Below are 115,343 nucleotides of genomic sequence, written 5' to 3'. Positions count from 1 at the left end.
TGGGCTCGGCGATAGCAAGGCATTATACGCAGATCGCCATGAATACCTGCAAGCTGCCACGCCACGCACAACAACTGGCTTGGCTGGAGATGAACAGCGAGGCTGGCCAGGAATACTGGTTAACCATGACTTTGGCCGGCGATTATGCCAAGGCCTGTCATGAGCGCATCCATGCTAACTTGTTAAAGGCATTGGGTTTGGAGGCACTGCACGTGGTAGAAAACCACCACAATTTTGCCTGGAAAGATCAGTTAGCTGACGGACGCGATGTAATTATCCATCGCAAGGGTGCAACCCCGGCGCATAAGGGCGAACTGGGCATTATTCCTGGCAGCATGACTACACCTGCATACCTGGTATCGGGCAAAGGAACTGGTGATGCTTTATATTCCGCATCGCATGGTGCCGGCAGGGCCATGAGCAGGCAAAAGGCTAAGGATAGCATGGCGGTATCGGCCATGAAAAAACTACTGACCAATGCAGGGGTAACCCTAATTGGCGGCACGGTTGAAGAAAATCCGCTGGCTTATAAGGATATTGAAACTGTAATAGCTTCGCAACACGATCTGGTCGATATTCAAGGCAAGTTTTATCCACGTATTGTCAGAATGAATAAGGAGTAATGATGAAAAAAATAATAATACAAATTACATCAGGTAAAGGCCCGGCAGAATGTTGCCGGGTTGTTGCATGCGTGCAAAGCCTGATGATGAAGCAAGCTAAACAGCAAGGCATTGAAATTGAAGTGCTGGAAAATAAAACCGGCGAATTAAATGGCACCTTACTATCTGCCACGATGATGGCCATAGGAGATAACCTGGATGCGTTTGTAAAGGAATGGACTGGCACCGTACAATGGATAGCACAAAGCCCACATCGCAAATACCACAAGCGCAAAAACTGGTTTGTCGGCATTACTGGTTTTGATGTGAAAGAACTGATACAATGGAACGTTAAGGATGTAAAGCTGGAAACCTGCCGTTCATCCGGCCCGGGTGGTCAGAACGTAAATAAGGTAGAAACGGCGGTGCGGGGAACTCATCTACCATCTGGCTTGCAAGTTATGGCGATGGATACGCGATCTCAGTTGGAAAACAAAAAGCTTTGTTTGGCCCGACTGGAAGCCAAAATAATGGTTTGGCAAACAGAACAACTGATAGCACAACAGCAGAGTCAGTGGCAAGAGCATAAAGTCCTGGAGCGAGGCAATCCGGTTAAAACGATAAAAACCGAGTTGTTTTAACCATTGGTATTATTCAGACTGAAAACAGACCGTCTCATAAATTTTATGAGGCGGTTTTTTTATTGAATTTTTTGACAGACCAAAAGACCAACCGCCTATCTTACTACTTTAAACGGGGTGTTAATTTCAGCCGCACTATTAAAAGAAATAGCCATGGAGTAAATCATGGCTATTTCTTTCTTTCTTTCTTTACGTACAGGAATTACACTGCGTCAGATAACGAACTGAATGTAAAATCCCTTATTTTCATTGGTGGAATCATATAACTTTGATAACTTTCAACGCTAATGGCGCGTTCAGGTTTACCCAGGGCCTCTACATTATTAAGCATTATTACAGGGCTCTCGTTAAATCGGAAATTTTTAACAGGAAACTTGATCTTGCCATTTTCGATATAAAATGTACCATCACGTGTAAGGCCTGTAAGCAATAACGTCTGCTGATCGACCATACGGATATACCATAAACGTGATACTAAAATGCCGCGTTCTGTACTGGCTATCATTTCTTCAATGCTACTATTACCACCTTCCATAATGATATTGCTAGGGCCTGGCATCGGTTTAACTCCTTTCTTTTGCGCCCAGTACCGGGAATAGCTTAAGTTTTTAACAACCCCCTTGTCAATCCAGTACGTTTTTTCTAACGGTATGCCGTCACGGTTCCAGGTAGATGCGGGAAGCTCCTGATAAAAAGGATCAGAATAAATGGTTACTTTTTCATCCATTAATTGGTCTCCCAAACGTGTGCCTCCACCTTTTTTACTCAGAAAACTTCGTCCTTCTTCGGCGCTACGCGCATCAAAGCGGAACATGTTTTCTAATATATAAGCGCCGGCGGTAGGCTCTAATATCACCGTGTATTTACCCGGCTCTATAGCTTTCGCGTCTTTAGAAGCGTTAGCCTTCATGCAAGCGATTTTAGTAGCGCTATATGTATCTAATTTTTTAACGTCGGTAAACCCGCGTGCGGCATACCCTGATATGGTCCCTGTATCATTACGTGTAGTTACAGAGAAGGTAACATCAGATGCTTTATCATAGGCAAATAAGCCTTTCGAGTTCATGACGGCACTGAAGCCAGAGGTGTTTTCCAGGAAACCTGCCTGTACCAATCCCGCTTCTTTAGTAGCTTTCATGCTTTGCGAGATCAATTCAGCACGCGTATCAGGTGTCATCGCAGCAGTAGCTTCGTTAAATGTTATAGCTTCTTTAAAGGTGGAAGGTCCCAATAAAGGCATATACTCCGGATTATCTGGTGCTAATTGCGCCAGTTCTTCTGAACGGCGCACTACTTTTTCAATCGATTTGTCATCAAACTCATTGATACTTGCCGACCCTGTTTTTTTGCCAAAGGTTGAACTTACGGATAAACTCATTACATCCGTTTCGCCGGCAGTCGACACTGCGTTTAACGCCGTGCGTATATTGCCCCCCATTCGGCCAGCTAATCCTGCCTCACACTCGTCAGCTTTTGAGTAGGCAATCGCCTTTGTTAAGATAGCCTTTGCTTGTTCTTTAGTTAATATTCCCATGGCTTACTATCCTATCTTTCTTTTAGTGTTAATAACATTTACCCCATTAAAACGCGCAGTTGATGAACCATGCGATACAGCACTAACCTGCTGTGGTTGACCCTTACCGTCACGAAACGAACCGCCGAGACGATAATCGCGCTCATCGCAAACGCCAACGCACGAATTCCAAAACTCCCGGGTATTGGCCTGATAGGCTACATCATTTATTTGCCCAACTATCTTACCGTTCTTGATCTCATAAAACAATTGACCGCCAAACTGAAAATTGTAACGCTGCTGATCGATAGAAAAAGAACCGTTGTTCACTATAAAAATGCCTTTTTCTACGTTTTTGATCATATCGTCCTGTGAAAGCGGATTTTTGCCCGGCTTTAATGACACATTTGGCATACGCTGGAACTGAACAGTGTCCCAACTATCAGCATAACAGCACCCCTGCGATTGCGTTAGTCCAACCATTTTAGCCTGGTCACGAATAGCCTGTAAATTAACCAGTACGCCATCTTTAATTATTTCCCATTCTCCACATTTTACACCTTCATCATCATAACCTACCGCGCCTAACGATCCTTTTTGCAGTTTATCAGCGTGTATATTAACATGATCACTGCCATATTTAAAGTTTTTGGAGGTTAATTTATCTAAACTAACAAAGCTGGTACCCGCAAAATTGGCCTCATAACCTAATACGCGGTCAAGTTCGGTAGGGTGGCCCACTGACTCATGAATAGTTAACCACAAATGCGATGGGTCAAGCACCAGATCATATTTACCCGGCTCAACGGATTTTGAGATTATTTTCTCTCCAACATTTTTGGCAGCCTGGGCAATATCTTCTAAAAGATCATAGCGTTGTTTATAGCGGGTCACTACTCCCTTTACTTTTTCTGACTCTTTAGGTATCAAATATTCATAACTCATACCCATTGGCGCGCTTAACGCCGTTTGTGTTTGAAATGAACCGGCGCTTGGGTCGGTTTTAGTAACTGTAAAATCCGGATAAATGCGGTGAATATCCTGATCTATATAAGATCCATCGGTTGATGCAAAATACTTTTGCTCATTAATCATAGATATTCCGGAATTAACAAAACTGGCGCCGCCTTTAGTTGCTATAGCATTCGCCGTTAAAAGCAATTCAACTTTTTCTTTAATTGGTACCTCGAACGCATTTTTTTCGATGGGTGCTTTCCAGCTTATTTCTCCATAGCCTTTTTGTGGAGTTAACTCTACAGGCTTGCCTCCAATTTTAGCATTTGCTTTCGCTACCGCAACTGCACGAATGGCTGTTTTTGACATACCTTCCTTAGTTACGTCATTGGTAGCCGCAAAGCCCCAGCATCCGTTTGCTATAACACGGATACCTACACCAAACGATTCACTATTAGCTATATTTTGCACCCGCTGTTCGCGAGTTGATACAACCTGCGATAAGTATCTTCCAATACGCACATCGGCATATGATGCGCCCGCTGATTTTGCTGTGTTTAATGCCACATCTGCCAAAGCCTTTTTAACGGCTACGTCCATGCCATCCAATGCCTCTGAACATTCTATAGACCGCCCGAAGGCCGCAAGATTAGGCAGAAGCATTGAGCCTGCACCTATACCGGTTAAATAAATAAAATCTTTACGTCTCATATCAGTTATTATTAAAGAATTTGCTTTCGGCCCATAAAAAAGTGCAGGCCATTAAAAATAAGATAAAAAAGTATTCTTTAGGCACATACTCCTGGCTTTTCTTACCGCTTTTTTTAGGATATACCCGATTTTTGGGATATTGAGCAATGTGTTCGTTGGTAATCGCCTGCCTGGAAGCTGCTTTCAAGCTTTTCCAGTTATTTTCGCCCCAGACGTACCACCTATTAGCAGTATTATTGAGGATAATTTCTTGCCAGCCCGATTTATCAGGCCAATAGGTAGTGTTTTTTTTAAACAAGGAGGTAATATCCGTGGCCGGATATACTTTTGTACCATTTATTTCAATATTTTTTGCTGCTTCGCTATTTTCTAATTCCAGATTTATAGGTTGGTTGACTACAGGAATGGTGTTTTGTACAACCCAATTAGTCGTTGTAGGGACGCTACGCGAAACTTTATTTATCAATAATGACCATAAAGTATAATAATCATTTTTGTGGCCTTTTAATAACCACGTATGGCTGTTATTCAACGTTGTCAATACTAATTTTCCTGCACCAGCCAAGGTGGCAGCCACCAATATATGGTGTTGGTCATCGGCTGCTAAGGCTTGTATATTGTCTCGGTTATTGATGTATAATCGATCTGTATTTAGGTTAGCTGTCTTTTGATTTCCTTGAAGATATATGGTGGTAGCCTCAGCTTGTTTAGCCAAAATACGGCTTATGCTAATCTCACGTTGCAACCATGATACTGATCTGCCCGCACTATCGGCCCTGATTATAATCCCCAAGCCTTTTTTAAATACCGCTTCTTGCAGAACATTGCTCGCCGTTGAGTTAAGCGATTGGAGCAACGATTGATCGCTTATTAACACATCAAATTTGCTTAAAAGCTGTGCCGAGATAATGGTCTGGTCTATTTGTGCAGTATTGATAAATTCCTGGCTGATTTTCCCCTTTGTAATAGTAGACCGCGAAGCAACGCCATAACCATTTTCGCCTAACCAATTTTTTAAAAATTTGGTTTCAAAATCAGGCGAAGCCGAAAGAATTAAAACAGCTAACGGTTTTTTAGCATCTATAAACACCGGGATAGCCTCATTTTGTAAGGTATCCTTGCCATCTATTATCAATAAATTGTAGATGGCTTTACCCATTGACCTTGGTTTTGTTTTGAGCGTTATTGCCGTTTCTATGTTAGGGAGGACAATTGCCGAGTCCAGCGTAGTATTCAATCCAGTTAACAATAGTTTGTAATGCCTTTGAGTGCTGTTTTTATATTTTAGTTGTACAGTGAAATCTTCACCGGCTTTTATTTTATCTGTCCAGCTCAGGGCTACAATCCCGTCAGGAACAGCTGCAGGATGAAAAATAATTGATTTGTCACCCAATTGAGCTAATTCGTCCTTTGTTAATCCATAACCAAAAACTTGCAGGGGTGCTGAAACAAGTCCCAAATCACTTATCAAGGTCACTTTTGGATGTTCCCTATGGATTACTTTGTCAATTGTAAAAATGCTGTCGTTACTATTTGCTCTTAAAACGTCTTTACTAAACCCTTGGGTTAGTAATATATGACGAGCGTTTCCTTCTTTGTTGTCTGCCCAATAAGTTACAGGTAAGATCAGGCACGCTAAAGCCCATATTGCAATTATTGTTGCAGTTAAACGCAACAACAGGTACTGTCTTAATTCTCGTCGGTATTCCCGGTAAAGGCTCCATACCGCCATCGCTATGCAAATAAGTATCACTATAATAGTATGGCTCATTCGTGTTTACCTATTTGTTCTTAAGTTTTGATAATAATGTTGGGATAGACCCATATCGGGAGTACCTGGTTTGCTTTGCGGCAGCTTAGTGCTTTCAGGCAATGCCTTTTGTATAGCATGTTGAACAAGATCAATATCCTGCACCAAGGGGTAGGATGCCAAAACTATTCTATTAAGAGCATTTAGCGCCTTTAAATAAATTTGCGGCTGCGTTGATGCCTTTATACTTATCTGCTGTGTGGCAAGTTGTAAAATACGTTTATCGGCAAGGGTATATTTACGCGTAATTTTAAGCTGTTCTAATATCGGTATGGCATTTTTCAGGTTGATAAATTCGTCGTCTTTTTTTACTGTAGTTGATTTTTTAAACGGTTGCGTTATGGTGCCCAAATCGCCCGATAGTCGTTTATCTAACTTAAGAGGAGTTGGATCATAAGCGGTTTTGGCGACGTACGCACGCGATTTTTGTTGCAGATCTTTTAACAAACGTAAAGCCTTATATTCATAAGGTAACGCTTCGTTTGGTTTATAAAGGCGCAGTCGTAGTTCGGCGTTCCACATTTCGTTAAGGGTGGCTCTTAACTGTGCTTTTAAAGCTGGTTCAAGGAAAGTAGCAACTTCAGCATTATCGTGTTTATCGGTTAAAGCGTCAAGGATCATAGCGGAATTATTGAAATTTTCAACTTTGCTTAATTCATTCTTCTCACTCAATTTATCAATGTCAGATTCGTCTTCCTCACCTAAAAAACGGCCATAGCGCAGACGAAGCATTTTTTGGTCAATTCCAATATCGTTGGCTGTACTGTTAAACGCCTCTTTGCTCAGACTGTCTTTTTGCTTAAGCAACTGCTCTGTATCTATAATGATCTGCCTTTGGCTTCTGAAATATTCTGGTTTGATGCTACTGCTACTAACCAGTCCTTTCATACTCAACAAGGCTGCTGTATCCTGTATGGCTATTGTATAAACATCAGTACGTGTTTTTTGCTGACGGTTATCAAACGCTTCAACATAAAAATAGAGTTCATCTCCCGGCTCCATCTCAAACGCGGGCAAATCAAACAAATGTTGTAATGTATAGTGTTTGTTATGATCATAGAATGATTCGCCGAAGCTGATCTTATACGCTTTAAATTTAACGGCTTCGCCACTGCCTTTAGCTACTGTGGCATAAATAAATGCTTTGTTTATGCCATAATCATCTGTAAGTGTGGTTTTAAGTGTAACCTTTAGTGCTTCTCCGGCATCTATAAATGTGTACTGTTTAGGAGATTTTATGCTGACGAGCGGCGCGTTATCTTTAATAATGTCTACCTGGTAAAGGTCAGACAGTTTACCATCCGCGCTAACCTGGTAAAAACCGGGTTTATTAATTAGCCTTTCACCTGTCCATTCATCGCCATTTTTATTTGTTTTCAGTGTTATGTATTCCTGATTGTTAAACAAAAGGCTAAGTTTCTTAAGCGGAATATTTGTGCTGATGCGCCAACCAATAACCGAACCTTCCTCAGCTACAAAACCAAATTTATCCTGCTTATGCTTAGGTTTGCCCGTATAGACCGGTGGCGTAATAATAAGAGCAATAGATTCAATTTGGGGTAATACTTTTTCTTTGACGATTGGCGTGGACGAAATAATATTATCGCCGGTTGCATAACCAAATACAGTAACAAACCTCATTAAAAAAGTGATTATTACAGCAGCCAGCAAATATCCAGAAGCTATTTTGAGCCGTTTTAAAAATTCTTTTGGCAGTGATGGGATCTGGGCTATACCGCCTTCAATTCGTTTTAATTGCAATTTTTGTAAAAGCGTGAGATCAGCAGGTGATCTTAATATTAATTCTGCACTTTCTTGCAAGCGGGGATAAGTTTGATCTAAAAAAGCCGTTAATGACGCTGTCGTTATACGCCAGGACCGACGCGCGAAGGTGATTATTGCAAATGAAATAATAAACAATGGAACTAACCACCAAGGCTGTGGCAAAAACAGGAAACGGATTTTGTTTATGAGAAACCAGGCATTGCCTGCGGCTAAGGCAATGGCTATAGCCAGCAACGCATCGGCAAGTAATTGATAGCCAATCCATTTTTGCTTTAAGCTTTTTATTATATCCGCTCCGTGCTTAGCCATTTACCAACTCTTTTTTGTTTTTTGTGGACAGCCAGCGTTCGGTGGCAAAAGAGAATACCAATGCAAGCCATAAATAAAAGCTAAGATCCTTATAACTGTTAGGCTCATCATATATTTTACCGGCTGTAAACGCTGGCTTTAGCTGAGTGTCGCTTATTAACCTACGGTCATGTTGCGTAATATCATCCGCTATGGGCTGCGTTAATTCCAGTACCCATTTAGGGAATTCATTCTGCCATACCAGGTCGGTCCAGGCCGGATTAAAACGGCTGTAAAAATGGTAGGTGTTTAGTTGGGATTTTTGTTCGGAGGTGAGTATTGGGTTATCAAACCCATCAACCCAAACACTATTACCTACAACTTTTTTTGAGGTGACTATCTGGTACAAGGCGGTTTTGGCTCTTCCTTGAGTAAGTGTCTGTGCATTGGTATTACTTAGCCACGACTGTATTTTGGCTGATTTGCCGGGCTCATAAATAAAGAGATTTTTCGTTTTGGAACGAATATAACCCAAAAGTGGTTTTTCTGACAACCAATAGATCCAGTTTTGGTGATCCGGAATAGTGGCGGCATCTTTGTAGAATTTGATCACGGTATTACGTCCGGTTACTTGACTAACAGCTAATAAAGCTGCCTTTAAATAGTTTGCGTCAGGTATCGGATTGTCAGCATAAATAGCTATTCGGCATGTCGTAGTATCAACCGGTATTGTAGCATTTTCAAAACGTATAAACAGAATACCGTTATTGACAGACGATTTATAAACGCTATTTTGCCCATTAACGATGTCCTTGTATTGATAAAGGGTGCCCGTTGGGGTTGATGAACCCTGCAACACCCTGATTTTTCCGTCAGCCATTAACCAGGCACTAACCGGCCAACTAGCTACCGAATCTGCAGGAATATAAGTATGCCATTTGAGTTGCAGCGGTGTATTTGGTTTTTCGCCCTTAAAATGTTTAATTAAATTTGGTGTAAATAATTCAATAGGTGTTACTGGGGAAACCTGGTCGGCTAGTTGCTTGAGTAAAGACCAATAATTTAAAGTATCGTTATATTTCACGCTGTGAGTCTTTGCCTTGGATAGTTCCTGTTTACTAAATCCCGTTTCAAGAAAATGCAATTCATAGCCGGTGTTAGTTAATGAATCAATTTTAGCTTGAAAGTGGTTGTAAGTCTCTTTAAAATTTGCTGAGGGTAACAACACCCAGCCTTTGGCATTATTTGTTTTAAATCGTGTTGACAGTAGGGGTGCGGCAAGTAAAAAGGCCAGCAATAAAAGCAACAAGCACCTTACAAGTAAAAGCAAAATATCCAACAATTTAAAGATCCGGTTACTTGCCTGGGAAGATGCAGTGAATAATGAAATGCTGCCAACTTTAAGTGTTTTGCCAGGTTTAATATTCCATAAATGGATAATAACCGGGATACTGATAGCAGTAAGCGCAAACAGCCATATGGGGTTAGTGAGCAACATGTCAACTTTTATTCCTGGCTACCAAAAAATCGCGCAATGCTTTATCCAATGGGTGACTCGTGTTGATAACTTGGTGAACAATCTGTTTCCCTAATAACGCCATGCGGGTACTTGATAGGTGTCGTTGCAGGTTTTCTTTATAAGTTTTTACAAGTTGTCCATTAACGTCTATAGTTTCACCGCTTTCCAAATCTTCAAAAGTAGAGAAGCCCTTAAAATCCAATTCCAATTCGTTTTGCCCCATTAATTGAAACACGATCGGCTCGTGCCTTAATGCAGCCAATGAATCCAGCAATTTATTAATTTCGCCATCCTGCTGGTACATATCAGTTATAAAAACTAATATTTCTTTACGATTTGAGCCGCTAAACAATTCCTTATAATGCACAGGTTGCGTAAACCTTCCGGCCGGTTCAATTTGTGATAATTGGTAATACAACCGCTGTAAATGCTGAGGGTCGGGTCTTGATGCAAGCGAATACAAACTGCCGTTATTAAATACAGATAATCCCACCGCATCACCCTGTAGGTTGGCCAGATAAGCTAATGCTGCGGCGAGGAAACGTGCGTAATCTATTTTTTTAATACCGTTGTCTTCATGATTCATACTGGCGCTGGCATCTACCAAAAAACGCACAGATATGTTGGTTTCCATTTCCGATTGACGGATATAATACCTGTCAGATCTGGCAAACATACGCCAATCTAACCAACGCAGATCGTCGCCGGCCTGGTAACTTCGGTACTGGCTAAACTCTAAGCCGGGGCCCTTAATTGCACTTTTATTAAACCCGTTAAAAAAGCCATTAATGACCGTTTTTGCCAGTAAGGGCAAATCTTTAATGGTCATTAATACTTTTGGATCAAGCATGGCTGTTAAATGGTTTTTGACCGACCGATCAGTTTGATCAACTCTTCCGTCACATGGTCTGCTGTTATATTTTCGGCCTCGGCTTTAAAGTTCATTAGTATGCGGTGCCGTAATACCGGGTAAGCCATAGCATGAATATCTTCAGTTAATACAGCGTAACGGCCTTTTAATAAAGCACGGGCTTTTGCCGTTAAAATTAAAGCCTGGCCGGCACGCGGCCCGGCGCCCCAGCGAACCCATTCTTTAACATATGTAAGACTGGTAGTATCCGGGCGGGTGGCACGAACGATATGGCTCACATACTTTACCAGATCTGAGTTAATATTTACCTGCCTTACCAAAGCCTGTGCCTGCTGAATTTCCGTAGCAGATATGACCGCTTTTACATCAGGTTTTTGAATACCGGTAGTGCGGTTTAATATATCAAGCTCTTCCTGCTCGGTTGGGTAGCCTATTTTGATCAGTAATAAAAAGCGATCTAATTGCGCTTCGGGCAGAGGGTAAGTGCCGGCTTGTTCTATAGGATTTTGGGTGGCCAGGATAAAAAATGGTTTATCCAGCGGGTAAGTTTGTCCGCCATAAGTAACCTCACACTCCTGCATCGCCTCCAATAAGGCCGATTGTGTTTTTGGCGGTGTACGGTTTATTTCGTCTGCAAGAACAATATTTGCAAAAAGCGGACCTTTATTAAATTTAAAAAAACGTTTGCCTGTAGCATGATCTTCCTCCAATATCTCTGTTCCTATTATGTCAGTCGGCATTAAGTCCGGTGTAAACTGTATTCGCCTGAAAGCCAGTTTAAGTGCCTGCGACATCGTCTTAACTATCAGTGTTTTTGCTAGCCCCGGTACCCCTTCCAATAAGCAATGCCCCCCCGCTAAAAAAGCAACCAGTAATTCATCAAGTATATAATCCTGGCCAACAATTACTTTTTGTATTTCGGCTTTTAGCTGCGGAAGTTTATCCAGCAGTGCTTTTATTTCTAGTTCTGTCAGTTCAGCAGCCATCAGTAAATATTAATTTACAATATAAGATGCTTTTTAGATAAATAGAACAACTTGTTGTAAAAATCTTAACAGAGCGGCATAAAGATTATCACTTCGCTAAATAATAGTAACACCTACCTGAAATTTTATACTAATTTTAAAGTTTTAGTGAAAGTATGCCCTTCAAGTCAAAATTTACATTTGCACGATTAAGCTATCACTCGGGCGACTGGGATACCGACCAGCGTATGCCCTCTAATATTTTAAACTCGCTACTTGAATACACCACTATTCCAATAGATACAAAAGAGAAGGTGGTTGCGTTAAGCAGCGCAGAAATTTTTAATTATCCTTTCGTTTATATGAGCGGCCATAAACTGGTACAATTTGATAGCGTAGAACGGGCTAACTTTAAAAAATATGTAACGAATGGTGGTTTTGTTTTTGTTGATGACTGTAATCATGACATCGATGGTTTGTTTGCCAAATCATTTGAAGCGCAGATGACGCAACTTTTTGGCGCTTTGGCATTACGGAAGATTTCTAGTAACCACCTGATATACAGTTCTTTTTTTAAGTTTGAGAAGGGGCCGCCAAACACGGTGTTTGAGTTAAACGGTTGGGGCGACGATCTAATACACGATTACCTTAAAGCAATTCAAATTAATGGACGTATTGGTGTGTTGTACAGCAATAAAGATTATGGCTGCGAATGGGATTACGATTTTAGAAATAAACGTTTTTTAGCTGAAGACAACACTAAGTTTGCTGTGAATATAATAGTATACGCAATGGGCGGATAGCTTTTGCATGGGGAAGGAGGCCTGCATCTCCTTTACTATAAAGGCTTTTAGTTAATTTCCGCTTAGCCGCTAATTGGTGCTGCGGTATCTAACAAATCATTTACCCTAAAGCCTTTCAGGAAACTGGAAGGCTTTTTTTTACGCAATTCTTCTTCTATAAATGCGGGTGTTGCAAAAAATAAACGTTCCCCATAAAGAAAAATTTTAATTATCTGTATATCAGAATTTTAAGTTTTTTGTTGGAATGCAATTTGCGGCACTAAATTAGTATGCAATTTACCTAATATGTTAATTACCAGTGTAATATAAATTATTGTCCTGTTTTTTTATGCAACGCTTTAGCAACACAATAGCAACAGTTTAGCAACACTTTTACAACACCCATTTTTGGGTACTGACAAAGTTGTGTCACCATTTGGCTTGCAGATCCGCCGTATCTTGCATAAAACCTTAAAATATGGATCACGCAAACGCAGCCCTCTACCCATCGCGCCCCGCCGAAATTGAATTGATACGCGATATGGCCCGCGGAGCTTTAACCGCTAAACAAAAAAAACAACTGGAAAAGGAAATACGCGCAGCGCCCGACAGCAAGGACGCGTTTATTATGCGACCGGCTGCCGATTGGCTCACCAACCGGGTGGTATCAGCAACACCAGATAAACTTTTTGGCGATTTTTGGTACCGTGGCGAGTTGTGTATCCTGTTTGCCGATACCAACGTGGGCAAATCTATACTGGCCGTGCAGATAGGTAATGCCCTGAGCAGCGGCGAACCCGTGCCGTTACTGGGCGCCCCGCTACCCGCAGAACCTGTTTTGTATTTTGATTTTGAACTGAGTGCCGAGCAGTTTGAGCAGCGGTACAGCAGCCATGCAAACGGCCCTTATAAGTTTAACCCTAACTTTTACCGCCTGGTGCTTAACCCTGATGCTACCGGCGCGCAGCGGTTTAAAAACTATGCCGATTATATGAATAACGCGTTGGAGAATACCATCATTAGCACCGGCGCGCGCATCGTTATTCTGGATAATATTACCTGCCTGCGCGGCGGTACCCATGCTGCCGAAAGCGCCATCAGCCTGATGCGCAACCTGCAGGCCCTGAAGCAAAGGTACGGCCTGTCTATACTGGTGTTGGCGCATACGCCCAAGCGCAATCCCGATAAACCCATCAGCAGGAACGATCTTCAGGGCAGTAAAATGCTTATCAATTTTGCCGACAGCGCCTTTGCCATGGGCGAAAGCCAGACCACGCCGGGCACACGCTATCTTAAACAAATAAAGCAACGCAGCGGTACAGAATATTATGGCGCGGCCAACGTGTGCCTTTGCAGTATTAATAAGCGCGGTAATTTTTTAGAGTTTGATTTTAAGGGTTTTGACGACGAAGCCACCCACCTTATGAACTACAAGGAGCGGCAGCGGCGCAACCTGGAAGAAAAGATTATGCAAATGCACCAGCAGCGCTTAAGTGTGCGTGTTATAGCCGCGCAAACGGGAGTGTGTTATACCAGTGTGTTTAGGCTGATGAAGAGGTTGGAGAAGGATGGCAAGGGTGAAGTCGATAATCAAGAATAATAAATTCGTCTTTGCGAGGTAAGCAGCATCTCTGAGCGAGAGAGTGTGCAGTAGGTTGGTCGCGAGTAGTCTGCTTGGGCTGAGCAGCATACTCGCGCCAGCCGTCAATATCGACTTTGAAAAAGAAATTGCAGGGTTTAGTCCGAACGCAGACTATCTATTGGGTTGGCAAAAGCAACTTTTATAGTTTGTAAAGTAATTAAAACGGCTGTTACTATTGTCAATAATATTATCGACAATAAAAACGGTATTGCAGATATGTTTATTCGGTATGCGAAGTCACCCAGCCAGTTGTACATGGTGAGATAGGCTAATGGACACGCGACCGCACCTGCTATCAGCACCACGCCTAAAAAATCTTTTAGGAAAAGTGCAATGATTCCACCTACCGATGAACCCAGCACTTTTCTTATACCAATCTCTTTGGTTCGTTTTTGAATGTTTAAGGTTATGAGCCCAAATACACCCGATAATACAATAATGATAGATAGAACTGTCGCGATATAGGCAGCTTTTTTTAATTGCAATTCAGAAGCGTACACTTTAGCAAGTGCGTCATCCATAAAATGATACTCAAACGGAGCCCCGGGCATTAGCTGCACCCATTTGCTTTGAATGGCGCTTAAGTTGGTCTGCATATTACCCGGTTTTACCCTTATCGTGAAATAACGGTACACGTGTATGTTCTGCACGTTCCTATACACTTGCGGCTTTATTTTATCATGCATCGAACCGAAATGGTAATCGTTAACTACACCTGTAATTATAAACGGCCACTCAGTGGTGTAAGCAGGCATCATTACTTTTTGTCCGACTGATTCCTCAGAGATTTGCCAACCCAATGCTTTGGCTTCCGTTTCATTGATCACTAATTTGTTACTGTCAGCATCTGAAAATATGGGGCTGAAAAATTGACCGGCCTTTATGGATATGCCATAAGTTTCAGCAAATTTATTATCGGTGGTTAACCCTTGGGCGCTAATAGGTTGTAAAGGGTTTGCGCCTTGCCGGTAGATCAGAATGTTACCGCCATTACCACCATCGGGTATTTCGAATGATAACGAAATGTGCTGAATTTGCGGCATTTGCGACAACTGATCACGAATACCTAACATTTTATTAACCCCCACAAGCGACCAATCCCTCGGCAATTGGGCATAGATAAGGTAATCTTTGTTATAACCTAAATTCCCGTTAAAAAATAAACTTATCTGCTTTGAAATAATTGCCGTCCCTATCAAAACAACTGCAGCCGTAGCAAACTGAAAAGCAACCAGCGTCTTGCGTAACCACACTGTTTCCCTAGCAGAATTCAGTTTCCCTTTAAGCGATTCAACCGATTTTAGCCCTGATAATACAAAGGCAGGATACAAACCCGCCATAATACCGATAAATAAAGCGAATAAAACAGGCGCCCCTATAAAATATAGGGGAAATGAGAACAATCCTGTTATGTTTTTCCCTAAAGCATCACTCATGTAGGGCCGGGACAGCAAGTAAATAAGTAATGCCAAAATAGTAGCCAGTGATGTGATAATTATCGATTCGACTAAAAATTGCCACACTAATTGTTTCCGCATTCCGCCTAATACTTTGCGGATTCCCATTTCACGTAGACGCCTTGATGAGCTTCCGATACAGATATTTACAAAGTTGATAATGGCCATTAACAAAATAAACAGTGCGATACATGATAATGTGCGCATCATTTTTTTAATGATTCCCCCTTCTGATGTTAGGTTATAATCATGCAAACTCACCAAATATGGCGTAAGGTTGGTGCGAATCACATCATCCGTCTCATATCTTTTCATCAAATCTTGCATAGCCTTATTAACCGCCTTTGGATCAACTCCGTTTTGCAGTTCTACATAACCAACAGTATTGGTATTGTTCCAACCATTTATGCTGGTCGCGCCGGAGAAAAAGAAATCAGAATTGTTGCGGGGACCAGTATGATTATGCGGGTCGAGATTTGTTACGGAATTTGCGGGCAGCTCATCCAGCACACCGCTGATCATAAAATCGTGCTTTTCGCCTTTCGTGTTTTCAAATCCCAATGTTTGTCCCGTTACATCCTTTCTGCCAAAGTATTTAATGGCGGCATCCTGAGTAATAACAACAAAAAAAGGATCGTTCAAGGCGGTTTTGACGTCACCATATAACAATTTAAAACCATACATGGTGAGCAAGGTGCTATCGCCGGTTTGTATGTTTTCGCGATAACGTGCTTCGCCTTTAGAGACTATGGTTGCCGCAAGGCCGTAGCGGTAAAAATTGCGGATCAGTCCGGGATAATTCTCTGCCAGCGCCTTCGGCAATTCGGCTATCTGACCAACCTCGTTCCCCATATTTGGATCCTTCCATTTGCTGAGGATGATATATTGATTATCGGCATTCGCCAATTCTTTATTTACCTGAAATTCGCCCCAAACATAAGCGCCTATAAGCATAGTAAACGCTATACCTGCTGATAACCCTAAAATATTAATGAGCGACAATATTTTGTCTTTCCAAAGGTAACGCCAGGCGATGGTTATATAGCTTTTGAGCATAGCGTGGGGGATATTTTTTGAAGGTATATAAATTTTAACCAAATGGATGCCGAAGATTAATATATTAACAAACGATAATAAACGTAAAAAACAGTACAATTATATAACCCGAGGGGTCTTATCGAGAGAGACCGCGGACGCATGACGACTCTGTATTGCCGCACAACCATATGCTTGCTTCTTGAAGCAGTTGATTCTGTGTGCCCTTGTCGGTCTAAATGCGTGGACCAGTTAGCGATATTTTGTAAATTAGCAACATGGTATATATCAATTCCATCCACTCAGGTCTCCTAATAGAGATCCTGCGAAGCACGATGCTTTTCCAGCACAAGGTGCTCTGCGAGACTACAAAAAGGAAAAGTATCGCACAATAAAATAAATTGTGCCCTTGTTGGCCTTCGGCGCGCCCGCCGTTGTTGTGTCTTATGACCAACAACAGAAGCGTGGACCAGTTAGCGATATTTTGTAAATTAGCAACATGGCCGATATTAATTTTGATTATCATGCACAATTTTTTACCGCTACGATATTGGAGTGGAAACACCTGTTAAAGCCCGATAAGTTTAAAGACATTGTAATAAACAGCTTATTGTTTTTAAAAAACGAGAAAAGTATCGTGGTGTATGGTTTTGTAATAATGCCTAATCACATCCATTTAATTTGGCAGATACAAGACGGGTTTAAGAGAGAAGCGGTACAGCAGCGGTTTTTGAAGTTTACCGGCCAGCAATTGAAGTTTGAATTGACCAAAACTTACCCAGATTGGCTAACTGATTTTAAGGTTAATGCTAAAGATAGGGAGTACCAGATATGGGAGCGAAACTCGTTAAGTGTTGACCTTTGGAGCCAGGCGGTGTTTGAGCAGAAACTTAAATATATTCATAATAATCCAGTTCAGGAAAAATGGCAATTGGTGCAATATTCCGAAGAATATAAGTACTCGTCGGCTAAGTATTATCACACCGGAATTGATGAATTTGGACTATTAACACATCATGCTGAATAAATAACGTTTTGTTCGGAAACCCGTTGATTTCCCCGCGCACATGTTGTTGGTCATAAGACGCAACAACGGCGGGTGCGCAAACACCAACAAGGGCTAGAACGTTTTGTTCGGAAACCCGTTGATTTCCCCGCGCACATGTTGTTGGTCATAAGCACAACAACGGCGGGTGCGCAAACAGCAAAAAGGGCTAGAACGTTTTGTTCGGAAACCCGTTGATTTCCCCGCGCACATGTTGTTGGTCATAAGACGCAACAACGGCGGGTGCGCAAACACCAACAAGGGCTAGAAGAGATTGCTTCGTTCCTCGCAAGACGGCCGGGGGCATTCTCGTCCGTGTAGAGGTTCCGAAAAAAGGGACCTTGCGAAGCACGATGATTTCCAGCGTAGGGCTCTCTGAAAGAGGTCCTGCTGAGACATAAAAATATTAATCTATCCTTATGCTTTTAACTGCCTTGTCAAAAGCGTGGTCTTTAATTCCAGGCACTTTTAATCCCTCAGCACGGAAAACGGTAAGATCTGTTATTCCTAAAAACCCAAGAAACGCTTTTAAATAAGGCGCAACAAAATCGTTCATTTTTCCCGGTCCTTCTGAATAAACGCCACCCGATGACATGGCTACATAAACTTTTTTCCCTGTTATCTTTCCCACAGGGCCGTTTTCGCCATATCCAAACGTTATACCCGCCCTGGTAATATGATCAATCCATGCCTTTAACGATGAATGGATGGTAAAGTTTATGAGCGGTGCACCTATTACAATAATGTCTGCGGCAAATAATTGTTTAACTAAATCATCAGACAGGCTAATAGATTTTTTTTGTTCTTCAGTAAGCTGATCGCCGGGAACAAAGAATGTATGAAGGACTTCAGGTTTAAGATGCGGGATCCCGCTCTCTACAAGATTTAATTCATCAACTGTACTGTCTGGATACTTGTGCTGAATTTCTTTAACGATGGCATTGCCTAATTTAATACTGTAAGATGTTGCACCTTGTATACTTGACTTTAAATGCAGGATATGTTTCATAAGATTGATCTGATTAATTACAAAAGCAAAACTATGGCTACCTGGTGATAAAAAGACAGTCGTTACCCAAAGGTAATCGCTTACATTGGGGTAAGTGATTATCTTTGCTGTTATGAAAGTTGTTAAAAATCAACCACTAATGGGCAAGGCAGAATGTGCCGGGTCACTAAAAAACATTCTTGATGCCATGTATGTGCTGAATGGAAAGTGGAAGTTGGCGTTGATACTCTCTCTTGTGCAATCGTCCAAGCGTTTCAATGAGATCCAGAATGAAGTAGCTGGGATATCCTCTAAAGTTTTAGCTAAGGAATTAAAAGATCTGGAATTGAATGACTTTATCAAACGCCGCGTTTACCCCACCATACCGGTTAGCATTATTTATGAAGCCACTGATTATAGCCAAACCTTAAAAAATGTATTGGCTGAATTAAGTACGTGGGGTGAGCAGCACAGGGAAAAAGTTAAAGAGAGTATGCGAAAACATTCTTAAGATAAATACTTAAAATTAGTTTCAGTCCAGCTTGCCTCTAAAAGCAACCCTGCAGAATACAATGTTTTTCAGATGCAGGGTCCTCAGCGACAGACCCTGCGGCGACGAAGAGCTGGCGGAAATTATTATCGGTTAGCCACCCGTTACCTGACGATTGTAACATAACCAGACATTACACCGCGCGAGTGCTTAAGGTTAATCAAATAATAATACGTACCCATTGGCAAATCGGCATTTTTATATTTGCCATCCCACGGAATGCGATAGCCAATGGATGAGAATACCTTTGCGCCTTGCCTGTTAAAAACATCCACAGTGCAATCTGTATAGGTGTCAAGATAATTAATATTCCACGTATCGTTGTAGTTATCGCCGTTAGGGGTAAATGCATTAGGCACTATCACGGCTTTCAATACCTTCACTAAAACCTGGTCTGATACGGCGCATCCGTTTGAATTGGTTACCGTAAGCGTATAGGTGATATCGTTTACAGGCGTAACCACCGGTTTTAAAACGGTGCTGCTGCTCAGCCCCGTAGCCGGCGACCATAAATAAGTGAGGTTATCGCCGCTCGCTGTGGCCGTCATACTCGTACTTGCGCCCTGTAACACGCCCATATCTGCGCCTGCGTTAACTTCTGGCAGGGCATTAACAGTAACATTATTACTTAAGGTATCGGTACAGCCATTGGTGCAGGTGTAAATATACCGCAAAGTAAAAGTGCCGGCTCCGGCAGTTGAAGGGCTAAATAAGCCGGTGCTGCTAAGCCCGGTGCCAACAAACAGCCCTGTACCGGCAACGCCGGCTAATTCGCTTGCCGATAATTGCACATCTGCATCATTTATGCAAAATGCTAATGGCGCGGTAAATGCTAATTGCGGCGCTGCCAGTAAAGTAATGGTTTTGTCAACCAACGAAACGCATGATAACCCGGAATACGCCAGCATCCGCACCTGGTAATTAGCCGACGCCGGAGCATGAAAGGTTGGATAAGTATGCCGGTAAAGTTTGCCGGAATACGGGCTATTGTCGGTTATTTTTACTGTGGGCTTATTGCCATAATCAAAATACCACTCTATTTTAGTTATTGCTCCAAAATCAACGGTGGACAGGTTGGTAAATAGCACCTCGCGGTTGCTGCACAGTTGTGATGGATTGAGTACTGTAAAGGCAGCCACAGGTACCGAGCCGTTCACCGTAATGTTTTGGGTACGGCTTGCCGAGCATCCATTGTTTGACGTTACCGTAAGCGTCACTTTATAAACTGCCGCAGTGCTGTATTTATGGTTAGCATTTTTTAAGGTGGATGTATTGGGGTTTGCCGCGCTGGCATTATTATCGCCAAAATCCCACAAATAGCTAAAACCGGCAGATGAATTATCGGCAATAGTTGTGCTGTCTGTAAACGAAGCAGAAGCATCAGCAAGGCAAATTGCAGGTATGCCAAAATTTACTACCGGCGTAGGGTTTACCGTAATACTTCGCGTTTTGGTAGATGAGCATCCACCGGCGGCAGTGACTACAAGTTTTATAATGAATGTTCCGGCTGAGGCAAAAGTATGTTGAAACACTGCATTGTTATTTTTTGTTTCTATTGTGCCATCGCCATAATCCCATATCCAGCTGCTGATATTACCTTCGGTGGCAGTTGATTGATCTGTTAAAGTAACGGCTTTTGTAACGCAATCAGGGGTAGTAAATGTAAACGCAGCCACCGGTGACTCGCTGATGTGGATAGTTTTTTCAGCAATTGCCGTTGCGCATCCATTATTGCTGCTAATGACAAGTTGAACCGTATAATTCCCCGGCTGGCTATATAGGTGCGAAGGATTTTGCAGGGCCGACGTTTTACCGTCGCCAAAATTCCACAACCATGCGGATATTGTACTTCCATCTGCCTTGGTCTGATCTTTAAATACCGTGGAGTCGCCCAGGCATTTACCCACAACCGCAAAAGCCACTTCAGGAGGATCCACAACAGTAAGCTTTATTTGATTGGATGCAACTACACATTGGTTGGCGTCGATATTATCAACATGTGCCGAAACCAGGCGGTAGTAATAGATACCGGTATCGGTAGGCGCCGTTGTCGAAAACGACTTTACACTGTCAGCTGCAGTTTGATCAGTCCAAACACCGTTCACCTTTGCTTGTAGTTTTTGAACGTAGCCGCTGGCCAAAGTTGTGGTAGCATTTATGGTAACAGGTGCGCCGGCACAAACTGATTGTGTTGTACCTGATTGGGCAAATACTGCCGATACCTGCTTACCAAATGGCGTAATGGTAATATCATCAATGGCAAAAGCACCTCCGCCATTGATGGTCATTTTTATTACGATCGTATTGGTATTGACCGGTGTGGTGAAATTGACCAGCCCCCGGCCCCACCAATCAATAGGGGGAGTATCGATTATCTTGCCCGTACCCAAAACAGTACCGTCCGTTGTCTCTATCGAAAAAGTAACGTTTGGGAAAACGTTTCTGTTAGTTAACAGCCTGGTTATATTGGTAACAAACTGGTATTGGGTATTGGCACATAAACCAGTCTGGACGCTCGAATAAAAAACACCCGATGCCTGGCCTGCGTTAAAAATCATCATATAGCCATTAGAGGGCTGCCTTGGAAAAATAGGGGTGAACGGTGTATGATCCGGTATTACAGGCCATTGGTTGGACATTCCGCTTGTGGTATTAGCAATGGTATAATAGCCCTCGCTGATGAAACCTTCACTACTATATTCATAGGGTGTAACACCTAATTGCGGAGGCAAAATGCCATAACGTGTCTCGGGTCCGGACCCAAAAGTGATAACGGCCGGGTCGCCAAAGCTTTGCGAATAAGCTTGATGGCCCAACAATGCAAATAAGAAACCGAAAACAACAGTACGGTAAAAGTTTTGAATTGTTGAACGCTTAGCGGCTTGAAAACGCATTGTATTAATAAAAAGGTCTAGCAGTAAAATTCAAAATCAGACCAAAGTCAGCTATCACTGTTTTTGGCTATTTTAAAAAGCACAGTTGGATGTGTAGTGTTTATTTTGATTTTAAAACACAATAGTACATAATATTGAGATAAATAAAAGTAAAACGCTTGATAAATGGCTGCCGTTGAAGCATAAGAAAAGGAAAAAATGCATGTGTTATCAAGAAACTTTTAAGAAAACTGCCCTCGGTTGGTCTTCGTCGAGCCTCACTCGCTACGGCAAGCGTCATACTGTGGTTAATGCAGAGGTTTGGCTGCGCCAATATTGGTATTAAACGCGCCCGCCGTTATTGTGTCTTATGACCAACAACAGAACGTGGGCCTATAACCGATATTTTGTAAACCAGCAACATGTCCGTTATAAATTTCGATTATGATGCACGATTTTTCACCGCTATGATATTGTAATGCAAGCACCTTTTAAAACCAGATAATTTAAAGACATAATAGTAATCAGCTTAATGTTTTTCCGACCACGCAGGCCTCATAAAGAGGCATTGCCAAGCACCATGCTTTTCCAGGGGAGGAGAGTAGCCCTATTGGCCCGATATCAGTTTTCTCACCTCAGGATTGATTGCGGCTTTATCTAATTTGTCAGTTATCTTTAAATACTTTCTGGCGCTATCTTTTTGATAAAAGTAGGTATATGCTGCGGTAAGTTGCGCATATGTTCTTGCATTAACAGGTTCGATGGTTATAGCAGTTTTTAACTGTTTTATGCTGGTTTTTAATAAATCAATATTTTTTGTTTTAAAAAACAGCTGACCATAACTGGTTGAGGACGCTTCCCAAACCCTGGCGTTAGATGGGTTAAGTTTTAACGAACGATCAAAGAATTTAAGCGATTCTTTAAACTTACCTTGCATACCCAAAAGGTTACCAAAACCCCAATAAACATCAGCATTCAAACTATCCAGCAACCACGCCTGATTGAAGCGTTTCATAGCCGTTTCGTGGTCGCCTTTATTCAAAAAGTCCCATGCCCGACTAATAACATCCCTGGCGGCTTTCCGTCTGTCGGTATAGTCTTTATCAATGGATTGAAGAAACTCGTTATCATATTGTAGCTGTTCGGGGCATTTTTTCGCCTTACCGTACATGGGTAACAAATTTATTCCTTCAGGACATGGCTGAGCCCGACTGCAACTATGAAGTAAGAGTGTTATAAGAATAAAAAGGATTTGTTTCATGACAAATTGCGAAAGGTGCGTAGCTATTTCGAAGATAACAAATACAACTTGTATTTACGATTTTTTTCCGGAGAGGACGTTCTGCGAGAGACCCTGCGGAGACGAAAATTTGACGAAACACCTCCTAAATACTTTATTTGCAAAATTTACATTTCTATTAACAATGTGAAGTAAGCCGACTTAATAATGGCTGGGTAAGAGGAAAGAAGTTTAAGGCAAAGTTGTCTGCCAATGGCCAAACCACGACTGTTAATGGTGTTGTACAACTGATGGATCGTGCAACCGGCCCTTTGGATGAAAATGTTCAGTAACAAGACTTTGTTAACGTAACAAAAGTTTGGCTGTTGAGCAATGATAGCCAATCTATTTCTGTTCAGACCAACGCAAGATCTGGCGTAGTAGGCTAGGAGCGTTCCTGAAAGACTGTATTTTATAGGCCGATTAGTATTCATGATCCGCCGGCGTTTCTAAACTTAAGTCAACAAGAATATTGAATTATTTATGTAAAACATAAAATATTATTTGTTTTACATAAAATTAACTCGTTTATTTGATTGACCAAATTATATAAACAATGAAAATTAAAAGGAATCTGTTGCTGGTTGTCACAAAAGTAGTGATAGATATTGGGTGGTATCTTAACATCATAGGCACCTTAGTTATGTTGTTTATTTTGATAAGAGGTGCCTTGGGCCCACACCATCATTTATTCATCCCTGTAGAGTTTAAAGGAGCTACCTTAGAGCGCTATTTTCCTACCCATCATGTTAATGATGCGGATATAACTATGCAGGCTCATAGAGGGAGCGCGATTATTGACACAACAAGTCCTCTTGCAGAAATTCCGATGTTGGTATCGTTTGTATTATACAGGGCAATCCTGGCTGCTATACTGTATAATTTGCGTAAAATATTTAACACCTTTTACCATATGAGCCCTTTGTATACAAAAACGTAAACCGTATAAAAATCATAGCCTTATACCTGGGGTTATTTCCGGTAGTGCAGCTTTTTTTTAGTTTAATAGCGTATTCCAGTTTTATAAACTATCAGCTTAACGGTAAATTTAATTACCCATGGGGTGTCGATATTAAAGGGATGATAATACCCGCAATAGTATATATTGTTGCAGAGATATTTAGATACGGTTTTGAATTGAAAAAGGAAATGAGGAATTTGTATAATGGCTATAATTGTAAACCTTGATGTGGAAATGGCCAAAAATAAAATATCACTTAAAGATCTGGCCGAGCGTATAGATATTTCCATGACAAATTTATCCCTGTTAAAAACCGGCAAAGTTAAAGGCGTACGGTTTGATACACTGGAAGCTATTTGCCGTGAATTAAACTGTAAACCAGGCGATATATTGGATATAACTTTTAACGACGGATAGGCAATTCAGCCTTCACATATTATCCATCTTTAGTTTTTTATAAAAATAGTACAACAGGGTATTTTCTGGTTATGGACTTCTTTTTGCCAAAATTTTAAATAAGGCTAATAGCCTCAAAGGCACATACTAGGTCTCTCAAAAAAGGCCCCCACGGGAATTAACCTGTATGCCTCACAGAGACGAAATTAAACTTCTTTTTTCTACCAAATTTCCCTAACTTGCTTAAAAAAGCTTAACTATGAAAAAACGTCTGATCCTGTCTCTTGCATTGCTGATGTTTACTGCAATAACGTTTGCACAAACTGCCGCTATGCCGTCAACCGAAGAAATAATGAATAAGGCCTACGCGCAGGCTAAAAAAGAAAATAAAAAAGTACTGGTAATGTTCCACGCATCATGGTGCGGCTGGTGCAAAAAAATGGAGGCATCTATTAATGAGCCAACGCTAAGAAAGTTTTTTGATGATAATTATGTAATAGCCACACTGGATGTAATGGAGAGAAAAGGTAAAGAAGACCTGGAAAATCCCGGCTCTTTAGCTTTTATGACCAAATACAAAGGTGAAAAATCCGGCTTGCCGTTTTGGTTTATAGCCGATGCTACAGGTAAAAAATTGGCTGATAGCCAGATTCGCGCTGAAGGTGCAAGTTTAGATACCTACGGCGAAAACGTTGGATGCCTGGCTGCTGAAAACGAAGTTGCTTTTTTTGCCAAAATACTTAAAAACACTTCTAAGCTAAAAGATAGCGAGATAGCTATGATTAGCGAGCGTTTTGCTAAAAATAAACAATAAAAAATTATTGCGTCTTCGCAGGGTCTCTGGAAAGCGACCTTGCGAATTCTTGCTACATCGATTGTCATATTGAGCGACAGCTAAAAATCTTATCTGCTCAATAATCTTGCAGATTGTCGGCATTAAAAGAATTTAAATTAGATTTTTCGCGTCCGCTCAGAACGACAAAAGAGGATTTTAAGTCCGTTTATCACTATTACTCTGCACTTACTCCTATAACCTCTAATTAAAAATATTAATTACTAAAAAAATTAGTAATTTAGCTTTTGTTAGTAAATGGGGTTATGAAGGTAAGCGAAAGAGCGTTTGAGAAGCTTGAAATTTTGGCCGATGCCGCAAAGTATGATGTGTCCTGCGCATCAAGCGGGAGCAAGCGGCAGAATAAAGATAAGGGATTGGGGAATGCCAGCAACGGCATTTGTCACGCCTATACCGAGGACGGACGATGCGTATCTCTTCTTAAGATCCTATTAACTAATCATTGCATATTTGATTGTGCCTACTGTGTAAGCAGAAAGAGCAATGATATTAAGCGCGCTGCTTTTACGGTAGAGGAGGTGGTTGACCTTACTATAAGTTTTTACCGCCGCAATTATATAGAAGGCCTGTTTTTAAGTTCGGGGATATTTGACAGTGCTGATGTTACCATGGAACGCCTGGTGCGCATTGCCAAAAAACTGCGACTGGAAGAAAACTTTAACGGCTATATCCATCTAAAAGCAATCCCCGGTGCCAGTCCCGAACTGCTAAAAGAGGCGGGGACCTATGCTGACCGACTTAGCGTAAACGTTGAAATGCCTACCGAAAAAGGCCTTAAACTGTTAGCGCCGGATAAAAGCCATAAGGATGTGATTGAGCCAATGCAATACCTTAAAAAGGCCATAGCGGGGCATAAAGAAGAAAAGAAAATTATTAAAAGCACGCCCGCATTTGCACCGGCCGGACAAAGCACCCAGATGGTTATTGGCGCCACCGGCGAGAGCGATATGGAAATTTTGGGCATGGCCAATTACTTTTATAAAAAAATGAATCTGCGGCGGGTTTATTATTCGGGTTATGTGCCTATAAGTACAGACAACCGTTTGCCGGCTATTGGTACGCCCGTACCCATGATCCGCGAGAACAGATTATACCAGGCTGACTGGCTGGTGAGAAATTATGGATTTAACGTTAACGAGTTGGTGGGCTTTGATCTGCCCAACCTCGATCTGGAAATTGACCCAAAACTGGGATGGGCGCTGCGCAATTTGCACGTATTTCCGGTAGACATAAATATTGCAGAACTTGAAATGATAAAGCGCGTCCCGGGTATTGGCGTTTTAAGTGCGCAAAAAATAGTATCTGCCAGAAAGTTCAGAACGCTGCAACCGGAAGATCTGCAAAAAATGGGTGTGGCTTATAACAGGGCAAAGTATTTCCTGGCGGTGAGTAGTCCGTTTGCTCTGCATAAAGATTACACCTCAATGCAGATACGGCAGCAGATCCTCACCATACAAAACAGTAAGTACTTAAATAACTTTTCGCCGCAGATGGCGCTGTTTTAATATGACCACCATAATTTACGACGGCACTTACAAAGGATGGCTTACCGCTGTTTTTGAGATCTATGAATATAAACTGCAGGATGTAATTTTCGCAAGGGAAGGGGAGCCTGCTGCATCGCTTTTTGGCGTTACCCATCAGGTGGTGACCAATGAGGTTAAGGCTAAACGTGTGCTTAATGGTTTAAAGGAAAAGCTATCAGCAGATGGTTTAAGTAAATTATATAAGACCTTTTTTTCTGAGGTAGAAAAGTTTGATGAGAAAATGTGGCGCTTTGCGCAATACGTTTTCGCTTCGGCGCATAATGTTGAAGGCGATATCAGTAATAGCGCCATTTGGGAAGTGCGACAGGCGGCTAAATTTGTGCACCGGGAAAGTCACCGGATGAAAGCCTTTATTCGCTTTAAGTTAACCAAAGATCAATTGTATTATGCCATTGTTGAACCCGATTGCGATGTGATCACGCTAATTGCTGATCATTTTAAAAAGCGATACGCGGATCAGCGGTGGTTGATCTATGACGCTAAGCGTAAGTATGGTGTGTATTATGATCTGGAAATGTTAAGCCATGTCGAATTAACGTTTAACGCATCTTCATCAGCGCAAAACATAACAGAGATATATGATGAACGCGAGGAATTCTTTCAGGACATGTGGCGCCGATATTTTGGCTCGGTAAATATTAAGGCGAGGAAAAACCTGCGCCTGCATGTGCAGCACATGCCCAAACGCTATTGGAAGTATTTAACAGAAAAACACACCGAAAAGCGGCTGCTTTAAACCGTTGAAACAATGGTAGTTCCCGGGTGTTGTATTGTACAGTTTCTATTAATTGTTAAAGCGATGAAATATCCGGGTCTAATATTAACAGTTGTTTGCATTTTTATAAGCTGCAAATCAAACAACAATCCGCAACCAGGGGATGATACGAATCCACCGCCGCTCGGGAAATATTCTATTGTTCAGGCTTTCCCTAATATGGCCGTTATTACTAATCCGGTAGAGTTAACCGCGCCTAATGACGGTACCAACCGTATTTTTGTTGTATCAGTAAAAGGGGTCATCCATCAATTTGCTAACACCACTGATGTAAGCGCCAAAACCATTTTTTTAGATATAAGCAGCAAAGTGGCCAGCGGTGGCGAATTGGGTTTGTTGGGATTAGCATTTAGTCCCGATTATAAAACCAGCGGCTATTTCTATGTAAACTATACGCGCCGCAATCCAGGGCTTGAAACTGTTATAGCACGCTACAAGGTAAGCGCGGGTAACCCCAACCAGGCTGACCCGGCAAGCGAGGAAATTTTAATCACCTTTGCCCAACCCTTTGAAAATCATAACGGTGGTAAGCTGGCCTTTGGCAATGATGGCTTTTTGTATATAGCCACCGGCGATGGAGGCAGCGGCGGCGATCCTAACAAAAACGGACAAAACAATAAAACGCTGTTAGGTAAAATTTTACGGATAGACGTAAGTGGTACAGGAGCAGGTACACCATATAAAATTCCGGCTGACAACCCCTTTAAAGGCAATACAACAGGCTTGCGGGAAGAAATTTATGCTTATGGTATGCGCAACCCATGGCGATTTAGTGTGGACCGTACCACAGGATGGATCTGGGCCGCAGACGTTGGTCAGAGCAACGCCGAAGAAATAGACATTATTGAAAAAGGCGGAAACTATGGTTGGGTTACCATGGAGGGAAACGATTGTTATGTAGCTGGCTGTGACAAAACGGGATTAACCATGCCTATACTTGCTTATGGCCGGGATTTAGGCGGAAGCATTACAGGGGGCTATGTATCGCGTGACAAGAATCTGCCGGGTTTAAACGGCAGGTACATTTACGGCGATTACCTCTCAGGCAATATATGGGCATTATCTAATACTGATAAAAGGGCCGGCGAAAATGCTTTGATAGGTAAAGTTAGCGCCGGTACTTTATCTTCTTTTGGCGAGGACAGCAATAGTAATTTGTATATTTTAAATTACAGCGACGGTAAAATATATAAGTTCATTATAGCGCAATAGCTTATAATACAGTATTTTTATCATAATATTTAAACCTTTCGGCCATGTTTTTGTTAGTATTTCGTGTCATCAATAATATATGACAAATATTAACTAACAACATTCTTATGAAAACCAAAATATTATTAGGAGTATTATTTGCGGCAGCCGTAATAACACAGGGTTGTGTGAGCAAAAAAGAATACACTGCATTGCAAACAAGCTATGCTGATCTGCAAACAAAACAAAGTGAACTTAAACAAAGCTATGATCTTACCCAACGCGAATTGGAAGGCTCACGGTCAAGGGTAAAGAGTTTAGAAGAACAAATAGCTTCAGAAAAAAACAACCTGGCGGGTTTACAGGACGCATTGAACAAATGTTTAGCCGGTAATACCCAGGGTGGCGCTAATATCTCTAAACTGGTTGACGAGATCAACTCATCAAACAAATACATTAAACAATTGATATCAGCCAAGGGCAAAAGCGACTCGCTTAATACCGTGCTTACCAATAACCTTACCCGCTCTTTAAGCAGGGAAGAAATGCAGGGTGTTGATGTACAAGTGCTTAAAGGAGTAGTATATATTTCGTTGTCAGACAATATGTTATATAAATCAGGCAGCTATGAAATATCAGATAAAGCGGGAACGACTTTAGATAAAATTTCAAAGATCATTAAAGATTACTCAACTTATGATGTGCTGATTGAAGGTAACACGGATAATGTGCCTATTAAGCAAACCAACATCCGTAATAACTGGGATTTAAGTGCTTTGCGTGCTTCTTCGGTGGTACAAACTTTGCAAAATACGTATGGTGTTGATCCAAAACGCTTAACAGCAGGTGGCCGGGGCGAGTATAACCCTGTCGCCGAAAACACTACCGAGGCAGGCAAAGTAAAAAACAGGCGCACCCAGATCATTATTACACCTAAGCTGGATCAGTTTATGGATTTGATAGGCAAAGCTCCGGCAACTGCCACTACTAACTAATAAGTAGCTTTTCGGTACAAGTTTTGTATTAATAAATAGTACTAAAAATAAAACCTATGAAAGCACAGGATTTTAAAAACAACGAAAAACATCAAGGTAAATCAACAGCCGACAGGGCTTTTACCGATCACCGCGAAGAACAAAAACAACGTGGTATAAGTAATTCGGGTGGGCAACAATCTTTTACAACATCAAATAAAGATAGTGCTCATCAGCCGCAAAAAAGAAAAGATTAGTCAACGTACTGATAAAATGAAATGCCCTTCTGTCAAACGGGAGGGCATTTTTTTGTTTACAACTTTAGTAGATGAAACTATTACGATTTCGTAAAAATACCGCTTCAGATACGGCAATTTGTGGCAACTGTGCTATTTTTAAGCTTTAAACCAATTTACCATGTTTAATAAATTTGATACGTTTTTACGCGTTTTAAAACAAAGCGCTGTTATATTATTTGCAGTATTTTCTACCCAGGCCGCCTTTGCACAGGCTGCTAAAAAAGGCTGGGTGGGTACCTGGGGTACAGCCCGCCAATTGGTAGAGCCGAACAACATGCCGCCTGCTCCGGGCCTCACTAACAATACAATACGACAGGTTGTTGCAGTATCTATAGGTGGCAGCAAAATAAGGCTTAAGTTGTCTAACGAGTTCAGCAAGACGCCTACTACCATTAAAACTGTACAAATAGCTGTATCAAAGGGCGGTAGCGCCATTGATGAAACCACCACCAAAACGTTAAAATTTGGCGGTAAGGAAGAAATTACCATGGCTCCAGGCGTTGAGGTTACATCTGATGCCATTAAATTTAAACTGCAACCACGTATGAAGGTTGCTATTACCATTGCTTATGGCGAAACTTCACAAACAGTTACCGGTCACCCGGGCTCGCGTACAACTTCCTTCATACTGCCCGGCAGCCAGATAGCTCCCAATACAGATTATTCTGCCGCTGTTAAAACCGACCATTGGTATAATATCACGGGTATAGATGTAGAAAATACTTCAAAAACTGCCGGTGCAGTAGCCACTTTCGGCGATTCTATTACGGACGGTCGCGGATCTGGTACCAACAAGCAAAACCGCTGGCCTGATATTTTGGCGATGGAACTACTGGGAAATAAAGCCACTCAAAACGTAGGCGTACTTAACATGGGTATTGGCGGTAACGCGGTACTTGGGGGCGGTTTAGGCCCATACGCCCTTAGCCGTTTTGAGCACGATGTGCTTAACCAGGCCGGTATACGCTGGGTAATTATATACGAAGGTGTAAACGATCTTGGTAACAAACGCGATAGCACCAGGGCTTATAAAGTAGCAACCGACCTTATAGCCGCATATGAAAAAATGACGACAGACGCCCATGCTAAAGGCATTAAGGTATATGGCGGCACTATTACGCCGTTTAAAGGTAACGGTTACTACAGTGTACATGCTGAAGGCGCGCGCCAAAAGGTTAACCAATGGATACGCACCAGCGGTAAATTTGATGCTGTTATTGATTTTGACAAAACGGTAAGAGACCCTGCCGACCCTGAAATTTTGTTAGATGCCGCACAATCAGGGGCAAATGACCATCTGCATCCTAACGAAAACGGGTATGTGATGATGGGTAAATCTATTGACCTAAAATTGTTCAAATAACCTTATAAGTTGTTTGGAAAAACTAACGCCTGCAATATTAAACTGTTGCGGGCGTTATACTAATGTTATGTTAAGAGGCTTACCAACATATAGCAAGAGAGCAACAAAGCGTGTAGTAAACATGTATGCCTTTGCGGTTGCTGTGGGGTTCCGCTTCATTAATCATCATCTGCAATACGCTTTTCTGAAAAGCAGTAAGGACTTCATCAATTAAGCCCCGTCCACATTGTGATAGGGGCCGGTTTAAAAACTTTTGTTTTTTCACTGTATTGGATAAGTAGCCATGATCCATTTTTTAAATACATACAACCTTCTGTTATTTAAGCGCAACTACATTTTGGTATCGCTCGCTGTTCGCAACTTTTCTGGGGTTGTTCATTTTCATTTTGGCTTTTTCGCCCAAACTACAAGTAAAGACTTTGTCGGCTAAGGCCCTGCCGCATTTGGCCGGGGCCGGTTTAAAAACTTCTGTTTTTCACTGTCTTAATCTTACTTGTTATGAAAAATATTCCAATCAGATCTTTAACAGGTCTTATTTTCTCGCTGCTTTTTATGTTTAATGTAAGCCTGGTTGTTCTTGCCGTTATTAAAAACGATGATCTGAACATGGCTTATGCCATTTTACTATCGTGTGCGCAATTCTATCTATATGAGAGGTTTAATATCTCGCGTATTTTTTTTGAGAGCGATATTGTTGAGCATCCAAAGACGGTAAAAAACCGCCGCGGGCAAAAGACGAATTTAAAATACTATGATATTAACCCCAATTGATCATTATCAATTCTAATATTTATTAGCCTAAAAAGTTTTTATTATTCAACAATGTATAAGTGCAGGCAACAATAGTATTACAATACAATATGATATCAAGTTCTGCGTAATTTTATATATATAAACCAGTTCAACTAACCATTTATCGCATCAACCTTGAAAACGTTATTCAATTTAGCAGTTTTATTGCTCATTTTTTCGTGTAAGTCATTTGCGCAGGTACCTGCAGCACGCGCACGCCGTCAAAACGTTTTACCGCCGCCATTAACCAGCAGACAAGTAAGCGGGGTAGTAAAAGATGCTAATGGAGAAACAATTGTTGGAGCTGTAGTTACATTAAAGTCAACTGCAGATAGCCTGGTTGCCGCGACTAATGAGGATGGCGTTTTTATATTTAAAGAGGTAAAATTGGCTACCTTTTTAATAGAAGTAAAAGCGTTGGGCAACTTGCCTTACCTAAAAAGGTATTTAAATAATGATGTTGCACAGCGAATTGTACTGGAACCTATTCTGCTTAAAACACAAGAAAATTTGTTAGACGAGGTAAAAGTTGAAGGCGCGCCGAGCATTATCTATAAAACGGACACGGTTGAATATCGCGCCAGCGATTATAAAGTGCGGCCAAACGCAACGCTTGATGAATTATTAAAAAAAATGGAGGGCATGGAAGTTGGCACCGATGGGTCGCTAACACATCAGGGGCAAGACATTACCAGGGCAAAACTTAACGGTAAAGAGTATTCTGGTGGCAGCGTGGCGCAGGCCATACAAAACTTACCTGCCGATATTATTGAGAAAGTGCAGATTGTTGACGACTACGGCGACCAGGCAGCGCGAACAGGCGTAAGGGATGGAGAACCGCAGAAAATATTGAACGTAACTACAAAAGCCGACCGGTCGGTAGGTACCACCGCGCGGCTAACCGCCCAGTATGGCAGTAACGACAGGTATAATGGCCAGCTTTTTTTACAGCGTTTAAACGGTAACCGGCAGTTGGGTGTTATTGCTAATTTTCGTAATACGGTAAACGGAGTAGCATCAACAGGCAGTACAGGCGGTGGCGGGGGAGGCGGCAGCGGTGGTACCACCAAATCTGCCTCCCCAACGTTAAATTACCGCGACCAGTGGAGCAAAAAAACGCAGGTGGTAGGCAGTTACGCCTACACGCATAGCGACAATAACGTAATCAACAAAAACTTTGGCCAACGCTTTACCGCCATAGGCCCCAGTCTTTTCAAAAACGATCAAACTAATCAATCAATCAGTAACGGTCATCGGCTTGCGTTTGAAATAGATCATGATCTGGATAGCAGCAATTATCTGCAAATAAACCCAACCTATAATACCACAAGCTCCAATTCTGCCTCTAATTCTTTAACGGATAATATTAACGAGTTCACTACAACAGGTTTTGAACATAAGTTGGAACAATCTGTCAACAAGAGCAACAATACCAGCAGCACTTACGGATTGACCGCCTTGTATCTGCATACGTTTAAAAAGCCTAAACGAAATATATCCTTACAATTAAGTATTAACCGTTCGCAAACCGATGGAGTTACAGATGCCCAGACTCACACTAAAAACTATGCCGATACAACACAGATTACACTGTTAGCAGATTCGCTTTCGCACGTGCTTACCAACCGCAGAAGCGATAATACCACTTACCGCGGCACCTTAACCTATGTGGAGCCTATCAGCACAAATTCTCTGATACAATTTGCCGGGGAGGCCCGGTATGCAGTTTACGATAATACTGCGCTAACAGATACAGTAAAAGCCGATGGGACGATAGTACACAACCCTAATATGAATAACATTTACAATTATTCATTAAATGAAACTCGCCTGTCTCTTAATTACCGTTACAACGGTACTAAGCATAGCTTATCATTAGGAGCCGCCATAGTACCTTTCTCGCTCAGCGGATCAAAGGTTAACAATGTTACGGGGCAGGCAGAACCTACCAACCGAACGTATACGCGCATTATACCTGTATTACGCTACAACTATAACTGGTCGCGTACGGAACGTTTGCAGATTACTTATACCGGCCGCAACGCCGAACCTAACTTCCAGCAAATTCAACCTTTCACAGATCGTTCCAATCCTAATAACATCATTATTGGTAATCCTGATCTTAAACCAACATTTACGCATTCTGTTAACACCAGCTATAATACCTATCTGGCTAATTCCAAGTTTAATTTTTCGCTTACGCTGAGCGGTAGTCTTATAGATAACCAGGTGAGTACAAATACATTTCGTAAAGCAGTGCCAATAGGGGGCGGCAAAAACAGGACAATCAGCGAGGTGCACTATGTAAACATTAGCGGTGCCAAACAATTTAGCAGCAGATATAACATTTCTAAAAGTCTTAACAACCGTGCCTATTTACTAACGCTGAACGGAAGCCTTGATTATAACTTTGGTTATGGCATGAGCGAAGGAATACGTTACAACACAACCACCTGGAGCATTAGCCAGCGCTTTGGGCCGCAAATAAATCCAGCCGAATGGTTCGAGATAAATCCATATTACGAATACAGACTTCAGCGCACATTCTCAACAGCAAGCAATGCTACCGCTACCTCATTGCAAACCAACGCATTCGTGGTAACCAGCAAAATGTATTTCTGGAAAACGTTTCAGGTTAACTACCGTGTATCTAAAAATTATGTCACTGGTTTGGGCACCTATAACACCAGTCCGCTTATTATTAATGCGGGTTTTGAGAAAGAGTTTTTCGCCAAAAGATCACTTGTGATAACCTTTAACGCTTATGATCTGCTTCATCAGAATAACTTCGTTACGCAAACGGTCACATCGCAAGCGGTAACCAACACACTGTCCAATGCTTTAAGCAGGTACTTCCTGTTTGGATTGCGCTTAAATCTGCAAAAATGGAGTGGCAGGCCGCAACGCAACGGTAGAGTCTTGGAGCGTAGGGGGGATGGCAGCTTTATTTATTAGATAAATTTATCTTCAGAAATTATTTCCCATGTCGTCTCAGTTCTTTGACAGACATGGGCTCCTCGCTATTTTCCAAAACTTCCGCTTAATATCCCAATAATTTGTAGCTTTCCCCTTTTAAATCCGACTAAAATTGTAATCAACCCATAATAACTTTATGACTGAAAATAAAAAAGCGACCGACGCGCTGGACTACCATGCTATGGGTAGGCCGGGTAAGATAGAGGTCATCCCCAGCAAACCTTACCGCACACAACGTGATCTGTCGCTGGCTTACTCTCCTGGCGTAGCCGAGCCTTGTTTAAAAATTGCCGAAAATGAGGAGGATGCTTATAAATATACTGCCAAAGGGAACCTGGTTGCCGTAATTAGCAACGGCACTGCAGTATTAGGTTTGGGCGATATTGGCGCCCAGGCCGGCAAACCTGTAATGGAAGGGAAAGGGCTGCTGTTTAAAATATTTGCCGATATTGATGTATTTGACCTTGAGTTAAATACCAAGAATATTGATGAGTTTGTAAATACTGTAAAGATACTTGAACCTACTTTCGGAGGTATTAATCTGGAAGATATCAAGGCGCCTGAGTGTTTTGAAATAGAAAGAAGATTAAAGGCCGAAATGAATATCCCGGTGATGCATGACGATCAGCACGGAACGGCTATCATTTCATCAGCAGCTTTGATCAACGCCTGCGAGATCCAGGAGAAGGACATTAGTAACGTAAAGATTGTTATAAACGGTGCTGGTGCAGCTGCCATTTCGTGCGCAAGGCTTTACCTCAGCGTGGGTGCGGTTAAAGAGAATATTATTATGCTGGATAGGAAAGGGGTGATCCGCGCGGATAGGGAAGCCCTTGAACCTATTAAAGCAGAATTTGCAACTACCGATACTCACTTAAACACATTAGACGAAGCTATTAAAGGCGCCGACGTATTCATAGGCCTGTCAAGCGCTAATACCTTCAGCCCGGAAATGTTGCTTTCCATGGCGGCTAAACCAATCGTTTTCGCTATGGCAAATCCCGATCCGGAAATAGCATATGATCTTGCCGTGCGTACCCGCGATGATGTTATTATGGCTACAGGGCGCTCTGATTTTCCTAACCAGGTTAATAACGTTTTAGGGTTCCCATTCATTTTCAGAGGCGCTTTGGATGTTCGGGCAACGGCTATTAACGAAGAAATGAAAATAGCCGCGGTGTATGCAATTGCCGAGCTGGTAAAAAAGCCGGTTCCCGAGTCGGTTACACAGGCTTATAACGTTAAGCACTTAACATTCAGTAAGGAATACATTATTCCTAAACCAACGGATCCGCGCCTGATAAGCACAGTATCGCCCGCAGTGGCGAAAGCCGCGATCGCATCAGGCGTAGCCAGAAAAGTTATTACCGATTGGGATGCTTACGAGGAACAACTGCATCAGCGCATGGGTGTAGAAAATGTTATGCTGCGCACGTTAACCAATAAAGCCAAATCGGCCCCTAAGCGCGTTGTTTTTGCAGAGGCAGATAATTATAAAATATTAAAAGCCGCTCAAATTGTTAAAGACGAAGGTACTGCCATACCTATTCTGCTTGGTATTAAGGAAAAGATTCAGACATTGATGAATGAGAACAATCTTGACTTGGACGATGTGCAAATTTTTGAACCTGCGTTAGAAACAGAAAAACTAAAGCAATATGCTGAGTTTTTGTACAGGAAAAGGCAACGCAAGGGGATGAGTAGAAAGCAAGCCAATAAACTGGTGTTAGACCGTAACTATTTTGGCGCGTCTATGGTTCAGTTTGGCGATGCTGATGCGCTTATATCAGGCATTACGATGGACTACGCGGTAACTGTTAAACCGGCGCTGCAAATTATAGGCACCACACAATCTGTTAAAAGAGTTGCGGGTATATATATGATGCTGACCAAACGAGGCCCTATATTTTTTAGGTGATACCAGCATTAACAAAGACCCCTCTGTTGAAGAATTGGTTGATATTACGGTGTTGGTTAATGATGCAGTTAAAAAGTTTAACGTAGAGCCGCGTATTGCTGTTATATCTTACTCTAACTTCGGTTCGACTGATGGCAGAATCCCGGAGAAAACAGCAGAGGTTGTGCGTGTTATACGCGAAAAACATCCTGATATAGTTATAGACGGAGAAATGCAGGTAAATTTTGCCCTTAACCCTAAACTGCTTGAAGAGAATTTCGATTTCAGTACATTAAAAGATGCCCCGGCAAACACATTGGTGTTCCCTAATCTGGAGTCGGGCAATGTTGCTTACAAAATTCTTCAGGAATTAGGCGAGGCTGAGGCTGTAGGACCTATTTTGTTGGGTCTTAATAAACCCGTACACGTGTTGCAAATGGGAAGCACGGTTAGAGAGATCGTCAACATGGTAAATATTGCCGTGATAGACGCGCAATCGTTGGCCGGTAATTAATAACGATTACATTTATATTTGAGAAGGGACAACACAGTTTGCGTTGTCCCTTCTCGCTTTTGTAGTTGTTACAGCGTTGGTGCTTTTTACTAAAACGAGATCCATCCACCAGATTTCATACTTTAAATCTGCCTTAAAGCTTTATTACATAGTGCTAATCATCTACAAGATGTCGTTTTTTAGGTTTAATATGCCCATTATATTTGGGCGTCAAATTCCACTATCCATTCAATGCCATACTTATCTCTGAACATTCCGGCATAGGTACCCCATGGGCTGTCGCCAATTGGCCCTTCCACATCTCCGCCAGCCGATAATCCGTTAAATATTTTGTCTGCCTCTTCACGGCTTTCCGCATTAACTACTATTTTAGACCGGTTTTCGGCTTCGTTTACGCGCCCCATAAATTCGGGGACATCATTAGCCATTAACATGTTGTGTTTGCCCAGTGGCAAAGCAATGGTCATTATTTTATAAGCTTCCTTTTCTGGTACCTGAAAGTCAGCGCTGGCCAGGTCCTTGAAACGAACGATCTTTGTGAATTCTCCGCCAAAAACTGATTTGTAAAAAGTGAATGCTTCTTCGGCATTACCGTTAAAGTTGATCCAGGGGTTAATTGTTCTCATGATTATTTGTTCTTTAAAAGTGATTGTAAATTTTAGTGTTATTATTTCTGTGATAAGGTTGCCAACAGATCTTCCAGGTTTTTCAATGTCATGGTGAAACCTATTTTGAAGCCTTCCAATAGTTTTTCCAGTCGCTCAAATGATTCATTAAAAATCACGATGTCCACTTTGGTTATGCCATTTTGTTCGCTGAAATTGTAATCCCATTCAGAACCCGGTAGTTCGCGGTTTTCATCTTTATCTGAAAAAGCGTTGTACATCTTAAAATTGGTTTTCAGGGTAATAGATGTAAATTCCTGCACGGACCAACGTTCCTGCCCTTCAGGGCTTATCATTGCGTAAAATCGCCGACCGCCTACTTCAAAATTCATATACTTGGTTTTGGCGCGCATGGGTGCAGGTGCGCCCCATTGGTCAAGTAATTCTGCCTTGGTAAAAGCGTCCCATACCAAAGATTGTCCGGCATTAAATTCCCTTGTTATAAATACCGTTTTCGCTGCTTTGTCAACGTTAAAATCAAATAGTAAATCGTTGTTCATTATTGCTGTTTTTTAATTGTCGATAATAAATTGTCAAGCTGGTTAAACTGAGTTTCCCAGTTCTGCCTGAATTGTGCTAACCAATGGTCAAATTCCTGCATTTTTTTTGCGTTAAAGTGATAGTAGATCTCCCTGCCGCTTTGCTCAGGTTTAATCAATTCGCATTCGTGCAATACCTTAATATGTTTTGATACGGCCTGGCGGGTCATATCAAATTTTTCTGCCATTGCATTTGGTGTTAAAGCCTGAATGGCAATTAACGTTAATATAGCTCTTCGTGTTGGATCGGCTATGGCCTGAAATATATCTTGTTTCATCTTGCAATGTTTAAATAAGCAACCTACAGGTTGCAAATATATATGCAACTTTTGAGTTGCGCAAATTTATTTTTATTTTTCAAGGAACTTGAAAGCTGGGTGGTAGTAACTGTAAACTACCCTTGGCAAATCGCGGTACTATTCAAATTAGGCGGCGGAGAGTTCATCAGTTGCCTTTTGATTACCTGATTAAACCCGCACTCATATCTCTTAATCACTTATTTTGATAATGAACCCTTCCAAAATGGGAGGGTAGTTATACTTGTAAATAAACCTTACTCGTCTTAAGGCATTGATAAACAGGTATATAAATTCATTTGTATTTTTTTGGTATCCCTTTGGCATAGCCTGAATCAAAACGATAAAAAAATGATCACACTACTGCTTTTGCTCGCCTTGCTCACCTTTTGCCGGCTCATGTACAACTCCATTGATTGGTTCGAAAAAATCTAAAACTATGTTAGCATTATTCATTATCTCCATTGCGGTATTTATATACATGGTATATGTGCTGCTGAAACCCGAAAAATTTTAATTGTAAAAACCATGAACACAGAACTACTTGGAATAATCGCTTCCATGGTTATCACGCTGCTGATCGCGATCCCGCTGGCGAAATATTTGGCTAAAATGTTTGCCGGCGAAAAGGTATGGACCGATTTTATGAAACCGCTGGAACGCGGAATTTACAAACTATCAGGCATTAACCCCGACGAGCCGATGAACTGGAAACAGTTTCTGAAAGCTATGATGACCATCAACCTGCTTTGGTTGGTGTATGGGTTTTTTATGCTGATGTATCAGGATAAACTACCAATAAACCCGGATGGTAACCCCGGCCAAACTCCCGACCTCGCCTTTAATACTATCATCAGCTTTGTGGTGAACTGTAATTTACAACACTACAGTGGCGAAAGTGGCGCTACTTACCTGACGCAACACTTTATCTTTATGTTTCTGCACTTTGTGAGTGCGGCAACAGGTATTGCTTGCGCAATTGCCGTGTTTAAAGCATTCCGCGACAAAACCACCAATAACCTGGGCAACTTCTGGAACTATTTTGTAAAAGCGATAACCCGTTTACTGTTGCCTTTATCCGTGATAGTTGCCGTAATCCTTACCTTCAACGGTACGCCCTCAAGTTATGCAGGGAAAGATCAGTTCATCTCTTTACAAGGCGACACCGTTAACGTTTCGCGCGGCCCTGCCGCGCAGATGATCGCCATTAAGCACCTGGGCACCAACGGCGGCGGATGGTTCGGCGCGAACTCCGCGCATCCGCTGGAAAACCCGAATTACCTGACCAATATGACCGAGATCATAGCGCAATTTATTGTGCCGGTGGCTATGGTATTATGTTTTGGTTTATTCGTACGCCGAAAAAAACTTGCCTGGGTAACTTTTGGGGTAATGATGGTGGGTGTGTTGATGTTAATGATACCTGCTATTACCAGCGAAATTGGCGGTAACCCGCTCATCGCCAAAATGGGAATAAGCCAAACTACGGGCGCAATGGAAGGTAAAGAAGTCCGTTTCGGTCCAATGGCTACAGCCTACTGGAGCACGCTAACTACCGTAACGTCTACCGGTTCAGTAAATGGCATGCATGATAGCACCATGGCGCTAACGGGTTTATGGCAGTTATTAGCCATGATGATCAACTCGTTTTTTGGTGGTTGCGGTGTAGGCGTGCTTAACTACTTTATATATGTTATTATCGCAGTGTTTATCTCCGGTCTGATGGTAGGGCGTACACCCGAATTTTTAGGCCATAAGGTGGAGGCAAGGGATGTAAAAATTGCCGCCCTCGTTACCTTGCTTAGTCCGTTCCTCATTATGGTAGGTACGGCCCTGGCTTGTCACGTTTTCAATACTTATCCAAATGCAGCATGGGCAGTAAAACCTTCGGCCTGGCTCAATAACCCTGGTTATCATGGTTTTTCGGAAATGCTTTATGAATACACATCGTCAAATGCCAATAATGGGTCAGGGTTTGAAGGTTTGGGAGACAATAACATGTGGTGGAACTTAAGTACCGGTGTTGTACTGTTCTTCGGCCGTTTTCTACCCATCATCGGGCCGGTTGCCATTGCCGGTTTATTAGCCAATAAAAAGTATATACCCGAATCTGCCGGTACCCTAAAGGTGGATAGCCTCACTTTCGGTGTTATGACCTTTGCCGTGATCCTGGTGTTAAACGCCCTTTCATATTTCCCCGCACTGGTTTTAGGCCCCATAGCGGAGTATTTTTCAATGAAATAATCAATCTGAACAATGAAAACTCAATCTAATAAATTATTTGAACCGGCGCTGGTACAAACCGCACTTAAAGCGTCGTTCATTAAGCTGAACCCCAAGGTTATGCTGCGCAACCCGGTGATGTTTACCGTGGAAGTAGGCACAGCCATTATGCTTTATGTAAGCTTTTACAGTTTTACGCATCGCGACCAAGGGTCATTCGCATATAACGTTTCCATATTCATTATACTGTTGCTTACGGTATTGTTCGCCAATTTTGCCGAGGCCATTGCCGAAGCGCGCGGTAAAGCCCAGGCAGATAGTTTGCGCAAAACCCGGGAAGAAACACCGGCCAATGTGCTGCTGAGCAATGGTAGTGTGGTCAGCAAATCATCCATCGAACTGCGCAAAGGCGATGTGTTTGTTTGTGAAGCAGGCGATACCATTCCCACAGACGGCGAGATCATTGAGGGATTAGCTACCATTGATGAGTCGGCAATTACCGGAGAATCCGCCCCGGTTATTCGTGAAGCAGGTGGCGATAAGTCATCCGTGACCGGCGGTACCAAGGTGTTATCAGACCGTGTTAAGGTTAGGGTGACTACCGAACCAGGTGAAAGTTTCCTTGATAAAATGATTGCTTTGGTGGAAGGTGCGTCCCGCCAGAAAACACCTAACGAGATTGCGTTAACCATCCTGTTGGCCAGCTTTACGCTTATCTTTGTGATCGTATGTGTAACGCTGAAACCATTTGCTGATTATGCTAAAACACCCATCACTATCGCGGCGCTCATTTCACTATTTGTGTGTCTCATCCCAACCACCATCGGTGGCCTTTTATCGGCCATCGGTATTGCAGGGATGGACCGTGCTTTACGTGCCAATGTGATAACCAAATCGGGTAAAGCAGTAGAAACCGCCGGTGATATCGACGTATTATTATTAGATAAAACAGGCACCATCACCATTGGTAACCGCAAGGCCACTCACTTTTGGCCCGCTTTAGATATATCACCCGAGGACCTGGTTAAAGCAGCCGTATTATCATCATTGGCAGACGAAACTCCCGAAGGAAAATCCATTATTGAATTGGCTTCCTTAAGTAAAATGAATATAGTGATCAATGTTCCGCCGGGCGCAGAATTCATCAAGTTTACGGCAGAAACCCGTTCCAGTGGGATCAATACTTCCGATGGCCTGCGCATCCGCAAAGGCGCTTTCGATTCCATACGTAACCTTTCGGTAAATGCCGGGCATCCTTTCCCTGATGATGTGGTTGAGCGGGTTAAAGAGATCTCCTCTAATGGCGGTACGCCATTGGTAGTATCTAAAAACGAGAAGGTTTTAGGTACCATTGAACTACAGGATATTATTAAACCCGGCATTGCCGAACGTTTTGAGCGCCTGCGCAAAATGGGTATCAAAACAGTAATGGTGACCGGCGACAACCCATTGACTGCCAAATTTATTGCCGAAGAGGCCGGTGTAGATGATTTTATTGCAGAGGCCAAGCCCGAGGATAAAATGAACTATATTAAGCACGAACAGAACAGCGGTAAGCTGGTAGCCATGATGGGCGACGGCACCAATGACGCACCTGCACTTGCGCAGGCGGATGTTGGCGTTGCCATGAACAGCGGAACCCAAGCCGCAAAAGAAGCAGGTAACATGGTGGACCTGGACAACGACCCAACCAAGCTGATTGAGATTGTGGAGATAGGTAAGCAGTTGTTGATAACCCGGGGTACGCTGACCACTTTTTCTATTGCCAATGATGTTGCCAAATATTTCGCTATTGTACCGGCGTTGTTCATCGCTTCCATACCCGCGTTACAGGCAATCAATATTATGAATTTGCACAGCCCTGAAAGCGCCATCCTATCGGCCGTGATCTTTAACGCCATCATCATCCCGATGCTGATCCCGCTGGCTCTAAAAGGCGTTGAATACAAACCCATCGGTGCCAGCGCATTGCTGCGCCGTAATCTACTTATCTATGGATTGGGCGGTGTAATAGCCCCTTTTATCGGCATTAAATTAATTGACCTGGCAGTTGCCATATTTATCTAACAGATATGAGTATTGAGATGTGAGACATGAGAAAAAAACACAGGCACATTTCCCTTTTAAAACATTAAAGTAACACGGGCGCGCTGATCGGTCTCAAATCCCATATCTCACGCCTCAAATCTAAAATAACATGAAAAAGTATCTTTTAACTTCTGTGCGTTTAACCCTTGTGTTAACCGTAGTGTGCTGTGTCATTTATCCTTTATTGATCTCGGCTGTGGGAAAATTGTCAAAAGGTAACGGAGATGGCGAAACCATCATATTGAATGGTAAAGTAGTAGGCTATGCCGCTATTGGCCAAAGCTTTACCCAACTCAAATACTTTTGGGGCAGGCCATCAGCTGTAGGCTATAATGCGGCTGGTTCTGCCGGTTCTAATAAAGGGCCAAGCAATCCTGATTATGTTAAAGAAGTAGCAAATCGCGTTGATACGCTTATAAAATATCATCCTTACTTAAAAAAGAGCGACATACCCGCCGAAATGGTGACTGCTTCTGGTAGCGGCTTAGACCCGGATATCTCTCCCGCTGCTGCTAAAATGCAGGTTAAGCGTGTGGCTCAATTCCGTAAACTGAATGAAGCTAAAGTTGCGGCCCTGGTAGAGAGCCACATTGAACAACCACTGGCGGGTCTTTTCGGCCCGGCTAAAGTCAATGTACTGAAACTGAATGTGGCGTTAGACGAGCTAAAATAACTTTATGGCCGCTGCGTGCACGTTATATAGCAATTTAAAACCTTAATTTAGTTTCGATAGGATCGGAAAATGTAAACTATGACCGGTCGGGTCGCTCGCTAATATGGCCGGCTACTTTTGCAGAACAACAATGGCTAGTGAAAATAAAGACGACTCGGTAAAGGACTTCATCGAACTGGTGAAAAAGTCCCGGCGTGGCAAACTGAAGGTGTACATCGGCATGAGTGCCGGTGTAGGCAAAAGCTATAGAATGTTGCAGGAAGCACATGCGCTGTTAAAGAACAACATCGATTTGCAAATAGGTTATATCGAAACACACAATCGTGCAGAGACGCACGCTTTGCTGGATGGCCTGCCACTGATAGCCCGGCGAAAAGTTTTCTATAAAGGGAAAGAACTGGATGAGATGGACCTGAACGCCATTCTTAACAGCCATCCTGAAGTAGTTATTGTAGATGAATTGGCCCATACCAATATTGAAGGCAGTAAAAACAGTAAACGCTGGCAGGATGTGATGGACATTTTACAAGCCGGCATCAGCGTGATCACGGCCGTTAATATTCAGCACCTGGAAAGCCTGAACGAAGATATTGAAGAGATAACCGGTATTGCCATTACCGAACGCATACCTGACAAAATTCTGCAATTAGCTGACGAGATCGTTAATATTGACCTGACTGCAGATGAACTCATAGACCGGTTACGCGAAGGCAAGATCTACGATAAAAGCAAGATAGAGCGTGCCCTGCAAAATTTTTTTCAAAGCGATAAGATCTTGCAATTGCGCGAGCTGGCATTAAAAGAAGTGGCCCATCTCCTGGAGCGTAAGATCGATATAGAAGTACCCAAGCAGATCAAACTCCGGCCCGAAAAGTTCCTGGCTTGTATATCCTCCAATGCCGATACATCTAAAGTAGTCATCCGCAAAACGGCCCGGCTGGCTTCTTATTACCGATCACCCTGGATTGTGCTGTACGTGCAAAGCAGCAGCGAAAGCAGTGACCGGATCAGGCTGGATAAACAGCGTTTTCTGATCAATAACTTTAAGCTGGCCACCGAACTGGGGGCCGAAGTGCTGCGCGTTAAAAGCGATCAGATTACCCAAACCATTATGCAGGTGTCAGAAGAGCGTGAAATAACCACCATTTGCATAGGCAAACCCCATTTAAACCTTTTTCAGGTGATCTTACGTACAGCTATCTTTAACGAGTTGTTAAAAAAGATTGCCGCAACAGAAACTGACTTAGTCATACTATCATGAAAGTAAAAAATAAACTCCGTGTTGGATTTGGATTCCTGTTCCTGGTTGTGCTGTTCTTTGGCAGCATATCCATCATCCTGATCAACCAGATAGCCAACAACGGAAAGGTGATCTTGAAAAACAACTACGAAACACTCACCTTTGTGCGCGAAATGCGTAACCTGCTGGATAACAAGGCTTTACCCCTAACTGAAAGTGCACATAAGGCCTTTGAAATTCAGTTGATCCGCCAGGAACATAATATTACCGAAAAAGGCGAGGCGGCGGCAACTGTTAACCTGCGCCGGCATTTTACGCTATTAACCAATTCAGCTGCAATATTAAAACTGATCCGTAATGATCTGCGGCAGATTGAAATATTAAATATGCAGGCCATTGTACGCAAAAACGACCAGGCTAATCACTCGGTAGACAAAACACTGTTGTTTCTTGGGTTAACGGGGTCGTTTACTTTCCTGATATTGTTCAGTTTTAGCGTTAATTTCCCCAGCGCAATTGCCAATCCACTTAACGCTTTATTAAAAGGTATCCGGCAGATAAGTAAGCAAAACTACCAGGAGCGCATCCATTTTGATAATAATGATGAATTTGCAGAGGTTGCCAGCGCTTTTAATGAAATGGCCTTTAAATTGAAAGAATGGGAGAGCAGTAACTTGTCGCACCTCATGTCTGAAAAGCAACGGATCGATACCATCATTGAACAAATGCAGGATGCAATTATTGGCATAGATGAGCAGGGACAGGTTTTGTTCATTAATACCAGCGCAAAAACGATGCTGAATTTAAGTGAAGAAAAATATGCGGGGCGGCAAGTGTCTGATGTGGCGAAACATAATGATCTGTTAAAATCAATTCTGGAAACCGATACGGGAAAACCGTTTCGTATCGTGGTAAATGGAAAGGATGCTTTTTTTCAACTGGATGCTACAGAGATCACGGTACCAAACATCTCGCCGGCCGAGCAGGATGCGATAAGGATAGCCCGGAATTCTGCCGGGCGGGTGTACATTTTGCGTAATGTAACCGAGTTTAAAGAGCGGGACGAAGCCAAAACAAATTTTATTGCTACGATATCACACGAACTAAAAACGCCAATCTCTGCCATTAAAATGAGTCTTAAACTACTGCACGATGAACGTGTGGGCAATCTTAATAACGAGCAGTTGGAGTTGATAAACCATATTGGTGATGATGCGGAAAGATTGCTGAAGATAACCTATGAACTGCTGGATCTTTCGCAGGTTGAAACCGGTAACATTCAGCTGCATTTTACTGCTACGCAGCCCGAACAGATCCTTCAGTATGCCATTAAAGCAATTAAATTTGAGGCCGATCAAAAACAGATCATGCTGGAAGAATTACTTCCGGCGCATTTACCACTTGTGCAGGCTGATACAGAGAAAACTGCCTGGGTAATGATCAATTTTCTGTCTAACGCCTTAAGATACAGCCGCGCTAAATCAAAAATAGTCATTGCCGTTAAACCCCAAAAAGCATTCCTGGAATTTTCTGTACAGGATCATGGTAAAGGGATAGACCAGCAATACCAGGACCGCTATTTACAGGTACCAACTGATGGGCAAAACAAATCAGGCTCCGGCCTAGGGTTGGCTATATCCAAAGAGTTTATTTTGGCCCAGGGAGGGGAAATAGGTGTAGAAAGTGAAGTGGGCAGTGGCAGCCGGTTTTGGTTTACGCTGCCTATAACAAAAAAGATATAAATTAGCAGGGAAATGAAAGCGGGCGTATTAATTATTGATGATGAGGTCAAACTGTCGGCATTGCTGGCAAGGATCATAGAATTAGAAGGTTACCCCGTATGGCAGGCAGCAACCGGCAAAGAGGGCCTTAAAATGTTGGATCGCGAATTGGTGCAGGTTGTTTTTAGCGATGTTAAACTCCCTGATGTGAGTGGTGTTGAACTGGTTAAACATCTTAAGGAAAAAAAGCCTTATGTAGAAGTAATATGCCTTACAGCCTACGGCACAATTGCCGATGGTGTTACTGCTATTAAAAACGGTGCATTTGATTATATCACCAAGGGAGACGATAATGACCGCATTTTACCCTTGCTTTCCAAAGCTGCTGAAAAGGCCGAGGTTCAGTATAAGCTTTACCAACTGGAAAATAAACTGATCAGTCAGCATAGTTTTGACGGAATTATAGGTAGGTCACGGGCTATTCAATCGGCAATAGAACTGGCTAAAAAAGTTTCGCCAACGGAAACAACGGTACTCTTGCTGGGCGAAACAGGCACGGGAAAAGAGGTATTTGCCCGTGCTATTCATTACAATAGCCAGCGAAAAACAGGAAACTTTGTAGCAATTAACTGCAGTGCGTTTTCACGGGAGCTGTTGGAAAGCGAGTTATTTGGCTACAAGGCCGGCGCTTTTACCGGTGCGCTGAAAGATAAAAAAGGATTGTTTGAAGAAGCAGACGGCGGGACGTTGTTCCTGGATGAAATTGGTGAATTACCAATAGATTTACAGGCGAAACTTTTGAGAGTGCTGGAAGCTGGAGAATTTTTCAAACTGGGCGATACAAAAACCCATCATACCAATGTGCGCATCATTGCGGCCACCAACCGCAATCTGCAATCTGAGATAGCAAAGGAGCATTTCCGGGAAGATCTTTTTTATCGCTTATCGGTATTCAGTATTAGCCTGCCATCGTTAAATAACCGTCGCGAGGATATCCCGCTGCTTGCTGACCATTATTTGAAAGAGTATGCCGGCAAAATGAACCGCAAACTTTCTGCAATAGATCCGGCAATGCTAAAACAACTGGAGAAATATAACTGGCGCGGTAATATTCGCGAATTGAAGAACCTGATAGAACGGGCGGTGATCGTATCGGAAGGTGATGTATTGACAGCGGACACTTTACCCGTCGAACTCTATGGCGAGCAAAATACCGCGGTGACAGTTTTCGATATGGCTGCTGTAGAGAAAAACCATATCCGCAAAATGCTCATCCATACAAAGGGTAATAAAACAGAGGCGGCAAAATTAATGAACATTGGGATCACCACTCTTTATAGAAAGATTGATGAATATGATCTGCAGTAACTCCGGGGAACTGCGAAAGGGAGGGCCTAATATTACCGCAACCATCAAATGCCTATTCTTCGTCGTACCGGTCATTCCGCCAGGGATAGGCGGTATTAGAATAACCACGCTCCTCCCAGAACCCTCTTTTATCTTCTGTCAGGAACTGAATGCGTTTTATCCATTTCGCGCCTTTCCAGGCGTAGAGTTGGGGCGTGATCATACGGCACGGGCCACCGTGCTCCAACGGCAAGGGTTGCCCGTCAAATGTATGCACTAAAAGCACATCTGGTTTCAACGCCTCCTCCAGGGCTATATTAGTTGAATAGGTATCATAACCATAACATAGGATGTGACTCGCCTCAAGCTTTGGCTGAACCAGCGCGGCTATATCGAGTAAACTAACACCTTTCCAATGCATATCAAATTTTGACCAGGTAGTAACACAATGAAAGTCTGAAGTGTCTTTGGTCTGTGGTAAAGCCAAAAGATCTTTCCAGGTAAGGGTCACCGGATGTTCAACGGCGCCATCAATCGTTAACCGCCAACGTTCCGGCGTAATGTTGGGATGATAACCCAAATCAAGTACCGGCCATTTTACAGTTTTGGTCTGGCCTATTGGCAGAGCAGGCATACCATGCCGGTTCGGCTGGCCCGTACCCTTAGGCAGGTCATCAGCCACAGAAGGCGTGGCTTTCATTTGCTGCTCAAAGCGCGCTTTAAGTTTTAGGCGCGCCTCAACTATGCGTTCGAGTTTTTCCGGGTCTTCCATAGCTTAATTTACGCATTTAGTGCTTCTGCCAATAGGCGGTATGATTTTAGTCTGGCAGCTTGGTCATAAATGTGTGAGGTAGCCATGATCTCCTGAATGCCGGTACGTTCTATAAAACGGCTTAATTCCGCTTGCACGGTAGCTTTGCTCCCAAAAAAGGAATAGGCCAGCATTTGCATGGCGGCATCATGTTCTGCGGTACTCCAAAGTTCCTCCATACTATCAACCGGAGGTGGCAATAGCTGACGCTTCCCGGTAATGATACCTTTAAACAATTGCTTTAAAGAAGTTGCTAAATATTGGGCTTCGTCGTCCGTATCAGCGGCAACAACATTTACACAGGCCAGCACATAAGGCTCAGTCAATTGGGAAGAGGGCTTGAAATTTTTACGGTAAAGATCTATTGCCTGTAGGAAGTATGCCGGTGCAAAATGACTGGCAAAGGCGTAAGGTAAACCCATCGCCGCAGCCAGCCGGGCACTGTCCAGACTGGAACCTAAGATCCATATCGGTATATCTAATCCTTCGCCAGGAATGGCACTGACACCATTTGGGTGATCGCCTTTAAAATAGTGTTGCAGCGCAGCTACGTCTTGCGGAAAATGAAAGGCTGCGCCCATGTTCTCGCCTCGAATGGCATGCGCAGTGGTTTGATCGCTACCGGGTGCACGACCTAAACCCAGGTCTATACGACCAGGATATAAGCTTTCCAGGGTACCAAACTGTTCGGCTACGACAAGAGGGGAGTGGTTGGGTAGCATAATACCGCCGGAACCTACGCGAATTGTTGAAGTGCTTCCCGCTATATGAGCTATCAGTAAACCGGTTGCGGAGCTGGCCACGTTAATCATGTTATGGTGTTCAGCAAACCAATAACGGGTGTAGCCTAAGGCTTCTGCCTGCTGCGCATTGGCGACGCTGCCTTTAAACGAGTCTGCAATAGTATGTCCCTCAATGACCGTAGCAAGGTCTAATACTGAATAGTTGATAGTTGCCATATTTCAAAGGTAAAGCCTCCCATTTGATCAACTGTCAGCCCAGTTTCCTAATTACGGCTAATCAGTTTATTAAAAAACATATTCCAAAAATATGCGTATATTGATTAATAAAATTTAAAAATTGATGCAAACAGAAAAAGCAATATTGGCCGGTGGTTGTTTTTGGGGCGTGGAAGAACTGATCCGTCAGTTACCAGGTATAACTGCTACTATAGTAGGATATACCGGCGGCGACGTGCCAAATGCAACTTACCGCAACCACGGTACACATGCCGAAGGCATAGCCATTACATTTGATCCTGAACAGATCACTTATCGACATTTATTAGAGTATTTCTTTAAGATCCATAACCCCACTACCCGCAACAGGCAGGGCAATGATATCGGTGCGTCTTATCGTTCTGCTATTTTTTATCTGAATGAAAATCAGCGCCAAACAGCGGTTGATTTAATACAAGAGATGGACGCATCTGGCATATGGCCCGGCAAGATCGTTACTGAAGTTGTTCCGGCGGGAGACTTTTGGAATGCCGAGCAGGAACATCAGGCCTATTTGCAAAAGAACCCTTATGGCTATACCTGTCATTTTGAAAGGCCAGACTGGAAGTTGAGTTAGTTGATGATTTTTTATCAAATAAAAAACCATTCACGAAACACGGCGTTATTGCGGCATGGAAAATACAACTACCCTAAAAAAGCGTTACAGCGACTCTGAATTGGAAGAATTTAAGCAGATAATTCTTCATAAATTGAATATAGCCCGCGAAGAGTTGGCAGACCTGTCAGCATCATTGCAAAGCAGCAATCCCAATGGCACTGATGATACTGCGGGAACTTACGCTACATTGGAAGATGGGGCTGCCACTATGGACAAAGAGTCCATACATCAGTTGGCTGGCCGCCAGCAAAAATTTATTCAGCAATTAGACGCTGCTCTTGTACGGATAGCCAATAAAACTTATGGGATTTGCCGCACAACAGGCGAATTGATTCAGAAAGAAAGATTAATAGCAGTGCCGCATACCACACAAAGTATGGCAGCTAAACTCAACCAGAATTAATAAACCGGATAATTAATTTAAAGCGTATTGCCTTACCTTACGGGTAAAATCTATCAACTCAAAAGGTTTGGCAATATGATCGTCCGCGCCGCATTCCATTTTGATCCTTTCCAGGTCTAAATTGGCAGAGACAAGGATGACCGGTATATCTTTTAGGTCGGCTTGTCCTTTGATGTATTCACACATCGTTTGTCCGCTTTCTCCTTTCAGGTTAAGATCAAGAAGCACCAACCCGATCTCATTATCATGCAGTTTTTGTCTTGCTGCACCCATATCAGCCAGGCTGATAACCTTTAAACCCTCTATTTCCAGGATTATGCAGATCATTTCTGCAATAATAGGCTCATCCTCAATTACCAATACTTTTCTATTCATACCCGCCTTGTGCAAAATGAAGGCCAATAAAGAAGGTTTTGAGCTAATATTTCCAAAAAGCCTTCAATTCATTAGCCGGTTAGCTTTTTCTTAAACTGAACAATACTTTGCGGTTGATTTCTTTGGTGATCAAAGAAGGCGGATAAAAAGCTTTCAATGAAATTATCGCCGAATGCGGAGAAAAATATAGATCGTTAATGAGATATAATAAAAAACGGGGCTATTTACTACCTGTTGAGTATGCAGGCAAAAAAAATACCCTTAGCATGTCGCAAAGGGTATTGATAAAATTAGTTGCGGAGAGCTAGGGATTCGAACCCCAGGACCTGTTACAGTCAACAGTTTTCAAGACTGCCGCAATCGACCACTCTGCCAGCTCTCCGGGGACAAAAGTACAAATCCGGGCCGAATTGGCAAATTAGATTTCAAGTTTTTTTAATATAGAGTTAACAAGCAGGCACACAAATATTTAAGTAGTGATTTGCTTGTTTCGGAAGTTATTAAAGCGGGGTTTCTCTACTTTTATGTTACGTTTTGCCAGGTCAATATTGGCGTTTAACTCAAATCCGATGAGCAAAATAAGCGAGTTTAGGTACAACCATATCATTACCACAATGAGTGTACCGATGGAACCATAGATCTTATTGTACGACGAAAAGTTGTTGATATAGTAGGTAAAACCTATTGATGTTAACACTGCAAGCGTAGTTGCCAACACCGAACCCGGACTCAAAAATTTCCACTTTAGTTTATGTGCCGGCCCATAACGATAAAGCAGGGATATACTGAAGAAGAATAAAGCCATAATAATGATCCAGCGCGATAGGGTAAGCGCATAGATCCAAAAAGTGCTTTCGCTTGCTATACGCTCCTGCATATTAGTAATAATAGCTTCGCCAACTATTAAAACTACTATAGCCGCAAGCAAAGCGAAACTTATCATAACGGTAATCAAGGTTGCCACGGCGCGCCTTTTAAGCCAGGTTCGCTTCTCCAGCAGGAGGGAAGAATCATTAAATGCCCGCATTAAGTTACCTACACCATTGGTGGCAAAATAGAGGGCCGTAATAAAACCAACAGAAAGCAAACTGCCGTTTTGGTTTTTAACAATATCTTCAATGGTGTTTTGAAACGCCAAGTAGGCTGTGGTAGGCAAAATTGTTTGTAATAATTCCAGAAGGTTATCCTGAAAATTGGTACCCGGTATATAGGCAATGAGGGTGAAAAGAAATATAGTTGCCGGAAACAGCGCTAACATGAAATTATAAGCCAGGGCAGATGCCCGGTTCAGCAGCGATTCCTCTAAAAACTCATTGACCAGCGATACCAGAATTACATATACAGAGATACCGCCAAACCAAGACGGCGTTAACGACTTAAGGTACTTAATAAAAGAGCGGTAAAATTCCGCATGCCTAAGCAGAAAGCGATGTATCCATCTCATTAAGCGCTAATCTACTTAAAAAAAGGCTTCAGCTTTTCTAAAAATTCACGGTCGGGCAGGCAGGGGCGAAGGGTGGACATTTTTACAAAGCAAAGCAATGTTTCGCCAGTGTGAATAAGGTCCTGCTTTTCATTGAATAACTCATACTTAAAATGAATGGTAACCCCCGGCATTTTATCCATCATAACGCGTACTGTTATCTCTTCATCGTAACGGGCCGGCTTTAGGTACTTGCAGCTCATCTCCATTACGGGCATCATTATACCGTTGGCTTCCATGCCTGCATAGGTTAAGCCCAAACTGCGCAGCATTTCCACACGGCCTACCTCGTAAAACTCTGCATAGTTGCCGTAATACATATAACCCATTTGGTCGGTTTCGCCGTAACGTACCCTTATTTTGGTTGAATTCTCAAACATCATCTTTTAATGTTGCGCTCGTTAAGCGCCTGTCTGAATTTGTTGGCGTTTATATTATGATCTTTAACGTTATCTGCGAAGTTATGATAACCCGAAAAATCTTCTTTGGCGCACATGTAAATATAATCGCTCGGCTTGTAATCAAGCACTGCTTTAACCGCGTTTATAGAAGGCATCATGATAGGGCCCGGCGGTAAGCCTTTGTTAGCATATGTATTGTAGGGCGATGGTACCGAAAGATAACGGTTAAGCACGCGTTGGATAGTAAAATCCTTCATAGCAAATATCACAGTAGGATCAGACTCCAGTTTCATGCCTTTTTTAAGGCGATTAAGGTACAAACCGGCTATGGTTGGCATCTCATCATCTCTTAAGGCCTCCGCGTCTACAATGGATGCAAGTATGCTCACTTGTGCGGGTGTCAAATTAAGTTGTGCTGCTTTATCCTTACGTTCCTTTGTCCAGAACGCTTCATAACGCGCATACATTTTTTTAAATAGTTTTTCGGGAGTAGAATTCCAATAAAGCTGGTATGAATCGGGCATAACAGCCACAAACACGTTATCCGTGGTAAAGCCATATTGCTTAACAAAGTCTGCTGAATCAAGCAATCGTAGGATGGAGGTAGAATCGGGCTCCAGTTGTTTAGATGCAAAAACAGCGAACTGCTCTTTAAGCCTGAAGTTGTGAAAAGCAAAAGTAACCGGCTCCTGCGTACCCGATGCGAGCACGTTGATCAGTTTGCGGTTGCTCATACCTTCCGTTAGGCGATATCTGCCCGGTTTTACGCGGCCTGGATATTTCATGTTCTGCGCCGCCCATAAAAAGTTGGTGCTATCTTTTACAATTTCTTTATCGCGGATGGTTTTATAAACGCTGTTAAAATTTTCGCCGGTGCGGATGTACAGATATTCCTCATTACCTGTAACGTTAGGGCCAAAATACTTTAGGTAATAAAACAGCAGTGTGCCGCCTAAAGCTAAAACTACTACAATTACCAGCGCTATTATGAATTTTTTTAAGGAAGAGCCAGATGATACTTGCTTTGCCATTGTTTAGATTAAAATAATTTACGATAACCTTTGCATGGCCAAAAGGCCGCCGGTTAAATTTTTTACATTGTTAAATCCGTTTTGGATTAAAATAGCCTGCGCCGTTTTACTGCGAATGCCTGCTTTGCAAATAACAATTATCTCATCGGTTTTGTTATAGTTAATGTTACCGGTATTTGCAATTAAATAGGATAAAGGCAAATTAGACCCACCTATATTATAGGTGTGAAATTCAATAACCTCGCGCACATCCAAAATATTGACAGCTTCAGGCTGCGCCAAACGTTGCTTAAAATCTGCTGCACTAATTTCCATTGGCTGCGCCCTGACTTACGGTTAAAGTTATAGGGGTACCTATACTCGATGTAGTAGTAGAGTCTGTACGCATAGGGAACTGACTTATTACTTTAAGGGTGCTTGAGTCGGTTATGTTGCCTTGATAAATGATACTTCCTACTGTAAATCCGGCCCCTTTTATTGCAAATCTCGCGGCATCAAGGTCCTGGCCTATCAGATCAGGTATTTCTTGTTCGTTGGCACCTTTACCATCACCCAACACCAGATCAAGACGCGAGCCTTTAGGTATTTTCATTCCCGGCCTTATGGTTTGTCCATTTAACTTTACTTCAAGTACAATATTAGTTGCAATATCAGACCGGTAGGTGGTATCGCCAACCTTTAAGCCGGCGTTAGTTAGCATAGACACTGCCTGAATATAGGGTATTTGCTCAATTTCAGGCAGGCCAACGGGTGGCGCCTGTAGGGTAACCATGGTAAGGTAAATTATACGGCCGTTTTTAACAAGTGTACCGGCGTCCGGATCTTGTTCCACAATCGTACCCGGATCTTTATCACCTAAATAAATAGTGTCAACATGAAAATTAAATCCTTGTTCTTCCAGTTTGTTTACTGCGTCTGTAATGTTCAAGCCCTTTAACGACGGTACAGGAACACCCGACCCATGGCCGGTATAGTAACTTAAACTAAAAAACGCTATTAGAACCACAGCTATTACCGAGCCAACAGCAAATAATGCTGTTTTACGGAATGAACCGGTTTTAATATATGCCAATAATTTCTTCATCTTGCCAAATAGGGTATATATGCCCGTAAGGGCTATCAAACATAGGTAAATTTTTGAAATTACTTTTTACCGCAAGCTAAAAATAAGCGGATCACCGGTACGAATTGGAATTCAAAAGCTTTTAATTTTAGGCTGTTGGCTTTTAAAAATATTTATATTTGGCAGTATATGGCAACCAAAAATATAGCTCTGCTGGCCGGCGGTTTCACCGGCGAATACGAGGTTTCAATAAATAGCGCAAAAAACATAAAGGCGAATCTTGATCCTGCTAAATACAAAGTATACACCATTTTAATAGACCGCAATCGGTGGTTTTATGATGATGGCGCCAACGGGGTGGATATAGATAAAAATGATTTCAGCGTAATTTTAGATGGCGAAAAAGTAAAATTTAATTTTGCCTTTATCACCATACATGGCACACCGGGTGAGGATGGTAAATTGCAAGGTTATTTTGACCTGATAGGAATGCCTTATAATACATGCGATGTTACTACATCGGCCATAAGCATGAACAAAGCTTATACCAAAGCCATTGTAAACGGCATACACGATCTGCACATTGCCAGCTCTGTCAAATTAAAAAAACGCGACCCGCATGATATTGCCTCTGTAGTTGCAACACTCAAGTTTCCACTATTCGTTAAGCCTAATAACGGAGGCAGCAGTGTTGGTATGAGCAAGGTTTATAAAGTTAACGGCCTAAGTAACGCTGTTGACAAAGCTTTTAACGAAGATGACCAGATCCTGGTAGAGGAGTTTATAAAAGGCCGCGAGTTTAGTGTAGGTATTGTACACATGCACGGTAAGATCACCGTTTTGCCAATAACGGAGATCGTTAGCTCGAAAGATTTTTTTGATTACGAAGCAAAATACACCCCTGGCGTATCCGAAGAAATTACTCCTGCCGATATTTCTGTAATGAAACGCGAGCAGGTTGCCTTAATAGTTACCGAAGTTTACCAGCGCCTTAATTGCCGTGGCATGGTACGTGTTGATTTTATTTTAGAAGAGAGTACCAATAACTTCTATTTTATCGAGGTTAATACAACCCCGGGGCAATCATTAAATAGCCTGATACCACAACAGGTGCGAGCCGCAGGGATGAGTGTAAGCGATTTTTATGGCGAGTTAATTGAAGGGACAATAGGCCATGGTGCTTGAGGCAGCCACACTATATGTAATTCCCGGCAGTGAGCGTGATTTTGAAAAAGATTTTAAAATAGCCGGCCAATACATCAGTTCTATTCGCGGCTATGTAAGACACAGTTTGCAAAAATGTCTGGAACAAGACGGCAAGTATTTGCTGTTGGTAGAGTGGGAGAAGCTGGAAGATCATACTGTTGGCTTTCGTCAGTCTGCTGTATATGAGCCCTGGAAAAAGCTCTTGCATCATTATTATGACCCTTTCCCTGTGGTAGAGCATTATATGGCGGTAGAAGTTTAGACGCAATTTTGCCCATATAATAGTCCTTTTTTCCCGTTTTCGTTTTAGGGTATGCAGTATATCTTTGTGTTATAAAAATCAAAAATCACGACATAAAAAACTATAAAATGGAAACTGCACAAAAAACAATCACTGTAACAGCAACTGTTAGCGCCTCTGTAGAAAAAGTTTGGCAATTTTGGAACGAGCCCGAGCATATTAAAGGCTGGGCATTCGCGTCAGACGACTGGCACGCGCCATTCTCAGAAAACAATCTTCGCACCGGCGGTACCTTTAAAACAACAATGGCCGCTAAAGATGGTAGCTTTAGTTTTGACTTTGGTGGCGAATACACTGACGTTCAGGAGCACGCTTACATAGCATACACCATGGGCGACGGACGCAAGGTGTCAGTTAAATTTGGCGGCAGTAGCGACACAACAGAAATTGAAGAGACATTTGAGCCCGAAAGTCAAAACCCTATTGAAATGCAGCAGGGCGGCTGGCAAATGATTTTAAATAACTTTAAAAAATACGCAGAAGCGAACGCGTAGGTATACAAAACCATTTTTTGTTGAAAGCTATTTGCCCAAAGCAGATGGCTTTTGCTATTTATGGCCGTTAAAACATACCTTTATGTTTAAGAGTTAATTAAATTATGGCTACAGTTTCATTAAGCAGCGCCAAGGGTAAATGGGTTATAGTGTCTACCATACTGGCCTCGGCTATGGCTTTTATTGATGGTACGGCCTTAAATGTTGTATTGCCTGCTTTACAACAAAACCTTAACGCGTCTGGTGCCGATCTTTTCTGGGTGTTAAACTCCTATTTGCTGATGCTGGCCTCATTGATATTAATAGGAGGGGCGATGGGCGATAAACTGGGCCGCAAAAAAGTATTTATGGGCGGCATCGTATTGTTTATCGTTGGCTCTGCAGCGTGCGGTATATCAACCAGTGTTACTATGTTGATAATTTGCCGTGCTGTTCAAGGCATAGGTGGCGCTTTTATGATTCCCGGAAGCTTATCCCTGATATCATCAGCTATAAATGCTAAAGAGCGGGGCAAGGCTATCGGTACCTGGTCGGCTTTTACAACGGTGGTAACAATGGGCGGCCCTATATTGGGCGGTGCCCTGGCCGATGCCGGTTTGTGGCGATATATATTCTTTATTAACGTGCCGATAGGGATTGCTGCTTTTATAATGCTGGCCTTTCGCGTTGACGAGACAAAAGATGAAGACGCTGATAAGGCACTTGACTTCCCCGGCGCAATCACCATAGCCCTTGCATTGGCGCTGCTTACTTTTGGCTTTTTGCGTATACCTGCCGTTGGGTTCGCTCATTTTCAGAGCTATGGGTCATTAGCCGGCGGATTGTTATTTTTGATAATATTTATCATTATTGAGAAGAAAAGCCGGCACCCCATGATGCCGCTCAGCCTTTTTAGTAATTCCGTTTTTACAGGTGTTAATTTGCTCACCTTTTTTTTGTACGCGGGTTTGGGTGCCGGCATGCTTTTTTTGTCGCTCAATCTGGTGCAGGTGCAGGGGTACAGTCAGCTGCAATCGGGTTTAACTTTTCTGCCTTTTACGGTGTTAATGGTAACGGTTGCCCGTTACGCCGGCAGCCTTGCTGATAAATACGGACCTAAATTATTTTTAATTTGCGGGCCTGCATTAACAGGATTAGGTTTGCTTTTGCTATCCATTGTTGCCCAAACCAATGGCCCTTCAGATTACTGGACAACATTTTTTCCGGGAATATTTGTATTGGGTTTTGGTATGTCATTAACGGTAGCTCCGTTAACAGCTACCGTAATGGGATCTGTAAGCGATCATTTTTCAGGTACAGCATCAGGCGTTAATAATGCCATGACGCGTATTTCGGGCGTATTTGCTAACGCGATATTTGGCGCGCTGGCAGTTCTGTTTTTCACATCAACACTAATCAAACACATCGAGCGGGTACCGTTAAAACTTGAGCAAAAAGAGCAGATCATTAAACAAGCCGCTGATTTGGGCGATGCTAAAGTGCCGGCAAATATTCCATCAAAACAGAAGCAGGTAATTGAAACCTATTATAAAAAGAGTTTTATTCATTCTTACGCGGGTATTATGCGTATCTCTGCTGCTCTGGGTTTTTTGGGTGCGTTGATGGCGGTATCGTTTATAAAAAGTAAGATAAAAAGGTAATACTAACGCACATCCGAAATAATAAGTGCCTTGTTGTTTATATCCAACCAAACACTTACCTTTGCCCCACTATTAACAAAAATAATTAACAGCTTTAATATTATTCAGGTAATGTATTTAAGTAACGAAGCGAAAGCAGAGATTTTCGCAAAACATGGTAAGGGAGCAACCGACACAGGTTCAACTGAAGGTCAGGTAGCATTATTCACCTACCGCATCGCACATTTAACCGGTCACTTGAAAAAGAACAAACATGATTTTTCAACCCAGCTATCACTGCAAAAATTAGTAGGTAAACGCCGCGGATTGTTGGCATACTTATACAAAAAAGATATTTCAAGATACCGTGCTATCATCAAAGCTTTACAGCTAAGGGATATCATCAAGTAAACTTTAAATGTTTTCCAAAAAAAGCCGTCTCAAATTTAGGGGATGGCTTTTTTACTTTCTGAAGAAATAATTTACACACAATAAAAACCGGTACGCTCTAAAAGATGAAAAGCGTATCACAACGAAAACAAGATGAGTTTAAATGTAATTAAAAAGGTTATTGATCTGGGCGACGGCCGCACCATTGAGATCGAAACCGGTAAACTGGCTAAACAGGCCGATGGATCAGTAGTAATTAAAATGGGTGATACCATGTTATTGGCTACAGTAGTATCATCACCTGATGCTAAAGAAGGCGTTGATTTCCTGCCGCTTTCTGTTGATTATCAGGAAAAATATGCGGCTACAGGCCGTATCCCGGGTGGCTTTTTACGCCGCGAGGCACGTTTATCAGACTATGAGGTTTTGATCTCACGTTTGGTTGACCGTGCATTACGCCCGTTATTCCCTGATGATTATCATGCTGATACACAAGTAATGATCAGCTTAATATCTGCTGATAAAGATATAATGCCTGATTGCCTTGCAGGTTTAGCAGCATCGGCAGCGTTAGCTGTTTCTGATATTCCTTTTAACGGCCCGATATCAGAAGTTCGTGTAGCTAAAATTGATGGTAAGTTGGTTATAAACCCAACTTTAAGCCAGTTAGCTAACGCTACTTTAGAATTTATAGTTGCCGGTTCTGAGCACGACATCAACATGGTGGAAGGCGAATCAAAAGAGATTCAGGAAGAAGAATTGGTTGAAGCAATTAAATTTGCCCATACCGCTATAAAATTGCAATGTTTAGCTCAAAAAGAGTTGACCATTGAAACCGGTAAAACCGAAAAGCGCACTTATAGCCACGAGCACAGCAACGAAGAGCTTAAAAAAGCTATTTACGCCGCTACTTATGATCAGGTTTACGCTATTGCTGGCGAAGCATCTGGTAAAGACGAGCGTGGCGCTAAATTTAAAGCTGTACGCGATGAGTATATAGCTACTTTAGGCGAGATTGATGATGTTACCAAATTCTTAGCGAAAAAATACTACCACGATGTTGAGTATGATGCTATCCGTAACCTTGTATTAGACGAAGGCAAACGTTTAGACGGCCGTACTACTACACAAATACGCCCAATATGGAGCGAAGTTGGCTACTTACCATCTGCTCACGGTTCGGCAGTATTTACACGTGGAGAAACACAATCATTAACCACAGTAACTTTAGGTGCTAAGGATGATGAGCAAATGATTGATGGCGCGTTCATCAATGGTTATCAAAAATTCTTGTTGCATTATAACTTCCCTGGTTTCTCAACCGGCGAGGTTCGTCCTAACAGGGGTGCTGGTCGCCGCGAAATTGGTCACGGTAACCTGGCTATGCGTTCATTAAAACAAGTATTACCAGAGGCTGACGAAAATCCATACACTATCCGCATTGTTTCTGATATTTTAGAATCGAACGGTTCATCATCAATGGCTACGGTTTGTGCCGGTACATTGGCTTTGATGGATGCAGGTGTTAAGATCACCAATCCGGTATCAGGTATCGCAATGGGTTTGATCACTAACGAAATGGGTACTAAATACGCTATCCTTTCTGATATTTTGGGTGACGAGGATCACTTAGGTGATATGGACTTTAAAGTAACAGGTACCAAAAATGGTATAGTTGCCGTACAAATGGACCTTAAGATCAACGGTTTATCATACGAAGTATTAACTAACGCGTTAAATCAGGCTAAAGACGGTCGTTTGCATATCCTTGGCGAAATGGCTAAAACCCTTACCACTGCGCGCGAGGATTATAAACCACACGCTCCACGTATTATTACGCTTAAAATAGACAAAGAGTTTATTGGCGCGGTAATAGGACCCGGCGGCAAGATCATACAAGAAATGCAACGCGAAACCGGCGCTAACATTAACATTGAAGAAGTTGGCAACCAGGGTATAGTTCAGATCTTTGCTGATAACAAGGAAGCGATTGATAAAGCGGTTAGCCGTATCAAAGCCATCGCATCTAAACCAGAAATAGGCGAGATCTATGAAGGTAAAGTAAAATCAATTATGCCTTTTGGTGCATTTGTTGAAATTATGCCGGGTAAAGACGGTTTGTTGCACATATCAGAAATTGACCATAAACGTTTTGAAACAATGGATGGCATATTTGAAATAGGTGACGAAGTACGTGTTAAATTGCTGGATATTGACAAACAAGGTAAATTTAAGCTTTCTCGCAAAGCATTATTACCTAAGCCGGCTCCTCAACAATAACATTTTTAACAATTTGTGATTTTTATATTTAAGTAAAAGCCTTAGAAATAAGGCTTTTACTGTTTAAACACATTTTTTAAAAAAAAAGTAAAACAAATGGGTAACTTTTTACTTTTCTATAGTTAAGAGTTAATTGTTCAGGCCAATTTTGAACCCGATCCGAATTTGAAATGATTTCTACTCCAATTGATCCGTTGGACTTTCTTAGCAATAACAACAATTCAGGGAAACCCGTCGGACCTGACACGGACCTTTTACAGGCGCTATTGTATGAAATTATTAGGGTTAAAGAGTTGATAACATATTACGAATCTATTCCTAATGGTGGCGGTCAGCTTGGTGCTTCCATATTAACCGAGTTGGTGAATGAAGCCTATAATTCGGTAGTTAGCTATGATATGGTGTTAATGAAAAAATACTACGAATTACTTCAAAATTGCGACTGATTAGTCATTAGTGATTGGTCACTAGTCATTAGAGTTATTTTTACCTAATCATTTGTACGTATTTGATATATTTGCCAAGGTACCAATGACCAATGAGCAATGACTAACCACTTGATATCCCCATCCATACTTGCTGCCGATTTTGGCAATCTTCAACGCGATATTGAACTGATAAATAACAGCGAAGCTGATTGGATCCATGTGGATGTGATGGATGGCGAGTTTGTACCCAATATATCTTTTGGCTTCCCGGTTATTGCGGCCGTTAAAAAGCATGCGCAAAAACCTTTAGATGTCCACCTAATGATTGTGGAGCCCGAGCGTTACCTAAAGGCTTTTAAAGAGGCAGGCGCGGCCGGAATTACTGTACATTATGAGACGTGCCCGCATTTACATCGTACCATCCAGGTAATAAAAGAACTGGGTTGCAGGGCGGGGGTGGCCATTAATCCGCATACGCCTGTGTCGGCCCTGGAAGATATAATAGCTGATGTGGACATGGTGCTTATCATGTCTGTTAATCCCGGTTTCGGCGGCCAACATTTTATAGAAAATACCTACAAAAAGATAAAGCAGTTAAAAGCTTTAAGTGAATCAGTAAACCCCGACCTGTTTATAGAAATAGATGGGGGTGTTGATAGTAACAATGCTCAAAAACTAATTGAGGCAGGCGCCAATGTACTGGTTGCAGGTAGCGCGGTGTTCTCGTCGGCTAACCCTTCGGCCATCATATCCACATTAAAACACCCCAAAAAGTTACAATCTTTGTAATGCTTGTTAGTGTGCAAAATAGTAATATTGAAAAATTTTCAATAAAAGCCTTTATTATTATTATCTGTATCTTTCTTTAAAGTAAATGTAAATAATGTCTATATATTTTGTCAGATTAATTACCTTTGCCACACCAAAATACAAAGTTGTTAATTCTGTATTTTGTTGAGATACCAATTTCAAATCATATGAAACATAATTTTGGTGCCGGTCCCGGCATTTTACCACACGAAGTTTTAAAACAAGCTGCCGCGGCAGTAGTCGATTTTAACGGCATGGGTCTTTCTATTTTAGAAATATCTCACCGTTCGCCTGAATTTGAGGCAGTATTAGACGAAGCTGTTAAATTAGTTAAAGAATTGTTAGGCGTTCCTGAAGGTTATTCTGTGTTGTTTTTACAAGGTGGCGCGAGTACACAATTTGCAATGGTGCCTTACAACCTGTTGCCTGGTACCGGAAAAGCTGCTTATGTAGAGTCTGGCGTGTGGGCAAATAAAGCTTTAAAAGAAGCTAAATATTTTGGTGAAGTAGAAGTTATTGCAACTTCTAAAGAAAGCAACTTTACTTATATTCCTAAGGATTATGAAGTACCTGCAGATGCTGCTTATTTGCACTTAACATCAAATAATACGATTTACGGTACCCAATTGCATAAATTCCCTGCATCGCCAATACCTGTAGTTTGCGATATGTCATCCGATATTTTTAGCCGCGAGTTAAATGTTGCCGATTTTGGTTTAATATACGCCGGTGCTCAGAAAAATATGGGCCCTGCCGGAACTACACTGGTGATTGTTAAAGATGATCTGTTGGGTAAAGCAGACCGTAAAATACCTGCGATGTTGGATTACAAAATACAGATCGATAATGGGTCTATGTACAACACTCCGCCAGTATTTGCCATCTATGTTTCCATGCTTACATTAAACTGGGTCAAATCAAAAGGTGGTGTTGCCGCTATTCAAAAAGAGAACGAAGCGAAATCTAAAGTTCTTTACGAAGAAATTGAGCGTAACCCATTATTTAAACCGGTATGCGCAACGGAGGACCGTTCAAACATGAATGTGTGCTTTGTGATGGAGAATGCTGAACTGGAAAAGCCATTCCTTAAACTTTGCGATGAAAAAGGAATTATCGGTATTAAAGGTCACCGCAGTGTGGGTGGTTTCCGTGCATCTATCTATAATGCACTTTCAATCAACAGCGTTTATGTGTTGATAGACGCCATGCAGGAGTTTGCAGAGAAGAATAAATAATAAGTAAACGGTTGATTAAGTTGATAAGTGAATGGTTTAGCCATTATAATTTATCAACCTAATTAACTCAATACAACCCAATCAACCAAACATGATCAAAATATTAGCTAACGATGGAATTGATCCCATCGGCAAAAAAATGTTAGAGGATGCAGGTTTTGAAGTGGATACCAATAACATCCCGCAAGACGAACTTCCTGTTAAATTACAAAACTACGATGCCATTACTGTACGCAGCGCCACCAAAGTGCGTAAAGCCTTAATTGACGCTTGTCCTAATTTGAAATTGATCGGTCGGGGTGGGGTAGGTGTTGACAATATTGATGTTGAGTATGCTAAAGAAAAAGGCGTTGGTGTATACAATACCCCGGCATCATCTTCTTTATCGGTTGCCGAATTGGTATTCAGTCACCTGTTTACCGGCGTTAGATTTTTACAGGATAGCAACCGCAAAATGCCTGTTGAAGGTAATACCAAATTCAATGATCTGAAAAAAGCTTATGCTAAAGGAGTTGAATTGCGTGGCCGTACCTTAGGCATAGTTGGTTTTGGCCGTATCGGCAGAGAGGTGGCAAAAATTGCTATCGGCGTTGGTATGGATGTTATCGCTTACGATCTTTTTCCTTTTAATCCTGAAGTAGAGATTACTTTAGGTACAGGTGGCACTAAAGTAAACGTTACTGTTAAAACCGCTACCTTAGACGAGATCATCAAAACAGCTGATTTTATTACCCTGCATACACCATTTGTTGATAAGGCCCTTTTAGGTGCTGAAGAATTAGCACAATTGAAAAAAGGTGTTGGCCTGGTTAATTGCTCACGCGGTGGCCTGATTGATGAATTAGCTTTGGTTGATGCATTGAACAGTGGCCAGGTGTCTTTCGCGGCCTTAGACGTGTTTGATAACGAACCTACGCCACGTGCTGAGATCATTACTCATCCTAAGATCTCGTTAACACCACACATTGGCGCGGCTACTAACGAAGCCCAGGAACGTATTGGTGTAGAGCTGGCGAGCCTTATTATCGGCCATTTTACCAAGTAATGCCTATTTCAATATAGACGAAGGCTTTCCGATTACCGGGAAGCCTTTTTTGTTGGCGTACAAACGCTACATTTGTATACCTGTTAACCACCATGACCGCTAAAAACGACAAAAAAACCATCCGCGCCTGGGCCATGTTCGATTGGGCCAATTCGGCTTATAACCTTGTAATTACATCCACAGTGTTCCCGGCTTATTACGTTGCGATAACCGAGAACGCGGAGAACGGCGACAGGGTTACTTTTTTTGGTCATAGCTTCGTTAACACTGCATTATCTAACTATGCCTTGGCGGCTGCTTACCTGGTAATTGTGCTGATGCTTCCCGTGCTCACCTCAATTGCCGATTACAGAGGAAGCAAGAAAACGTTTATGCAGTTTTTTACATGGATGGGCGCCATAGCATGCTGCTGCCTTTACTTTTTTAAGCTGGATAATTTAGAATTTGGAATTATTTGTTTTGCATTGGCTGCCATAGGATATAGTGGTGGTTTTGTTTTTTACAACTCGTATTTGCCCGAGATAGCTACCGTTGATCAACAGGATGCCGTTAGCGCCAAAGGCTTTAGTTATGGCTACATAGGCAGCATGATCATCCAGATAGTATGTTTTGTATTTGTGTTATCACCCGAGACATTTGGCATAATTGACAAAAGCTTTCCGGCCCGGCTTTCATTTCTATTAGTTGGCTTGTGGTGGATAGGGTTCGCCCAAATTCCGTTTAAAGTATTGCCTGGTGGAACCGCAAAGTTAGTTAACAAACAGCTGAGCGTTTTACGTGGTGGTTTTATGGAGTTAGGTAAGGTATGGCAGCAGGTTAAGCATATGCCATTGCTAAAGCGCTATTTGCCGGCATTCTTTTTTTATAGCATGGGTGTACAAACCATTATGCTGGCCGCCGCCGGCTTTGGGGCCAAGGTGCTTCATTTACCTACTACCAGTTTGATCACTATTATTCTTATTATTCAATTAGTGGCCATATTAGGCGCCAACTTAATGTCTAAGCTATCCGCAAAATATGGTAATGTGCCTGTGCTAACCGGCGTTGTAATGATCTGGATCCTGATTTGTGTGGTAGCTTACTTCATCACTACTGCTACACAGTTTTATTTGTTGGCGGCCGTGGTTGGTTTGGTAATGGGTGGTATACAGTCATTGTCGCGGTCTACTTATTCAAAGTATCTGCCGCAGGACGCTACCGACACCGCTTCTTATTTTAGCTTTTATGATGTTACTGAGAAGCTGGCTATTGTGGGCGGCATGTTTAGTTTTGCTTTGATAGAGGATTTGACAGGCAGCATGCGCAATTCTATATTGGCATTAGGCTTTTTCTTTGTGATAGGATTGGCGTGGCTGCTGGCGCTTGGGAGACTAAAAGCAGAAAGCACATCTATATAAAATATTAAGCTGTTGCAAAAAATATGAGTTCGCCTAAAAATAAAAACACAATTATTTGTTAATCAGTGTGTTATGAATTTTTTTTTTGCAGCTAATTTCAGTTGGTAAGTTCGACTGAATTTACTTAATTAACTCATTTTCAGACGGATATAGCTTATTTATCATTGTTTTTGTGCAACACTTTTGCAACACAATAGCAACAGTTTAGCAACACTTTTGCAACACCTTTTTTGCTAAAATCTTCCAATTATATCCAATTTTTTGAGTCAACGTACGGAGCTCTGAGGGTAATGGAAAGGCGGGCAATGCATGTCGGCTTTTCTTCTTACGATTGCTTCGTGCCTCGCAAAGACACTATCAAAAAGCCTTACTATGAACAATCAACTATGAACTAACTAATTCCCTCCGTAATCATTCGTTTTATCGCGCCAAACCGAGTGGGGGTGGATGCCTGCATAAACAACACCATTCTGACTTACATATTCTATCCAAAGCGAAGGCCCGTCCAAACGCACATAGTCATTACGGGTTACAAAATCGGTAGTGCCGGTAAAAGATAGGTAGGTATTATCCAGTTCTTTGGTGTATTTCTTCAGGTATGGGGCTGCATCTTTCTCGTCAATATCATCAGTATAGGTATTAATAGCAGCTAATACCAGCTTCTTTTGTGCTGATGACAAGGTGCTGCATTTTATACCTAATGGCGTAGTAGGAAACTGTCCGTCTTTATTGGGTCCGAGTACCACATCCCTAAATGTATTGGTTAACCGGGCGGCCTGCTGCTGCTCTGGCGTAAGCGAAGCAAGTATAGCAGCAAAGGCCGCGTGCTCCTGTACCATAGGCTCGTTACTGCGGCCATTTTGCTCAAATTTGCCAAAGGGTTCTGCCCCGCGGAAAGACGGTGTAGCGCCTATTAAAACACCATCTTTATAAGTATTGGCAAAGGCCGTGTGATGGCCTCCGTATTGAATTTCAAACGTGCCGCTTGCCGATGGCATACCTAAAAATGCCATGTAAAAATGACCCGAGCCATAATCGCTTGACTTTTTAAGGGCCAGGTAATCATCGGCATTCCGTAGTTGCTGCATTTCATCATAACCCTCGTTAGCGGTAGTGCCTGATACTTCTTTTAACAGTGCCATGGCGGCCTGCAATTGCTCGGGCGTTAAATCGCCAAACTTGATACCAATGCGTTTGGCCGTCGGAAAAGTTGCCGGTAGGTTACTCCATTTCTGTGCATCAGCTTTTGAGTAGGGCAGTTGCAACTTAGCCAATTGCTCAGCGCTAAGCATCGCTTTAAAGTTATCGGCAAGGCAAGCAACTTTTGCAATGCCTTTGGCTTTGGCGCAATCTGGAGCCGCAACCGCGGCAAGGGGAGCAGCACTTTGATAGCTGTTTCCAGGCTTACCCGGCAGCATAAAAAAGCCGGCGGCCAATAACGAAGCAACGCTTAAAAAAAGTATGTTATTTGCTGCAGGTGTTAGCCGCGCGGTAACTGATAATGCCATAAAACGGTATTTAATTGGTTTATACAGAGTAAATATAGTTTTTTATAAGTTGCCAACACGTTGGTTGTGGTTTATTTTGATGCTTAACAGGCAGGCAGCTATAGCTAACAAAATAATTAGTCGCGGCGCGTAAGGCGTTAGGCTATTTAAAGCAATGGTTATCGGGTTGGCATTGCCGCTTACCCGCTCCATAATCCAGCCTACAGCAGCAACCCCGGCCAGTGTAGCGGCAGGCACTCTTACCCATTGGTAAAAATTGGTTCTGCTTAGCAATATCAGCCAGGGTGCAATTATCAGAATAATAAAAATCTGCATTAGCTCTATACCTAAATTGAATCCCAGAATACTAAGCGCAATCGTACTCACAGTCAGATCGAGGCCGGATAATACTGACGCGAAAGCCATGCCATGTATTAAGCCGAAACCCGCTGCGATATAAATCTCCCTGCCGGGAAACAGCGGGCGTACAGCATGGGCCGCCGATACTAATATAGAGCAGGCGATAAGTATTTCTATAGGCTGGGAGGGAACTTTCAACCAACCTGAAGCGCATAAAAGCAAAGTAATGGAATGCCCAATAGTGAAGGCAGTAACTATTTTTATCAGGTTTTTAAGACTGTATTTAACACCGCCAAAACTGCCCCATTTTTTATTTTTGGCGATAAGCATAGCGGGCAATAAAAGTACGATGAGGAACAGGAGATGGTCTGTACCTTCTTTTATATGCTGCATGCCCAATTTTAACATGCTTGCAAAACCTTTCCAGGCGCTGCCTTTTTCAAGCGAGACGGATAATGGATATACTTTACCGCTGGGTACATCTAACTTTATGGTGCCAATTATGCGCGCGGCGCTTTCTTCGTTTATGCCGTTATACCAATCCTGCTGTAGCAGTACTAAGGCTTCGTGTGTTATTACCTGGTGCATAATAACATCATAAGCGAACGTGAATTTGCGCAGATCGGCAGCGTTTGCAGGTGCTATTTCAAATGTAAGCTCTACCTGCTGATATTTACCAACAGCTACATCCTGTGCCGTGTTAACTTTGATAGTTTTAATGACGGTACGCCATGCCTTGCCATTTGTAAATGCCTTAATGTGTTGCGCAAAATAAAGTCTGAAGAATGGATCGGTAGTAATATTGGTAGTGGGATGGTCTATAGCGCTTTCCAATTCAGGCAGCGGCATTTTTGCTTCGCCTTTAATGTACCCATCCATCACGGAAAGCTTAACTACCGATGCGGGCATAGGATGCGCCAACGCCATCGCGGCAGCTAATAATAATAATAAGCTAAGAATGTATTTCGGCATTCGCAATAATTGGCGTTTTGAAGGTAGTTATTTTGGTCGGATAGTTTGTGGTTCATGGTTAATAGACAAGCTTAATAAACGTTGTCATTCGAAGGCATTTGTGTGTTAGGAGTGTTCGAAAGAAATAATATGCAGCTAAAACTCCCCTCTTGAGAGGGGGCGGGGGACACTGTGCAGTTGCGGGGGTGTGTTGGGCTGCTTACATAACACACCCCTACACCCCTCTCAAGAGGGGAATCGCACCACCCGCCGCTTCTTTTGAATCTTTCGCGCCCACACTCAGTCCAGCACTTGCTCTATCGAAATGACAATGCAGAGTTAGCAATCACTAATCACCAGTTAACTAGTCAACTATACCTTTGCTCCTAAAATAAACCGCCATGCAAAACGTGTAAGCCTATTAAACCCACCCCATTCCTGCACAAATTCAATAATATCGTCCAGGCATTTATCGGCAAATTTTTGCTTAAAGTTTTTGCGGGCGGCCTTGTAAACCATATCCGGGTTTTCTAAGCCAATGCGCTCATATATCTCGCGCTTAACGTACATGGTGCGCACAAACAGAATGTTGAACAGAATTACATAACTATACAATGTGCGCTTTAAATATCCCGCTTTTGACGCATAACCTTGTAACAGGCTCTTGGTAAATAAAATATGCCGGCCTTCTTCAATATTATGCAAGTCAAACATCTTTTTTATCACCGGATATATATCGGGTGAGCGGCGGGCATAATTACCGTAAACATCAGTAACCAATTCAACAGAAACACTGCCCATAAAAAGGTAATCGGCAGGCAAATATTTATTACTAAACTGTCCAAAAAATTTGTGAAGCCTGGTTTGCGGCAGGGGCTTGCCGCCTAATTTGGCAATGGCTTGGGCAAACATTTCCTGGTGGCGCAACTCTTCAATCATTTCTCGAATGAGGAACTGATGTTCCACACTATCGGTTGGTAACGTAAGCATGTGGCGTGTCATAAAAAGGCAAAACAACAGCTCGCCCCAGGCGTATGATGCTATCACCTGAACCAGCTCGTGGCGACCCAGCTCTGTTTTTTGTAAAGGGGTGAGACTTTGGTAGATATCGAGTCCCTGTAAGGAGGTAAGCGTTTCGGGAAGAAAAATATCGGCAGTCTCCGGCTCCAGCTGCCAGGGGATGTAGGTTTCGGGCATCAGCGGGCGTTCCCTGCTGATCTTTATTAAGCGCTCAATCTCCTTTACATTCATTAAAATTATATACGTTTAAAATTGAGAAACGTTTATCAAATTCAGAATTTTACCAATACGCGACACCAACTACCGCGGCTACTATTGCGAAGTTTGCTGAGCTGCCAATTAAATGCACTTTTATTGGCTTGCCCAAAACAACATCAATAACACATAGAACGATTCCCGCCAGGCATACCATCAGTGAGATGACAAACGATGCAGGGGGTGTGTGAGAGTTGGTGTAGCCCGGGTCGATTACCAATATGGATATCAAAAATCCAAGGCCATAAAAAGTATAGTAGATTTGTTCGCGCAAACTCATTTGTTACTACTTTTTATTTAACCCGCTTATAGTAATAATCCACCTTTTGGTACTTACCCTTATATTTCCCATCAACCCAGGCATGCAGCGAATCGGGTTTTACAAAATGATAGATCACCCGCTGCGGGAAATCGTGCTTAGGGTCTTCGAATATAAACTGATTATTTTTTGCTGAAGTTAGGTTAAACGATGTTTTATCGCCGCTTTTGGCGCCGGTAACATTATAGGATACAACGCCTGCTTTGTTAATCAATTTCACTCGTTCAAGCACGGTAGTATCCTTTCCCATGATATCAAACGCAAGGGATGACAATTCATTTTTATTAACTTTCGTCCATTTCTCGCAACTGTATCCGTTAGCGGTTTTCATTTTCCAGGTGCCACCAACTAAAGTATTCAGACTGCTAAAATTATCTGCGCTTATAAAACTACAAAACAGCAGGAGAGTGGCAGGTAGGTATCTTTTCATGCCTAAATGTACAAACAATAACTTATTGGCCGTGTTGCTTTTATAACCAACCATAAAAATTATGTTCAGTAACTCAAAAGCATTCAGCAGCTTTTCTGTCGATGATATACAGAAAGCTAAAAAGTTTTACGAAGAAGTACTGGGTTTACAAACCGAAAGCCCAATAGATATGCTCGCTATAAAAACTAACGGCAACAACGATATTTTTATCTACGCCAAGCCCAACCACGAGCCTGCTACATTTACAGTACTTAACTTTCCTGTTGATGATATTGAGAAAGCGGTTGATGAATTGATAGCCAATGGGATTACATTTGAGCAATATCATTTTGGTGAGATTGATACGGATGAAAAGGGCATTGCACACGGCGAGCCGAAGATAGCCTGGTTTAAAGACCCGGCAGGTAATATTCTTTCAGTAATTGAGGGGTAACAAGTGATTTTACAGTTTGCTAAACCACCCTTTGCGCCAGAAGATAATAATTTGTACTAAAGCAATGCCCAGCATAGCAGCAATAGCATAATAGTAACCATTGGGCGAGTAAAGTTCTGGCATATTATCGGGCATTACCTTATTCGTTACCGGATCAACCTTAGCGAAATTCATTCCGTAAACACCAGCAATAAAGGTTAAGGGTATAAATATGGCCGAAATAATGGTAAGCACTTTCATTATCTCGTTCATGCGGTTGCTTACCATTGACAGGTATAGGTCAATAATACTCGACGTGATATCCTTGTCATTTTCTATCAGATCCATTATCTGCACGCAATGGTCGTAAGCATCGCGCAGATACATTTTTACATCCTTTTTTATGAGCGGATTATCTGTCCTTAAAATATCGTTTATTTTATCGCGCTCGGGCCAAACTGCACGGCGTATGGTTATTAATGATCGTTTAAGTTGCTGCGCATCGTACATTATGCTTTTATCAGCATGGGCATAAAGTTTATCCTCTAAAGCATCTAAAGAGTCGCCCACCTGTGCCAGTACTACAAAATATATATCAAGTATAGTATCTGTAAGCGCGTAACTCAGGTACCCCGGTCCACCTGTGCGTATCAAACCTTTACCGGCTCCGAGGCGTGTTTTAACGGCCTCAAAACACTCCACATGCGTTTCCTGGAAAGTGATAAGCAGATTATCTTTTATTATGGCCGAGAACTGCTCATTCATTAGCTCGCCCTCGTCTGTAAAATAAATAACCCGGCTCACCATAAAAACATAATCTTCGTACTCATCAAATTTAGGTCGCTGATGCGTATTTGTAATGTCCTCCAATACCAGCGGATTGATATTTAAACTGGTTCCTATCCATTCAAGCAATCCGGCATCACCTATGCCACTTATCTGTATCCAATGAGTAAGCCCTTTTTGTTTTTTTATCTCTTTAAATATCTCTTCGATATCTTTATCCTGCGCAGATGTTAGTCCATCTTTATTGTAAGAAAATAGCTCAATTTTTGGCTTTAAAGCTTTAGCATCTATATTTAAAGTACCCGGCATTTGCCCAACGGTACGATAAGGATTTCTGCGCTGTATTTTCTTAATGGTACCCTTCATTTACAGATAGTTTATTGCGTGCGGCCCCTGGCTAAATAGCAGGTCTACAATGCTCACGTTTTTAATAAACCCGTGGCGTTCTTCAAAAACCTGAAAATAGGGCTTTTGTTCCAGATCAGCTTCTTTTTTTGAACTGAAGCTATGGCGCAGATCTGCAACGCCAGGCGGATAAACAGCTTCGTAACTTTCTGTTTTTTGTGGGGATGCCGATATTTTGACAGACTTTAACAGCAGGTTCAATAGTTCTTCATTAAAATCAAACAGGAAATCAAACTGCTTTTGATAGAAAGGCGCAAGGGCATCCTCGTAAAACTCAAAATAAGCCGACCTGCGGTAACAAGACTCCAAGCTCATCCAGTGCAGGCGCTGCCATCTAAAGTCGTAGCTTATCCTTACATCCTTAACCTTGGTATGTACTTTTGAACCTTTAACAACAGGCACCACCAACGATAGCATACCATCGGGCGAATAAATATTGGCCCGGTTACGATAGGTTTGTTTGGGAAAATGTTCCTCAGCCTCTAATAAAATATCGGGTTGATAAGTTTTAAATTTTGAAAACCACCCCACCGGCGGCAGATAAAACATAGGCAATAAAGCACCTTTTTCAATCATATCAATTATGTTTGCAGCTATAACCGGCGAAAATAATGATAAATAAAGGGCTTTCGAGGCTATCACTATTCTTTTTGTATCTCTTATCCCTGCTGCCTTTTTGGTTACTGTATCTTATATCCGACTGCTTATACGCTGTTTTATACTACATTATAGGTTACCGGCGTAAGGTTGTACAGGAAAATCTGCGCAATTCATTTCCTGAAAAAACGGAAGATGAACTCAAGCAGATTGAAAAGAAGTACTTTAAATACCTTGCGGACCTGATACTTGAAACCATTAAAATGGTTAGCATCTCTAAAGAAAACTTACAACGCCGCGTTGTATTGACCAACCCCGAAATTATTGAGACGTATACCAAAGAGAATAAAAGCATAACAGCCGTAGCCGGGCATTATTGCAACTGGGAGTGGGCGGGACTGGAGTTTAGTGTTGATTCTCGGCTGTTCTTTATTTATAAACCGCTTAGCAGCAAAACATTTGACGATTTTTTTATCAGGGTGCGGTCCAGGTTTGGCGGTGTAGCAGTAGCTATGAAACAAACGCTGCGCACTATGGTTGCTCATAAAAACGAATTTACGGTCACCGTTTTTGCAGGCGATCAAACCCCTGTACAAACTGATGCCAATTATTTTACAGAATTTTTAAACCAGCCAACAGCTGTTTTTTTAGGTATCGAAAAAATTGCTAAATTGATAGACTCAGTAGTTATATTTTATGATATGAAGCGGGTTAAACGAGGCTATTACACCTATACTATTGTGCCGCTTGTAGAAGATTCAAAAAACAGCGCGCCACATGAAATTACCGAAGCGCACGTTAGATACCTTGAAATGATGATCAACCGCGAACCGCAATACTGGCTATGGTCGCACAGAAGATGGAAGTTTAAGCCGGGAGACAATAATTAAATGAACGATAAACCAAAAGTTGCTATAGTTATACTAAACTGGAATGGTGTTGATCACCTGCGTAGTTTTTTACCTTCGGTGCTTACTTCTTCTTACGCCAATCTGGAAATTGTGGTGGGGGATAATGCCTCTACGGATGAGTCGCTTGCTTTTATTGAAGAGACGTATCCATCTATCCGCATTATTAAAAACGATGAAAACTACGGTTTTACAGGCGGTTATAACCGTGTATTGGCACAGGTTGAGGCAGACTACTATATCTTGCTAAACTCTGACGTAGAAGTACACCCCGGCTGGATAGAACCTGTTATTGACTTGATGGAAAGCGACCCGCTGATAGCAGTTGCCGCACCCAAAATATTGGATTTTAATAAAAAAGATCATTTTGAACACGCGGGTGCTGCCGGTGGATTTATTGACAGCTTTGGCTACCCGTTTTGCCAGGGGCGTATGTTCTTTGAGATAGAAAAAGATAACGGGCAGTATAATGCCTCGCGCGAAGTTTTTTGGGCAACCGGTGCTGCCATGTTCATTAAAAAGAAATGCTGGGATGAAGCAGCTGGTTTTGACGAGCGTTTTTTTGCCCACATGGAAGAGATCGACCTGTGCTGGCGCCTAAAAAACCGAGGGTACAAGATAATGTATTGCGCAGATTCTTACGTTTACCATTTAGGCGGAGGTACGCTGAACACAGAGAACCCGTTTAAAACCTATCTTAACTTTCGCAATAACTTATTGCTGCTTAAAAAGAATCTGCCTTTTCGCAGGGGGGCCAGCATAATCATCAGTCGGTTCTTTTTGGACCTGACCGCGTTACTGCGTTTTTTAAGCGAAGGTAAACGCAAGGATGCCTGGGCCGTTAGTAAAGCGCATCAATACTTTGTGCGCAATATTTTTAAATCAGAAGAAGAACACCATCGCGGTAAACTACCTACCAAACTTACCGGTATGTACAGGGGGAGCGTAGTATTAGAATTCTTTGTTAAAAAATGCCACCAGTTTAGCTGTCTGGATAAGGACAAGTTTTAGTTATCCTATCAGGCTTTCAATAGCAAGGCGGTAGCCGTCCAGGCCAAAACCTACAATTATACCTTTACAATTGGGGGATAGGTAGGAGTGGTGCCTAAAATCTTCGCGTTTATAAACGTTTGATATATGCACTTCCACAACAGGGGCATTAATGCCGGCAATCGCATCAGCAATACCAACTGATGTATGTGTATAAGCGCCGGCATTTAAAATTATACCATCATAGCTAAAACCCACCTCATGCAGCTTGTTTATAAGTTCACCCTCTACGTTGCTTTGGTAGTAGCTGATGGTTATCGCAGGAAAACGCGCTTGCAGGTTTGCTAAATAAGTCTCAAAACTGGCATCACCGTAAATTGATTTTTCGCGAACGCCTAACAAGTTTAAATTTGGGCCGTTTATAATTTGTACATTCATTTGCTCAAACTTAAATATAAATCAATCAAAACTAAAATCAATTGGACTGGCCATCGGCAATAAAGGGATTTAAAGTGTATATGAAGCTGGAGCGGTCGCTTTCGCCTAACTCTGTAGCTGCCTATAGCCGTGATATTGAAAAACTGTTTCAGTTTTCGCAAACAGGTGCAACAACTTTAAAACCAGAGCAGATAACACTGGCTGATCTTCGCCGTTTTATTGGTTTTATTAATGAATTGGGTGTATTGCCATCATCGCAAGCGCGGATCTTATCAGGCGTTAAAGCTTTTTACAAATACCTGCTTACTGAGGACCTGATAGTAAGTGATCCATCCGAATTGTTAGAATCTCCTAAAGTACAACGCAAGCTACCCGATACTTTAAGTTACGAAGAAATTAACAAGTTAATAGCGGCCATTGACCTATCAAAACCAGAAGGCGCCCGTAACAAGGCCATAATGGAAGTTTTATACGGTTGCGGTCTGCGTGTATCTGAATTAACAGAGCTAAAACTATCCAACCTTTATCTTGATATCGAATTTATCAAAGTAACAGGTAAAGGCAGCAAAGAGCGTTTGGTGCCTATTGGCGGCGAGGCTGTAAAGGCGTTGAAAATCTGGATAGAAGATGTAAGGATACATACCGCCATAAAAAAAGGCGAAGACGACTTTGTGTTTTTAAACCGTAGAGGCGCAAGACTTAGCAGAGTTTATATTTTTATGACGATAAAAGAATTGGCTGCTATGATCGGCCTGCAAAAAAGCATAAGTCCCCACACATTCAGGCATTCGTTTGCAACGCATTTGGTTGAGGGTGGCGCTGATCTGCGCGCGGTACAGGAGATGCTGGGCCATGAAAGTATTACCACTACAGAGATTTATACCCACCTTGACCGTGAGTATTTAAAAAGCACTATTATTCAGCATCATCCCAGAAATTAGACATTTGTTTTAAATATCAACGCATCATCTCTCGCGTTTTTTTTCTATTTTACAGGAACTTCAAGAACAAACAGCTACTATGACGAGAAAAATAAGCCAACGAAGAGAAGCGGGACGAATAGTAATGATAATGGCGGGCATTATGTCTGCCGCCTTTGGTTTAAAGGGTTTTTTAATTCCTAATGAGTTTATTGATGGGGGCGTTACAGGTATATCGCTGCTGATAAGCTCAATAACCGGTTGGCCCGTTTCTATCTTACTTTTTATAATAAACATCCCTTTTATATGGCTTGGCTATAAACGTGTTGACAAAGTGTTCGCCATCAAAACATTGGTGGCAATAATTGTGCTGGCTTTAGTAATTTACTTCGTAGAGTTTAGGGATGTAACTAACGATAAGCTGCTTACTGCGGTATTCGGCGGTTTCTTTTTGGGTATGGGTATAGGTTTGGCCATGCGCGGCGGCTGCGTTATTGATGGTACAGAGTTATTGGCTGTTTATATTAATCCAAAGTCTTTCCTCTCTATCGGTCAGATAATTTTAGTTATCAATATTGTGATATTTGGTATTGCCGCTTTCTTTTTAGGTGTCGAATCAGCTTTGTATTCTATTTTAACTTACCTGTCAGCTTCGCAAACCATTAATTATATCATTCAGGGCTTTGATGAATTTACCGCAGTAACCATTATATCGCCAAAAAGCGAGCTGATAAAAAATGTTATTATGCGCCACCTGCACAGGGGCGTAACGGTTTACAAAGGCGAGCGGGGCTTCGGTAAAACGACATTTGAGGATAAAGATATTGACATACTATTTACGGTAATTACCCGCCTTGATGTGCAACGCCTGGTTACCCGGGTACAGCAAATAGATCCCAACGCTTTTATCACTACTCACTCCGTATCCGAAGTAAGAGGAGGACTTGTAAAACGTCTGAACATAGGGCACTAAGTATCCTATTAGTCAAAATTTACTTTTTAAATTCCGGTTTAAGCAATTCGGGTACGGCCTTACGCATTTTCATTACCTTAGGTACAGACACTGTGCGGATATAACCACGGTCCATATGCCCGCGGTAATAACCCTGGTGATATGCTTCGCCGCCATAAAAAGCGGTATATGGTGCAACTTGTGTTACTATAGGATCTTTGTAATGCTTTGACGCATTTACTTCTTTTATAACCTGTTGGATTATCTGCTTCTCGGCAGGTGTACGGTAAAAAATTGCCGAGCGGTAGCTGGTTCCTTCATCAGGTCCCTGGCGGTTAAGTGTTGTCGGATCGTGTGCATAAAAAAACGCAGTAACCAGTTGCTCATAGCTTATTACTTTCGGGTCATAGTAAACCTGTACAGCTTCTGCGTGTCCGGTCTGCTCTGTGCACACGTCTGCGTAAGAAGGGTTTGGCACTGTACCGCCGGCATAGCCTGCTATAACTTGCTCTACACCCTTTAATTCAGACATGGCTTCCTGCGAAGCCCAAAAACATCCCGAAGCAAAAGTGGCAACAGCTTTACCGGCTTTAGGCGCAGGTACACGCACGAGGGTTTGATCTTCATCCTGGGCGTTTGCACAGCCGAAAGACATCAATAATATCGCAATATATAAAATGGATCTTTTCATGATTTTTTGTGTTTGATATCAAATATACGCAGCAGGTTTAAATGCAGATGGTCATTAAAACGTAAGAATGAGTTTATTAAAATTTAATTTTAGGTATGGTACCGCCGGGGGGTGATACGTTATTGCGCATCGCTGCTTTAATTAAATCAAGTATGCGGGTTAAACCATTCACCTTTATCTCATACGTGGTTGAAAGCATCATACCTAATTTACCGGTAGGCAAGCCTTTGTTTTTAAGCCACTCCAGGTAATAAACGGGCAAATCGCTTATTAAAGTTCCCTTGTATTTGCCAAATGGCATTTGCGTGGTAACTATATCATTTAATACTTTAACATCCGGTTTTACAGGTTCCATTATTCGCTAAAGATAAATGTTGTTGTGTTAGGGTTTTAGCAAATCAAATTATTTTAATAGTCGGCAATAAAAAAAACTTAATACCTTAGTTTTTCCATATAAACACTTTCAGATCATGATATCAAGAAGAGATTTTGTTAAGACATCGGCAATACTTTCTGCCGGGGTTTTGGCAGCGCCGCAATTGTTGGCAGCCGATAAAAAATATATTGGGCTGCAGTTATATACTGTTCGCAATGCCATGCAAAAAGACCCGGCTGCTACCTTGGCCAGGGTTGTCGGTGTAGGTTACAATTCTGTTGAAGGAGCTACCTATTCGGGTAGCGAAAAGTTTTATGGTTTAGATGCAGAGGCGTTTTCAGCGTTACTGAAACAAAACGGACTGGAAATGTTAAGCGGACACTATGCGCTTGGTGAGGAAAAAACCAACCCGGGCAGCATTCTTACAGGTTGGGAAAAAGCGGTGGATGAGGCAAAAAAGGTAGGTCTTAAATATATGGTATGCGCTTATCTCAACCCGAACGAACGCGGCAGCCTTGATCACTATAAAAAGTTGGCAGCAGATTTTAACAAAGCCGGCGAGCTTTGCGCAAAAGCGGGAATCCAGTTTTGCTACCATAATCATGATTTTGAGTTTATCCAGCAAGATGGTAAATATCCATATGAAACCCTTTTAGCCAACACTGATAAGAAGCTGGTAAAAATGGAAATGGATATTTATTGGGTTTGTAAAGCTAAACAGGATCCAATAGCCTTGTTTAACCAACACCCGGACCGTTTCCCGTTGTGGCATGTAAAAGATATGGACAGTACACCGCGCGCTAACTTTACCGAGGTTGGGAATGGTGTTATTGATTTTAAAAAGATCTTTGCACAAGCAAAAAAATCCGGAATGAAATATTTCTTTGTTGAGCAGGATAGCACACCCGGTGATCCGTTTGATAGTATCACAAAAAGCTTTAACTACATCAAACAGAATTTGGTTTGATTAAGAAGCTGAAAGAGGGAATATTATTATAATGGAAGCTAAAAACAACCTAAAGACCATATGGGCGTGGTGCATGTTTGATTGGGCCAACCAATCTTATAACATGGTTATCACATCAACAATTTTTCCGGCTTACTATGTGTACATTACTACTACAGCAAAAAATAAGGATGTAGTTACGTTTTTTGGCCACCGATATGTTAATACCGTACTTTCAAATTATGTGCTGGCTGCGTCTTACCTTATAGTAGCTGCCTTGCTGCCTATTCTTACTTCCATCGCAGATTACCGTGGCAATAAAAAGCGTTATCTGCAATTATTCACGTGGTTGGGTGCGCTGGCCTGCGTGGGCTTATTCTGGTTAAAGCCCGGTGGGCCGTATGAGTTTGGTATGATCTGTTTCGGACTTGCCTCAATAGGTTATTGCGGAGGTTTTGTGTTTTACAACTCCTATCTGCCACAAATAGCTACACATGATAAACAGGATTCCGTTAGCGCCAAGGGCTTTATCTATGGCTATGTAGGCAGTATTGTAGTACAGATAATTTGTTTTATAGTGGTTTTATCACCGCAAACATTTGGTTTAAAAGATGATGATATGCCCGCGCGTATCTCATTTTTAATAGTAGGAGCATGGTGGCTGGGCTTTTCTATCATTCCATTCAAAATGCTGCCTATGGGTACACCCAATACCGGCACACATAAATTCAACGTATTAACCGGTGGCTTTAAAGAGCTGGCCAAGGTTTTTAATAAAGTTAAACAGATGCCTTTGCTAAAGCGATATCTGTCTGCATTCTTCTTTTATTCGGTAGGAGTGCAAACCATCATGTTAGCGGCTGCCAACTTTGCTGCAAAAGAGCTTAAAATGCCAGAGGACTCACTAATTATTATCATCCTGGTTATACAGGTTGTTGCTGTTCCTGGTGCTCTAATCGCCGCAAAATCATCAGAAAAGTACGGCAACACCAGAACATTGATAGCATTGGTTGCCGTTTGGACGGCAGTTTGCTTCTGCGTCTTCCTGATTACCAGCGCTACTCAATTTTATGTAGCGGCCGTAGTTGTAGGTTTGGTGATGGGCGGGGTGCAGTCGCTTTCACGGTCCACTTATTCAAAATATCTCCCGCAGAATATACCCGACACCGCTTCCTTTTTTAGTTTTTATGATGTTACCGAAAAACTATCTATTGTGGTAGGGCTTTTTTGCTTCGGCTTTGTAGAAGCCATGACACATGAAATGCGGGATTCGACCCTGGCGCTTGACGGTTTCTTTGCCGTTGGATTGGTACTATTGATAATGTTGTTTATAGCGGAGAAAAAACATGCTAACCAAATACAGGATTTAAATTAACGCATATGAAAACTATACGCTGGGGCATTTTAGGTACCGGATACATAGCCCGCAGATTTGCATCAGATTTGAAATTGGCTGAAGGTGCCGTGCTTACTGCTATAGGCTCACGTACGGAATCCACCGCACAACAATTTGCCGATGAATACAATGTGCCCCACTACTTTGGCTCGTATGAAGAATTGGCGCAATGCGATGATGTTGACGTTGTGTATGTAGCCACGCCACATACGCTGCATCATCAAAACACGCTGATGTGCTTAAACCACAGTAGGGCCGTGCTTTGCGAAAAACCCTTCGCAATAAACAGCCGCGATACCGAGGAAATGATTGCGTTGGCGCAGCATAAAAAGCTTTTTTTAATGGATGCTTTGTGGACAAAGTTCCATCCGCATTATAAAAAAATGCTGGACATGGTTAAAGGCGGAGAATTGGGTGATGTGAAACTGGTACTATCCAATTTTGGTTATGTGGTAACGCCTGAACACTCCACTCGTTTGTTGGATCCTGCATTAGGGGGCGGATCAATTTTAGATATAGGCATTTATAATATTTTTACTACGCTGGATGTTTTGGGGGTACCCGATAAGATAGACGTTAAAATAATAGCTACAGAGCATGGAGTGGACGAGCAATGTGCGATCACCTTCTCTTATAACAATGGTGCAATGGCGAGCTTATTTTCATCTTTCAGAACCACATTAGCAACTGAAGCAGAGATCTGCGGAACAAAAGCACGGTTAAAACTTACGCCGGATTTTTACACGGCAGCCTGCAATGTAGCGTTATATGCCGACGGTACTAAACAGGATATACCTGTTGAAAGAGAAGATGGCTTTGGCTACCAATACGAGGCGCGCCATGTAAATGAATGCCTTAGAGCAGGCTTAACAGAGAGCCCTGTAGTGCCCCACAATTATACATTGATGCTGATGGGGATACTTGATAAAATACGAGGCTTCGCGGGCGTTGTATATGCTGAAGATAAATATTTTGGTTTATAGTAGGTAAGCAATATCCTTTTCAGGAATGGTGACTTTATAACCATCAATCGTTAAGGCATCACTTAAGGCTTGCATACTGCCGGTTTCGCCATGCACCAGGAAAACATTTTTTAATGTGGATTTATCCTGTTGTTTAACGGTGTTCACCAAATCATTATGATCGCCATGGGCGCTTAACACGTCTGTTTTTTTGATGGTGGCATAAACGGAAAGGTCACGGTCTTTTATATGAACAATAGAGTCGCCGCGAAGTAGACGATAACCCAGCGTGCCTTTAGCGCAATAGCCAATGAACAAAATGGTGCAATAGTAATTCTGAATATTGTAAAACAGGTGATCCTGGATCCGCCCGCCCTCCAGCATCCCTGCTGACGAGATAATGATACATGGTTCGTAGTAGTTTGACACCTGCCTGCTGTCTTTCAGTGTTTCAACGTATGTAAGGTTATCAAACTCAAACTCGTCGCCTTGTTTGTTATAAAAGTCTTTAGCTTCATCATTCACTAAATTATGGTGTTTTCTGAAAACACTTGTCGCCATGGTAGCCATAGGGCTATCGACAAACACTTTTACTTTTGGCAGTACGCCGCTGCTAAAAATTTTATTGAGTGTAAAAACTAAAGATTGTGTGCGGCCTATGCTAAATGCGGGGATGATTAAACGGCCCTGCTCTTTTATACAGACTTTCTCTATCACCTCGACAAATGTGTCTTCAACGTTTTTATCATGCGTATGTACACGGCCACCGTAAGTTGATTCTGTCACTAAAAAATCAACAGGAGGGATGGGTTCAGGATCATTTAGCACCGGGTAATTTTTACGACCTATATCACCGGTAAAGGCGATGGATTTTTCCTCGCCATTATCATTCACTTTAAAAACAACTGAGGCCGCGCCGAGCAAATGCCCCGCCGGAATAAAGGTAATTTCTACATCGCCGCTTATACGGAAAGGTTTATTAAAGCCGATGGTAACAAAGCGCTCCATGGCATCCATTACGTGCTTTTGCAGGTAAAGCGGCTGTGCGCCGCTGTTAAACTTGCCTTTGTTTTTACCGTACTTGCTTTTCTTACCCGCCTTGTTCATGAAAATGTTTACCGAATCCATCAGCAATAATTCGGTAAGGTCGGCAGTAGGGGGGGTGCATAATATTTGGCCATTAAAGCCCAGCCTAACCAATGTAGGTATATTGCCGGAGTGATCTATGTGCGCGTGGGTAAGCACAACAACATCAATATCACGCGGATCAAAAGGGAAATCTTCATTGCTTTGAATACTGCGGTCTTTCTCGTAGTCCAAACCGCAATCAATCAGTATTTTATAATTATCAAGCTCAAGCAAATGCATGCTCCCCGTAACTTGTTGGGCCGCGCCGTGTATAGTTAATTTCATTTTAAGTAGATCAGTATCCGGTCGGGACATTAAAAACCAGATGCTGTAGTGCCGAAAGATAATTAATTACGGCTTAATTTTAACACAACTTATTTTGTAAGTACGAATTTTTAAAAGGTGCTATTTCTTTTTACTCAAAGTCTATCAAAACACTGTCGCCTAAATTAAGGCCGAGTAAGCCGCTGGCGTTGCCTTTGTTAATGGCTATTTCCAGGTGGTCGCTTATACCAAACAGGCAAAGTTTTTCGCCTTCGGGTACCTCGTTATAGTGCCAGCTTAAATGGGTAATGGTTTCGTTACGCTTAAAATAAAGGGTAAACTGCCGGCCCTGCTGTATGCGGTTAAAAAACTCTTTGGTGATGTTGGTTATAACGTTCTGGAAGGAATCTATATAGATAACCACACCCTTTATTAGGTTTTTTTCAATTACAGGCTGTAGGTTCATTTTATTTTCTACGCTGCTAACTGGTAAACCAATTTCGGTCAACTTTCCGCCTTTAGCCATGTGCACAGCCGCTTTAACGAATATATCAGCTAACGGAAAATGCAAAAATTTAAGATCTTGCATAATGTTCAGTTCCACCATTTCGTCAGGCGCATCGCTAAACATCAAAGAGAATATGCCGTTATCAGCCCCTATAAAGTAATGATTTTTGTACTGCACGGCCAGGTAGCGGGTTTGTTCGTTAAAAACTGTATCAATACCAATCAAGTGTACCGTTCCTTCCGGAAAGTAGTAATAACTGTTTTTTAAAATGAAGGCAGCCTGCTGTACATTAAAGGCGGCAACGCTATGGGTTATATCAACAATTGTAACGGTTGGCAACAACTTCAGGATGCTTCCTTTAAGGGCGGCCTGGTATATGTCCTTGTCGCCCAAATCAGTAGTTAAAGTTATAATTGCCATTAATTTTTTAAATATTTATTGCTAATCTTGTACAAGCAGGAAACGCTGCAAATATTCAATTTTTAATTCATAAAATTCGGCAACAAAATAATCATTTACTATTGAACGAACTTAAATTATCTATCGAAAACGTAAACCCGGCAGTATTATGGGGACCTAATAATGATCATTTTGAGATCATTAAAAAGCAATATCCAAAGCTTAAAATAGTTGCGCGCGGCAATGATGTGAAAATATTGGGAGATGATGCTGAGCTTTCATTGTTTCAGGAGAAATTCACTCATTTGTTACAACACGTTGAGCGTTATGATAGTTTAAGTATTACCGATATAGAACGGATATTGGGGTCGAAGCTTGATAAATCCCCCGCACCGGAGAGTAATGATAAGTCGACCACCGGAGATGTGATTGTTTTTGGACCCAATGGTGTAATGGTTAAAGCGCGTACTGCCAACCAGCACAAAATGGTTGACTGTATTAATAAGAGCGATATTTTGTTTGCGATTGGACCTGCAGGTACCGGTAAAACCTATACTGCAGTGGCATTGGCCGTGCGGGCGTTAAAAAACAAAGAGATAAAACGTATTATCTTAACTCGCCCGGCCGTTGAAGCAGGAGAAAACCTTGGTTTTTTACCTGGCGACTTAAAAGAAAAAATAGACCCATACCTGCGCCCCTTATACGATGCGCTGGATGATATGATCCCTGCTGAAAAGCTTAAATTATACCTGGAAAACCGCACCATTGAGATAGCGCCACTTGCATTTATGCGTGGCCGCACGCTGGATAATTGTTTTGTGATTTTAGATGAAGCGCAAAATGCTACCGATATGCAGTTAAAGATGTTTTTAACTCGGATGGGGCCATCAGCCAAATTTATTGTTACCGGCGACGTAACGCAGATAGACTTACCGAAAAAACAGCAGTCGGGCTTGCATACCGCCTTACGTATTTTAACAGATATAAAAGGTATAGAGATAGTTTACCTAAGCGGCGAAGATGTGGTAAGACACAAACTGGTACGCAAAATTTTAGCTGCTTACGGGGATATACAGTAGGGTGGTATCAAGTAGCTAGTATCAAGTAGCGAGTAAATTGTTGCTTATAAAAGTTATTTGATTGCAGATCCTTAGAATAAATTGGTAGAAAAGTTCAAGGCGTTCAATCTTGATACTTGATACTAAATACTTGATACTAACAATGAACGCAATAAAAGAAACACATTTTAATTTTGAGGGCCAAACCGGTTTTTATAAAGGCAAGGTTCGTGATGTATATACTATAGAAGATAAGTATTTGGTAATGGTGGTTAGCGACCGCATATCTGCATTTGATGTGGTGCTACCTGAGCCGATACCTTACAAGGGACAGGTGTTAAACCAGATAGCCGCTAAATTTTTAAAGGCCACATCAGATATTGTACCTAACTGGGTAATTAACGTTCCCGACCCCAGCGTTACCATTGGCCGTATTTGCGAACCATTTAAAGTAGAAATGGTAATACGCGGTTATTTGGCTGGCCACGCTGCCCGCGAATATGCTGCAGGTAAGCGCCAGGTTTGCGGCGTTAATTTGCCAGAGGGTTTAAAAGAAAACGATAAGCTGCCCGAACCTATAATTACCCCTACAACCAAAGCGGCTGTTGGCCACGACGAAGATATTTCTCGCGAGGAGATATTGAGCAGGGGTATTGTATCCGAGGCAGATTATTTGCAACTTGAAAAATACACCCGCGCACTCTTTGCGCGCGGTATCGAGATAGCTGCTGCCCAGGGATTGATATTGGTTGATACTAAATATGAATTTGGTAAGGTTGGCGATACCATTTATTTGATAGACGAGATCCATACGCCAGACTCTTCCCGGTATTTTTACAGGGAGGGATATGAAGAACGCCAGGAGAAAGGCGAGCCACAAAAGCAACTCTCAAAAGAGTTTGTACGCAGGTGGTTGATAGAAAACGGTTTTCAAGGCAAGGACGGGCAAACCGTACCCGTTATGACAACAGAAAAAGTTCAGTCCATATCAGAAAGATATATAGAGCTTTATGAGAAAATAACCGGCGAAGAATTTGTAAAGCCTGAAGGAGAAAATGTATTAAGCAGGGTAGAGGGTGCTATTAAAAATGCTCTGGCCGGTTTATAAGTTTTCTTTTTAAGAATATTCATATATTAGCAGATTAATAGAACTAAATAAAATGAAGTTTACAGTTGATAAACACGAAAAATATATATTGCTGAAATTGAATGAGTCTAAATTAAACTCATTGATAACTCCTCAATTAAAGTCAGAACTTATATTGACCAATACCGAGGGGCAGCGCAATATAATACTTGATCTTTCGCAAGTTAAATTTGCAGATTCATCTGGTTTAAGCAGCTTACTGGTTGGGCATCGTTTGTGCAAAAACGCCTCAGGTTCATTTATCCTTACCGGGCTAAATGATGCCGTTTCGCGCCTTATTACCATATCGCAGCTTGAAAATGTGCTTACAATAGTTCAAACTGCAGAGGAAGCCATAGATTTAATATTTATGGAAGAGATAGAAAAGGAACTTAAAAAAGAAGCAAGATAGACCTTTAATTGTTTACCTGGTATGAGATTCGAAGTAACCATATTGGGTAGTAGTTCGGCAACACCTATTTACAACAGAAATCCTACTGCACAGGTGCTCAATGTTAACGAGCGCCTGTATTTAATAGATTGTGGCGAAGGCACACAGCAACAAATGCTGCGGTTTGACATAAAAGCCAGTCATATAGATCATATCTTCATCAGCCATTTGCATGGCGATCATTACTTGGGCCTTGTTGGTTTGCTTTCTTCTCTGCACTTAAACGGGCGAAAAAAACCGCTTTTCCTTTTCGGCCCGGCGCCGCTGAAAGAAATTATTGATCTGCAATTAAAATATTCAGAAACTGTATTGCAATATCCTCTTCAATTTACCGCTACAGATGCTAATAAGGTAGAAACCTTGGTTGCAAATGATGATGTAACAGTAGAAACAATCCCGCTTGACCATAGAATACCCTGCACCGGATTTTTATTCAGAGAGAAAAAACGCTTACGTAAATTGATAAAAGAAGAAATTGAGCGGCTGAATATTCCGGTATCGTTTTATACGGCGATTAAGAAAGGTGCAGACTATACAGCGCCCAACGGTACCGTGTATTCAAATGCATCATTATCTTTTGATTCTGCTGATCCACGAACTTATTGCTACTGCTCTGACACATTGCCTGTAGAAAAGTATTATTCGCAAATAGCTGGAGCGGACCTGTTGTATCATGAAGCTACTTTTTTAAATGCTATGCTTGACAGGGCAAAAGAAACACACCACACCACCGCTTTGCAGGCAGGCGAGATAGCCTTAAATAGCCGCGCGAAGAAGCTATTGATCGGCCATTTCTCGGCCCGTTATAAAGTCCTGGATGAATTGCTGGAAGAATCACGATCTGTATTCCCTGCCACCGAGTTGGCTATTGAAGGGAAGACTTTTTTGATTTAGTATCAAGTAGTCCGTATCAAGTATTAGTATCCGATAGTTTTTTTTAGTAACGATTTTGTCTTGCTACTTGCTACTTAATGCGACATAATTCCTACTTAAAAACTACTTATCCTTTCCGCCACCAAACACAGAGAAGTGTACGTAACGTTTAGGGTTAGCTTTTAGGTCTATGAATAAGGCATCTAAATTATTAGAGGCACCTTGTAGATTGCGGTACAACTGGTCATCGTTCAACAGTAAACCTAACGAACCTTTGTTGCTGTTAATTCTTGCCGTAGTTGCCTGCAGATCAGCCATCGCCTTATTGGCGTTATCCAACGTTTGCTTAATATTACCGTTGGCCATATCGGTGCTAAACCTGTTAAAGTTACCTGTTATTTGATTTAAGTTAGCTGCGCTTACTTTTAAACTACCGGTAACATCCTCTGCATTGGTTAAAATCCCATTTATATGGGTTGATTGCGCACCAACCAAATTGTCTATCTTCTTAGTGGTGCCCTCAAGTGTTTGCAGCGAGTTAGCAATGCTGTTAAAACTGCGGTCAACATTACGCTGGAAATTTGGGTTTAATATTTTGTTGATAGACGCTAATGACGAATCAAGCTTATTCATCAGGTTTTCGGCCTTAGTTTGAATAGGCTGAAGGCTTTCAGCCAAACTACCCTGAATATCGGTTTCCAGGGTGTCCTTAGTCTCAGCAAACTGTTTACTATCACCCAGCTCAAAAACAATAGCTTTACTGCCCAACAGATCTGTACTAACCAAACGGGCTATGGTATTTATAGGTACGTTGTATTTTGAGTCAATTTTAAGTTCAACAGTTGTTTGACCTGTTTGGCCCAACTCCATTTTTGAGATGTGGCCAATGGGAAAGCCGTTTACCAATACGGGTTTTGAAACAGAAAGGCCGTCGACACTTTGATAAATAGCATAAAATTTATTTGAGCTGGAAAAAACATCGTTTCCCTTTAAAAAACTATATCCTAATATTAGTATCGTAATAGCAATTGCAGTAAGTGCGCCTACTTTGGTTTCGTTTGAAATTTTCAAAGATGTGTTGTTTAGTTTTTTATTATTGTTTTCTCTACCTGGAGCTTGTAAGCCTGAATAGAACGTACTATAGTAGCAACGATCTCTTCCTGGCCTTTTTCAGAGTTAAGATATTCTTCTTCTTCTAAATTAGTTATATAGCCTATCTCAACCAAAACCGAAGGCATTGCGGTATGTACCAAAACATTTAAGCTCTGTTCCCTAATGCCTTCCAATTTTCTTCCGTCTACGTTAACAAACTCATCTGCCAGAATGTTTGCCAGCATAATGCTTTTCTGCCTAAATCTTCTTAAATACTCATTTGTAAGAATAATGGTGACCGGATCATTTGGATCTGCCTCAACATCTGCTTCCTCGCTAACCTGATTGCTTTTTATCTCACGTTGTTGCTCTCCTGTTCTTTTTAAACCATACACCAGCATTAAAACTCCCTTGCCTGATCTATCTACAACTCTTGTGGATTTGTAAACCGCTTTGCCTTTTTTAGTGCCTACACGCTCCCGCACTGTCTTATCAGGTAGCGCATTACAGTGTATTGAAATAAACAAATCGCCTTTACTTTCATTCGCTATTTCTGGCCTGCGTTGTAATGATACGTCAGTTTCAGTTTTTCGCGTCAATACCACGTTAACACCATCTATATCTTTTTCTATCGCTTTTTGCAATTTTTCAGCAACCATAAGCGTTACACCTCTTTCAGTTGAAAAGATGCCCGCAGAGCCCACTGAAAATTTGCCAGGTCCCGACGGATTAGGCTTAACACCGTGGCCGGCATCAACAATAATAGTTCTTAATTTATAACCGGTGTTTACAACTGTGTCTTTTTTAACCGAAGCTGTTAATACTGAAGCGGCTGACGTAAAGGAAAGCAACAAAATACTCGCTCCTAATAGGGGTAGTGCATAAATCAATCTTTTCAATGCCTTATTTTTCATTATTTTTGAGCGCTGTTAACTATATCTGCAAATATATTATTCGAAATCAATTTTGAAATTTATAAACCTGTTTTTTCTATTTGCAATTATTTTAATGGTTAGTATGATGGCTGCGGCGGGCCGCACGCATCATATTATTAACGTTGCAATAACCGATACTATTATACATCTTGATTCTACTGATAAATATCCGCTCATTAACAAAAGACAAGGTATCCCGAAAGGCAATCCCGAAAAAGTAAATATACCTAAAGATACCATACCTTTAGCTAATACTGCCAAAGCAGATTCGGGGCTTCTTACTGCTAAAAAAGATTCAAGCACGCTTACCGACGAATTGATTGCAACAGCGAAAGACTCGACTGTTTTTATTGGTACTGATACTATACGGCTATATGGCAGTGCCCGTGTAAAGTACGGAGATTTTGAACTGGACGCCGATTTTATCGAAGTTGATCAAACTAAAAAAATTGTATTTGCCCGCGGCGTTGTTGATCCTGTTACCGGCCGTTATTCAGGCCGCCCAATTATTAAGCAGGGAACGGACGCGCCCATTACCTCAGACTCATTAAGGTCTAACTATGAGACTAAAATGGGTAAAACCTGGAACGTGCTTACGCAACAGGAGCAGAACTACATCTCGCACGGGCAGGCGAAAAAGATAAGTGAGGATGAGGTGGCATACCACAATATTATATTCAGTGCCTGCGATAAGCCGGATCCTGATTATGGCATAGTTATTACCCGCGGTATTGGCGAAAAGAAACGTATAATTTCCGGGCCTGCCTATTTAGAAATAGCCGGCGTACCAATGCCCATTGGCCTTCCATTTGGTTTCTTCCCTAAACCGGATACTAAGTCTTCAGGTGTTATTCTTCCTACCTTTGGTGAGGATGCTACGCTGGGCTTTTTCCTGCGCGGTTTTGGGTATTATTTTGCCATAAATGATTATATGGATCTTACCTCAACCGGAACGTACTATTCAAATGGCTCGTACGAAGTAACCAGTGCCATGAATTACATGAAACGGTATAAGTACAATGGTAACCTGTCGCTTAGTTATGGTTCGCATAATTATGGTCTGGCCGGAGACCCTGCCGCCACAGACTTTCACATTAACTGGAGCCATTCGCAAAGCCCAAATGCAAATCCCGGAAGAACTTTCAGCGCATCTGTAAGTGCAGGTACATCAAGCTTTTATCAAAACAATCCGGCAACTACAGGCTATAATCTACAGGCATTAACGCAAAACCAGTTACAGTCTTCGGTTTCGTACTCGCGCATATGGCAAGGCACACCATTTGCACTTAACGTTAGTTTAGCCCATAACCAGGATCTGACAAGAAAAACGGTCAATCTTGAACTGCCCCGGGTAACCTTCAGTATGTCAACCATTAATCCGTTTGATAAAAGAGACAGGGTTGGGGAGCAAAAATGGTATCAACGCATTACGGTTGGTTATACCTTGAATGCGTCTAATAGCTTAAATAATATTCCGGAGAAGGAGCTATTTACAACTACTACACTTACCAAAAGAATGCGTAATGGTATAAGTCATCAAATTCCGGTAGCATTGAGTTTGAATGTATTAAATTATTTCCAGTTTAATACCGGCTTTAACTATAACGAGCGCTGGTATTTTCAGTCTATAAGACAACGCTATGCGCGCGCAGACTCATTGGTTACGGATACCATACCAGGATTTAACCGCGCCGGCGATTATTCGTTAAGCGGTGGCTTCAGTACAAAAATTTACGGAACCAAAAACTTAAATATAGGTTCATTAAGGGCAATACGGCACGTTATTACTCCTACTATAAGTTTTTCTTACCGCCCTGATTATTCGGGCTTAAACAGGCCTTATAATAAAGTTATTGTAAGCAATGCTACCGTTCCTTATCCGGTTACGTCAAGGCGGTACTCTATCTTTGACGGATCATTGTTTAGCGGCCCGGGAGGCGGCACCGCGGCAGGAGTGGGCATTGGTATTGATAACAATGTTGAAGCAAAAGTGCGGCCCAAAAGCACTGATAGTGTACAAACCGAGAAAAAGATAATGCTTATTCAAGGTTTAAGTCTAAATACCTTTTATAATTTTGCGGCCGACTCTTTCCAGCTTTCAAATATTAACTTTTCGGGTCATACCGCCATAATTCATGATCGGATAAATATAAGTTTTGGCGGAACTTTTGATCCATACAGTTCGAAGATTCTTGATTCAATATCCAGTAACCGAATTGTGCCGGTTGCGCGCCGTGTAAACCGCTACAGCTGGCAGGACGGAAGATTCCCTACGCTTTTAAATTTTTCTTTAACCGTAGGTGGTAGCCTTAATGCAGCTGCACTAAAGCAACCGCTTAACAAGCAATTGCCACCCGGCCAAACCATGCCCGGAGTTACACCTGAACAGGCCGACAAGTTAGCTTTGTTAAATAGCGACCCGAGCGCTTATATTGATTTTAAAGTGCCGTGGAACATGTCGTTCAACTACAACTTTAGCTATTCTAACAGCCTCACCGGTTCGTTTGTAACAAATACTATTATGGTTAACGGTGATGTTAGTATCACACCAAAATGGAAAGTGCAGTTTAATACCAACTATGATTTACAGGCAGCTAAGTTAAGCAGTGCTACATCATTTGCCATATACCGCGATCTGCACTGCTGGGACCTTTCAATAAGCTGGTTGCCTTTTGGTTATTACAAATCTTATAATGTTACCCTAAGGGTACGGTCAGATATATTGCAGGCGCTTAAGCTAACCAAGCGGAGCGATTACACCAATAACGGCTATTTTAACAGATACTAATGCGCGCAGAAATTATTACCATAGGCGATGAAATATTGATTGGCCAGATAGTTGACACCAACTCGGCCTGGATGGCCCGCCAGTTAAATAATATCGGAATAAAGGTAAAGCAGATATCATCAGTATCTGATGACCGAGAACATATTTTAAGCGCGCTTGCTGAAGCAGCTTCACGGGCCGATGTTATTTTAATTACCGGTGGGTTAGGGCCTACTAAGGATGACATCACCAAAAAAACTATGGCCGAGTATTTTAATGTTGGAATGGTTGAAAACGCCGAGACCTTAGCCAACGTAACGCGCATTTTTGCAAAAACAAACCGCCCATTACTGGATATAAACAGGGCACAAGCACTGGTACCCCAAAATTGCGAAGTTATAATAAACCATAACGGTACAGCACCAGGCATGTGGTTTGAAACCGACGGTAAAATATATATATCAATGCCGGGTGTACCGTTTGAGATGATGTACCTGATGGATGAACAGGTTATCCCCAGGTTAAAAACGGCATTTAAGCTGCCTGTTATTATTCATAAAACATTGCTCACTGCAGGCGAAGGCGAATCGTTTTTAGCCAAACGCATTGCCGATATAGAAGAAAGATTGCCGGAGTATATAAAGCTTGCTTATTTGCCCAAATTAGGGCAAGTTAGGCTGCGTCTTAGCGGATATGAAGGGGGTAATGCACGGCTTGAGGAGGAAATTGATTTATTTGCAGCTGAAATTGCGGAGCGGGTAAGTGATGTGCTGGTTGCTACTGAGGATATCGCACTGGAGAAAGCAGTACTCAACTTATTGGAAGGCGAGGGGCTTACGCTTTCGGTTGCCGAAAGCTGCACGGGTGGCTATATTTCGCATTTGCTTACCCAGCACGCTGGTTCGTCAAAGGTTTTTGCAGGTGGTGGTGTTGTCTATAGCAATGCCTTAAAGCAGCAAATTTTAGGCGTGGAAGCCGAAACACTTGATGTGTTTGGCGCCGTGAGCGAGCAAACGGTTAAGGAAATGCTCAATGGCGCGTTAAAAAAATTTAACACCAATTTTGCCATAGCCGTTACCGGAATAGCCGGCCCGGATGGGGGAAGTGAAGTTAAACCCGTCGGAACTGTTTGGATAGCAGTGGGTTCGCTCGAAAAAACTGCGGTAAAAAAATTCACGTTCGGCAGCAAAAGGCTTCAGAACATTGAGAGGAGCGCGGCGGCTGCTTTATCAATGTTGAATACTTTACTAAAGGATGTTAATAATTAATACGGTATTTTTATAATTTTGAGCTTATAACTATATATTCTGTATGGCCAGGTACGAGCTGTTATTACCAAAGATGGGTGAAAGTGTTGCTGAAGCAACTATAATTAAGTGGGTTAAAAAGCCAGGCGATTATATAGAAGCAGATGATGCGGTAATAGACATTGCAACTGATAAAGTAGATTCTGAGGTACCTTCACCGGTATCAGGCAGGCTGGTTGAACAGCTTTGCAAGGCAGACGATATAGTTCAGGTTGGAGCCGTTGTTGCCATCATCGAAACTGAAGATGCAAAGGAGAAGGAAACTGCGCCTGCACCTGTTGCCAGCATCTCTCAACCACAACCCGATACTGCTAAGCAAGAAGTAATTGAACCCGTTACGCAAACACAACAAGCCATACCCGGAACTGATTTATTGGCAAAGGCACAGGCTGCTGCGCCACAACGCTCTGCAAACGAGCCTCAGCGCTTTTATTCTCCATTAGTAAAACATATAGCCTTCCAGGAAAAAGTAGGAGTAGAAGAGCTGGATCGCATTCCGGGAAGCGGTTCAGACGGACGCTTAACAAAAGATGATCTATTAAATTATCTAAGGGTAAGAGACCGCGATAAAAGTGCGGCAGATGCGCCACCTGCATCGCCTGCTGGCTATGAAACAGCAGTTGATTCAACGCCGCCTGCAATAGAATTACCGGCTAAAGCGGCAGAAGCAGAAAAAGTGGCAACTCCCGAGCCGGAACCAAAACCAAAGCCAGTTCCAGTTTTACAGGCTGAACCAAAACCTCAGCCAGCAGCAGTTTCCCAACCGGAACCAAAACCAGAGCCGGTGGCCGTTCCCCGGCAGGAGGCAAAGCCCCAGCCGGTGCCAGTGCGACAACCCGAGCCAGAACCACAGCCGGAGCCAACGGTAATGCGCCAACCGGAGCCAAAACCGCAGCCAGCACCAACGCCTCAACCGATTGCAGTTGCAGAACAAACCGAAGCTAAGGCTGTTAAGGAAACGGCTTCAGTAGGGCAACAGGAGCGCCCGGTGCAACAGCGATATACTGAGCCTTTAAAAGAAGCACAGGCCGCTGCATCTTCTATAACAGGAGGTGATGAGATAATTGAAATGGATAGGATGCGTAGGCTTATTGCCGAGCACATGGTTATGAGCAAGCGTACTTCGCCGCATGTAACTTCATTTGTTGAAGCAGATGTTACAAATTTAGTTTTGTGGCGCGACAAAATAAAGAACACCTTTGAGAAGCGAGAAGGCGAGAAAGTAACCTTTACACCTATATTTATAGAGGCGGTTGTTAGGGCTATAAAAGATTTTCCGCTTATTAACTCTTCTGTTAATGGCACCCAAATAATACGTAAAGCCGCTATCAATATCAGCATGGCAACAGCTTTGCCTAACGGAAACTTGATAGTTCCGGTTATAAAAAAGGCAGACGAACTTAACTTATTGGGGCTTACCAAGGCAGTTAACAGCCTGGCCAATAAAGCCCGCAATAACAAACTTCAGCCCGACGATGTAAAAGACGGGACATTTACCATAACCAACGTAGGTACATTTGGTAACCTAATGGGTACACCCATTATTAATCAGCCACAGGTAGCTATTTTAGCCATGGGAGCTATAAAGAAAAAGCCGGCTGTTTTAGAAACACCCGGAGGGGATATTGTTGTGGTGCGACAAATGATGTTCCTGTCACTGTCTTATGATCACCGCGTAGTAGATGGTGCCCTTGGCGGATCGTTTGTAAAACGGGTTGCTGATTACCTTGAGAACTGGGATATTAACCGGGGTATTTAACTTTTTGCTTATAAATTGTTTGTTGTTGCAAACAAGTACTTCGCGTTTTTAGTTTAATATATGTACGTTAACCGTACTATACTTAAACTAATTTGCCATGGAAAATTACGAGACCTTAGTGGATGCCACTAACGATTTAATGAAAAGGGGATATACTGCTAACCTGAGCATAGGGGGTGATACTGTTGACGATAAATCTCAGGACATACATATGACCGCTGATGATTTTTCAATTGATGAATTCTATCGTTTTGAAGGACCGAGCAACCCGTCGGATATGTCGATAGTTTATGCCGTAAGTTCTCCTAAATATAATTTGAAAGGAATTATTGTAGATGCCTACGGCACTTATGCTGTCGATAGCTCGTCGGCAGTGCAAGCGAAACTACATCATTGGATGATAAGCCACAACTTACACAGCAGCGACAGACCCACAGCGTCGTAAAAACATTCATAAATAGAAACAGCGATGAGTTTGAACCCATCGCTGTTTCTATTTACAAATGCTGGTAAAATTACTTGGCCAACACTTCTTTTACTCTTTCTGCAGCTTCTTTTAACAATATAGCCGAGAATACTTTAAGCCCTGAATTATCAATTAATTCTTTAGCTTCCTTAGCATTTGTGCCTTGTAAACGAACAATGATTGGAACCGGGATATTTCCTATTTCATGGTAAGCATCAATTACACCCTGCGCAACACGATCGCAACGAACAATACCACCAAAAATATTGATCAGAATAGCTTTAACGTTAGGGTCACTTAATATGATATTGAAACCGGCCTTAACAGTCTGCGCGTTCGCGGTACCGCCTACGTCCAAAAAGTTCGCTGGTTCGCCACCGGCTAATTTAATAATATCCATTGTAGCCATTGCCAAACCGGCACCGTTAACCATACAACCAACGTTACCGTCAAGCTTTACATAGTTAAGATTTGATTTGCCGGCTTCAACCTCCGTAGGATCTTCCTCGGCAGTATCGCGCATAGCAGCATAATCAGCATGGCGGTATAATGCGTTGTCGTCAAGGTTTACTTTGGCGTCAACGGCTAATATTTTGTTATCAGATGTTTTCAACACCGGATTGATCTCAAACATTGAAGAATCAGTAGCCTCGTAAGCTTTATATAATGACGCAATAAATTTGGTCATATCTTTAAAAGCATCGCCCGATAAGCCAAGATTGAATGCTATTTTACGGGTTTGGAATCCTTGCAGACCTACCTTCGGATCAACTTCTTCTTTAAATATCAAATGAGGAGTGTGCTCAGCAACTTCTTCAATATCCATACCGCCTTCGGTTGAATACATAATGATGTTACGGCCTGCCGCCCTGTCAAGCAAAACGCTTACATAAAACTCCTTGGTTTCGCTTTCACCAGGGTAATAAACATCCTGTGCTACTAACACTTTACTCACCAGTTTACCTTCAGGGCCGGTTTGTGGTGTAACTAATTGCATGCCTAAAATAGCGCCTGCTTTTTCTGCTACCTCGTCAAGGTTTTTTGCCAGCTTTACGCCTCCACCTTTACCGCGGCCACCTGCATGTATCTGAGCCTTAACAACAACCCAGCTTGAGTTGTAATCTTCTTTCAATTTTTTAGCTGCCTCAACAGCTTGTTCAACGGTATCGGCAACTATGCCTTCCTGAACTCTAACACCGAAACTTTTTAGTATGGATTTACCCTGGTACTCGTGAATATTCATGTTTTTAAGCGGATTTTGCGGTAAATCTACAATTTTATAGCAAGAAAAATTGCGTTTTTTCCATAATTTGCTTGTTACAATCGGAAAGAAGTCAGGATTAGTCAACTTACACTGTTGTAAGTTGAAAGTTTTATGTTGTATGTATTGATCAATCCCTTAAACTTACAGCCTACAACCCATAACTTTCAACTCACAACAATAAGCATTACCTTTACACAATGTTAAAAGCAACTGCCATTCACAAGGCATATGGGCAGCTCCAGATATTAAAAGGAGTTGATATTGAAGTACAAAAAAGCGAAATAGTTACAATCGTTGGAGCTTCTGGCGCGGGGAAGAGTACCTTGCTTAATATTTTAGGAACGCTGGACCATCCCGATTCGGGCCAGCTTTTTATAAACGGAGTAGAGCTTAATAAGTTAAATAATAAAAAACTGAGCCACTTTAGAAACCTCCAAATTGGTTTCATCTTTCAGTTCCATCATTTGCTTGCTGAATTTGATGCGCTTGAAAATGTCTGCATTCCGGCTTTTATTGCGGGTACCCCAAAAGCACAGGCCGAAAAGCGAGCTAAAGAACTGCTGGATATGCTGGGCCTTAGTGCCAGGATCAATCACAAGCCCAATCAGCTTTCCGGCGGAGAGCAGCAACGCGTTGCTGTGGCCCGGGCGTTGATCAATAAACCCGCGCTAATTTTTGCCGACGAACCATCTGGCAATCTTGACTCAAACAATGCACGCGAATTGCATGAATTGTTTGTTAAGCTGCGGAAGGAATTTGAGCAAACCTTTATCATTGTTACGCACAACGAGGAACTGGCTAATATATCAGACCGTAAGGTGTTTATGAAGGACGGGGTAATAGAGCAATTAGCTTAATGGCAGCGATTTTAATAACAGGGGCGCTTTCTGCTAAGGCCCATCGCCTAAAAAGTGAATATTCGGCCAATGCTGTGGCAATTATCATGGGCGATTTTAATGATGTACCCGAGCTAATGCTTAAATCACGCGCCATCATCAAATTGCCTCATCCTGATGCTCCGGCTTATCCCCATCAAATACTAACATTTTGCCTGGATAATAACATAAACACCGTTTTTGTATTAAACGCGCACGAAATCAAAGCCTTAGAACCCGCATTACAATTATTTTTTGAGTATGGCATTGAGATACAATTAATTAAAAATGACTTATAACGATATAGATAAGCGAAAAACAGCGTTTATACTTGAATTAGATAACGTTATCTATCCTGAAAAGGATTATTTGTTCCAGGTTTATTACCTGTTTGCAAGCGCAATAGAATATACAGACCTGGTTGATGCCAAGACTACAACCGATTTAATGGTAGCTACGTATTTAGAGGAAGGCCATGAAGTAGTTTTTGATAGGGTGAAAGAGAAACTGGGTGTTAACGAAAAATACAGGCAAAGTTTTGAGCATTTAATGTTAACCGCTAAACTTCCGCTTAAATTGTTAGTCTATCAAAACGTTTTAGAACTATTACAGGAAATTGTTATTGACCGTAAAAAGATATTTATTGTTACCGACGGGAATACGCAGCAGCAACTTAATAAAATAAAGCAGACAGAGTGGAACGGGCTTGAACCTTATTTGATGTGCTATTTTACATATGAAAGCAGACCAAAACCAGAAACCGACGCAATAGAACTTTTAATTAAGGAACATAATTTGAACAGGCGGGATATAATGATGATAGGAGCAACTGATGCTGATAGTAGGTGTGCAGAAAGCGTTGGAATAGACTACACAGATGTAAGTGCCTTTTTAGCAAATAATTAAAATTTATCGTAACTTACATTTCATGAAGAGAGTATTGACTTTAGGATTATTAGTAGGAACAACTATTTTAACATCTTGCAGCAAAAAGAAAGATGATGGGAGCAGTCCGGAAGTAATAGCTCCGTCAAAAAACGGGTCAGCACTTGATCTTATGCGCGATTCGGTATTTTTATACGCCAAGGAAGCATACTACTGGAACGACGGCTTACCTGATTATGCTACATTTAAGCCACGTACCTTCACAGGTTCAAATGATTTGGCTGCGTTGGCTAAAGAGGTTGATGCAATATCGCAATACAAAATTAATCCGGCTACCGGAAGGGCTTATGAGTTTGAAGAATCATCCCCGGGAAATGCGAAATATTCCTTTATCGACGGAGGGGAAACGTCTACAGAGCTAGGTGGAACGCAGGGCGATTTCGGCTTCGCCCCATTTTATTTTGGCGATAATGATTTGAGGATAAAGTATGTTTATCCAGGCTCGCCTGCTGCTGCTTTTTCTATAAAAAGAGGATACAAGGTTGTTAGCATAAACGGTAACACTAATATTTCTTATGATAAAGGGGGCTCACGTACCCAGTTTGTAGTGAATGCTTTTTTTTACAGCAACAGTATCACGTTAACTTTAGAAAGGCCTGATGGTACTCAATTTACCGCTACCGTTAATGCCAACTCTTATACTACCAACCCTGTAATAACATATAAGGTGTTTAGCGGTACAGGGGGCCATAAAATAGGTTATTTCGTTTTTAATTCCTTCACGTCACAGGCCAATGCGCAGCCTAAACTTGACGAGGCTTTTAATTATTTTGCAGCTAATGGAGTTACAGACCTGGTAGTTGATCTTCGTTATAACGGGGGTGGATATGTCTCTACTTCGGAATACTTAAGTAATTTAATAGCCCCGGCTGCAAAAACCGGAAATTTAATGTATGCAACCTACTTTAACAGCATTCTTACATCCGGAAAAGCCAGCATTTTAGCCAACCAGGTTAGGCGAGACCCATCTAACAACCAAACCTACAATTATACCCAATTTGACTATAGCGTAGCCGGAAACTATGTGTATTTTAAAAAGGCCGGGCCGCTTAATTCAGTTGCTAAGGTTTGTTTTATAGTAGGTGGCGGTACTGCTTCGGCAAGCGAGTTGCTGATCAACAATATACTTGGTCTTGGAAGTGTTGATGTGAAATTAATTGGCAGCACAACTTACGGTAAGCCGGTTGGTTTTTTTGACATCAGGATAAACAAGTATGAAATGTATATACCAGAATTTGAAACTAAAAACGCTTTAGGGCAGGGGGGGTACTATATAGGGATGACACCAGGGTCTGCTCAGTATCCCGGTCAAATAGGTGGTGATGATATAAGCCATGATTTTGGCGATCCGCAGGAGACGTTATTGTCATACGCTCTAAATTATATCAATTCCGGAAAGTACACTACCACAAGTTCACAGCTTCAGGTGCAATCGCTCCAGCAAAAAGGCATGTTCTCGGTTGACGAGTCATCTGATGTTGGAAGAAAGCTGGATGACGGCAAATTTAACGGGATGATTTTTGATAAACCGCTTAAGCGCAAATAAAAAGAAAATTGTTAATCTGCCAGTTGCCTGATATCCACAGGTACAACGCGAGAGATACCTTGTTCAACCATTGTCACACCATAAATTATATCGGTGCTGGCAATGGTTCTTTTGTTATGGGAAACAATGATAAACTGCGACTGGTTGGAGAACTTGCGGATGATATTATTGAATTTATCAATGTTTGTATCATCAAGAGGCGCATCAACTTCATCAAAAATACAAAACGGGGCCGGCTTTAGCAGGTAAAGCGAAAAAAGTATCGCGGTGGCCGTGAGCGTTTTTTCGCCGCCCGATAGCTGGTTGATTGACAATGGCCGTTTACCCTTTGGTTTAGCAATAATATCAATATCGGACTCTAATGGGCTTTGCGGATCAGACAGTACCAGATCGCAGGAATCTTCTTCATTAAATAGTGAGCGGAAAACATGAATAAAGTTCTCGCGCACCAATGTAAAAGAATGCATAAATTTTTCGCGGGCGGTGTCGTCAATCTCTTTTATAGTAGAAAGGAGAGAGGCTTTAGCTTCCGCCAAATCCCTTTTCTGGTTCTGAATAAACTCATAACGTTCATTCATTTCATTATAGGCCTCAACCGCCATTGGGTTAATAGCGCCAAAGTCATCCAGCTGATTTTTTAATTTTTCTGTACGGGCGCGCAATGCGGTTTCGTCTTCGTCAGCAGCGGCAGTGTCCTTCTCCGGAAGGTCCTGAATATCCACATTAAACTCCACTGAAAGCCGTTCCTTCAAGGCATTTAGTTCAATGCGCAGGTTATTGCGTTTGTCGCGAAGTTCAGCTTCAATAACCTCTGTATTCTCTTTTTTACGTCTTAAAGCGCTTATTGCTTCTTCTGCTTCGGTTATTTTGCCACGCAGCTCATAATATTCCCGCTCTGCTTCTTGTGTAGCTTTTTCAAGGTCATCCTTTTGTGTATACATTTCCAGCAAAGTATCATCAGATAGGTCTGAATGTTGTAAATGCTGTTGTATAGCCTCTTTCACCTTCTCCAGTTCGGCGCTGTTTTGGCGTATGCGGCCGTCAAGGCTCTCTTGTTGGGTATCTCTGTATTCTAAATCTTTTATTAAGCCTGCAACCTTATTTTGCTGCTGATGGAAACGTATGTTCTCTTGATTATAAGCGTTGGCATGAACAGTCACTGCCTCGTTAACTTCGTTAAAGGCAGATTGCTTGTCCAGCAACAGTTCAGCTTGTGCTTGTTTACGTTCTTTAAGCTCTGATAATAAGGGCTGCAAACTCGCCATCTCTTTCTTTATTCCCGCTATTCGTTTAGCTATGTCTTCCTTGCGGTTAAGGCTGGTTTCAATAAAGGTTTCATACTGTTCCCGCCGCGTTCTAACGGTAATCAACTCGGTGGTTAAACGGTTAAGTTCTTCCTGCTTTTGTTTTACTAAAGCGGCTTTACCGGCTGCTTTCAAATCTGCCGAACGCGTTTGTAATTCGTTAGCACGTGTTTTTAACTCAAACAAATCAATATCCAGGCCTTTAATTTCTTTAGCAAGGTTTTCCAGATTTTTAGCGCGACCTATACGTTTACCCTCAAACAACCCTACCGAACCACCCGCCATTGTGTATTTGGTTTTGCTGAACTTGCCGCTCTGCGCCAACAGCACCACACCTTCGGGCAGTGCACTGTTATTAAGTTCCGCTTCGTCGTTTACCAGATAAACATTTTTAAGCAGGTGCTTACAAAGCGACTGGTATTTTTTATCAACCTCGGTTACGTTCAATGCGGGGATACGTGTGCCGTTAACGCCCTCTTTAAAGGGGATTATTTCAGCATCATCAGCATAATTACTCAATATAAAAAACTGTGCCCTTCCGCGCGACGCACTGCTTAATAGATTAACTGCTTTTATAGCGTCATCATACGTATCAACCACGTAATGGTTCATTAATGGCTCCAGGTAGTTTTCTATCGCCACACGGTATTGTTCGCGGCAAAACAAAACATCGCTAAAAAGCGGAACGTTCTTTACCCAATCGTTGTTGTTTTTAAGAAAACGGATAGATTCAGGGAAACCCTCCAGGTTATCTACCAAACTTTTGGTAAGATTGTACTCATTTTGTTTCGCGTCCAGCTTGCGGCTTTCGAGTGTTATTTTTTCTTTAAGGGTTGATAGTTCCTCACCGGTAGCTGTTATTTGCTGTTGTAGCACAGTTTCCCGCTCAACTTCCTCTGCTACCTCCACTTCCAGTTTTTCTGCACGCTGCTCCAGGTCGGCCACTACCTCATTAAAGTGGGAGAGTTCAACCGTTTTGTTACTGGCATCATCCATATTGCGCTGGCTTTCCTGTTCCAAAGCCTGCTCTTGTATCTTTAAGATGTCAATATCTTTCTCCGCCTTATAAACCTGATTTTGAAGACTATTGTTAATGTTATTTAACTCATTCAGCTCATTGCGGGCCGCTGTTTGCTCTATGCGGATATCATCAGCAAGAGATTTTAACTCTGCTACTTTCTCTGTTACTGTTTTAAGATTTTCATCTTCCTGCGCTTTTTCTTCCGATAACCGCTTAATGTTATATAGCACATGATCGAGCTGCTTACGGTCGCGATCAAGTTCTTCGCTCAGGCGGCTTTCCTTATCCTGTTGAAATTTTAGCTGCTCATTCTTTATCTTCTTCTCGCTCTCGTAAGCGCGAATCTTCCCGACAAACTCATTAGTTGCCTTTTGCTGGATGGACAGATTTTTTTCTTTGGTAACACTTTCAAGCTTTTGCTTTTGTACATCGGCCTCAAGCTTATCCATTAGCGTGGTTATGCCCACCTTTTCCTCACGTTGTTTTAACTCCAGCATCTCAATGCTGCTTAATGATTCGGTAAATGAAGCCAGACGGAAGGAGGCCAGTTTAATGCTAAGCGTTTTATATTCCTCTTTTAACCGATAATAACGTTCTGTTTTTTTAGCCTGATTCTCCAACATTTTCAGGTTCTTCTGAATCTCGAACAGCAAATCTTCCACACGCTCCAAATCAGCCTCTGTATCCTTTAACTTGTTAAAGGTTTGCTTTTTACGGAGTTTATATTTAGAGATACCTGATGCTTCTTCAAATAAATTGCGCCGTGACCCTTCTTTGTTTGAGATGATCTCCTCAATCATCCGCAACTCAATTATAGCATATGAATCAGAGCCAACACCGGTGTCCAGAAAAAGGTCTGTAATATCCTTTAAACGGCATTGTACATCATTTAAACGGTATTCGCTCTCGCCGCTGCGGTACAGTTTGCGTGTTAAGGTAACCTGCGAATATTCAATAGGGAGGATGTTTTTGGTATTATCAAAAGTAAGCGATACTTCTGCAAGGTTGGCGGCTTTACGGCTCCTGGTGCCATTAAAGATCACGTTATCCATCTTCTCAGACCGTAACATGCGCGTGCTCTGTTCGCCCAGTACCCAACGTATGGCGTCAACCACGTTTGATTTTCCACAGCCGTTTGGCCCAACAATGGCCGTTACGCCCTCGTTAAAATTAATGGTGATCTTATCGCCAAAGCTTTTAAAACCCTTAATCTCTAATTGAGTAAGCTGCATTTATAGGTAATCCTGCCTTAAATAATTTCAGGCTTCAAATTACATCAAAAAATTGGATAGGTAAAAATTTGGGGTTGATATTTGTTATTTTATCATAACGCCGGGTTTGTTAACCAGCGGCAGTTTAATGAAATTGGAATCGACTATGCTTTCAGGGAGAAAGATGAATTTTTTATCATATATCTGGGTGCCTATGTAGTAGCTTACCCAATACTCATTGTTTAAACCGAAGGTTTGGTCGTCAATAAGTTCTATAGCTTTAAAACCGGTCCCTTCAACTACCGGGAACATGTGCCTTAATACAGAAGTTTTTACCTGCTCTCCATCTTTTTCCCCGTAGCCTTTTGATGTTATGAGCACATTCTCAATAGGTTCTTTTTTAAGGTTGATCAGATATACATACCAGGTTTTGCTCTCGCTGCTTTCGCCCTCAAGCGCCACCGCTACGGCTATGTCTTTAACTTCGTTATCGGGGAGGTCTTTTATCATTTGGTTGATTATGTTGATTGGTTGATTAAGTGAGTAGTTAAACTATTTAACCATCCACTTAATCAACCTAATAAACCACTCACTTCTTCTTAGCAAACTTCTTACCACCTTTTTTAGGCGCTTTACTGTCGGCATCGGCTAAGGCCTTACATTGTTCAAACGTTAGGGTGGTAGGGTCTGTTATATCCTTTGGTATTTTTACGTTCTGTTTGCCAAACTCAATGTATGGCCCCCAGCGGCCGTTCAATATTTTAACTGTTGCGTCTTCATCAAATGCCTTTATCAACTTTTCAGCATCTTTTTTGCGTTTGGCCAGTATCAGTTCAATTGCCTGTTCTTCGGTAACATCATGCGGGTCAATTTCTTTAGGCAGCGATACAAAAGCGCTGTTGTGGCTAATGTAAGGTCCAAACCTGCCGATGGCCACCTTCATTACCTTGCCTTCAAATTCGCCCACATTTTTGGGTAATTTAAACAGTTCAAGCGCTTCTTCTAACGAGATAGTCTCTATGCTTTGCCCGCTACGTAAACTCGCGTAGAGCGGCTTATAATCCTTATTATCGTCGCTGGCATTTTCACCTATCTGTACAAACGGCCCATAACGTCCAATGCGTACGGAGATCTTCTGTCCGTTTTCGGGGTGAAGACCCAATTCACGTTCTCCGGTAGCTTTATCTGCAGTCTGGATGGTGTTTTCCACATCCTGATGAAAGCCGGTATAAAACACCGAGATCATCTTAGTCCATTCTTCCAGTCCCTGAGCGATCTCGTCAAACTGTTTTTCAACTTTAGCGGTAAAGTTAAAGTCGACAATGCCATTAAAATGCTGTACCAAAAAATCATTTACCACGGCACCAATATCAGTAGGAGAGAGCTTCCCTTTTTCTGCACCGGTTGTTTCGGTACGCTCGTCTTTAGCAATGCTTTTATCTTTAAGGGTTAATACCCTGAATTTGCGTTGTTTGCCCTCGCGTTCCTCTTTTACAACATAACCACGGTTTTGTATGGTAGAAATAGTAGGAGCATAGGTAGATGGACGACCTATACCCAGTTCTTCTAGCTTTTTAACCAAACTCGCTTCGGTATATCGTGATGGGGGACGAGAGAAACGCTCGGTAGCAGTCATTTCCTGCAAGTCCAAAAGCTGACCTTTGGTTAGAGGTGGCAACATGCTGTTATCTTCGTCTTGTTGATTGTCTTCTTCCTCGTCGTTTGATTCCAGGTAAACTTTCAAAAAGCCGTCAAATTTCATTACCTCTCCGTTGGCAACCAATTCATCCTTTCGGGTTGATATGCCAATTTTTGCGGTGGTTTTTTCAAACTGCGCCTCGCTCATTTGCGATGCTATGGCACGTTTCCATATCAGTTCGTATAAACGTTCTTCAGAGCTGTCACCAGCTATTCTATGGTTATTAAAGTAGGTGGGGCGAATGGCCTCGTGAGCTTCCTGCGCTCCGGCGCTTTTGGTTTTATAGGTACGGCGATTATAATATTTATCGCCATAGGCACTCATAATCTCCTGCGATGCAGCTTGTAAGGCCGTCTCAGATAAATTAACACTATCGGTACGCATATAGGTGATATGCCCAGACTCGTACAACCGCTGTGCCACCTGCATGGTGCGCGAAACCGAGTAACCCAGCTTGCGACTGGCTTCCTGTTGTAAAGTAGATGTAGTAAAAGGCGCAGCAGGCGACCGTTTAGTTGGCCTTTTATCTAACGAGTTTACGTTAAAGATGGCATCAACACAATCAGCTAAAAATTTCTGCGCGTCATCCTCTTTGGCAAAGCGTTCTGCCAGTTCTGCTTTAAATGATTGCTTGCCTTTGCCAAATATGGCTACTATTTTAAAAGCAGCTTCTGAGTTAAATTTATTGATCTCGCGTTCGCGGTCTACAATCAATCTAACAGCTACAGACTGCACCCTGCCAGCAGATAAGGAAGGTTTAACCTTTTTCCATAATACCGGCGACAGCTCAAAACCCACCAATCTATCTAAAACACGGCGAGCCTGCTGGGCATTTACCAGGTTATAATTTATTTTACGCGGATTGTCAATAGCAGCTAAGATGGCCGGTTTGGTAATTTCATGAAAAACAATGCGCTTGGTGGTCTCATCCTTCAGGTTAAGCGTATCAAACAAATGCCATGATATGGCTTCTCCTTCGCGGTCCTCGTCCGATGCCAGCCAAACCATGTCGGCCTCCTTAGCTAATTTCTTTAACTCGCTTACTACCTGCTTTTTGTCTGCGGGCACCTCGTATTTCTGTTTAAAGTTATTGGCTACATCAATGGCGTCTTCAGACTTTACCAAATCACGGATATGGCCGTAGCTCGACTTTACAGTGAAGTCTTTGCCAAGATATCCTTCAATGGTTTTGGCCTTAGCCGGTGATTCTACAATGAGTAAATTTTTAGCCATTAAAACAGTATTTTCTGCAAATAAAAGATAAAGAACCCGAAACGCAAATTTGTTGGGCGCTTTTATTTTAAAGATGTATTAATTAATTATGGAAAACTTAATGATTTTTATATTTTTTGACAAGGTTTTTTTGCAATAATGCAATAAAATAGCCAAATATTGGCTTACATCAAAAAACCGCCCCCTAAAAGGTCGTTGCCTTCGTAAAAAACAGCCGACTGCCCCGGGGCCACGCCTGATACCATATGCGCGAAGTCTACCTTCATATGATCTCCCATTTGAACGATGCTGCTTTCCGCGCCGGCATCTTTGTACCGTATTTTGGTAACAGCCTCCATAGGCTCTGTAATACTGGCGTATTTTATCAGGTTAAGGTCTTTAACCCAAGCTTGTTTACGATGCAGTTCATCTTCGGTACCTAAAACAACCGTATTGGTGTGCGGATCAATGCGGGTAACAAACATAGGGTGCCCCAGTGCAATGCCCAAACCACGGCGCTGACCAATGGTGTAAAACGGATATCCCTGGTGTTTGCCCACTACGGTGCCATCAGTGAGTACAAAATTACCTCCGACAACCCTTTCCTCCAGCGCAGGTACTTTGTGGCGCAGAAAAGCTCTGTAGTCGTTATCAGGCACGAAACAGATCTCATAACTTTCGCTTTTACCAGCAAGTTCTATCTGCCCCATATCTAAAGCCATCTGTCTTATTTCAGGCTTAGAAAAGCTACCTAACGGGAATCTGGTACGCGCCAGGTTTTGCTGCGAAACGCCCCACAGCACGTAAGATTGATCTTTATTCTCGTCTTTTCCCTTTGATATTACGTAGCGGCCGTTATCCTGTAAGCGGATATTCGCATAGTGCCCGGTGGCAATAAACTCGCAATCCAGTTTGTCGGCGCGTTTTAAAAGCGCCTCCCACTTAATATAGGTATTACAGAGCACGCATGGGTTAGGGGTGCGGCCCGCCAGGTATTCGTCAACAAAGTTGTCAATCACAAAATCGCCAAACTCATTGCGGATATCCAGGATATAATGCGGGAAGCCATAACCAACGGCTAAAGCACGGGCATCATTAATGCTATCCAGGCTACAGCAGCCGGTTTCTTTTGAGCTTCCACCGGCAGATGCATAGTCCCACGTTTTCATGGTGAGGCCAATTACTTCATACCCTTGCTCATGCAACATAACTGCCGCAACCGAGCTATCCACCCCGCCGCTCATGGCCACCAATATTCTACCGTGCTTACTCATTATTGGTGCAAAGATAGTGATTAGTTGATTAGTGGTGTTTTTGGTGAGCGAATTTGGCTTTTGGGTGACGGTGGGAGGGTAGATGAGGGGATGATGTTACGCAAAGGTAAGCGTTGCGGGGGGTGATATAACCCTGCTGTGGGATTAATACACTTATTTGATATATTTAATTAAGTAAACGTCGTAATTATTTGGCTTGCAATGCTATTTTCGTTTTAGTTAAGGTTTAATATCGCCAAATTTTGTGACTTAGTTTTGCCGAACCAACGTCAATGGTTGACAAAAATGACTTGTTAACATAATTTAAGCGGGACGCGTAAATTAGTTAGCATCCAAGCGAGACGCTTGGACGAGCGGGCGGGTCGGTCATTAGTTGAGAATTTTCAGAAATTTAGAACATTTTCGATTACTGCTCTCAATACGGGTGGTGTGTACTACCGAATACTCATCAGTTGTTAAAGATCCTCGAAGTGCATTGATGTTCCAGGTTTTTCACTTTTGAAAATTTCAAAGTTTTTATTATATATAAAATCATTAAACTCTTCTTCGGTAATTGACCCTTTCCTGGGGAAATCTAATTGAGACCCGTCTAAAGGCCAAATCCGAGCATAGTTATCAATAAGGATTTGGTTCTCGGCAAACGTAATTCCCTTCTTTGCATTGTATTTAGTCAGAAATACAAAATTTTTAATGCCAAAAATTGCAACCTGTGCATGTGGTTCTACATTTCCAGATAATATTTCGAAAGGCGAATTTAAGCTAATTGCACGACATGAAAAGGAACGTTTATATTTTTCTGATTGTGACCTTCCTATCCAAATTTCCCAGCTCGACGATGGCGACAGATTTTCCTTTAAATAAACTCTTTCATCCTTTTTTACCACTTGCACGCTATGTTTATCATAGCCTAGCATGATCGACATTAGTGCCATCCATGAGGACAATGTTGCCTTTTGTTCGTCGCAGATTTTAATGTTTTTGAGGTCGATCAAGTCGATAAGTAGAGGTTTGGCCTTCACTTCAAGATCAGAAATCCAACCACCATTGCATATTCTGCAAACATTCTTTGTCCGTTTTGCGCTTGTTTTTCCTTGCTTTTTTTCTACAGAATTATTCTCGTCAAAGATTCCATTTTGAAAACTCGCTTTCATTGTGTTCTGCATATAATTGAATGTCGGATCAGGATATATATTATTTATCCATTGTGGAAATAAATGCTGTTCGATTAGCGGTAGCCCCCCACAGAATACACAGGGTTTTTTGAAGATTGAGATTTTTTTCTTTCTCCTTTTATTTGATGCCATGTCAAAAATTTTGCTTGGTAGCGTATAAAAATCTTTCCTTCACATCCAAACTTGCCGCTTGGACACACAAAATTTTAAGCGTCCCGCTTAAATCAGAAACCTACTTTATTACAATCTCGCTTCTATTAAAAACTTCCTGAACAGGAAGATCATAAATATCTTTCCATGAATTTTTGCCGTGCTTGTTTACATAAGCCTCTACAATACGGAAACCCAACCAATAGAACAGCGTTTTAGGAGCATCGGGAAATAATTTATGCTTGTTATTTGTAAGTAAGGGGTTGTCGCCACTTTTATCTGCAAAAAATGGACTTAACTTTTTGAAGAGCTCATCTTGGTGGTTTACATACCATTGCCATTCTGTACTGCTCATCCTTTCTACTACTTCGTTTTTGGGTATCTTTCTATCAAAAAACACCCAGGTAAAATAACATGCAAACCCCTCGTCAATAGCCTGCGCTAAAGCGCTCCCTTTCTGCGGGTCTTTTATTTTCCGCTTCTCGTAAGCAAGGTGGTTAAGTTCATGCGGAATGCCTTTATTAATAATGTAGTTCAGGTCGTTATGACTATTATTTAGTTCAAGGGCAAACTGATTGGCGTTACAGCCACCAAAGCCAATACCTTGCATTGGTGTAAATAGCAGGCTTATTTCCGCCTCGGGCCTGTATTTTACCAGGCTATTAAATTTTTTCAGATTAAATGCCAATACGGAACCTAAGTTCATACCTAAAAGCTGACGGGTTAGCTTATCAAACTGTAATTTGTTTTTAGGATAAATGGACCTGTTCCAGGCAACCATGCCCGATGGATTATTGAACTTTTTAGCGTTTTCATCGCCAAATATCATAGCATAACAGCTATCCCACAATTGTTGATGCGGGCGGTATACTTCGTTTACTATCAGCAGGCTATCGAAATTGCCGCCCATATGGGCAAGAATTTGATTTTTAAACAGGTTGTGTATAATTATATTGCCAACCTTTGTTTCATCAGGCAATCTTCTTAAACTATCTTCCAGTGTTGTATTGCTGTTTTTTTGCGATAGCGTTTGGGAAAAGCTGTTATTTAAATTTGCTGTTAGCGCGATAAATGCCAGTATAGATAAGATTGCGTTTTTGGTCATTGTCAGGTTGGGATAACAGACGCTAATATAACTATAAAGCATGTTCTTTAAAATAGCCGGCATGCTGTAATGGCTTTGTCCGCTCAGGGTCTCCTGTAAGACCCCTGAGCTTGCACAATCACCGGGAATCGCAGGTACTCTACTAGAGGCCCTGCGCAGACGGAATGATACGTTATTAGCCGCCAATAGTTTCGTCCCGTTTCTGTTCTTGCTTAGCCGCGTCCGTATCACGTGGAATACCCTCTGCCGCATCTTCTCCCTGCTGTTCAATAGCAGCATTTACTTCGCCACCGGTTTCCAAATCGCCACCGATCTCATCCGTTTGTTCTCTGTTGTCGTTCTCTTGTTTATTCATGGTCTTTTTCTTGAATAAACCTGCCCGGCAACTTTCAGTTTTATGGATAAATACGTAAAAATTGCGGTAAAATACGTGTATTGTAACACTTGAAAACCGGCCGCCGCCTAATTTGGTTTATCTTTTAAAACAACATACTATGGCAAAGACAGCACATGGCGGTTTTACTCCGCCCAAGGGCAATCCATCTGGCAACGGGCGTAGCCAGCAAGGAATAAAAGATCTGGCGGGCGTATCACCCGAAACAGACGAACAATTGGCGGAGCGTTATACGGAAGGCGACGGAGATGATGTAGCAGCAAACGTGCACCTGCAGCATCCTAACCGCAACGTAAACAAAGGTGAGGACACCAATAAACCCAATAAAAAATTAGACTTGTAAGTTAGTCTTAGCTGTTTTATATCCGCTCAATGTGGTCTGCAAGAGACCCTAGATTGCACAATCAACGGGGACCGCCGAGGCGTTGGCATACCAAAGTTGGACTTATAACTATAACCAATGGGTTAATATCCATTAAACATTGCCACCATGACAGCCAACGCATTTTCAGAATGCATCAGTTCTCCATTATTCAATGATTCCTGTGCCGCCGTCGCCGCTCTTTCACGCATGGTTGTTTCGTAGGCTGCTATAGCATGTTGCACTGTTAGGTAGTCATTACTGGTGAGATGTTTACTCAATTCAAGAGCATCCAACATGGCCACGTTGGCCCCTTCGCCGGCAAAAGGTGGCATAACGTGTGCAGCATCACCCAAAAGGGTAAGGTTGGGCAGCGCTTGCCATGTTTGATCAAACGGAGCGCAGTAGATTGGGCGCGGAATAAATGGCGGGGTTGCATTGGCAAATAGTTGGTGCCAAATATCACTCCACTCAGCATATTCTGTTTTAAACCAGGCCAGCACTTTTACTGGGTCGTTATAATCCAAGCCGCTGTTAGCCGCCCAGTCTTCCGTAGTTTTAAAACTGGCATAAAAACCCAGATCTCCATTGCCCTTTTGCCCCATCAACAGATTTTTTCCGTTGCCAAAAGCCATGATCTTGCCGCCTTTTATCAGCGCATTAATTTGGGGCACGGTGTTTTTTGCATCATAAACGTTCCCTTCAAGCATTGTGATACCCGAATAAAATGGTTTAATATCAGTTACGTAAGGTCTGATCTTTGAATTGGCGCCATCCGCAGCGATAACCAGGTCTGCGTAGGCAGATGAGCCGTTTTTGAATTGTAATAACCAGCCCTCACCCTGTTTTTCCATGGATAGGAAATGACTGTTCCACACTACGGTGTCTTGCTGTAAAGCTTCCAATAATATTTTCCGCAAGGAGCCCCGGTCTATCTCTGGTCTGAAATGTTCATGTCCGAAATTTTCATCTGTTTTTACATCATGATCGGAAAAGAAAATCTCCGCACGTTCATTCATGATAAGCTCTTTGTCTGCACCGGGCAAAAAACTGTTTTTGAACGTTTCGAGCAAACCGGCCGCTGCTATGGCCGCCAGGCCGGAACCTTCGTGCATGTCAAGCGGCGCCCCCTGCACCCGGGCATATTTATTGATGTCGCGCTCATATACTTTTACCTTAACACCATTCATTTGTAAAAGCCTTGCCAGTGTTAGGCCGCCGGGACCGCCGCCCACAATGGCAACCAATTTATTTTCTAATAACATATTTATACATTTAATACGCTACAAAGCTATTGCTGCTTAAGAACGGATAATAGTATAAATCGGTCGTTTTCGTTTTTATTCAATTTTGCCGGCACCACGCCCGAGAACTTTTTTATTTCTTTAATAAAATGATTCTGGTCGCTGAAGTTAAGTTCCGGAAACAATTTTCCGTCGGCTATATGTGGCAGCGATGCTCTGAAACGCAGAATGTTGCAATAAACTTTTAGCGACAGCCCCAATTGCTGATTGAAATAACGATTTATCTGGCGACTTGCCCACGCGGCATTGTCAGACAGCTGCTTTACGCTCATCTCGCCTTTTGACGCGTAAATATCCTTGAACAGTTTGCGTTTTCGTTCATCAATTGCCCGGGGGAGTAGCGATGTTACTGTTTTTGTTATCTTTTGATAAAATGTATCAAAGTTATCTAAGTCTTCAGCAGTAAAGCCCCAAAAACCTATCTGCAATATTTTAGCTGTGTTTAACAGGCTGCTGATTGACTCTTTTAAAATATATTCAACTGCTAAAGGTTTAAAGCTGATAACAAGAGCGCGTGTTTGTGGCGGAACGCTGCGTTGTTCTGGCGCAGTTTCCAAACCGATCAGGAAGATCTGGAAGGGTTTATCCGCAGTTTGCCAAAAGAACAAGTCTATCCGTCCGTCGGGCAATACAACTACCTCCCGAGTTTCGTTGTCTGACGTGTTATGAAACATACCGATGCTTTCAACAAAATCAGTAAGCGGCCCGGGTGCGGGGATGAAGTGTAACCGGAAATCAGGATTCATGATGTAAGGTACCTATAAATCTCAATCATCAATAGTTCTGTTCATACTCAAAGCTTGGAAGTGCAAAAATTGCAAGTCCCGGCTTACAATAAACTCATACTTACCGCATAAACCAATGCACATAGCTGCAACTGCCGCAAACAAAACATGTTGCGGTGCTACCCATCCATTCTACGTTAAAAATGGTTTGGGTAGGTGAGTGCATTTGCTCTTTCCGCACGTAAAACGTATCATTTTTGCAAAACATGCAGATAAGCTGTTTATTATCAATTTCATATTTTGTCGGTTCTTCCGCGCTAAATAGTCCCATGTTGTGTTATTTAAGATGAGGTGTAGTCTTTAGTAGTGTGACGATAAATTGAAACTAATGTTACACTGTACGCTAAGGAGATCACAAATGGCATTGTTAAGATCAGCGCTAATTCTTCAAAAAGAGTGTTGCTAAACTGTTGCTAAAGTGTTGCTATTGTGTTGCAGAAAAGTGTAAATTTTCAACCTATACAATTGCTTGATAATTAACGTATTACAATAAATTTATAGCTAATTACAGTAACCAATAAGTCAGTGAATAACTGCTAATGATTTATTTATAACTTATTAATAATAAGACAATTATAAAAAGTGTTGCACTTTTTATGCCGGTAACGTGTATTTTTTGCAACACCCCGTTTTCAGGCGACCCAAACCGTCTTAATGTTCACAAATTCGTGTATGCCGAACATTCCCAACTCGCGCCCATAACCCGATTCTTTGATGCCTCCAAAAGGCAGTCGCGGGTCTGACTTTACCAGACCATTCACAAAGCACGAGCCTGCCTCCAGTTGGGTTGCAGCGATGCGTTCCCCGCGTTTACTATCTGCGGTAAACACAGCTCCACCCAAACCAAAAACACTATCGTTGGCAATGCGGATAGCCTCTGCTTCGTCACGGGCGCTTATAATTGCCGCCACGGGGCCAAACAGTTCTTCGTCATAAGCAGGCATTCCCTTTTTTACGT

General features: G+C 42.1%; 107 protein-coding genes, 1 tRNA gene and 1 pseudogene (2 of these 109 only partly in view). 59 read left to right on the top strand and 50 right to left on the bottom strand.

The annotated features are described in order from the left end of the window. Both ACVW2L_RS08405 and prfH read left to right on the top strand, forming a co-directional pair. Nucleotides 1-623, top strand: the 3' end of a protein-coding gene (locus ACVW2L_RS08405; RefSeq protein ID WP_457127517.1) for an RtcB family protein. It extends 778 nt beyond the left edge of the window; 623 of the gene's 1,401 nt are visible here — the last part of the coding sequence; the start codon falls outside the window, past its left edge; it ends in the stop codon at nucleotides 621-623. Further along, the gene (prfH, locus tag ACVW2L_RS08400) at nucleotides 623-1,243 is read left to right on the top strand and encodes a peptide chain release factor H (RefSeq protein ID WP_457127516.1); all 621 of its coding nucleotides are present in this window, start codon (nucleotides 623-625) and stop codon (nucleotides 1,241-1,243) included. Before ACVW2L_RS08405 ends, prfH begins: the two co-directional genes overlap by 1 nt. A gap of 202 nt (nucleotides 1,244-1,445) precedes the next feature. Here prfH and ACVW2L_RS08395 read toward each other — a convergent pair whose 3' ends face one another. From ACVW2L_RS08395 to ACVW2L_RS08365, 7 genes are read right to left on the bottom strand one after another with little or no spacing between them, the layout of a single operon-like run. Further along, nucleotides 1,446-2,777, bottom strand: a complete 1,332-nt coding sequence (locus ACVW2L_RS08395) for a TldD/PmbA family protein (RefSeq protein WP_457127515.1) — start codon at nucleotides 2,775-2,777, stop codon at nucleotides 1,446-1,448. A gap of 6 nt (nucleotides 2,778-2,783) precedes the next feature. Beyond that, nucleotides 2,784-4,421: a TldD/PmbA family protein gene (locus ACVW2L_RS08390; protein WP_457127514.1), complete on the bottom strand. Its 1,638-nt coding sequence runs from the start codon at nucleotides 4,419-4,421 to the stop codon at nucleotides 2,784-2,786. A 1-nt stretch (nucleotide 4,422) separates the two neighbouring features. Further along, on the bottom strand, nucleotides 4,423-6,192 hold the full coding sequence (locus tag ACVW2L_RS08385) for a hypothetical protein (RefSeq protein WP_457127513.1): 1,770 nt from the start codon (nucleotides 6,190-6,192) through the stop codon (nucleotides 4,423-4,425). Between the two features lie 6 nt (nucleotides 6,193-6,198). Further along, nucleotides 6,199-8,325: a DUF4175 family protein gene (locus tag ACVW2L_RS08380; RefSeq protein WP_457127512.1), complete on the bottom strand. Its 2,127-nt coding sequence runs from the start codon at nucleotides 8,323-8,325 to the stop codon at nucleotides 6,199-6,201. Beyond that, a complete protein-coding gene (locus ACVW2L_RS08375; protein WP_457127511.1) occupies nucleotides 8,318-9,802 on the bottom strand; it encodes a BatA domain-containing protein in 1,485 nt (494 codons plus the stop codon). The genes ACVW2L_RS08380 and ACVW2L_RS08375 overlap by 8 nt, the downstream gene beginning before the upstream one ends. Before the next feature lies 1 nt (nucleotide 9,803). After that, a complete protein-coding gene (locus ACVW2L_RS08370) occupies nucleotides 9,804-10,673 on the bottom strand; it encodes a DUF58 domain-containing protein (protein WP_457127510.1) in 870 nt (289 codons plus the stop codon). Between the two features lie 5 nt (nucleotides 10,674-10,678). Beyond that, nucleotides 10,679-11,680, bottom strand: coding sequence for an AAA family ATPase (locus ACVW2L_RS08365; protein WP_457127509.1), 1,002 nt, complete (start codon nucleotides 11,678-11,680; stop codon nucleotides 10,679-10,681). 155 nt (nucleotides 11,681-11,835) lie between these two features. Here ACVW2L_RS08365 and ACVW2L_RS08360 point away from each other — a divergent pair, with 155 nt between their 5' ends. Beyond that, nucleotides 11,836-12,462, top strand: a complete 627-nt coding sequence (locus ACVW2L_RS08360; protein WP_457127508.1) for a DUF4159 domain-containing protein — start codon at nucleotides 11,836-11,838, stop codon at nucleotides 12,460-12,462. 457 nt (nucleotides 12,463-12,919) lie between these two features. Then, the gene (locus tag ACVW2L_RS08355) at nucleotides 12,920-14,041 is read left to right on the top strand and encodes an AAA family ATPase (RefSeq protein WP_457127507.1); all 1,122 of its coding nucleotides are present in this window, start codon (nucleotides 12,920-12,922) and stop codon (nucleotides 14,039-14,041) included. Nucleotides 14,042-14,178: 137 nt separating this feature from the next. Here the strand turns inward: ACVW2L_RS08355 and ACVW2L_RS08350 are convergent, their stop codons facing one another. Further along, the gene (locus ACVW2L_RS08350) at nucleotides 14,179-16,596 is read right to left on the bottom strand and encodes an ABC transporter permease (RefSeq protein WP_457127506.1); all 2,418 of its coding nucleotides are present in this window, start codon (nucleotides 16,594-16,596) and stop codon (nucleotides 14,179-14,181) included. A gap of 478 nt (nucleotides 16,597-17,074) precedes the next feature. Here ACVW2L_RS08350 and ACVW2L_RS08345 point away from each other — a divergent pair, with 478 nt between their 5' ends. Then, nucleotides 17,075-17,602 (top strand): transposase, encoded by a 528-nt coding sequence (locus ACVW2L_RS08345; protein ID WP_457127505.1) that lies wholly within the window; start codon nucleotides 17,075-17,077, stop codon nucleotides 17,600-17,602. Between the two features lie 424 nt (nucleotides 17,603-18,026). Here ACVW2L_RS08345 and ACVW2L_RS08340 read toward each other — a convergent pair whose 3' ends face one another. Next, nucleotides 18,027-18,629 (bottom strand): FMN-dependent NADH-azoreductase, encoded by a 603-nt coding sequence (locus ACVW2L_RS08340; RefSeq protein ID WP_457127504.1) that lies wholly within the window; start codon nucleotides 18,627-18,629, stop codon nucleotides 18,027-18,029. Nucleotides 18,630-18,768: 139 nt separating this feature from the next. Between ACVW2L_RS08340 and ACVW2L_RS08335 the strand changes: the two genes are divergently transcribed. Continuing rightward, a complete protein-coding gene (locus ACVW2L_RS08335; protein WP_457127503.1) occupies nucleotides 18,769-19,119 on the top strand; it encodes a winged helix-turn-helix transcriptional regulator in 351 nt (116 codons plus the stop codon). Nucleotides 19,120-19,262: 143 nt separating this feature from the next. Here ACVW2L_RS08335 and ACVW2L_RS08330 read toward each other — a convergent pair whose 3' ends face one another. Together ACVW2L_RS08330 and ACVW2L_RS08325 are read right to left on the bottom strand one after the other, a co-directional pair. Then, nucleotides 19,263-22,052, bottom strand: a complete 2,790-nt coding sequence (locus tag ACVW2L_RS08330; protein ID WP_457127502.1) for a PKD domain-containing protein — start codon at nucleotides 22,050-22,052, stop codon at nucleotides 19,263-19,265. Nucleotides 22,053-22,638: 586 nt separating this feature from the next. Next, nucleotides 22,639-23,202 (bottom strand): hypothetical protein, encoded by a 564-nt coding sequence (locus ACVW2L_RS08325; protein WP_457127501.1) that lies wholly within the window; start codon nucleotides 23,200-23,202, stop codon nucleotides 22,639-22,641. A 664-nt stretch (nucleotides 23,203-23,866) separates the two neighbouring features. Between ACVW2L_RS08325 and ACVW2L_RS08320 the strand changes: the two genes are divergently transcribed. From ACVW2L_RS08320 to ACVW2L_RS08265, 12 genes and pseudogenes are all read left to right on the top strand, one after another. Then, nucleotides 23,867-24,250 (top strand): hypothetical protein, encoded by a 384-nt coding sequence (locus tag ACVW2L_RS08320; RefSeq protein ID WP_457127500.1) that lies wholly within the window; start codon nucleotides 23,867-23,869, stop codon nucleotides 24,248-24,250. 225 nt (nucleotides 24,251-24,475) lie between these two features. Then, nucleotides 24,476-24,688, top strand: coding sequence for a helix-turn-helix domain-containing protein (locus ACVW2L_RS08315; RefSeq protein ID WP_457127499.1), 213 nt, complete (start codon nucleotides 24,476-24,478; stop codon nucleotides 24,686-24,688). Nucleotides 24,689-24,926: 238 nt separating this feature from the next. After that, the gene (locus ACVW2L_RS08310; protein WP_457127498.1) at nucleotides 24,927-25,481 is read left to right on the top strand and encodes a thioredoxin family protein; all 555 of its coding nucleotides are present in this window, start codon (nucleotides 24,927-24,929) and stop codon (nucleotides 25,479-25,481) included. A gap of 284 nt (nucleotides 25,482-25,765) precedes the next feature. Next, complete coding sequence (locus ACVW2L_RS08305) at nucleotides 25,766-27,025, top strand: putative DNA modification/repair radical SAM protein (RefSeq protein ID WP_457127497.1); 1,260 nt, start codon at nucleotides 25,766-25,768, stop codon at nucleotides 27,023-27,025. A 1-nt stretch (nucleotide 27,026) separates the two neighbouring features. Continuing rightward, complete coding sequence (locus ACVW2L_RS08300; RefSeq protein ID WP_457127496.1) at nucleotides 27,027-27,803, top strand: TIGR03915 family putative DNA repair protein; 777 nt, start codon at nucleotides 27,027-27,029, stop codon at nucleotides 27,801-27,803. 12 nt (nucleotides 27,804-27,815) lie between these two features. Then, entirely contained in the window at nucleotides 27,816-29,054 is a 1,239-nt protein-coding gene (locus tag ACVW2L_RS08295) for a PQQ-dependent sugar dehydrogenase (protein WP_457127495.1), read from the top strand. 107 nt (nucleotides 29,055-29,161) lie between these two features. Further along, nucleotides 29,162-30,028 carry an OmpA family protein gene (locus ACVW2L_RS08290; RefSeq protein WP_457127494.1) on the top strand — a complete coding sequence of 289 codons (867 nt, stop codon included), beginning with the start codon at nucleotides 29,162-29,164 and terminating at the stop codon, nucleotides 30,026-30,028. A 56-nt stretch (nucleotides 30,029-30,084) separates the two neighbouring features. Beyond that, nucleotides 30,085-30,264 carry a hypothetical protein gene (locus ACVW2L_RS08285; RefSeq protein WP_457127493.1) on the top strand — a complete coding sequence of 60 codons (180 nt, stop codon included), beginning with the start codon at nucleotides 30,085-30,087 and terminating at the stop codon, nucleotides 30,262-30,264. A 160-nt stretch (nucleotides 30,265-30,424) separates the two neighbouring features. Then, nucleotides 30,425-31,669, top strand: coding sequence for an SGNH/GDSL hydrolase family protein (locus ACVW2L_RS08280; RefSeq protein WP_457127492.1), 1,245 nt, complete (start codon nucleotides 30,425-30,427; stop codon nucleotides 31,667-31,669). A gap of 498 nt (nucleotides 31,670-32,167) precedes the next feature. Then, nucleotides 32,168-32,440: a hypothetical protein gene (locus tag ACVW2L_RS08275; protein ID WP_457127491.1), complete on the top strand. Its 273-nt coding sequence runs from the start codon at nucleotides 32,168-32,170 to the stop codon at nucleotides 32,438-32,440. 156 nt (nucleotides 32,441-32,596) lie between these two features. Further along, a complete protein-coding gene (locus ACVW2L_RS08270) occupies nucleotides 32,597-35,416 on the top strand; it encodes an outer membrane beta-barrel protein (RefSeq protein ID WP_457127490.1) in 2,820 nt (939 codons plus the stop codon). A 157-nt stretch (nucleotides 35,417-35,573) separates the two neighbouring features. Further along, nucleotides 35,574-37,848: pseudogene (locus tag ACVW2L_RS08265) on the top strand (NADP-dependent malic enzyme). 197 nt (nucleotides 37,849-38,045) lie between these two features. Here the strand turns inward: ACVW2L_RS08265 and ACVW2L_RS08260 are convergent. From ACVW2L_RS08260 to ACVW2L_RS08245, 4 genes are all read right to left on the bottom strand, one after another. Further along, nucleotides 38,046-38,474 (bottom strand): VOC family protein, encoded by a 429-nt coding sequence (locus tag ACVW2L_RS08260; RefSeq protein ID WP_457127489.1) that lies wholly within the window; start codon nucleotides 38,472-38,474, stop codon nucleotides 38,046-38,048. A gap of 41 nt (nucleotides 38,475-38,515) precedes the next feature. After that, a complete protein-coding gene (locus ACVW2L_RS08255) occupies nucleotides 38,516-39,013 on the bottom strand; it encodes an SRPBCC family protein (protein WP_457127488.1) in 498 nt (165 codons plus the stop codon). After that, entirely contained in the window at nucleotides 39,013-39,330 is a 318-nt protein-coding gene (locus ACVW2L_RS08250) for an ArsR/SmtB family transcription factor (RefSeq protein ID WP_457127487.1), read from the bottom strand. Before ACVW2L_RS08250 ends, ACVW2L_RS08255 begins: the two co-directional genes overlap by 1 nt. A 378-nt stretch (nucleotides 39,331-39,708) precedes the next feature. Continuing rightward, on the bottom strand, nucleotides 39,709-39,831 hold the full coding sequence (locus tag ACVW2L_RS08245) for a hypothetical protein (RefSeq protein WP_457130223.1): 123 nt from the start codon (nucleotides 39,829-39,831) through the stop codon (nucleotides 39,709-39,711). Here ACVW2L_RS08245 and ACVW2L_RS08240 point away from each other — a divergent pair. From ACVW2L_RS08240 to ACVW2L_RS08210, 7 genes are all read left to right on the top strand, one after another. Beyond that, on the top strand, nucleotides 39,803-39,865 hold the full coding sequence (locus ACVW2L_RS08240; protein WP_457130187.1) for a potassium-transporting ATPase subunit F: 63 nt from the start codon (nucleotides 39,803-39,805) through the stop codon (nucleotides 39,863-39,865). The genes ACVW2L_RS08245 and ACVW2L_RS08240 overlap by 29 nt on opposite strands. An 11-nt stretch (nucleotides 39,866-39,876) precedes the next feature. Then, a complete protein-coding gene (gene kdpA / locus ACVW2L_RS08235; protein WP_457127486.1) occupies nucleotides 39,877-41,592 on the top strand; it encodes a potassium-transporting ATPase subunit KdpA in 1,716 nt (571 codons plus the stop codon). Nucleotides 41,593-41,604: 12 nt separating this feature from the next. Next, on the top strand, nucleotides 41,605-43,638 hold the full coding sequence (kdpB, locus tag ACVW2L_RS08230; RefSeq protein WP_457127485.1) for a potassium-transporting ATPase subunit KdpB: 2,034 nt from the start codon (nucleotides 41,605-41,607) through the stop codon (nucleotides 43,636-43,638). Nucleotides 43,639-43,768: 130 nt separating this feature from the next. Further along, nucleotides 43,769-44,332 carry a K(+)-transporting ATPase subunit C gene (locus tag ACVW2L_RS08225; protein WP_457127484.1) on the top strand — a complete coding sequence of 188 codons (564 nt, stop codon included), beginning with the start codon at nucleotides 43,769-43,771 and terminating at the stop codon, nucleotides 44,330-44,332. A gap of 130 nt (nucleotides 44,333-44,462) precedes the next feature. Beyond that, a complete protein-coding gene (locus tag ACVW2L_RS08220; RefSeq protein WP_457127483.1) occupies nucleotides 44,463-45,593 on the top strand; it encodes a sensor protein KdpD in 1,131 nt (376 codons plus the stop codon). Further along, entirely contained in the window at nucleotides 45,590-47,314 is a 1,725-nt protein-coding gene (locus tag ACVW2L_RS08215; protein ID WP_457127482.1) for an ATP-binding protein, read from the top strand. The genes ACVW2L_RS08220 and ACVW2L_RS08215 overlap by 4 nt, the downstream gene beginning before the upstream one ends. 12 nt (nucleotides 47,315-47,326) lie before the next feature. Continuing rightward, nucleotides 47,327-48,661, top strand: coding sequence for a sigma-54-dependent transcriptional regulator (locus tag ACVW2L_RS08210; RefSeq protein WP_457127481.1), 1,335 nt, complete (start codon nucleotides 47,327-47,329; stop codon nucleotides 48,659-48,661). Nucleotides 48,662-48,713: 52 nt separating this feature from the next. Here the strand turns inward: ACVW2L_RS08210 and ACVW2L_RS08205 are convergent, their stop codons facing one another. Further along, nucleotides 48,714-49,412 (bottom strand): sulfite oxidase-like oxidoreductase, encoded by a 699-nt coding sequence (locus ACVW2L_RS08205; RefSeq protein WP_457127480.1) that lies wholly within the window; start codon nucleotides 49,410-49,412, stop codon nucleotides 48,714-48,716. 8 nt (nucleotides 49,413-49,420) lie between these two features. Next, nucleotides 49,421-50,410 carry an LLM class flavin-dependent oxidoreductase gene (locus tag ACVW2L_RS08200; RefSeq protein WP_457127479.1) on the bottom strand — a complete coding sequence of 330 codons (990 nt, stop codon included), beginning with the start codon at nucleotides 50,408-50,410 and terminating at the stop codon, nucleotides 49,421-49,423. A 124-nt stretch (nucleotides 50,411-50,534) separates the two neighbouring features. Here ACVW2L_RS08200 and msrA (ACVW2L_RS08195) point away from each other — a divergent pair, with 124 nt between their 5' ends. Then, nucleotides 50,535-51,026, top strand: coding sequence for a peptide-methionine (S)-S-oxide reductase MsrA (msrA, locus tag ACVW2L_RS08195; RefSeq protein ID WP_457127478.1), 492 nt, complete (start codon nucleotides 50,535-50,537; stop codon nucleotides 51,024-51,026). A gap of 55 nt (nucleotides 51,027-51,081) precedes the next feature. Further along, on the top strand, nucleotides 51,082-51,471 hold the full coding sequence (locus tag ACVW2L_RS08190) for a TraR/DksA family transcriptional regulator (RefSeq protein WP_457127477.1): 390 nt from the start codon (nucleotides 51,082-51,084) through the stop codon (nucleotides 51,469-51,471). 12 nt (nucleotides 51,472-51,483) lie between these two features. Here the strand turns inward: ACVW2L_RS08190 and ACVW2L_RS08185 are convergent, their stop codons facing one another. The 7 genes from ACVW2L_RS08185 to ACVW2L_RS08155 all read right to left on the bottom strand — a co-directional run bounded on the left by ACVW2L_RS08185 (nucleotide 51,484) and on the right by ACVW2L_RS08155 (nucleotide 55,845). After that, nucleotides 51,484-51,846, bottom strand: a complete 363-nt coding sequence (locus ACVW2L_RS08185) for a response regulator transcription factor (protein WP_457127476.1) — start codon at nucleotides 51,844-51,846, stop codon at nucleotides 51,484-51,486. Nucleotides 51,847-52,143: 297 nt separating this feature from the next. Further along, a tRNA-Ser gene (locus ACVW2L_RS08180) sits at nucleotides 52,144-52,228 on the bottom strand. Between the two features lie 87 nt (nucleotides 52,229-52,315). Further along, nucleotides 52,316-53,290 carry a YihY/virulence factor BrkB family protein gene (locus ACVW2L_RS08175; RefSeq protein WP_457127475.1) on the bottom strand — a complete coding sequence of 325 codons (975 nt, stop codon included), beginning with the start codon at nucleotides 53,288-53,290 and terminating at the stop codon, nucleotides 52,316-52,318. A gap of 11 nt (nucleotides 53,291-53,301) precedes the next feature. Further along, the gene (locus ACVW2L_RS08170) at nucleotides 53,302-53,712 is read right to left on the bottom strand and encodes an acyl-CoA thioesterase (protein ID WP_457127474.1); all 411 of its coding nucleotides are present in this window, start codon (nucleotides 53,710-53,712) and stop codon (nucleotides 53,302-53,304) included. Next, nucleotides 53,709-54,761: an endolytic transglycosylase MltG gene (mltG, locus tag ACVW2L_RS08165; protein ID WP_457127473.1), complete on the bottom strand. Its 1,053-nt coding sequence runs from the start codon at nucleotides 54,759-54,761 to the stop codon at nucleotides 53,709-53,711. The genes ACVW2L_RS08170 and mltG overlap by 4 nt, the downstream gene beginning before the upstream one ends. Nucleotides 54,762-54,779: 18 nt before the next feature. Continuing rightward, complete coding sequence (locus ACVW2L_RS08160) at nucleotides 54,780-55,076, bottom strand: rhodanese-like domain-containing protein (protein WP_457127472.1); 297 nt, start codon at nucleotides 55,074-55,076, stop codon at nucleotides 54,780-54,782. Continuing rightward, nucleotides 55,066-55,845 (bottom strand): PASTA domain-containing protein, encoded by a 780-nt coding sequence (locus ACVW2L_RS08155; protein ID WP_457127471.1) that lies wholly within the window; start codon nucleotides 55,843-55,845, stop codon nucleotides 55,066-55,068. The genes ACVW2L_RS08160 and ACVW2L_RS08155 overlap by 11 nt, the downstream gene beginning before the upstream one ends. Before the next feature lie 168 nt (nucleotides 55,846-56,013). Between ACVW2L_RS08155 and ACVW2L_RS08150 the strand changes: the two genes are divergently transcribed. From ACVW2L_RS08150 to ACVW2L_RS08100, 11 genes are all read left to right on the top strand, one after another. Then, a complete protein-coding gene (locus ACVW2L_RS08150) occupies nucleotides 56,014-57,009 on the top strand; it encodes a D-alanine--D-alanine ligase (RefSeq protein ID WP_457127470.1) in 996 nt (331 codons plus the stop codon). Further along, the gene (locus ACVW2L_RS08145) at nucleotides 56,999-57,292 is read left to right on the top strand and encodes an antibiotic biosynthesis monooxygenase family protein (protein ID WP_457127469.1); all 294 of its coding nucleotides are present in this window, start codon (nucleotides 56,999-57,001) and stop codon (nucleotides 57,290-57,292) included. The genes ACVW2L_RS08150 and ACVW2L_RS08145 overlap by 11 nt, the downstream gene beginning before the upstream one ends. A gap of 107 nt (nucleotides 57,293-57,399) precedes the next feature. After that, on the top strand, nucleotides 57,400-57,825 hold the full coding sequence (locus ACVW2L_RS08140) for an SRPBCC family protein (protein ID WP_457127468.1): 426 nt from the start codon (nucleotides 57,400-57,402) through the stop codon (nucleotides 57,823-57,825). A gap of 104 nt (nucleotides 57,826-57,929) precedes the next feature. Continuing rightward, nucleotides 57,930-59,465 (top strand): MFS transporter, encoded by a 1,536-nt coding sequence (locus ACVW2L_RS08135; RefSeq protein ID WP_457127467.1) that lies wholly within the window; start codon nucleotides 57,930-57,932, stop codon nucleotides 59,463-59,465. A 111-nt stretch (nucleotides 59,466-59,576) separates the two neighbouring features. Further along, a complete protein-coding gene (rpsO, locus tag ACVW2L_RS08130) occupies nucleotides 59,577-59,855 on the top strand; it encodes a 30S ribosomal protein S15 (RefSeq protein WP_294790464.1) in 279 nt (92 codons plus the stop codon). Nucleotides 59,856-59,987: 132 nt separating this feature from the next. Further along, entirely contained in the window at nucleotides 59,988-62,114 is a 2,127-nt protein-coding gene (gene pnp, locus ACVW2L_RS08125; RefSeq protein ID WP_457127466.1) for a polyribonucleotide nucleotidyltransferase, read from the top strand. Nucleotides 62,115-62,284: 170 nt separating this feature from the next. After that, nucleotides 62,285-62,560 carry a hypothetical protein gene (locus tag ACVW2L_RS08120; protein WP_457127465.1) on the top strand — a complete coding sequence of 92 codons (276 nt, stop codon included), beginning with the start codon at nucleotides 62,285-62,287 and terminating at the stop codon, nucleotides 62,558-62,560. Between the two features lie 99 nt (nucleotides 62,561-62,659). Further along, nucleotides 62,660-63,331 (top strand): ribulose-phosphate 3-epimerase, encoded by a 672-nt coding sequence (gene rpe, locus ACVW2L_RS08115; RefSeq protein ID WP_457127464.1) that lies wholly within the window; start codon nucleotides 62,660-62,662, stop codon nucleotides 63,329-63,331. Nucleotides 63,332-63,519: 188 nt separating this feature from the next. Beyond that, nucleotides 63,520-64,587, top strand: a complete 1,068-nt coding sequence (gene serC, locus ACVW2L_RS08110; protein WP_457127463.1) for a 3-phosphoserine/phosphohydroxythreonine transaminase — start codon at nucleotides 63,520-63,522, stop codon at nucleotides 64,585-64,587. A gap of 91 nt (nucleotides 64,588-64,678) precedes the next feature. Then, nucleotides 64,679-65,632, top strand: coding sequence for a D-2-hydroxyacid dehydrogenase (locus tag ACVW2L_RS08105; RefSeq protein WP_457127462.1), 954 nt, complete (start codon nucleotides 64,679-64,681; stop codon nucleotides 65,630-65,632). 92 nt (nucleotides 65,633-65,724) lie between these two features. Beyond that, on the top strand, nucleotides 65,725-67,029 hold the full coding sequence (locus ACVW2L_RS08100; RefSeq protein ID WP_457127461.1) for an MFS transporter: 1,305 nt from the start codon (nucleotides 65,725-65,727) through the stop codon (nucleotides 67,027-67,029). Nucleotides 67,030-67,424: 395 nt separating this feature from the next. Here the strand turns inward: ACVW2L_RS08100 and ACVW2L_RS08095 are convergent, their stop codons facing one another. From ACVW2L_RS08095 to ACVW2L_RS08075, 5 genes are all read right to left on the bottom strand, one after another. Continuing rightward, the gene (locus tag ACVW2L_RS08095; protein WP_457127460.1) at nucleotides 67,425-68,537 is read right to left on the bottom strand and encodes a DUF3500 domain-containing protein; all 1,113 of its coding nucleotides are present in this window, start codon (nucleotides 68,535-68,537) and stop codon (nucleotides 67,425-67,427) included. Nucleotides 68,538-68,579: 42 nt separating this feature from the next. Beyond that, nucleotides 68,580-69,848, bottom strand: coding sequence for a HupE/UreJ family protein (locus ACVW2L_RS08090; protein WP_457127459.1), 1,269 nt, complete (start codon nucleotides 69,846-69,848; stop codon nucleotides 68,580-68,582). Nucleotides 69,849-70,199: 351 nt separating this feature from the next. Then, nucleotides 70,200-71,078: a diiron oxygenase gene (locus tag ACVW2L_RS08085; RefSeq protein WP_457127458.1), complete on the bottom strand. Its 879-nt coding sequence runs from the start codon at nucleotides 71,076-71,078 to the stop codon at nucleotides 70,200-70,202. Between the two features lie 49 nt (nucleotides 71,079-71,127). After that, entirely contained in the window at nucleotides 71,128-71,382 is a 255-nt protein-coding gene (locus tag ACVW2L_RS08080; protein ID WP_457127457.1) for a hypothetical protein, read from the bottom strand. A 13-nt stretch (nucleotides 71,383-71,395) separates the two neighbouring features. After that, nucleotides 71,396-71,851 carry a DUF6265 family protein gene (locus ACVW2L_RS08075; RefSeq protein ID WP_457127456.1) on the bottom strand — a complete coding sequence of 152 codons (456 nt, stop codon included), beginning with the start codon at nucleotides 71,849-71,851 and terminating at the stop codon, nucleotides 71,396-71,398. Between the two features lie 61 nt (nucleotides 71,852-71,912). Between ACVW2L_RS08075 and ACVW2L_RS08070 the strand changes: the two genes are divergently transcribed. Continuing rightward, nucleotides 71,913-72,284, top strand: coding sequence for a VOC family protein (locus ACVW2L_RS08070; RefSeq protein WP_457127455.1), 372 nt, complete (start codon nucleotides 71,913-71,915; stop codon nucleotides 72,282-72,284). A gap of 9 nt (nucleotides 72,285-72,293) precedes the next feature. Here ACVW2L_RS08070 and corA read toward each other — a convergent pair whose 3' ends face one another. Together corA and ACVW2L_RS08060 are read right to left on the bottom strand one after the other, a co-directional pair. Next, entirely contained in the window at nucleotides 72,294-73,415 is a 1,122-nt protein-coding gene (gene corA / locus ACVW2L_RS08065) for a magnesium/cobalt transporter CorA (protein ID WP_457127454.1), read from the bottom strand. Continuing rightward, nucleotides 73,416-74,030: a WbqC family protein gene (locus ACVW2L_RS08060; protein ID WP_457127453.1), complete on the bottom strand. Its 615-nt coding sequence runs from the start codon at nucleotides 74,028-74,030 to the stop codon at nucleotides 73,416-73,418. 35 nt (nucleotides 74,031-74,065) lie between these two features. Between ACVW2L_RS08060 and ACVW2L_RS08055 the strand changes: the two genes are divergently transcribed. Further along, nucleotides 74,066-74,941, top strand: coding sequence for a lysophospholipid acyltransferase family protein (locus ACVW2L_RS08055; RefSeq protein ID WP_457127452.1), 876 nt, complete (start codon nucleotides 74,066-74,068; stop codon nucleotides 74,939-74,941). Then, a complete protein-coding gene (locus ACVW2L_RS08050) occupies nucleotides 74,942-75,970 on the top strand; it encodes a glycosyltransferase family 2 protein (RefSeq protein WP_457127451.1) in 1,029 nt (342 codons plus the stop codon). Here ACVW2L_RS08050 and aroQ read toward each other — a convergent pair whose 3' ends face one another. Further along, on the bottom strand, nucleotides 75,971-76,387 hold the full coding sequence (aroQ, locus tag ACVW2L_RS08045) for a type II 3-dehydroquinate dehydratase (RefSeq protein WP_457127450.1): 417 nt from the start codon (nucleotides 76,385-76,387) through the stop codon (nucleotides 75,971-75,973). It lies immediately after the preceding gene. 41 nt (nucleotides 76,388-76,428) lie between these two features. Between aroQ and xerD the strand changes: the two genes are divergently transcribed. Further along, nucleotides 76,429-77,328 carry a site-specific tyrosine recombinase XerD gene (gene xerD, locus ACVW2L_RS08040; RefSeq protein WP_457127449.1) on the top strand — a complete coding sequence of 300 codons (900 nt, stop codon included), beginning with the start codon at nucleotides 76,429-76,431 and terminating at the stop codon, nucleotides 77,326-77,328. A gap of 79 nt (nucleotides 77,329-77,407) precedes the next feature. After that, on the top strand, nucleotides 77,408-78,280 hold the full coding sequence (locus ACVW2L_RS08035) for a YitT family protein (protein WP_457127448.1): 873 nt from the start codon (nucleotides 77,408-77,410) through the stop codon (nucleotides 78,278-78,280). A gap of 19 nt (nucleotides 78,281-78,299) precedes the next feature. Here ACVW2L_RS08035 and msrA (ACVW2L_RS08030) read toward each other — a convergent pair whose 3' ends face one another. Both msrA (ACVW2L_RS08030) and ACVW2L_RS08025 read right to left on the bottom strand, forming a co-directional pair. Then, entirely contained in the window at nucleotides 78,300-78,950 is a 651-nt protein-coding gene (gene msrA, locus ACVW2L_RS08030; protein ID WP_457127447.1) for a peptide-methionine (S)-S-oxide reductase MsrA, read from the bottom strand. Nucleotides 78,951-79,026: 76 nt separating this feature from the next. Continuing rightward, the gene (locus tag ACVW2L_RS08025) at nucleotides 79,027-79,305 is read right to left on the bottom strand and encodes a DUF3820 family protein (RefSeq protein WP_457127446.1); all 279 of its coding nucleotides are present in this window, start codon (nucleotides 79,303-79,305) and stop codon (nucleotides 79,027-79,029) included. A 115-nt stretch (nucleotides 79,306-79,420) separates the two neighbouring features. Here ACVW2L_RS08025 and ACVW2L_RS08020 point away from each other — a divergent pair, with 115 nt between their 5' ends. From ACVW2L_RS08020 to ACVW2L_RS08010, 3 genes are read left to right on the top strand one after another with little or no spacing between them, the layout of a single operon-like run. Then, complete coding sequence (locus tag ACVW2L_RS08020) at nucleotides 79,421-80,293, top strand: TIM barrel protein (RefSeq protein WP_457127445.1); 873 nt, start codon at nucleotides 79,421-79,423, stop codon at nucleotides 80,291-80,293. 31 nt (nucleotides 80,294-80,324) lie between these two features. Beyond that, on the top strand, nucleotides 80,325-81,647 hold the full coding sequence (locus tag ACVW2L_RS08015; RefSeq protein ID WP_457127444.1) for an MFS transporter: 1,323 nt from the start codon (nucleotides 80,325-80,327) through the stop codon (nucleotides 81,645-81,647). A gap of 5 nt (nucleotides 81,648-81,652) precedes the next feature. Beyond that, complete coding sequence (locus ACVW2L_RS08010) at nucleotides 81,653-82,651, top strand: Gfo/Idh/MocA family protein (RefSeq protein WP_457127443.1); 999 nt, start codon at nucleotides 81,653-81,655, stop codon at nucleotides 82,649-82,651. Here the strand turns inward: ACVW2L_RS08010 and ACVW2L_RS08005 are convergent. Further along, nucleotides 82,646-84,043, bottom strand: a complete 1,398-nt coding sequence (locus ACVW2L_RS08005; RefSeq protein ID WP_457127442.1) for an MBL fold metallo-hydrolase — start codon at nucleotides 84,041-84,043, stop codon at nucleotides 82,646-82,648. The two genes, ACVW2L_RS08010 and ACVW2L_RS08005, sit on opposite strands and share 6 nt — an antisense overlap. Before the next feature lie 130 nt (nucleotides 84,044-84,173). Then, a complete protein-coding gene (locus ACVW2L_RS08000; protein WP_457127441.1) occupies nucleotides 84,174-84,950 on the bottom strand; it encodes an SAM hydrolase/SAM-dependent halogenase family protein in 777 nt (258 codons plus the stop codon). A 101-nt stretch (nucleotides 84,951-85,051) separates the two neighbouring features. Here ACVW2L_RS08000 and ACVW2L_RS07995 point away from each other — a divergent pair, with 101 nt between their 5' ends. From ACVW2L_RS07995 to ACVW2L_RS07980, 4 genes are all read left to right on the top strand, one after another. Continuing rightward, nucleotides 85,052-86,008 (top strand): PhoH family protein, encoded by a 957-nt coding sequence (locus ACVW2L_RS07995; RefSeq protein WP_457127440.1) that lies wholly within the window; start codon nucleotides 85,052-85,054, stop codon nucleotides 86,006-86,008. A gap of 142 nt (nucleotides 86,009-86,150) precedes the next feature. Next, the gene (locus tag ACVW2L_RS07990; protein ID WP_457127439.1) at nucleotides 86,151-87,095 is read left to right on the top strand and encodes a phosphoribosylaminoimidazolesuccinocarboxamide synthase; all 945 of its coding nucleotides are present in this window, start codon (nucleotides 86,151-86,153) and stop codon (nucleotides 87,093-87,095) included. A 52-nt stretch (nucleotides 87,096-87,147) separates the two neighbouring features. After that, on the top strand, nucleotides 87,148-87,525 hold the full coding sequence (locus ACVW2L_RS07985) for an STAS domain-containing protein (protein ID WP_457127438.1): 378 nt from the start codon (nucleotides 87,148-87,150) through the stop codon (nucleotides 87,523-87,525). A gap of 21 nt (nucleotides 87,526-87,546) precedes the next feature. Beyond that, complete coding sequence (locus ACVW2L_RS07980; protein WP_457127437.1) at nucleotides 87,547-88,458, top strand: ribonuclease Z; 912 nt, start codon at nucleotides 87,547-87,549, stop codon at nucleotides 88,456-88,458. Nucleotides 88,459-88,560: 102 nt separating this feature from the next. On the opposite strand, the gene ACVW2L_RS07975 is transcribed toward ACVW2L_RS07980, so the two are convergent. Beyond that, entirely contained in the window at nucleotides 88,561-89,508 is a 948-nt protein-coding gene (locus tag ACVW2L_RS07975; protein ID WP_457127436.1) for an MlaD family protein, read from the bottom strand. An 11-nt stretch (nucleotides 89,509-89,519) separates the two neighbouring features. Beyond that, the gene (locus ACVW2L_RS07970) at nucleotides 89,520-90,443 is read right to left on the bottom strand and encodes an N-acetylmuramoyl-L-alanine amidase family protein (RefSeq protein WP_457127435.1); all 924 of its coding nucleotides are present in this window, start codon (nucleotides 90,441-90,443) and stop codon (nucleotides 89,520-89,522) included. A 52-nt stretch (nucleotides 90,444-90,495) separates the two neighbouring features. Between ACVW2L_RS07970 and ACVW2L_RS07965 the strand changes: the two genes are divergently transcribed. The 4 genes from ACVW2L_RS07965 (at nucleotide 90,496) to ACVW2L_RS07950 (ending at nucleotide 96,742) form a co-directional block, all read left to right on the top strand. Next, a complete protein-coding gene (locus ACVW2L_RS07965) occupies nucleotides 90,496-93,252 on the top strand; it encodes a putative LPS assembly protein LptD (RefSeq protein ID WP_457127434.1) in 2,757 nt (918 codons plus the stop codon). Continuing rightward, entirely contained in the window at nucleotides 93,252-94,499 is a 1,248-nt protein-coding gene (locus tag ACVW2L_RS07960) for a competence/damage-inducible protein A (protein ID WP_457127433.1), read from the top strand. The genes ACVW2L_RS07965 and ACVW2L_RS07960 overlap by 1 nt, the downstream gene beginning before the upstream one ends. 43 nt (nucleotides 94,500-94,542) lie before the next feature. Beyond that, complete coding sequence (locus ACVW2L_RS07955) at nucleotides 94,543-96,297, top strand: 2-oxo acid dehydrogenase subunit E2 (protein WP_457127432.1); 1,755 nt, start codon at nucleotides 94,543-94,545, stop codon at nucleotides 96,295-96,297. 97 nt (nucleotides 96,298-96,394) lie between these two features. Beyond that, on the top strand, nucleotides 96,395-96,742 hold the full coding sequence (locus tag ACVW2L_RS07950) for a phosphoribosylpyrophosphate synthetase (protein WP_457127431.1): 348 nt from the start codon (nucleotides 96,395-96,397) through the stop codon (nucleotides 96,740-96,742). Between the two features lie 70 nt (nucleotides 96,743-96,812). On the opposite strand, the gene sucC is transcribed toward ACVW2L_RS07950, so the two are convergent. Continuing rightward, the gene (gene sucC / locus ACVW2L_RS07945) at nucleotides 96,813-98,006 is read right to left on the bottom strand and encodes an ADP-forming succinate--CoA ligase subunit beta (protein WP_457127430.1); all 1,194 of its coding nucleotides are present in this window, start codon (nucleotides 98,004-98,006) and stop codon (nucleotides 96,813-96,815) included. 218 nt (nucleotides 98,007-98,224) lie between these two features. Between sucC and ACVW2L_RS07940 the strand changes: the two genes are divergently transcribed. Genes ACVW2L_RS07940 through ACVW2L_RS07925 form a run of 4 tightly spaced genes read left to right on the top strand, consistent with a single transcriptional unit; the run spans nucleotide 98,225 to nucleotide 101,393 of the window. Further along, a complete protein-coding gene (locus tag ACVW2L_RS07940; protein ID WP_457127429.1) occupies nucleotides 98,225-98,884 on the top strand; it encodes an ABC transporter ATP-binding protein in 660 nt (219 codons plus the stop codon). Beyond that, a complete protein-coding gene (locus tag ACVW2L_RS07935; RefSeq protein WP_457127428.1) occupies nucleotides 98,884-99,201 on the top strand; it encodes a hypothetical protein in 318 nt (105 codons plus the stop codon). Before ACVW2L_RS07940 ends, ACVW2L_RS07935 begins: the two co-directional genes overlap by 1 nt. Continuing rightward, nucleotides 99,191-99,808 carry an HAD hydrolase-like protein gene (locus tag ACVW2L_RS07930; RefSeq protein WP_457127427.1) on the top strand — a complete coding sequence of 206 codons (618 nt, stop codon included), beginning with the start codon at nucleotides 99,191-99,193 and terminating at the stop codon, nucleotides 99,806-99,808. The genes ACVW2L_RS07935 and ACVW2L_RS07930 overlap by 11 nt, the downstream gene beginning before the upstream one ends. 22 nt (nucleotides 99,809-99,830) lie before the next feature. Beyond that, nucleotides 99,831-101,393 (top strand): S41 family peptidase, encoded by a 1,563-nt coding sequence (locus ACVW2L_RS07925; protein WP_457127426.1) that lies wholly within the window; start codon nucleotides 99,831-99,833, stop codon nucleotides 101,391-101,393. Nucleotides 101,394-101,404: 11 nt separating this feature from the next. Here the strand turns inward: ACVW2L_RS07925 and smc are convergent, their stop codons facing one another. From smc to ACVW2L_RS07890, 7 genes are all read right to left on the bottom strand, one after another. Beyond that, nucleotides 101,405-104,950 (bottom strand): chromosome segregation protein SMC, encoded by a 3,546-nt coding sequence (gene smc, locus ACVW2L_RS07920; protein WP_457127425.1) that lies wholly within the window; start codon nucleotides 104,948-104,950, stop codon nucleotides 101,405-101,407. 84 nt (nucleotides 104,951-105,034) lie between these two features. Then, nucleotides 105,035-105,439 carry a hypothetical protein gene (locus ACVW2L_RS07915; protein WP_457127424.1) on the bottom strand — a complete coding sequence of 135 codons (405 nt, stop codon included), beginning with the start codon at nucleotides 105,437-105,439 and terminating at the stop codon, nucleotides 105,035-105,037. 79 nt (nucleotides 105,440-105,518) lie between these two features. Then, complete coding sequence (topA, locus tag ACVW2L_RS07910; protein WP_457127423.1) at nucleotides 105,519-107,861, bottom strand: type I DNA topoisomerase; 2,343 nt, start codon at nucleotides 107,859-107,861, stop codon at nucleotides 105,519-105,521. A gap of 164 nt (nucleotides 107,862-108,025) precedes the next feature. Beyond that, nucleotides 108,026-109,114, bottom strand: a complete 1,089-nt coding sequence (mnmA, locus tag ACVW2L_RS07905) for a tRNA 2-thiouridine(34) synthase MnmA (protein ID WP_457127422.1) — start codon at nucleotides 109,112-109,114, stop codon at nucleotides 108,026-108,028. A 455-nt stretch (nucleotides 109,115-109,569) separates the two neighbouring features. Next, nucleotides 109,570-110,418 (bottom strand): hypothetical protein, encoded by an 849-nt coding sequence (locus ACVW2L_RS07900; protein ID WP_457127421.1) that lies wholly within the window; start codon nucleotides 110,416-110,418, stop codon nucleotides 109,570-109,572. Nucleotides 110,419-110,518: 100 nt separating this feature from the next. Further along, nucleotides 110,519-111,541 carry a DUF2268 domain-containing putative Zn-dependent protease gene (locus ACVW2L_RS07895; RefSeq protein ID WP_457127420.1) on the bottom strand — a complete coding sequence of 341 codons (1,023 nt, stop codon included), beginning with the start codon at nucleotides 111,539-111,541 and terminating at the stop codon, nucleotides 110,519-110,521. Nucleotides 111,542-111,716: 175 nt separating this feature from the next. After that, the gene (locus tag ACVW2L_RS07890; RefSeq protein WP_457127419.1) at nucleotides 111,717-111,896 is read right to left on the bottom strand and encodes a hypothetical protein; all 180 of its coding nucleotides are present in this window, start codon (nucleotides 111,894-111,896) and stop codon (nucleotides 111,717-111,719) included. A 139-nt stretch (nucleotides 111,897-112,035) separates the two neighbouring features. On the opposite strand from ACVW2L_RS07890, the gene ACVW2L_RS07885 reads away from it, so the two are divergent. Next, entirely contained in the window at nucleotides 112,036-112,278 is a 243-nt protein-coding gene (locus tag ACVW2L_RS07885) for a hypothetical protein (RefSeq protein WP_457127418.1), read from the top strand. A 122-nt stretch (nucleotides 112,279-112,400) separates the two neighbouring features. Here the strand turns inward: ACVW2L_RS07885 and ACVW2L_RS07880 are convergent, their stop codons facing one another. From ACVW2L_RS07880 to ACVW2L_RS07865, 4 genes are all read right to left on the bottom strand, one after another. Further along, on the bottom strand, nucleotides 112,401-113,561 hold the full coding sequence (locus tag ACVW2L_RS07880) for an FAD-dependent oxidoreductase (protein WP_457127417.1): 1,161 nt from the start codon (nucleotides 113,559-113,561) through the stop codon (nucleotides 112,401-112,403). 26 nt (nucleotides 113,562-113,587) lie between these two features. Then, nucleotides 113,588-114,346: a helix-turn-helix domain-containing protein gene (locus ACVW2L_RS07875; RefSeq protein ID WP_457127416.1), complete on the bottom strand. Its 759-nt coding sequence runs from the start codon at nucleotides 114,344-114,346 to the stop codon at nucleotides 113,588-113,590. A 100-nt stretch (nucleotides 114,347-114,446) separates the two neighbouring features. Further along, nucleotides 114,447-114,656: a hypothetical protein gene (locus ACVW2L_RS07870; protein WP_457127415.1), complete on the bottom strand. Its 210-nt coding sequence runs from the start codon at nucleotides 114,654-114,656 to the stop codon at nucleotides 114,447-114,449. Nucleotides 114,657-115,017: 361 nt separating this feature from the next. Then, nucleotides 115,018-115,343 carry the final stretch of an NAD-dependent succinate-semialdehyde dehydrogenase gene (locus tag ACVW2L_RS07865; protein ID WP_457127414.1) on the bottom strand. It continues 1,039 nt past the right edge of the window, so only the last 326 of its 1,365 coding nucleotides appear in the window; the start codon falls outside the window, past its right edge — the gene reads right to left on this strand; the stop codon is at nucleotides 115,018-115,020.

Source organism: Mucilaginibacter sp. HD30 (assembly GCF_054061755.1).
The sequence above is the reverse complement of the archived record's forward strand: the minus strand, read 5'-3'. Positions and strand labels throughout refer to the sequence as shown.

Coding starts and splice junctions, on each gene's coding strand:
- ACVW2L_RS08385 (WP_457127513.1), bottom strand. CDS start 6,192: ATGAGCCATACTATTATAGTGATACTTATTTGCATAGCGATGGCGGTA.
- rpe (WP_457127464.1), top strand. CDS start 62,660: ATGACTAACCACTTGATATCCCCATCCATACTTGCTGCCGATTTTGGC.
- ACVW2L_RS08355 (WP_457127507.1), top strand. CDS start 12,920: ATGGATCACGCAAACGCAGCCCTCTACCCATCGCGCCCCGCCGAAATT.
- ACVW2L_RS08005 (WP_457127442.1), bottom strand. CDS start 84,043: ATGAAATTAACTATACACGGCGCGGCCCAACAAGTTACGGGGAGCATG.
- ACVW2L_RS08205 (WP_457127480.1), bottom strand. CDS start 49,412: ATGGAAGACCCGGAAAAACTCGAACGCATAGTTGAGGCGCGCCTAAAA.
- corA (WP_457127454.1), bottom strand. CDS start 73,415: ATGAAGGGTACCATTAAGAAAATACAGCGCAGAAATCCTTATCGTACC.
- ACVW2L_RS08375 (WP_457127511.1), bottom strand. CDS start 9,802: ATGTTGCTCACTAACCCCATATGGCTGTTTGCGCTTACTGCTATCAGT.
- ACVW2L_RS08060 (WP_457127453.1), bottom strand. CDS start 74,030: ATGATTGAAAAAGGTGCTTTATTGCCTATGTTTTATCTGCCGCCGGTG.
- ACVW2L_RS08295 (WP_457127495.1), top strand. CDS start 27,816: ATGGTAGTTCCCGGGTGTTGTATTGTACAGTTTCTATTAATTGTTAAA.
- ACVW2L_RS08000 (WP_457127441.1), bottom strand. CDS start 84,950: ATGGCAATTATAACTTTAACTACTGATTTGGGCGACAAGGACATATAC.
- ACVW2L_RS07875 (WP_457127416.1), bottom strand. CDS start 114,346: ATGAATCCTGATTTCCGGTTACACTTCATCCCCGCACCCGGGCCGCTT.
- ACVW2L_RS08095 (WP_457127460.1), bottom strand. CDS start 68,537: ATGGCATTATCAGTTACCGCGCGGCTAACACCTGCAGCAAATAACATA.
- ACVW2L_RS08075 (WP_457127456.1), bottom strand. CDS start 71,851: ATGAAAAGATACCTACCTGCCACTCTCCTGCTGTTTTGTAGTTTTATA.
- ACVW2L_RS08290 (WP_457127494.1), top strand. CDS start 29,162: ATGAAAACCAAAATATTATTAGGAGTATTATTTGCGGCAGCCGTAATA.
- ACVW2L_RS07870 (WP_457127415.1), bottom strand. CDS start 114,656: ATGGGACTATTTAGCGCGGAAGAACCGACAAAATATGAAATTGATAAT.
- ACVW2L_RS08345 (WP_457127505.1), top strand. CDS start 17,075: ATGGCCGATATTAATTTTGATTATCATGCACAATTTTTTACCGCTACG.
- ACVW2L_RS08390 (WP_457127514.1), bottom strand. CDS start 4,421: ATGAGACGTAAAGATTTTATTTATTTAACCGGTATAGGTGCAGGCTCA.
- ACVW2L_RS08160 (WP_457127472.1), bottom strand. CDS start 55,076: ATGGAAATTAGTGCAGCAGATTTTAAGCAACGTTTGGCGCAGCCTGAA.
- ACVW2L_RS08260 (WP_457127489.1), bottom strand. CDS start 38,474: ATGAGAACAATTAACCCCTGGATCAACTTTAACGGTAATGCCGAAGAA.
- ACVW2L_RS08220 (WP_457127483.1), top strand. CDS start 44,463: ATGGCTAGTGAAAATAAAGACGACTCGGTAAAGGACTTCATCGAACTG.
- ACVW2L_RS07900 (WP_457127421.1), bottom strand. CDS start 110,418: ATGGCATCAAATAAAAGGAGAAAGAAAAAAATCTCAATCTTCAAAAAA.
- ACVW2L_RS07880 (WP_457127417.1), bottom strand. CDS start 113,561: ATGTTATTAGAAAATAAATTGGTTGCCATTGTGGGCGGCGGTCCCGGC.
- ACVW2L_RS08090 (WP_457127459.1), bottom strand. CDS start 69,848: ATGCCGAAATACATTCTTAGCTTATTATTATTATTAGCTGCCGCGATG.
- msrA (WP_457127478.1), top strand. CDS start 50,535: ATGCAAACAGAAAAAGCAATATTGGCCGGTGGTTGTTTTTGGGGCGTG.
- ACVW2L_RS08225 (WP_457127484.1), top strand. CDS start 43,769: ATGAAAAAGTATCTTTTAACTTCTGTGCGTTTAACCCTTGTGTTAACC.
- ACVW2L_RS08120 (WP_457127465.1), top strand. CDS start 62,285: ATGATTTCTACTCCAATTGATCCGTTGGACTTTCTTAGCAATAACAAC.
- ACVW2L_RS08300 (WP_457127496.1), top strand. CDS start 27,027: ATGACCACCATAATTTACGACGGCACTTACAAAGGATGGCTTACCGCT.
- ACVW2L_RS08255 (WP_457127488.1), bottom strand. CDS start 39,013: ATGAACAACGATTTACTATTTGATTTTAACGTTGACAAAGCAGCGAAA.
- ACVW2L_RS08350 (WP_457127506.1), bottom strand. CDS start 16,596: ATGCTCAAAAGCTATATAACCATCGCCTGGCGTTACCTTTGGAAAGAC.
- ACVW2L_RS08020 (WP_457127445.1), top strand. CDS start 79,421: ATGATATCAAGAAGAGATTTTGTTAAGACATCGGCAATACTTTCTGCC.
- ACVW2L_RS07915 (WP_457127424.1), bottom strand. CDS start 105,439: ATGATAAAAGACCTCCCCGATAACGAAGTTAAAGACATAGCCGTAGCG.
- ACVW2L_RS08325 (WP_457127501.1), bottom strand. CDS start 23,202: ATGTACGGTAAGGCGAAAAAATGCCCCGAACAGCTACAATATGATAAC.
- ACVW2L_RS07950 (WP_457127431.1), top strand. CDS start 96,395: ATGGAAAATTACGAGACCTTAGTGGATGCCACTAACGATTTAATGAAA.
- ACVW2L_RS08215 (WP_457127482.1), top strand. CDS start 45,590: ATGAAAGTAAAAAATAAACTCCGTGTTGGATTTGGATTCCTGTTCCTG.
- mnmA (WP_457127422.1), bottom strand. CDS start 109,114: ATGAGTAAGCACGGTAGAATATTGGTGGCCATGAGCGGCGGGGTGGAT.
- ACVW2L_RS08100 (WP_457127461.1), top strand. CDS start 65,725: ATGACCGCTAAAAACGACAAAAAAACCATCCGCGCCTGGGCCATGTTC.
- ACVW2L_RS08200 (WP_457127479.1), bottom strand. CDS start 50,410: ATGGCAACTATCAACTATTCAGTATTAGACCTTGCTACGGTCATTGAG.
- pnp (WP_457127466.1), top strand. CDS start 59,988: ATGAGTTTAAATGTAATTAAAAAGGTTATTGATCTGGGCGACGGCCGC.
- ACVW2L_RS08135 (WP_457127467.1), top strand. CDS start 57,930: ATGGCTACAGTTTCATTAAGCAGCGCCAAGGGTAAATGGGTTATAGTG.
- ACVW2L_RS08070 (WP_457127455.1), top strand. CDS start 71,913: ATGTTCAGTAACTCAAAAGCATTCAGCAGCTTTTCTGTCGATGATATA.
- ACVW2L_RS08280 (WP_457127492.1), top strand. CDS start 30,425: ATGTTTAATAAATTTGATACGTTTTTACGCGTTTTAAAACAAAGCGCT.
- ACVW2L_RS07890 (WP_457127419.1), bottom strand. CDS start 111,896: ATGAATAAACAAGAGAACGACAACAGAGAACAAACGGATGAGATCGGT.
- topA (WP_457127423.1), bottom strand. CDS start 107,861: ATGGCTAAAAATTTACTCATTGTAGAATCACCGGCTAAGGCCAAAACC.
- ACVW2L_RS08320 (WP_457127500.1), top strand. CDS start 23,867: ATGAAAATTAAAAGGAATCTGTTGCTGGTTGTCACAAAAGTAGTGATA.
- ACVW2L_RS08210 (WP_457127481.1), top strand. CDS start 47,327: ATGAAAGCGGGCGTATTAATTATTGATGATGAGGTCAAACTGTCGGCA.
- rpsO (WP_294790464.1), top strand. CDS start 59,577: ATGTATTTAAGTAACGAAGCGAAAGCAGAGATTTTCGCAAAACATGGT.
- ACVW2L_RS07985 (WP_457127438.1), top strand. CDS start 87,148: ATGAAGTTTACAGTTGATAAACACGAAAAATATATATTGCTGAAATTG.
- ACVW2L_RS08245 (WP_457130223.1), bottom strand. CDS start 39,831: ATGTATATAAATACCGCAATGGAGATAATGAATAATGCTAACATAGTT.
- ACVW2L_RS08145 (WP_457127469.1), top strand. CDS start 56,999: ATGGTGCTTGAGGCAGCCACACTATATGTAATTCCCGGCAGTGAGCGT.
- ACVW2L_RS08370 (WP_457127510.1), bottom strand. CDS start 10,673: ATGCTTGATCCAAAAGTATTAATGACCATTAAAGATTTGCCCTTACTG.
- ACVW2L_RS08170 (WP_457127474.1), bottom strand. CDS start 53,712: ATGATGTTTGAGAATTCAACCAAAATAAGGGTACGTTACGGCGAAACC.
- prfH (WP_457127516.1), top strand. CDS start 623: ATGATGAAAAAAATAATAATACAAATTACATCAGGTAAAGGCCCGGCA.
- ACVW2L_RS07935 (WP_457127428.1), top strand. CDS start 98,884: ATGGCAGCGATTTTAATAACAGGGGCGCTTTCTGCTAAGGCCCATCGC.
- ACVW2L_RS08395 (WP_457127515.1), bottom strand. CDS start 2,777: ATGGGAATATTAACTAAAGAACAAGCAAAGGCTATCTTAACAAAGGCG.
- ACVW2L_RS07960 (WP_457127433.1), top strand. CDS start 93,252: ATGCGCGCAGAAATTATTACCATAGGCGATGAAATATTGATTGGCCAG.
- ACVW2L_RS07930 (WP_457127427.1), top strand. CDS start 99,191: ATGACTTATAACGATATAGATAAGCGAAAAACAGCGTTTATACTTGAA.
- mltG (WP_457127473.1), bottom strand. CDS start 54,761: ATGGCAAAGCAAGTATCATCTGGCTCTTCCTTAAAAAAATTCATAATA.
- ACVW2L_RS07925 (WP_457127426.1), top strand. CDS start 99,831: ATGAAGAGAGTATTGACTTTAGGATTATTAGTAGGAACAACTATTTTA.
- ACVW2L_RS08315 (WP_457127499.1), top strand. CDS start 24,476: ATGGCTATAATTGTAAACCTTGATGTGGAAATGGCCAAAAATAAAATA.
- ACVW2L_RS08190 (WP_457127477.1), top strand. CDS start 51,082: ATGGAAAATACAACTACCCTAAAAAAGCGTTACAGCGACTCTGAATTG.
- ACVW2L_RS08335 (WP_457127503.1), top strand. CDS start 18,769: ATGGGCAAGGCAGAATGTGCCGGGTCACTAAAAAACATTCTTGATGCC.
- ACVW2L_RS08155 (WP_457127471.1), bottom strand. CDS start 55,845: ATGAAGAAATTATTGGCATATATTAAAACCGGTTCATTCCGTAAAACA.
- ACVW2L_RS08285 (WP_457127493.1), top strand. CDS start 30,085: ATGAAAGCACAGGATTTTAAAAACAACGAAAAACATCAAGGTAAATCA.
- ACVW2L_RS08340 (WP_457127504.1), bottom strand. CDS start 18,629: ATGAAACATATCCTGCATTTAAAGTCAAGTATACAAGGTGCAACATCT.
- ACVW2L_RS08105 (WP_457127462.1), top strand. CDS start 64,679: ATGATCAAAATATTAGCTAACGATGGAATTGATCCCATCGGCAAAAAA.
- ACVW2L_RS08330 (WP_457127502.1), bottom strand. CDS start 22,052: ATGCGTTTTCAAGCCGCTAAGCGTTCAACAATTCAAAACTTTTACCGT.
- kdpB (WP_457127485.1), top strand. CDS start 41,605: ATGAAAACTCAATCTAATAAATTATTTGAACCGGCGCTGGTACAAACC.
- ACVW2L_RS07940 (WP_457127429.1), top strand. CDS start 98,225: ATGTTAAAAGCAACTGCCATTCACAAGGCATATGGGCAGCTCCAGATA.
- ACVW2L_RS08080 (WP_457127457.1), bottom strand. CDS start 71,382: ATGAGTTTGCGCGAACAAATCTACTATACTTTTTATGGCCTTGGATTT.
- ACVW2L_RS08360 (WP_457127508.1), top strand. CDS start 11,836: ATGCCCTTCAAGTCAAAATTTACATTTGCACGATTAAGCTATCACTCG.
- ACVW2L_RS08085 (WP_457127458.1), bottom strand. CDS start 71,078: ATGAATGTAAAGGAGATTGAGCGCTTAATAAAGATCAGCAGGGAACGC.
- ACVW2L_RS08310 (WP_457127498.1), top strand. CDS start 24,927: ATGAAAAAACGTCTGATCCTGTCTCTTGCATTGCTGATGTTTACTGCA.
- ACVW2L_RS07970 (WP_457127435.1), bottom strand. CDS start 90,443: ATGAAAAATAAGGCATTGAAAAGATTGATTTATGCACTACCCCTATTA.
- ACVW2L_RS08025 (WP_457127446.1), bottom strand. CDS start 79,305: ATGGAACCTGTAAAACCGGATGTTAAAGTATTAAATGATATAGTTACC.
- serC (WP_457127463.1), top strand. CDS start 63,520: ATGAAACATAATTTTGGTGCCGGTCCCGGCATTTTACCACACGAAGTT.
- ACVW2L_RS08015 (WP_457127444.1), top strand. CDS start 80,325: ATGGAAGCTAAAAACAACCTAAAGACCATATGGGCGTGGTGCATGTTT.
- ACVW2L_RS08050 (WP_457127451.1), top strand. CDS start 74,942: ATGAACGATAAACCAAAAGTTGCTATAGTTATACTAAACTGGAATGGT.
- ACVW2L_RS08185 (WP_457127476.1), bottom strand. CDS start 51,846: ATGAATAGAAAAGTATTGGTAATTGAGGATGAGCCTATTATTGCAGAA.
- ACVW2L_RS08140 (WP_457127468.1), top strand. CDS start 57,400: ATGGAAACTGCACAAAAAACAATCACTGTAACAGCAACTGTTAGCGCC.
- ACVW2L_RS07980 (WP_457127437.1), top strand. CDS start 87,547: ATGAGATTCGAAGTAACCATATTGGGTAGTAGTTCGGCAACACCTATT.
- ACVW2L_RS08010 (WP_457127443.1), top strand. CDS start 81,653: ATGAAAACTATACGCTGGGGCATTTTAGGTACCGGATACATAGCCCGC.
- ACVW2L_RS08365 (WP_457127509.1), bottom strand. CDS start 11,680: ATGGCTGCTGAACTGACAGAACTAGAAATAAAAGCACTGCTGGATAAA.
- smc (WP_457127425.1), bottom strand. CDS start 104,950: ATGCAGCTTACTCAATTAGAGATTAAGGGTTTTAAAAGCTTTGGCGAT.
- ACVW2L_RS07895 (WP_457127420.1), bottom strand. CDS start 111,541: ATGACCAAAAACGCAATCTTATCTATACTGGCATTTATCGCGCTAACA.
- ACVW2L_RS08035 (WP_457127448.1), top strand. CDS start 77,408: ATGACGAGAAAAATAAGCCAACGAAGAGAAGCGGGACGAATAGTAATG.
- ACVW2L_RS08380 (WP_457127512.1), bottom strand. CDS start 8,325: ATGGCTAAGCACGGAGCGGATATAATAAAAAGCTTAAAGCAAAAATGG.
- ACVW2L_RS08150 (WP_457127470.1), top strand. CDS start 56,014: ATGGCAACCAAAAATATAGCTCTGCTGGCCGGCGGTTTCACCGGCGAA.
- msrA (WP_457127447.1), bottom strand. CDS start 78,950: ATGAAAAGATCCATTTTATATATTGCGATATTATTGATGTCTTTCGGC.
- ACVW2L_RS07955 (WP_457127432.1), top strand. CDS start 94,543: ATGGCCAGGTACGAGCTGTTATTACCAAAGATGGGTGAAAGTGTTGCT.
- ACVW2L_RS08175 (WP_457127475.1), bottom strand. CDS start 53,290: ATGAGATGGATACATCGCTTTCTGCTTAGGCATGCGGAATTTTACCGC.
- kdpA (WP_457127486.1), top strand. CDS start 39,877: ATGAACACAGAACTACTTGGAATAATCGCTTCCATGGTTATCACGCTG.
- ACVW2L_RS08250 (WP_457127487.1), bottom strand. CDS start 39,330: ATGAAACAAGATATATTTCAGGCCATAGCCGATCCAACACGAAGAGCT.
- ACVW2L_RS07990 (WP_457127439.1), top strand. CDS start 86,151: ATGAACGCAATAAAAGAAACACATTTTAATTTTGAGGGCCAAACCGGT.
- ACVW2L_RS08275 (WP_457127491.1), top strand. CDS start 32,168: ATGAAAAATATTCCAATCAGATCTTTAACAGGTCTTATTTTCTCGCTG.
- sucC (WP_457127430.1), bottom strand. CDS start 98,006: ATGAATATTCACGAGTACCAGGGTAAATCCATACTAAAAAGTTTCGGT.
- ACVW2L_RS08055 (WP_457127452.1), top strand. CDS start 74,066: ATGATAAATAAAGGGCTTTCGAGGCTATCACTATTCTTTTTGTATCTC.
- ACVW2L_RS08305 (WP_457127497.1), top strand. CDS start 25,766: ATGAAGGTAAGCGAAAGAGCGTTTGAGAAGCTTGAAATTTTGGCCGAT.
- ACVW2L_RS07885 (WP_457127418.1), top strand. CDS start 112,036: ATGGCAAAGACAGCACATGGCGGTTTTACTCCGCCCAAGGGCAATCCA.
- aroQ (WP_457127450.1), bottom strand. CDS start 76,387: ATGAATGTACAAATTATAAACGGCCCAAATTTAAACTTGTTAGGCGTT.